The 115,343-nt window shown below is 37.0% G+C and carries 103 protein-coding genes, 1 tRNA gene, 1 riboswitch and 4 other annotated features (2 of these 109 only partly in view); of the genes, 92 read left to right on the top strand and 12 right to left on the bottom strand.

The window, feature by feature from the left end; all coding sequences use genetic code 11:
• From mbcS to rarD, 3 genes are all read left to right on the top strand, one after another.
• A protein-coding gene (mbcS, locus tag MKX78_RS17770) for an acyl-CoA synthetase MbcS (RefSeq protein WP_095372273.1) crosses the window boundary here: on the top strand, nt 1-606 show its final stretch. The gene continues 981 nt to the left of window position 1, outside the view; the window shows 606 of its 1,587 coding nt (coding positions 982-1,587); its start codon lies beyond the left edge, outside the window; it ends in the stop codon at nt 604-606.
• Nucleotides 607-719: 113 nt separating this feature from the next.
• Nucleotides 720-2,309, top strand: coding sequence for an amidohydrolase (locus MKX78_RS17765; protein WP_341051750.1), 1,590 nt, complete (start codon nt 720-722; stop codon nt 2,307-2,309).
• Nucleotides 2,310-2,385: 76 nt separating this feature from the next.
• Complete coding sequence (gene rarD / locus MKX78_RS17760; RefSeq protein ID WP_095372275.1) at nt 2,386-3,315, top strand: EamA family transporter RarD; 930 nt, start codon at nt 2,386-2,388, stop codon at nt 3,313-3,315.
• A gap of 228 nt (nt 3,316-3,543) precedes the next feature.
• On the opposite strand, the gene MKX78_RS17755 is transcribed toward rarD, so the two are convergent.
• The gene (locus MKX78_RS17755) at nt 3,544-4,341 is read right to left on the bottom strand and encodes an NAD kinase (protein WP_322910341.1); all 798 of its coding nucleotides are present in this window, start codon (nt 4,339-4,341) and stop codon (nt 3,544-3,546) included.
• A 172-nt stretch (nt 4,342-4,513) separates the two neighbouring features.
• On the opposite strand from MKX78_RS17755, the gene sppA reads away from it, so the two are divergent.
• From sppA to MKX78_RS17710, 9 genes are all read left to right on the top strand, one after another.
• Nucleotides 4,514-5,524 carry a signal peptide peptidase SppA gene (gene sppA, locus MKX78_RS17750; RefSeq protein WP_307316836.1) on the top strand — a complete coding sequence of 337 codons (1,011 nt, stop codon included), beginning with the start codon at nt 4,514-4,516 and terminating at the stop codon, nt 5,522-5,524.
• Between the two features lie 17 nt (nt 5,525-5,541).
• Complete coding sequence (locus tag MKX78_RS17745; protein WP_095372277.1) at nt 5,542-6,063, top strand: RDD family protein; 522 nt, start codon at nt 5,542-5,544, stop codon at nt 6,061-6,063.
• 227 nt (nt 6,064-6,290) lie between these two features.
• Nucleotides 6,291-6,986, top strand: a complete 696-nt coding sequence (locus MKX78_RS17740; protein ID WP_095372278.1) for a DUF2953 domain-containing protein — start codon at nt 6,291-6,293, stop codon at nt 6,984-6,986.
• Between the two features lie 20 nt (nt 6,987-7,006).
• Complete coding sequence (ytfJ, locus tag MKX78_RS17735; RefSeq protein ID WP_341051747.1) at nt 7,007-7,462, top strand: GerW family sporulation protein; 456 nt, start codon at nt 7,007-7,009, stop codon at nt 7,460-7,462.
• 181 nt (nt 7,463-7,643) lie between these two features.
• Nucleotides 7,644-8,144: a thiol peroxidase gene (gene tpx, locus MKX78_RS17730; protein WP_095372280.1), complete on the top strand. Its 501-nt coding sequence runs from the start codon at nt 7,644-7,646 to the stop codon at nt 8,142-8,144.
• 272 nt (nt 8,145-8,416) lie between these two features.
• Nucleotides 8,417-9,406, top strand: a complete 990-nt coding sequence (locus MKX78_RS17725; protein WP_095372281.1) for a class I SAM-dependent methyltransferase — start codon at nt 8,417-8,419, stop codon at nt 9,404-9,406.
• Nucleotides 9,407-9,690: 284 nt separating this feature from the next.
• Nucleotides 9,691-10,878, top strand: coding sequence for an acetate kinase (locus MKX78_RS17720; protein ID WP_095372282.1), 1,188 nt, complete (start codon nt 9,691-9,693; stop codon nt 10,876-10,878).
• Nucleotides 10,879-11,218: 340 nt separating this feature from the next.
• On the top strand, nt 11,219-12,052 hold the full coding sequence (locus tag MKX78_RS17715) for an EcsC family protein (RefSeq protein ID WP_095372283.1): 834 nt from the start codon (nt 11,219-11,221) through the stop codon (nt 12,050-12,052).
• A 9-nt stretch (nt 12,053-12,061) separates the two neighbouring features.
• Nucleotides 12,062-12,574: a MogA/MoaB family molybdenum cofactor biosynthesis protein gene (locus tag MKX78_RS17710; protein WP_328198105.1), complete on the top strand. Its 513-nt coding sequence runs from the start codon at nt 12,062-12,064 to the stop codon at nt 12,572-12,574.
• Between the two features lie 39 nt (nt 12,575-12,613).
• Here the strand turns inward: MKX78_RS17710 and MKX78_RS17705 are convergent, their stop codons facing one another.
• Complete coding sequence (locus MKX78_RS17705; RefSeq protein ID WP_095372285.1) at nt 12,614-12,928, bottom strand: hypothetical protein; 315 nt, start codon at nt 12,926-12,928, stop codon at nt 12,614-12,616.
• Nucleotides 12,929-13,062: 134 nt separating this feature from the next.
• Here MKX78_RS17705 and pbp4b point away from each other — a divergent pair, with 134 nt between their 5' ends.
• The 3 genes from pbp4b (at nt 13,063) to argH (ending at nt 17,303) form a co-directional block, all read left to right on the top strand.
• Nucleotides 13,063-14,406: a penicillin binding protein PBP4B gene (gene pbp4b, locus MKX78_RS17700; protein WP_370873434.1), complete on the top strand. Its 1,344-nt coding sequence runs from the start codon at nt 13,063-13,065 to the stop codon at nt 14,404-14,406.
• A 303-nt stretch (nt 14,407-14,709) separates the two neighbouring features.
• On the top strand, nt 14,710-15,918 hold the full coding sequence (locus MKX78_RS17695) for an argininosuccinate synthase (protein WP_095372287.1): 1,209 nt from the start codon (nt 14,710-14,712) through the stop codon (nt 15,916-15,918).
• Nucleotides 15,915-17,303: an argininosuccinate lyase gene (gene argH / locus MKX78_RS17690; protein WP_307319277.1), complete on the top strand. Its 1,389-nt coding sequence runs from the start codon at nt 15,915-15,917 to the stop codon at nt 17,301-17,303. Before MKX78_RS17695 ends, argH begins: the two co-directional genes overlap by 4 nt.
• A gap of 26 nt (nt 17,304-17,329) precedes the next feature.
• Here the strand turns inward: argH and MKX78_RS17685 are convergent, their stop codons facing one another.
• Complete coding sequence (locus MKX78_RS17685) at nt 17,330-17,818, bottom strand: universal stress protein (protein ID WP_095372289.1); 489 nt, start codon at nt 17,816-17,818, stop codon at nt 17,330-17,332.
• A gap of 107 nt (nt 17,819-17,925) precedes the next feature.
• Between MKX78_RS17685 and MKX78_RS17680 the strand changes: the two genes are divergently transcribed.
• The 4 genes from MKX78_RS17680 to MKX78_RS17665 all read left to right on the top strand — a co-directional run bounded on the left by MKX78_RS17680 (nt 17,926) and on the right by MKX78_RS17665 (nt 21,878).
• Nucleotides 17,926-18,078: a hypothetical protein gene (locus MKX78_RS17680; protein ID WP_157733921.1), complete on the top strand. Its 153-nt coding sequence runs from the start codon at nt 17,926-17,928 to the stop codon at nt 18,076-18,078.
• A gap of 251 nt (nt 18,079-18,329) precedes the next feature.
• Entirely contained in the window at nt 18,330-18,599 is a 270-nt protein-coding gene (locus MKX78_RS17675; RefSeq protein WP_095372290.1) for a YhdT family protein, read from the top strand.
• Complete coding sequence (gene panF, locus MKX78_RS17670; protein WP_341051742.1) at nt 18,596-20,068, top strand: sodium/pantothenate symporter; 1,473 nt, start codon at nt 18,596-18,598, stop codon at nt 20,066-20,068. Before MKX78_RS17675 ends, panF begins: the two co-directional genes overlap by 4 nt.
• A gap of 313 nt (nt 20,069-20,381) precedes the next feature.
• Nucleotides 20,382-21,878 (top strand): SLC13 family permease, encoded by a 1,497-nt coding sequence (locus MKX78_RS17665; RefSeq protein WP_233435211.1) that lies wholly within the window; start codon nt 20,382-20,384, stop codon nt 21,876-21,878.
• Nucleotides 21,879-21,917: 39 nt separating this feature from the next.
• Here the strand turns inward: MKX78_RS17665 and MKX78_RS17660 are convergent, their stop codons facing one another.
• Nucleotides 21,918-23,015 carry a Xaa-Pro peptidase family protein gene (locus MKX78_RS17660; RefSeq protein WP_341051739.1) on the bottom strand — a complete coding sequence of 366 codons (1,098 nt, stop codon included), beginning with the start codon at nt 23,013-23,015 and terminating at the stop codon, nt 21,918-21,920.
• A gap of 169 nt (nt 23,016-23,184) precedes the next feature.
• On the opposite strand from MKX78_RS17660, the gene MKX78_RS17655 reads away from it, so the two are divergent.
• The 3 genes from MKX78_RS17655 to MKX78_RS17645 all read left to right on the top strand — a co-directional run bounded on the left by MKX78_RS17655 (nt 23,185) and on the right by MKX78_RS17645 (nt 25,793).
• The gene (locus MKX78_RS17655) at nt 23,185-23,865 is read left to right on the top strand and encodes a metal-dependent hydrolase (RefSeq protein WP_224935770.1); all 681 of its coding nucleotides are present in this window, start codon (nt 23,185-23,187) and stop codon (nt 23,863-23,865) included.
• A 286-nt stretch (nt 23,866-24,151) separates the two neighbouring features.
• The gene (locus MKX78_RS17650) at nt 24,152-24,397 is read left to right on the top strand and encodes a hypothetical protein (RefSeq protein WP_095372294.1); all 246 of its coding nucleotides are present in this window, start codon (nt 24,152-24,154) and stop codon (nt 24,395-24,397) included.
• 79 nt (nt 24,398-24,476) lie between these two features.
• A complete protein-coding gene (locus tag MKX78_RS17645) occupies nt 24,477-25,793 on the top strand; it encodes a CBS domain-containing protein (RefSeq protein WP_095373634.1) in 1,317 nt (438 codons plus the stop codon).
• A 113-nt stretch (nt 25,794-25,906) separates the two neighbouring features.
• Here MKX78_RS17645 and MKX78_RS17640 read toward each other — a convergent pair whose 3' ends face one another.
• Nucleotides 25,907-26,218 carry a YtpI family protein gene (locus tag MKX78_RS17640; RefSeq protein WP_095372295.1) on the bottom strand — a complete coding sequence of 104 codons (312 nt, stop codon included), beginning with the start codon at nt 26,216-26,218 and terminating at the stop codon, nt 25,907-25,909.
• A 132-nt stretch (nt 26,219-26,350) separates the two neighbouring features.
• Between MKX78_RS17640 and MKX78_RS17635 the strand changes: the two genes are divergently transcribed.
• Nucleotides 26,351-27,295 carry a DHH family phosphoesterase gene (locus MKX78_RS17635; protein WP_341051737.1) on the top strand — a complete coding sequence of 315 codons (945 nt, stop codon included), beginning with the start codon at nt 26,351-26,353 and terminating at the stop codon, nt 27,293-27,295.
• Nucleotides 27,296-27,316: 21 nt separating this feature from the next.
• Here the strand turns inward: MKX78_RS17635 and ytrI are convergent, their stop codons facing one another.
• Both ytrI and MKX78_RS17625 read right to left on the bottom strand, forming a co-directional pair.
• Nucleotides 27,317-27,823, bottom strand: a complete 507-nt coding sequence (gene ytrI, locus MKX78_RS17630) for a sporulation membrane protein YtrI (protein ID WP_341051735.1) — start codon at nt 27,821-27,823, stop codon at nt 27,317-27,319.
• The gene (locus MKX78_RS17625; protein ID WP_095372298.1) at nt 27,820-28,158 is read right to left on the bottom strand and encodes a YtrH family sporulation protein; all 339 of its coding nucleotides are present in this window, start codon (nt 28,156-28,158) and stop codon (nt 27,820-27,822) included. The genes ytrI and MKX78_RS17625 overlap by 4 nt, the downstream gene beginning before the upstream one ends.
• Before the next feature lie 160 nt (nt 28,159-28,318).
• Between MKX78_RS17625 and dnaE the strand changes: the two genes are divergently transcribed.
• The 9 genes from dnaE (at nt 28,319) to MKX78_RS17580 (ending at nt 41,442) form a co-directional block, all read left to right on the top strand.
• Nucleotides 28,319-31,690: a DNA polymerase III subunit alpha gene (gene dnaE, locus MKX78_RS17620; RefSeq protein ID WP_341051733.1), complete on the top strand. Its 3,372-nt coding sequence runs from the start codon at nt 28,319-28,321 to the stop codon at nt 31,688-31,690.
• A 356-nt stretch (nt 31,691-32,046) separates the two neighbouring features.
• A complete protein-coding gene (locus MKX78_RS17615) occupies nt 32,047-33,285 on the top strand; it encodes an NAD(P)-dependent malic enzyme (RefSeq protein WP_095372300.1) in 1,239 nt (412 codons plus the stop codon).
• A gap of 9 nt (nt 33,286-33,294) precedes the next feature.
• The gene (locus MKX78_RS17610; protein ID WP_095372301.1) at nt 33,295-33,918 is read left to right on the top strand and encodes a FadR/GntR family transcriptional regulator; all 624 of its coding nucleotides are present in this window, start codon (nt 33,295-33,297) and stop codon (nt 33,916-33,918) included.
• A 194-nt stretch (nt 33,919-34,112) separates the two neighbouring features.
• On the top strand, nt 34,113-34,982 hold the full coding sequence (accD, locus tag MKX78_RS17605) for an acetyl-CoA carboxylase, carboxyltransferase subunit beta (RefSeq protein WP_095372302.1): 870 nt from the start codon (nt 34,113-34,115) through the stop codon (nt 34,980-34,982).
• A complete protein-coding gene (gene accA, locus MKX78_RS17600; RefSeq protein WP_095372303.1) occupies nt 34,976-35,953 on the top strand; it encodes an acetyl-CoA carboxylase carboxyl transferase subunit alpha in 978 nt (325 codons plus the stop codon). The genes accD and accA overlap by 7 nt, the downstream gene beginning before the upstream one ends.
• Before the next feature lie 340 nt (nt 35,954-36,293).
• Entirely contained in the window at nt 36,294-37,253 is a 960-nt protein-coding gene (gene pfkA / locus MKX78_RS17595; RefSeq protein ID WP_095372304.1) for a 6-phosphofructokinase, read from the top strand.
• Between the two features lie 29 nt (nt 37,254-37,282).
• Nucleotides 37,283-39,043: a pyruvate kinase gene (gene pyk, locus MKX78_RS17590; RefSeq protein ID WP_095372305.1), complete on the top strand. Its 1,761-nt coding sequence runs from the start codon at nt 37,283-37,285 to the stop codon at nt 39,041-39,043.
• Between the two features lie 263 nt (nt 39,044-39,306).
• Nucleotides 39,307-40,938, top strand: coding sequence for an SLC13 family permease (locus tag MKX78_RS17585; protein WP_341051730.1), 1,632 nt, complete (start codon nt 39,307-39,309; stop codon nt 40,936-40,938).
• Between the two features lie 114 nt (nt 40,939-41,052).
• Entirely contained in the window at nt 41,053-41,442 is a 390-nt protein-coding gene (locus MKX78_RS17580) for an FxsA family protein (protein ID WP_095372307.1), read from the top strand.
• Between the two features lie 169 nt (nt 41,443-41,611).
• On the opposite strand, the gene ytvI is transcribed toward MKX78_RS17580, so the two are convergent.
• Nucleotides 41,612-42,733: a sporulation integral membrane protein YtvI gene (ytvI, locus tag MKX78_RS17575; RefSeq protein WP_341051728.1), complete on the bottom strand. Its 1,122-nt coding sequence runs from the start codon at nt 42,731-42,733 to the stop codon at nt 41,612-41,614.
• Between the two features lie 209 nt (nt 42,734-42,942).
• Here ytvI and MKX78_RS17570 point away from each other — a divergent pair, with 209 nt between their 5' ends.
• The 23 genes from MKX78_RS17570 (at nt 42,943) to MKX78_RS17460 (ending at nt 67,301) form a co-directional block, all read left to right on the top strand.
• Entirely contained in the window at nt 42,943-43,398 is a 456-nt protein-coding gene (locus tag MKX78_RS17570; RefSeq protein WP_095372309.1) for a DUF441 domain-containing protein, read from the top strand.
• Between the two features lie 392 nt (nt 43,399-43,790).
• Nucleotides 43,791-44,909 carry a citrate synthase gene (gene citZ / locus MKX78_RS17565; RefSeq protein ID WP_307312681.1) on the top strand — a complete coding sequence of 373 codons (1,119 nt, stop codon included), beginning with the start codon at nt 43,791-43,793 and terminating at the stop codon, nt 44,907-44,909.
• Between the two features lie 149 nt (nt 44,910-45,058).
• Entirely contained in the window at nt 45,059-46,330 is a 1,272-nt protein-coding gene (gene icd / locus MKX78_RS17560) for an NADP-dependent isocitrate dehydrogenase (RefSeq protein ID WP_180317068.1), read from the top strand.
• A gap of 205 nt (nt 46,331-46,535) precedes the next feature.
• A complete protein-coding gene (gene mdh, locus MKX78_RS17555) occupies nt 46,536-47,483 on the top strand; it encodes a malate dehydrogenase (RefSeq protein WP_233435212.1) in 948 nt (315 codons plus the stop codon).
• A gap of 206 nt (nt 47,484-47,689) precedes the next feature.
• Entirely contained in the window at nt 47,690-48,163 is a 474-nt protein-coding gene (locus MKX78_RS17550) for a MaoC/PaaZ C-terminal domain-containing protein (RefSeq protein ID WP_095372313.1), read from the top strand.
• Nucleotides 48,164-48,337: 174 nt separating this feature from the next.
• Nucleotides 48,338-49,051 (top strand): response regulator transcription factor, encoded by a 714-nt coding sequence (locus tag MKX78_RS17545; protein WP_307312682.1) that lies wholly within the window; start codon nt 48,338-48,340, stop codon nt 49,049-49,051.
• Nucleotides 49,048-50,808, top strand: a complete 1,761-nt coding sequence (pnpS, locus tag MKX78_RS17540) for a two-component system histidine kinase PnpS (protein ID WP_095372314.1) — start codon at nt 49,048-49,050, stop codon at nt 50,806-50,808. The genes MKX78_RS17545 and pnpS overlap by 4 nt, the downstream gene beginning before the upstream one ends.
• Before the next feature lie 447 nt (nt 50,809-51,255).
• The gene (gene polA, locus MKX78_RS17535) at nt 51,256-53,892 is read left to right on the top strand and encodes a DNA polymerase I (protein ID WP_095372315.1); all 2,637 of its coding nucleotides are present in this window, start codon (nt 51,256-51,258) and stop codon (nt 53,890-53,892) included.
• 39 nt (nt 53,893-53,931) lie between these two features.
• On the top strand, nt 53,932-54,759 hold the full coding sequence (gene mutM / locus MKX78_RS17530; RefSeq protein WP_095372316.1) for a DNA-formamidopyrimidine glycosylase: 828 nt from the start codon (nt 53,932-53,934) through the stop codon (nt 54,757-54,759).
• A gap of 105 nt (nt 54,760-54,864) precedes the next feature.
• Nucleotides 54,865-55,506: a sporulation membrane protein YtaF gene (gene ytaF / locus MKX78_RS17525; protein WP_095372317.1), complete on the top strand. Its 642-nt coding sequence runs from the start codon at nt 54,865-54,867 to the stop codon at nt 55,504-55,506.
• A gap of 26 nt (nt 55,507-55,532) precedes the next feature.
• Nucleotides 55,533-56,135 carry a dephospho-CoA kinase gene (gene coaE, locus MKX78_RS17520; RefSeq protein ID WP_095372318.1) on the top strand — a complete coding sequence of 201 codons (603 nt, stop codon included), beginning with the start codon at nt 55,533-55,535 and terminating at the stop codon, nt 56,133-56,135.
• Between the two features lie 284 nt (nt 56,136-56,419).
• Nucleotides 56,420-57,445 (top strand): glyceraldehyde-3-phosphate dehydrogenase, encoded by a 1,026-nt coding sequence (locus tag MKX78_RS17515; protein WP_095372319.1) that lies wholly within the window; start codon nt 56,420-56,422, stop codon nt 57,443-57,445.
• 481 nt (nt 57,446-57,926) lie between these two features.
• Entirely contained in the window at nt 57,927-58,310 is a 384-nt protein-coding gene (speD, locus tag MKX78_RS17510; RefSeq protein WP_095372320.1) for an adenosylmethionine decarboxylase, read from the top strand.
• A 149-nt stretch (nt 58,311-58,459) separates the two neighbouring features.
• Nucleotides 58,460-58,921, top strand: a complete 462-nt coding sequence (gene nrdR, locus MKX78_RS17505; protein ID WP_095372321.1) for a transcriptional regulator NrdR — start codon at nt 58,460-58,462, stop codon at nt 58,919-58,921.
• Nucleotides 58,922-58,999: 78 nt separating this feature from the next.
• Complete coding sequence (locus tag MKX78_RS17500; protein ID WP_322909663.1) at nt 59,000-60,421, top strand: replication initiation and membrane attachment family protein; 1,422 nt, start codon at nt 59,000-59,002, stop codon at nt 60,419-60,421.
• Nucleotides 60,422-61,354: a primosomal protein DnaI gene (gene dnaI, locus MKX78_RS17495; RefSeq protein ID WP_095372322.1), complete on the top strand. Its 933-nt coding sequence runs from the start codon at nt 60,422-60,424 to the stop codon at nt 61,352-61,354. It abuts the gene before it with no gap.
• Between the two features lie 93 nt (nt 61,355-61,447).
• On the top strand, nt 61,448-62,320 hold the full coding sequence (ytxC, locus tag MKX78_RS17490; RefSeq protein ID WP_157733922.1) for a putative sporulation protein YtxC: 873 nt from the start codon (nt 61,448-61,450) through the stop codon (nt 62,318-62,320).
• Nucleotides 62,321-62,367: 47 nt separating this feature from the next.
• Nucleotides 62,368-62,600, top strand: a binding site (T-box leader).
• Between the two features lie 46 nt (nt 62,601-62,646).
• Nucleotides 62,647-64,581, top strand: coding sequence for a threonine--tRNA ligase (gene thrS / locus MKX78_RS17485; RefSeq protein WP_095372324.1), 1,935 nt, complete (start codon nt 62,647-62,649; stop codon nt 64,579-64,581).
• Between the two features lie 232 nt (nt 64,582-64,813).
• Nucleotides 64,814-64,934: a sequence feature (ribosomal protein L20 leader region), on the top strand.
• A 102-nt stretch (nt 64,935-65,036) separates the two neighbouring features.
• Complete coding sequence (gene infC / locus MKX78_RS17480) at nt 65,037-65,540, top strand: translation initiation factor IF-3 (RefSeq protein ID WP_095372325.1); 504 nt, start codon at nt 65,037-65,039, stop codon at nt 65,538-65,540.
• A 15-nt stretch (nt 65,541-65,555) separates the two neighbouring features.
• On the top strand, nt 65,556-65,756 hold the full coding sequence (gene rpmI / locus MKX78_RS17475) for a 50S ribosomal protein L35 (protein ID WP_095372326.1): 201 nt from the start codon (nt 65,556-65,558) through the stop codon (nt 65,754-65,756).
• Between the two features lie 25 nt (nt 65,757-65,781).
• Nucleotides 65,782-66,141 (top strand): 50S ribosomal protein L20, encoded by a 360-nt coding sequence (gene rplT, locus MKX78_RS17470; RefSeq protein WP_095372327.1) that lies wholly within the window; start codon nt 65,782-65,784, stop codon nt 66,139-66,141.
• A 226-nt stretch (nt 66,142-66,367) separates the two neighbouring features.
• The gene (locus tag MKX78_RS17465; RefSeq protein WP_307312684.1) at nt 66,368-66,640 is read left to right on the top strand and encodes a DUF1294 domain-containing protein; all 273 of its coding nucleotides are present in this window, start codon (nt 66,368-66,370) and stop codon (nt 66,638-66,640) included.
• Between the two features lie 73 nt (nt 66,641-66,713).
• The gene (locus tag MKX78_RS17460) at nt 66,714-67,301 is read left to right on the top strand and encodes a TVP38/TMEM64 family protein (RefSeq protein ID WP_095372329.1); all 588 of its coding nucleotides are present in this window, start codon (nt 66,714-66,716) and stop codon (nt 67,299-67,301) included.
• A 187-nt stretch (nt 67,302-67,488) separates the two neighbouring features.
• On the opposite strand, the gene MKX78_RS17455 is transcribed toward MKX78_RS17460, so the two are convergent.
• The gene (locus MKX78_RS17455; protein WP_095372330.1) at nt 67,489-67,881 is read right to left on the bottom strand and encodes a sigma-w pathway protein ysdB; all 393 of its coding nucleotides are present in this window, start codon (nt 67,879-67,881) and stop codon (nt 67,489-67,491) included.
• A 217-nt stretch (nt 67,882-68,098) separates the two neighbouring features.
• Between MKX78_RS17455 and dut the strand changes: the two genes are divergently transcribed.
• Entirely contained in the window at nt 68,099-68,533 is a 435-nt protein-coding gene (gene dut, locus MKX78_RS17450; protein ID WP_095372331.1) for a dUTP diphosphatase, read from the top strand.
• A 160-nt stretch (nt 68,534-68,693) separates the two neighbouring features.
• Nucleotides 68,694-69,779: a M42 family metallopeptidase gene (locus MKX78_RS17445; protein ID WP_095372332.1), complete on the top strand. Its 1,086-nt coding sequence runs from the start codon at nt 68,694-68,696 to the stop codon at nt 69,777-69,779.
• 34 nt (nt 69,780-69,813) lie between these two features.
• Here MKX78_RS17445 and sspI read toward each other — a convergent pair whose 3' ends face one another.
• On the bottom strand, nt 69,814-70,020 hold the full coding sequence (gene sspI / locus MKX78_RS17440; RefSeq protein WP_095372333.1) for a small acid-soluble spore protein SspI: 207 nt from the start codon (nt 70,018-70,020) through the stop codon (nt 69,814-69,816).
• 127 nt (nt 70,021-70,147) lie between these two features.
• On the opposite strand from sspI, the gene MKX78_RS17435 reads away from it, so the two are divergent.
• The 3 genes from MKX78_RS17435 (at nt 70,148) to pheT (ending at nt 74,753) form a co-directional block, all read left to right on the top strand.
• Complete coding sequence (locus MKX78_RS17435) at nt 70,148-70,906, top strand: TrmH family RNA methyltransferase (protein WP_341051724.1); 759 nt, start codon at nt 70,148-70,150, stop codon at nt 70,904-70,906.
• Nucleotides 70,907-70,979: 73 nt separating this feature from the next.
• Nucleotides 70,980-71,229, top strand: a binding site (T-box leader).
• A gap of 54 nt (nt 71,230-71,283) precedes the next feature.
• Nucleotides 71,284-72,321 carry a phenylalanine--tRNA ligase subunit alpha gene (gene pheS, locus MKX78_RS17430; RefSeq protein ID WP_307312687.1) on the top strand — a complete coding sequence of 346 codons (1,038 nt, stop codon included), beginning with the start codon at nt 71,284-71,286 and terminating at the stop codon, nt 72,319-72,321.
• A 17-nt stretch (nt 72,322-72,338) separates the two neighbouring features.
• Complete coding sequence (pheT, locus tag MKX78_RS17425) at nt 72,339-74,753, top strand: phenylalanine--tRNA ligase subunit beta (RefSeq protein WP_341051722.1); 2,415 nt, start codon at nt 72,339-72,341, stop codon at nt 74,751-74,753.
• 253 nt (nt 74,754-75,006) lie between these two features.
• Here the strand turns inward: pheT and rnhC are convergent, their stop codons facing one another.
• On the bottom strand, nt 75,007-75,954 hold the full coding sequence (gene rnhC / locus MKX78_RS17420; protein WP_341052781.1) for a ribonuclease HIII: 948 nt from the start codon (nt 75,952-75,954) through the stop codon (nt 75,007-75,009).
• A gap of 113 nt (nt 75,955-76,067) precedes the next feature.
• On the opposite strand from rnhC, the gene zapA reads away from it, so the two are divergent.
• From zapA to MKX78_RS17355, 13 genes are all read left to right on the top strand, one after another.
• On the top strand, nt 76,068-76,328 hold the full coding sequence (gene zapA / locus MKX78_RS17415) for a cell division protein ZapA (protein ID WP_095373635.1): 261 nt from the start codon (nt 76,068-76,070) through the stop codon (nt 76,326-76,328).
• Nucleotides 76,329-76,336: 8 nt separating this feature from the next.
• A complete protein-coding gene (locus MKX78_RS17410) occupies nt 76,337-76,876 on the top strand; it encodes a CvpA family protein (protein WP_307312689.1) in 540 nt (179 codons plus the stop codon).
• 171 nt (nt 76,877-77,047) lie between these two features.
• Nucleotides 77,048-78,766 (top strand): DNA polymerase/3'-5' exonuclease PolX, encoded by a 1,719-nt coding sequence (polX, locus tag MKX78_RS17405; RefSeq protein WP_341051719.1) that lies wholly within the window; start codon nt 77,048-77,050, stop codon nt 78,764-78,766.
• 40 nt (nt 78,767-78,806) lie between these two features.
• Nucleotides 78,807-81,164 carry an endonuclease MutS2 gene (locus MKX78_RS17400; RefSeq protein ID WP_307312691.1) on the top strand — a complete coding sequence of 786 codons (2,358 nt, stop codon included), beginning with the start codon at nt 78,807-78,809 and terminating at the stop codon, nt 81,162-81,164.
• A gap of 76 nt (nt 81,165-81,240) precedes the next feature.
• Nucleotides 81,241-81,648: a DUF350 domain-containing protein gene (locus tag MKX78_RS17395; protein ID WP_095372340.1), complete on the top strand. Its 408-nt coding sequence runs from the start codon at nt 81,241-81,243 to the stop codon at nt 81,646-81,648.
• Nucleotides 81,649-82,028: 380 nt separating this feature from the next.
• Nucleotides 82,029-83,735, top strand: coding sequence for an AMP-binding protein (locus MKX78_RS17390; protein WP_322909656.1), 1,707 nt, complete (start codon nt 82,029-82,031; stop codon nt 83,733-83,735).
• Nucleotides 83,736-83,969: 234 nt separating this feature from the next.
• Nucleotides 83,970-84,554: a TetR/AcrR family transcriptional regulator gene (locus MKX78_RS17385; RefSeq protein WP_095372342.1), complete on the top strand. Its 585-nt coding sequence runs from the start codon at nt 83,970-83,972 to the stop codon at nt 84,552-84,554.
• Between the two features lie 28 nt (nt 84,555-84,582).
• Complete coding sequence (locus MKX78_RS17380; RefSeq protein WP_095372343.1) at nt 84,583-85,356, top strand: enoyl-CoA hydratase; 774 nt, start codon at nt 84,583-84,585, stop codon at nt 85,354-85,356.
• Between the two features lie 211 nt (nt 85,357-85,567).
• Nucleotides 85,568-86,341 (top strand): electron transfer flavoprotein subunit beta/FixA family protein, encoded by a 774-nt coding sequence (locus MKX78_RS17375; RefSeq protein ID WP_095372344.1) that lies wholly within the window; start codon nt 85,568-85,570, stop codon nt 86,339-86,341.
• Nucleotides 86,342-86,380: 39 nt separating this feature from the next.
• Entirely contained in the window at nt 86,381-87,358 is a 978-nt protein-coding gene (locus tag MKX78_RS17370; RefSeq protein WP_341051715.1) for an electron transfer flavoprotein subunit alpha/FixB family protein, read from the top strand.
• A 230-nt stretch (nt 87,359-87,588) separates the two neighbouring features.
• Nucleotides 87,589-87,906, top strand: coding sequence for a thioredoxin (gene trxA, locus MKX78_RS17365; protein ID WP_095372346.1), 318 nt, complete (start codon nt 87,589-87,591; stop codon nt 87,904-87,906).
• Nucleotides 87,907-88,048: 142 nt separating this feature from the next.
• A complete protein-coding gene (gene uvrC / locus MKX78_RS17360; RefSeq protein ID WP_341051713.1) occupies nt 88,049-89,821 on the top strand; it encodes an excinuclease ABC subunit UvrC in 1,773 nt (590 codons plus the stop codon).
• Nucleotides 89,822-89,890: 69 nt separating this feature from the next.
• A riboswitch (Lysine riboswitch) is annotated at nt 89,891-90,071 on the top strand.
• A gap of 154 nt (nt 90,072-90,225) precedes the next feature.
• Nucleotides 90,226-91,455, top strand: coding sequence for an aspartate kinase (locus tag MKX78_RS17355; RefSeq protein ID WP_307312694.1), 1,230 nt, complete (start codon nt 90,226-90,228; stop codon nt 91,453-91,455).
• 96 nt (nt 91,456-91,551) lie between these two features.
• Here MKX78_RS17355 and MKX78_RS17350 read toward each other — a convergent pair whose 3' ends face one another.
• Nucleotides 91,552-92,028, bottom strand: coding sequence for a YslB family protein (locus MKX78_RS17350; RefSeq protein ID WP_233435215.1), 477 nt, complete (start codon nt 92,026-92,028; stop codon nt 91,552-91,554).
• Between the two features lie 447 nt (nt 92,029-92,475).
• Here MKX78_RS17350 and MKX78_RS17345 point away from each other — a divergent pair, with 447 nt between their 5' ends.
• From MKX78_RS17345 to leuC, 19 genes are all read left to right on the top strand, one after another.
• A complete protein-coding gene (locus MKX78_RS17345; protein ID WP_095372349.1) occupies nt 92,476-93,084 on the top strand; it encodes a succinate dehydrogenase cytochrome b558 subunit in 609 nt (202 codons plus the stop codon).
• Nucleotides 93,085-93,156: 72 nt separating this feature from the next.
• Nucleotides 93,157-94,908, top strand: coding sequence for a succinate dehydrogenase flavoprotein subunit (gene sdhA / locus MKX78_RS17340; protein ID WP_341051710.1), 1,752 nt, complete (start codon nt 93,157-93,159; stop codon nt 94,906-94,908).
• A 32-nt stretch (nt 94,909-94,940) separates the two neighbouring features.
• Complete coding sequence (gene sdhB, locus MKX78_RS17335) at nt 94,941-95,714, top strand: succinate dehydrogenase iron-sulfur subunit (protein WP_095372351.1); 774 nt, start codon at nt 94,941-94,943, stop codon at nt 95,712-95,714.
• 291 nt (nt 95,715-96,005) lie between these two features.
• On the top strand, nt 96,006-99,884 hold the full coding sequence (locus tag MKX78_RS17330; RefSeq protein ID WP_341051708.1) for a 5'-nucleotidase C-terminal domain-containing protein: 3,879 nt from the start codon (nt 96,006-96,008) through the stop codon (nt 99,882-99,884).
• A 369-nt stretch (nt 99,885-100,253) separates the two neighbouring features.
• Nucleotides 100,254-100,721 (top strand): acyl-CoA thioesterase, encoded by a 468-nt coding sequence (locus tag MKX78_RS17325; RefSeq protein ID WP_095372353.1) that lies wholly within the window; start codon nt 100,254-100,256, stop codon nt 100,719-100,721.
• Between the two features lie 148 nt (nt 100,722-100,869).
• On the top strand, nt 100,870-101,094 hold the full coding sequence (locus MKX78_RS17320; RefSeq protein ID WP_066191568.1) for a helix-turn-helix domain-containing protein: 225 nt from the start codon (nt 100,870-100,872) through the stop codon (nt 101,092-101,094).
• 217 nt (nt 101,095-101,311) lie between these two features.
• Complete coding sequence (locus MKX78_RS17315; RefSeq protein ID WP_095372354.1) at nt 101,312-101,770, top strand: MarR family winged helix-turn-helix transcriptional regulator; 459 nt, start codon at nt 101,312-101,314, stop codon at nt 101,768-101,770.
• A 12-nt stretch (nt 101,771-101,782) separates the two neighbouring features.
• A complete protein-coding gene (gene racE, locus MKX78_RS17310) occupies nt 101,783-102,580 on the top strand; it encodes a glutamate racemase (RefSeq protein WP_095372355.1) in 798 nt (265 codons plus the stop codon).
• A 135-nt stretch (nt 102,581-102,715) separates the two neighbouring features.
• Entirely contained in the window at nt 102,716-104,860 is a 2,145-nt protein-coding gene (gene recQ, locus MKX78_RS17305) for a DNA helicase RecQ (RefSeq protein WP_341051706.1), read from the top strand.
• Nucleotides 104,861-104,975: 115 nt separating this feature from the next.
• Nucleotides 104,976-106,046: a GerMN domain-containing protein gene (locus MKX78_RS17300; protein ID WP_095372356.1), complete on the top strand. Its 1,071-nt coding sequence runs from the start codon at nt 104,976-104,978 to the stop codon at nt 106,044-106,046.
• Between the two features lie 101 nt (nt 106,047-106,147).
• Nucleotides 106,148-106,741 carry an XTP/dITP diphosphatase gene (locus MKX78_RS17295; protein ID WP_307312697.1) on the top strand — a complete coding sequence of 198 codons (594 nt, stop codon included), beginning with the start codon at nt 106,148-106,150 and terminating at the stop codon, nt 106,739-106,741.
• Between the two features lie 13 nt (nt 106,742-106,754).
• Complete coding sequence (locus MKX78_RS17290) at nt 106,755-107,267, top strand: metallophosphoesterase (protein ID WP_095372358.1); 513 nt, start codon at nt 106,755-106,757, stop codon at nt 107,265-107,267.
• 109 nt (nt 107,268-107,376) lie between these two features.
• Nucleotides 107,377-107,453, top strand: a tRNA-Arg gene (locus MKX78_RS17285).
• Nucleotides 107,454-108,188: 735 nt separating this feature from the next.
• Nucleotides 108,189-108,449 (top strand) — a binding site (T-box leader).
• 74 nt (nt 108,450-108,523) lie between these two features.
• On the top strand, nt 108,524-110,245 hold the full coding sequence (ilvB, locus tag MKX78_RS17280; protein WP_341051701.1) for an acetolactate synthase large subunit: 1,722 nt from the start codon (nt 108,524-108,526) through the stop codon (nt 110,243-110,245).
• On the top strand, nt 110,242-110,760 hold the full coding sequence (gene ilvN / locus MKX78_RS17275; RefSeq protein ID WP_095372360.1) for an acetolactate synthase small subunit: 519 nt from the start codon (nt 110,242-110,244) through the stop codon (nt 110,758-110,760). The genes ilvB and ilvN overlap by 4 nt, the downstream gene beginning before the upstream one ends.
• Nucleotides 110,761-110,792: 32 nt before the next feature.
• Nucleotides 110,793-111,815: a ketol-acid reductoisomerase gene (ilvC, locus tag MKX78_RS17270; RefSeq protein WP_095372361.1), complete on the top strand. Its 1,023-nt coding sequence runs from the start codon at nt 110,793-110,795 to the stop codon at nt 111,813-111,815.
• Entirely contained in the window at nt 111,802-113,343 is a 1,542-nt protein-coding gene (locus tag MKX78_RS17265; protein WP_095372362.1) for a 2-isopropylmalate synthase, read from the top strand. Before ilvC ends, MKX78_RS17265 begins: the two co-directional genes overlap by 14 nt.
• A gap of 27 nt (nt 113,344-113,370) precedes the next feature.
• On the top strand, nt 113,371-114,483 hold the full coding sequence (gene leuB, locus MKX78_RS17260; RefSeq protein ID WP_307312699.1) for a 3-isopropylmalate dehydrogenase: 1,113 nt from the start codon (nt 113,371-113,373) through the stop codon (nt 114,481-114,483).
• Between the two features lie 64 nt (nt 114,484-114,547).
• Nucleotides 114,548-115,343: the 5' portion of a 3-isopropylmalate dehydratase large subunit gene (gene leuC / locus MKX78_RS17255; RefSeq protein ID WP_095372364.1), read on the top strand. 620 nt of this gene lie beyond the right edge of the window; only the first 796 of its 1,416 coding nucleotides appear in the window; it begins with the start codon at nt 114,548-114,550; its stop codon lies beyond the right edge, outside the window.

The raw sequence follows: 115,343 nt of genomic DNA, 5'->3' as shown, positions 1-115,343 counted from the left end.
GTAGGTGTCACGAAAGGTATGGGGTTAAGACCAGGTTCAATGGGTAAACCAACACCAGGGAACAGAGTAGAGATCATTAATGAAGACGGCAGGCCATGTTCAGTGGGTGAAGTAGGGGATATTGCTGTTCATGTTGATACGCCAGCATTATTTAAGAATTATTATAAAGATCCAGAAAGAACTTCCATGCAATTCCGTGGGGATTACTATATTACAGGGGATAAAGCTAAAATGGATAAAGATGGGTATTTCTGGTTTGAAGGACGAGGTGATGATATTATCATTAGCTCTGGTTATACTATTGGACCATTTGAAGTTGAAGATGCCCTCGTGAAGCATCCATCCGTCAAAGAGTGTGCAGTTGTAGGTAGTCCAGATGAAGTAAGAGGTTTGATAGTTAAAGCCTTTATCGTTTTAAAAGACGACGTCGATGAAAATGATGCTAATCTAATTCCAAGTTTACAACATCATGTAAAAGAGCTCACGGCTCCTTATAAATATCCACGAAAAATTGAATTTGTCAGCGATTTACCAAAAACAACTTCAGGAAAAATTATGAGAAGAGAGTTACGAAAACAAGAGGCTTCAAAAACGACCGCAAACTAAATATAAAGAGACAGAAGAAAATAAAAATCTTCTGTCTTTTTTATATTGAGTGATATAGAAGAATATGCTTTTTTTGTTATACTGAAGAAAAATAATAAAAGGAGTCAAATGGAATGGGAACACTTTGGTTTGGCGGAAAAGTGTATACAATGCAAGCAGTAAATGATTATGTTGAAGCTGTTTTTACAAGAGAAGGGCGAATTATTGCAACAGGGAATGAAGCTGAGTTGAGACATCTCTATCAGCATGAGTTGACAAAATTAGTGGATTTAAAAGGTAGTGTAATGCTCCCAGGCTTTGTTGATAGTCATATGCACTTAATTGGTCATGGGGAAAAACTTATTCGCCTTGATTTATCGCAATTCACGTCAAAAGAAGCGAGCTTACAAGCTCTAAAAGAATATAGTAAAGATGCCAACCCTGGGGAGTGGATTATTGGAGAGGGTTGGAATGAGAATCTCTGGGATGAAGCAGAACCTATCGTTGCTAGTGATATAGACAAATGGGTAAATGATCACCCTGTTATGCTTAAACGAGTATGTAGGCATGCAATTAGTGTGAACACAATGGCAATGGCGCTTGCAGGCATTTCAAAAACGACAGTCTGTCCCTCAGGTGGTGTAATTGAAAAAGATGAGGGTGGACAACCGAATGGGTTATTAAAGGATCAAGCACAAGAGCTGATTACAACTGTCATACCGTCAGTAACTGATGCTTATATGCTGAAGGCTATGAAAGCCGCTATTCGTGATGCACACCGATTAGGTCTTACAGGGGGACATACAGAAGACCTGAATTATTACGGTGGATTTGAACAGACCTATCAAACTTTTAATAAGGTGATAAAAGAGGGCAATCTTCCGTTTAGAGCGCACTTACTCGTTCATCACGAGGTGGTCGATGAACAGCAAGCGAAGGCGGTTTCTCCACATCCATTTATTGAATTTGGTGCGATGAAAATATTTGCAGATGGAGCACTTGGCGGAAGAACTGCTTTATTAAGTCACCCATATGCAGATGATAAGGAAACAAGTGGAGTAGCAATATTTACACAAGAGGAGTTAAATAACTTAGTAGAGAAAGCTCGTTCGTATTCTATGCCTGTTGCCATACATGCGATTGGCGATCAAGCATTCGAAATGGCCTTAACTGCAATAGAGGCACATCCACAACATACTAAAGATAGAGATCGAATCATCCATGCGCAAATATTAACGGAAGAGCTGATTGAGCGAGCGAAAAAACAACCATTAGTTCTTGATATTCAACCGAGTTTTGTTTCATCTGACTTTCCTTGGGTAATTGATCGAATAGGAGAAGAGTATATGAAATGGTGCTATGCTTGGCGTACTCTTATGCAAGAGGGTGTAATATGTGCAGGTGGATCGGATGCACCTATTGAACCACTAAGCCCTTTGCTAGGTATACATGCAGCAGTTACCAGAACAAATGTGAATGATCCGAGTGAAACCGTTTATGATATCAACCAAACACTTTCATCTTATGAGGCGGTATGGTTATACACGAGAGGAAGTGCTTATGCATGTAGTCATGAGCATGAACGTGGGATGATTGTAGAGGGGTTTGTAGCGGATTTTACGATTTTAAAAGAAGATATCTTTAACATTCCTGTGCAAGAAATTCCCAACATCTCTATAGAAATGACTGTGGTGGCAGAGGAAATTGTTTATACAAAAAGTTGAAAAACTATTGTCTATTCCATTCTTTTAGGCGTATAATACATTTTATTTCGATAATGGAAAGAATTGAGGATGGGAAATGGCGCAAGATGTTAAGCAAGGTGTAATTTATGCAGGTTTGTCGTATGTGTTATGGGGAATACTGCCGATTTATTGGAAGTTGATAGGTGGGGTTAGTGCTTTAGAAACACTTGCTAACCGGGTCATTTGGAGCTTTGTTTTCATGCTGATTCTATTACTATTATTAGGTAAGTTGCGTGCTTTTATGATTGTTGTAAAAGGACTATGGCAAACAAAGAAGCAGTTGTACGGATTAATTATAGCTTCTCTATTAGTAAGTGCGAATTGGTTTATCTTTATATGGGCTGTAAATAATGGACAAATTATTGAAACAAGTATGGGATACTATATTAATCCGTTGATTAGTGTACTACTAGGGATGGTCGTATTCAAAGAGCGGTTATCTGTTTCTCAATATGTTTCTTTTGCCCTAGCAGCCATTGGTGTGATTATCTTAACAGTTTCGTATGGTTCATTTCCTTGGATTTCCTTTTTACTTGCTTTAACCTTCGCACTGTATGGGTTAGCGAAAAAAATGGTAAAAGTAGATGCAGCCATTGGTCTTACACTTGAAACGATGGTCATTACACCCATTGCTTTACTATATATGGGTAGTTTGTTTGTGCAGCAACGACAGATGCTGTTTAATGAAAATGTAGGTTTAGATTTATTGTTAATAGGTGCTGGAGTAGCAACAGCCGTACCATTACTCCTTTTTGCTAACGGGGTCCAAAGAATACCCCTTTCAATGGTAGGGTTTTTACAATACATTGCGCCAACAATCATGCTTATTTTAGGTGTGTTTGTATATGGTGAATATTTCTCCAAAGCACATTTCTTATCCTTTTTGTTTATATGGATTTCGCTGACTATCTATTCTTTATCCCGTACAAAGTGGGTTTTATTATGGGAAAGTAAAATAGCCAGAGGAAAACAAATAGGAATGTGAAGATTCGGCTGATATCACCTTTGTCTAATATCTTTTCCTTAGATATCGGCAATTTTCTTAAATAAAGGTCACTTAAGTTGGTGGATGCAAACTTAACTATTGTGTATACCATTTTGAATAAAGCCGTTGAAATTTTAAGATTATAAAATTTCAACGGCTTTTCATTTCGATATTACCATTCGATTCAAACACTTATTACATAGCGTTTATTTGTTGTCCTGACAATTCTTATAAAAAGGTTCTCTTCACTTTTTCCCAAAAGGAGTTGTCTTTTAGCTTAACGGTTTTTATACTGTGTGGACTTAAGGTGATTTTTATTTCATCTACATGCTGGATACTTAACGCTTCATTATCCATCCCCATGATAGGGTGATCATTTCCCTCGTGTGTAATCTTTAATGTTAAGGTTCTTTGCTCTCCTAAAATAAATGAAGAACCTAGTGTGCGATATTTATTATTATTTAAAGAGGCAAGCTCGCTTACTTGTAGACAAGGTAGCATGGGGTCTACAATTGCACCGTTGACAGATTTATTATAAGCGGTACTACCAGTAGGAGTGGAAACAATCATTCCATCTCCACGGAATGTTTCAAATAATTGACCATCAATATAGATTTCCATCACTAATGTTTTGATAATACTAGAACGGATGGAGAATTCATTTAAACACTGAAATGAGGTTTCACCATCAACTGTAACTTGGATTGTGGGATATTTACGGACTTCTATATTTTCGTTTTGTGCTGCTTCTAGCATTTTCGAAGGCTCATTTAATTGGAAGTCACAGTAAATACCTAATGGCCCATGTGTCGAAATTCCAGCGTATAGACAATCATCACGGAATCCCGTTTTTCTTACTGCTTGTAAGAAAGCCCCATCTTCTCCAATACTAACAATAATGGTCGCTTCTCTCGGATCTGTTACTATAGTGAATCCATGATGGGTTGCTTGTTGTTTTAAATTTTCAACAATTACAAGTGTTTCGGCGTCTTGTTTATGGTAGAAATATAAAAGTCGTTGATGCATGAAAAAACCTCCTTTAATGTTTCATAAAAAATGTGTTGGAAAGATAGAATGAATAAAGGTGCTTATGATTTGAAGAAGTGACATTTTTTGCTATCATAAGAAGAGATAACCTACTCTTCTCCATTCTTATTCTATGGGAAGATGATGTATAATTCAAAGGAGGAATGATGGAATGACAGCAAAGAGATGGGCTGCTTTGGGAATTGCTGCTGTTTTATTTGTTTTTTCGGTAGGAATTAATTTCATGTCTAACTTGGCGTCAACGAATTTTGAAGATACCTTTTCAAACTTGATGGCCACAGGCGAAGATTCTTTTACTGAAGAAATGATCGAAACAGGAGACTCTTTAAATAAAATTGCTGTATTAAATTTAAATGGGACGATTCAGGATACGGGTGAGAGTGGCTCATTATTAGCAACTTCTACATATAACCACAATCGTTTTATGAAATTATTAAACCATGTGAAAGATGATTCCACTGTTAAAGGTGTTGTAATAAAAGTGAATACACCAGGTGGGGGCGTTGTTGAGAGTGCGCAAATTCACGATAAAATTGTTGAAATTCAAGAAGAGGCGAATAAACCTGTGTATATTTCTATGGGTTCTATGGCTGCGTCTGGTGGGTATTATATTTCAGCTCCGGCGGAAAAAATCTTCGCTAGTGCAGATACAATGACAGGATCATTAGGTGTCATCATGCAAGGGGTGAATATTACTGAGCTTGCAGATAAGATAGGCATTGAATTTAATACAATTAAAAGTGGCGAATTTAAAGATATTATGAGTCAAACGAGAGAAATGACTAAAGAAGAACAAAATATTTTACAAGATATGATAGATAATGCTTATCAAGGATTCGTAGAAGTGATTGCTTCTGGGCGAGAGATGTCAGAAAATCAAGTCCGTGAACTAGCAGATGGTCGTATCTATGATGGTCGCCAAGCATTAGATAATCAATTGATTGACGGGTTAGGCTATGCAGAAGATGTTATTAATGAGATGAAAAACGATGTGGGCTTAGAAGACGCTGCTGTTATTCAATATAGCGATAATGTTGGTTTTGGCTCATTTCTTAGTGTAGCAGCAAATAAAGTTGCTGGGAATGATCTGCAAATGGAAGGTGTAATGAAGCTTCTTACACAGCCGAATTCCCCACGCCTAATGTATTTATATGCTGAATAGAAAGGAGGCGCTTTAGGATGCATAATCAAGACGAACCAAAAAATAAGGAATTGTTCCAACAAGAAGGTTCTGAAGAAGCGGTGCTTTCCGAACAACCTGGGCAATTGATAACAATGACTGAAGAATATCGGTTAGCGGGGTTTTGGATGAGGTTTTGGGCGTATTTATTAGATTGGATCATTATTGGTAGCATTAATGGTATCCTTATTTACCCTGTTTTTAGAGCGTTAGATGTTTCTTTAAATAACTCATCTTACTTTTCTGCTGTCGCCATTGCAACCGCGTTGACCTTCTATTTGTATTTTGTTCTTATGACGAAATACCTCGGGCAAACTTTAGGAAAAATGGTATTCGGTTTAAGAGTCATTCAAATAGACGGAGGCAAGCTTTCCTGGGGAACGATTCTTTTTAGAGAGTGGATTGGTCGCTTCATTTCAGGTACAGTGATGATGCTTCCTTACCTTGTCGTTGCCTTTCATCCAAAAAAGAAGGGCATACATGACCTGTTTGCTGATACAACAGTTGTCCATGAGAGATAATTGAATAGCTAGGCATATAAAAGTCATTCCTTTAAGGGATGGCTTTTTTGTTATGTGAAATAATCAGTGTATGAGATTGATGCAGAATCATATTTTCTTATCCAAGCTTAAAAGTTAAGGAATGCTATTTTGAAAAATTTTATATGATACCCCATATTAATTGGTTTTAAAGTTTAACAAAAGGTAAAAATGACCATACTAATTGCTTGAAAGGCAGGGGTGCTTATATGGTGTGGTTCATCATAATTGCTGGTCTTATTCTTTTATTTTTACTTCTTATTTTAGTTATATTATTTTCAAAACTCTCCATTACTGTTCACTTTTATCATTATGATAAACAAAGTCACCTCAGTATAAAGTTAAAATTTTGGAAATGGCTTAAGTATACAATTGATATACCTTTGATGGAAGTTGACCCGCAAAATGCTGAAATTAAAATAAAGGAAGAAAAAACAGCATCAGGAGGAGAGACGAAAGAGGACTCGAAGAATATAACTGCAGAAGATTTGTTAAATAGTTTTAAGGATATGGATGAGCTCTTAAAGCATGTTGTTTCTCTGTATCATATTATTCGTCATTTCATGAGTAAGGTCATTGTTCGTCAGCTGCGTTGGCATACAGTTATTGGTGTAGGTAATGCAGCGGTAACGGGTGTCTTAACTGGTGGGTTTTGGTCTGTGAAAGGAAGTATAATTGGTGTGTTAAGCCATTATATGAAATTAAAGACAAGACCGGATATTGCTATTTCTCCACAGTTTCAATTTGCGGTTGCCCAAACCTCTTTTATATGTATGATTCAATTTCGTATCGGGCATGCTATGCTTGCAGGATTTAAACTGATTAAATTTTGGAAAGGTGGCAAAGCTCATTTTAAGACGAGTCAGCTTTCTGTTTTATCAGGTGATAAACCTAAAACATACTAGATGAGAAGGGGCGATTGAGAATGTCTGATCATCCAATACAAGGCTTGATGACAACTGCAATGGAAAACCTGAAAGAAATGGTAGATGTAAATACGATAATTGGTGACCCAGTAGAAACACCCGATGGCAGTGTGATTATTACAGTTTCAAAAGTGGGCTTTGGTTTTGCTGCTGGAGGCTCGGAGTTTATGATGGATGCAAGCAAAAAAGATAGCAATAATGGTGAATCCAAGGGTCATCCTTTTGGTGGAGGTAGCGGTGGAGGTGTTTCTATCACACCAATCGCATTTCTTATCGTTAACTCTCATGAAGTAAAAATGGTTCACTTAGATGAGAGCACTCATCTATATGAAAAGATCTTAGATTTAGCACCTCAAGCAGTAGATAAAATCCAACATTTATTTAATAAAAAGGACCATAAAGAAGAATCATCTAATGAGAAAGAGCATTATGAGAAAAATAATCTAGACTTTTAAACAAATATGTTTCTCAATTAAAAATCTGAACAATATTCAAATTCGACTGTAGGAGGTTTGAATCGTTCGGATTTTTCTTTATGCCTGTCTTTTTTTTCATTGGATTCATTTCAATTGCAAAAAAGATTCTGAAAAGCTATCATTTAAACGTACATACTTATAAATAAAGGAGGAAGTAATGATGGCATCAGTTACATTTAAAGGGAATCCTGTTACACTGCTAGGAAGTGAAGTGAAAGTTGGGGATCAGGCGCCTCAGTTCTCTGTCTTAGCCAATGATTTATCTGAAGTTACTCTAGCTAATACAAAAGGGAAGATCCGTTTAATTAGTGTGGTTCCTTCAGTTGATACAGGCGTTTGTGATGCACAAACAAGAAAGTTTAATGAAGAAGCATCTGGACTAGATAATGTAGAGGTATTAACCGTTAGTGTGGACCTTCCATTTGCTCAAAAACGCTGGTGTGCTGCTTCCGGATTAGAAAATGTGCAAACTCTTTCAGATCATAGAGATTTATCTTTTGGTGAAGCGTATGGTGTTGTAATGCAAGAGCTTCGTTTGTTAGCTCGTTCGGTATTTGTTGTAGATTCTAATGACCAAGTGGTTTATGTAGAATATGTTGGAGAAGGAACAGATCATCCAAACTATGAAGCGGCAATTGAAGCAGCAAAATCAGCAAAGTAAGTAGGATAAATAATAAGCACGAGCAGTTTCTGAATCATTTTCAGAAGTTGCTTGTGCTTTTTAGTACAATCCTTCTCTCACCAATTCGTTGTCCTATCAGTTGTCTCTTTGCACCTCTCCCCCAGTAAAAAGCTATACATGATATGTTTTACTTCGTTTTTTATTGAAATCAATTTGTTAGAAAATATGAAATAAACTTCATTACTTGTGAATGGTTATAAAGCTAGGTACAATAAGGAGATAGAGTATAGGAACGGGAGCGATGATGAACAATGAAAGTTTTGCCGGTGGAAGAAGTGTTTACATTATTAAATGAAACGGCTGAGTTATTGAAGGAAGAATTAAATGTTACATATCTTGAGGCATTAGCAGAAACGGGAGAAAATGTATTTCAAGGAGCAATACTTCAAGAGGAACTAAGCGAACTGACAACTAAGCGTCTTGAGAAAAGTTATGAATCCTTTCATATAAGTAAATTTGAAAAAGAAGATTTAAGAAAGGGATTTCAACTGGCTATTCTTAAAGGCATGAAAGAAAATGTTCAACCTAACCATCAAATGACACCAGATTCTATTGGATTGTTAATGGGTTATTTAGTTAATAAGTTTATTGATCAATCTTCTTTCTCCTTATTAGATCCAGCGGTTGGAACCGGTAACCTCATCACAACAGTGATGAATGCACAATCTGGTAAAATGGTAGAAGCAACAGGTGTGGAAATTGATGATCTCTTAATTAAACTTGCTTATGTGAATGCGAACTGGCAGGAGCATCCTATCCGCTTCTACAATCAAGATAGCTTAGAGCCATTATTCATTAATGAAGTAGATGTGGTTGTAAGTGATTTACCAGTTGGCTATTATCCAAACGATTTACGCGCGCAAGATTATGAGCTTAAAGCTGATGAAGGTCATGCTTATGCCCATCACTTATTTATAGAACAAAGCTTTAAACATGTAAAAGAGGGCGGATTTCTGTTCTTATTAATTCCTAACGGTCTGTTTGAAAGTCCACAAGCACCAAAGTTACATGACTTTTTGAAGAAGTACGCAATTATTCAAGGTTTATTACATTTACCATTGAATTTATTCAAAAATGAACAAGCAGCTAAAAGTATATTTATCCTTCAGAAAAAAGGTGAAGCTGTCAAACCTCCAAAAGAATCATTACTTGTTAATTTGCCATCCTTGTCAAAAGCAGATGACGTTGATCGTGTCTTAACAAAAGTGAGTAATTGGATTAGAGAAAACAAAGGTTCCTAATGATGATGAAAGGATTTCGGTAAAAAATACCGAGGTCCTTTTTCATTTTTGCAGATTATAAACTTCATTAGTATACGATTATAATTATTCAGACATGTAATAATGAAGTCTTATTTTTATGTAATACAATATTCCGAATTTAACTATTTTCTATTTCCTGTTATTATTTCTTGAAATATGATGAATCTCATGTTTAAATGAATTTTTGATGAGATATAATTCAATCAATAAACGATGATTTTATAAATAGGGTAGGAGATATTAGATATAAGGAAGTGAATCATTTGACAAAAATTATTGCCATTAATGCAGGTAGTTCTTCTTTGAAATTTCAATTATTCGATATGCCAGAAGAAAAAGTAATTACAAAAGGAATAGTAGAAAGAATTGGATTAGCACATGCGGTTTTTACAATAGTAGTGAAAGGTGAAAAAAGAACAAAAGAACTAGAGATTCCCAATCATGAAGTAGCTGTGCAATTGCTTTTAAATGAGTTAACAGCACATGAAATTATTGCTGAACTTGATGAAATCGTTGGTGTAGGTCATCGTGTGGTCCACGGTGGAGAAGATTTTTCGCAATCTGTGTTGATTACAGATGAAGTGATGGATAAAATCAGTAAACTATCGGATTTAGCTCCGCTACATAATCCTGCAAATTTAACGGGGATTTTAGCATTCAAACGTGTCTTACCAGATGTTCCAGCAGTAGCGGTTTTTGATACAGCCTTCCATCAATCAATGCCGGAAAGCTCTTATTTATACAGTCTGCCGTATAGTTATTATACTGAGTATGGTATAAGAAAGTATGGATTCCACGGAACGTCACATAAATATGTATCGGAACGGGCAGCTGAATTGTTAGGGAGACCACTTGAGCAATTACGATTAATTTCTTGCCACTTAGGTAATGGTGCGAGTATTGCAGCGATTGAAGGTGGAAAATCTATCGATACATCCATGGGCTTTACGCCATTAGCTGGCGTAACTATGGGAACAAGATCAGGAGATATTGACCCTGCCCTCATTCCCTTTATCATGCAAAAAACCGAAAAGTCAGCAGATGAAGTGTTAGATGTATTAAATAAACAAAGTGGCATGCTTGGTGTTACTGGTTTTTCAAGTGATTTAAGAGATATTGAGATGGCAGCGGAAGAGGGCAATGATCGAGCTGAATTAGCATTAGAAATATTCGCAAACCATATTCACAAATATATCGGTTCATATGCAGCGAAAATGTATGGTGTCGATGCTATAATCTTTACTGCAGGTATCGGTGAAAACAGTGACGTTGTAAGAGAAAGAGTATTAAGGGGACTAGAGTTTATGGGTGTTTATTGGGACCCTGCTCTTAATAAAGTCCGGGGTCGTGAGGCGTTTATAAATTATCCGCATAGTCCGGTAAAAGTCATCATCATTCCTACAAACGAAGAAGTAATGATTGCAAGAGATACGATTGAATTAATATCATAATGGAATTAACATTTGCTCCGACTCGCCTTTTTGGTGAAGTCGGTTTTTATTTTTTTATAAGCAAATGGGTAAGGAAATATCATTTTATATAAACAGAGAGTAAACAATGAAAGATTGCACAGGATGATTCTCTATTTACCATTAGAAAATCGCCTTGTTAGCCTAGAAAATCTTATTCGTCTGACTAACAGCGATCATTCACTAAAGAATCTTATAGTCATAAACAAATAATGGTATTAGTAAAAAGAATAGTAAGTTTTGATCATAAGAGCAACGTGCTTATTATCAGTTAATTTGCTATACTATTAACAAAATATAGTAGCGAATGGAGGATAAGGAGATGCCATTATCTGCACGTGAACAAATGGTACTTAACGAAATCCGTGAATGGGAAAATCAATTATATAGCTACGAAGCGAATGATATCGAGCGTTCATATGAACATTATTTAGAATACTCTTTTGCATTATTACCAGAGAATGTTCAAAAGCAAGTGTTTTCTATGATGGATAGTTGGATGTTTCATTTACATGCACTCATTCAAGGATCACAATTACAGCTTGATGCAAAAGAAAGAATTCTGTCTTCAGGGAGGATTTTTCAAAAAGATATTGATACATTACATGATATGAATGCTTTGACGATTGATCAATTATCATACATAGCTAAACAGCAAATTGCTAGGCATCGAATGTATTCTTTAGCACAAGGTGGTGCAACAGGAACTGGCGGTCTTATGATGCTAGGGAGTGATATTCCGGCAATGGCTGTCATTAATTTAAGAGTCGTGCAGTTAATTGCCATGACTTATGGTGTCGAAGTCAATACACCATTTGAAATGATGAGTTCATTAAAAGTCTTTCATGCAGCTACCTTACCAAGGAGAATCCAAGGAGAAGCTTGGGAGGACTTAATGAATGACCTAGAGCAGCATGACGATTTATATTTTTATGAGGGAAAAGAAGAATTAACAGATATTACATGGTTAGAACAACCGATGAAACAAATGTTTAAAGCAGTAGCGATTGTTTTACTTAGAAAAAAAACGTTACAAGGAATACCAGTCATTAGTATGGCAATAGGAGCGGGTACTAATTACCAATTAACGAGAAATGTAACGGACTTTGCTCATAAGTATTATCAGTATCGCTATCTATTAAATAAGTCAGGGTGATTGTAAACGATGAGCGTAACGGAACATAAGAAAGATTCGTTAACTGTTGGCTGTAAAGTTATCACAGTAAGTGATACAAGAGATGAGGAAACAGATAAAAGTGGGCAATTAATGATCGCATTACTTGAACAAGCGGGTCATAAAGTCAATGCCTATGAAATTGTCAAAGACGAAAGTGTCGCAATTGAACAAAGTGTACGAGCTGGATATAACCAAGAGGATGTTGATATTATATTAACGAATGGTGGTACTGGCATTGCTCTACGTGATGTCACCATTGAAACGGTGCAACGTTTGTTTGATAAAGAGATTGACGGCTTCGGTGAGTTATTTCGTATGCTGAGTTATACAGAGGATATCGGTTCTAGTGCCATTATGTCCAGAGCAATAGCAGGTGTGATTAAGCATAAAGCGGTGTTTTGTACACCTGGATCCTCTGGTGCTGTCAAATTAGCGATGAATAAATTGATATTACCTGAGATCAGTCATGTCGTGAAAGAATTGCGTAAAGATTTATTTTAATGAGAATGAGTCCGAACCATTTACGTTCGGGCCTATTCATTAATAGTGACCTTTAAGTGTTACATCTTGACCTGTTCGGAACCAAAGCCATAATTCATTAATTTGTGAGGCTAATTCGGCGATTTCGTGATTGAGTTTACAAGAAGTTTCAAAGTCGCTTTCATTAGAGAGCTCTTCTTGTTTCCTATTAATCAAGACTTCTATACTTTTTATACGGTCTGGAATTTTCCCTCGAATGGTTTCCCAATGAACTAAAATTTGTTGTTGCTCAATAGATGAAAATGCCTCCCAATCCTTTTTTATAGTCGGTAAATCGATAGATAATCTTTGGTTAAACGTAAAATGCTGATGCATTGTTTGCCCCCTCTGCTAATATTTATATTATTTATAAGTGTATCTTCTTTTTCAAATCATAGCTATATACCCTTCCGTTTGCTTGGCCAAGTGAATATAGTAAAGTAATTATAATGAGAAAGGAATGGCAAGTGTTGAAAAATATCGTTTGGATTCTTCTATTTATTCTGCTTTGCCTTTCTCCATCCCCCTCTAATGCTAAATCGAATACAAACACCATGCAAGCAAAAAAAAACTATTATACAAAATTACAAATTGGGCTGCCAGAAGATGTGGGTATCAGTAGTGAGCGTTTAAAAGTCGTTGATGAATGTATAACAACGGAAATATCCCGTGGTTTTCCTGGTGCTGTTTTAGTAATCATTAAGGATGGAAAAATCATTAAGGATTCAGCGTATGGATTCGCCAAACGATATGATGGGCATTCCGTATTGTCGCAACCAATAAAAATGAAAACAACAACGATTTTTGACCTCGCATCAAATACAAAAATGTTCAGTACAAATTTTGCTATGCAACAGTTAGTTTCCCAAGGGAAGGTTGACTTGAAGCAATCTGTCCAATATTATTTACCAGCATTTAAAGATCGTGATAACGACGAGATAAAAGGAAAAGCAAAGATAACAGTAACCGATCTGTTGCAGCATACTGCTGGACTACCGAGCAGTATTCACTATCACGATCCAAAAAAAGCGGGCGTGTTATATTCTCAAGATAGAGAGTTAACTAAAAAGATGGTCATAGCTACACCACTGAAGCATCCGCCCCATACAGCACAAATATATAGTGATATTGATTATATGTTATTAGGGATAATTATTGAAGAAGTGACAGGTGTATCATTAGACGATTATGTTGAAAAGGAAATATATAAACCCCTTGGCCTTATTCATACTAAGTATAACCCTCTACAAAAAGGAGAAAGCCAAAATGAATTTGCCGCAACTGAGTTATTTGGTAATACAAGAGATGGTGCCATTTCCTTTCCCCATATAAGGAAGCATACATTACAAGGAGAAGTCCATGATGAAAAGGCGTTTTATAGCATGGCAGGTGTATCAGGACACGCGGGCCTATTTTCTACTGGGAGGGAAATGGCTGTATTATTACAAGTGATGTTAAATGGAGGTGGCTACGGGAATCTTGAACTTTTTAATCAGTCAACCATCAATCAGTTTACAACCCCTTCGTCGCCTGACTCTTCTTTTGCATTAGGTTGGAGGATAAATAGTGACGATCATATGCATCAATTTTTTAGTGAAAGTGCACCGAGCACTGTCCTTGGTCATACAGGCTGGACAGGAACGATGACTGTTATTGATAAGGAAAATCAACTTGGCATATGTTTACTAACAAATAAAAGACACTCACATGTAATCGATCCTTATAAGAATCCAAATGTTTTTGCCGGCGATCAGTCAGTTATTAGTAATTATGGGAAAGTGATAGACCTTATTTATAAGGCGATAATCTCTTAGCAATCATTGCTATAAATAAATAAAAACAAGAGTAAGGAAACTAAGATAAAAGCCAATAAGGCTTTTATCTTTTTTTATAATGGTTTGCAATATATGCTGGAAATTTTGCTCTTTTCTACACTTTCACTTGTTTCGGTTGGACGGATATTTATGTGGATTTATGCATTTGTGGATATTTTATAGAAATTGTAGATAACCTATTGCAATTTTAGGGAAAGGTTGTTAAAGTATTAACATAATCAGTTGAATAAAAATATAAGTTATTGAATATTTATACGTATCCACTTCAAGGAGGAAATAAAAATGTCAAATCCAAAAGTTGTTCTTGCCTATTCAGGCGGTTTAGATACTTCAGTTGCAATTAAATGGTTAGGAGATCAAGGTTACGCTGTTGTTGCTTGTTGTTTAGATGTTGGTGAAGGAAAAGACCTTGATTTCGTAAAAGAAAAAGCACTTCAGGTTGGTGCGGTTGCTTCTTACGTGATTGATGCAAGAGAGGAATTCGCGCAAGAATTTGCCCTTGTAGCCTTACAAGCACATGCATTATATGAAAATAAATATCCATTAGTATCAGCGCTTTCTCGTCCGTTGATTGCAAAAAAATTAGTGGAAGTAGCTGAAAAAGAAGGTGCGGTTGCAGTTGCACACGGATGTACGGGTAAAGGGAATGATCAGGTCCGTTTTGAAGTGGCTATTGCGGGATTAAATCCTGACTTAGAAGTATTAGCACCAGTGCGTGATTGGAAATGGTCTCGTGAAGAAGAAATTGCTTATGCAAAAGAAAATGGTATTCCTGTACCGATTCAATTAGATTCTCCATACTCTATTGACCAGAACTTATGGGGAAGAAGTAATGAGTGCGGAATTCTAGAAGATCCTTGGGCTGCACCACCAGAAGATGCATATGATTTAACAAATAGTCTCGAAAATACGCCAGATACACCAGAAATCATTGAAATCGGTTTTGAGGAAGGCGTACCTGTGACATTAAATGGGAAATCATATATGCTCTCTCAGCTAATTACAGAGTTAAATTACATTGCTGGAAAACATGGTGTGGGACGTATTGACCACGTTGAGAACCGTTTAGTAGGGATTAAATCTCGTGAAATTTATGAAGTGCCAGGTGCTACTACTTTAATGAAAGCACATAAAGAGCTGGAAGATTTAACACTTGTGAAAGAATTAGCGCATTTTAAACCAATTATTGAGAAGCAGGTTGCTGAATTAATCTATAACGGACTGTGGTTCTCTCAATTAAGAACAGCACTCCAAGCATTCTTAAAAGAGTCGCAAAAATACGTAACTGGGACAGTAAGAGTGAAATTATTTAAAGGCCATGCGATTGTTGAAGGAAGAAAGTCTCCTTATACTCTATATGATGAAAAACTTGCCACATACACTTCTGATGATGAATTTGATCATAACGCAGCGATCGGTTTCATTAAATTATGGGGTCTACCAACAAAAGTACAAAGTGCGGTGCAAGGTAACAAGAAGGTGACAGTGTGAAAAAGCTTTGGGGAGGCAGATTCACCAAATCTGCTGAAGAATGGGTCGATGAATTTGGCGCATCCATCTCCTTTGATCAGGAGCTAGTACAAGAAGATTTGCAAGGAAGCATTGCTCATGTAACAATGCTTTCTGCAAATGGTATTATTAGCGAAGAGGATGCTGAAAAAATTAAATCTGGCTTGCAAACATTACAAGAAAAAGCTGCTAATGAAGAAATTGAGTATTCAGTTAAACTTGAAGATATTCACCTTAACTTAGAAAGTGCATTAACTGAACTTGTCGGTCCTGTAGGCGGAAAGCTACATACAGCTCGTAGCCGAAATGATCAAGTTGCTACTGATATGCATTTATATTTAAAGAAGCAGGTTCAAACCATTATTATGCTTGTTGAAGAACTGCAAAATGCATTACTTACACAAGCGGAAGCGAACGTTGAAACGGTGATGCCAGGATATACCCATTTACAGAGAGCACAACCGATTTCATTCGCGCATCACCTAATGGCATACTTCTGGATGCTTGATCGTGATAAACAACGTTATCAAGAAAGCCTCAAACGCATTAACATTTCTCCACTTGGAGCTGGTGCATTGGCTGGAACAACTTTTCCGATTGATCGCTATCAAACAGCCGAATTGCTTGGTTTTGAAGGGATTTATGAAAACAGCTTAGATGCTGTGAGTGATCGTGATTTTATTTTGGAATTCTTATCTTCAAGTTCAACACTGATGATGCATCTATCTCGATTAAGTGAAGAATTGATTCTCTGGTCAAGTCAAGAATTTCAATTCATTGAATTAGATGATAGTTTCGCAACAGGAAGCAGTATTATGCCGCAAAAGAAGAACCCGGATATGGCTGAGTTAATACGCGGTAAAACGGGACGAGTATATGGAAATCTTATGGGGATGTTGACTGTTTTAAAAGGCTTACCACTTGCTTATAACAAAGATATGCAAGAAGATAAGGAAGGCATGTTTGATACTGTCAAAACGGTCGTTGGTTCTCTAAAAATCTTTGTTGGAATGATTGAAACAATGAAGGTGAAGACAACACAAATGGAGAAGGCGACAAAGAATGATTTCTCTAATGCGACTGAACTAGCTGATTATCTTTCAAGTAAAGGTGTACCATTCCGTGAAGCGCATGAAATCGTTGGTAAGCTCGTGCTTACTTGCGTACAAAAAGGTTGTTTCTTAATGGATTTATCACTTGAGGAATACAGAGCTGTTAATGATTTATTTGAAGCCGATATTTATAAGGTGCTTGATCCATATACCGCTGTTGAAAGAAGAAATAGCGCGGGTGGAACAGGCTTCGACCAGGTGAGAATCGCTATAGATAAAGCGAAAGCTAAGTTAAATAAAGAAGAGCATGCCTAGATGCGCATGCTCTTCTTCGCTTTTTTTTAGGAGTGCTTCTCTGCCACGTTTGCCTCCCCACTTTTTTGCTTTGCGGATTTATTCGGTCTGACCACAAGTACATCACAAGGTGCGTGGCGTGTAATATATTCTGATACACTACCAATTAAGAAGCGTTCGACAGCATTCAGCCCCGTTGCTCCACATATAATAAGGTCGATTGGCTTTGTTTTCGCGATATCTTTGGTTATGATTATTTTGGGAGATCCATATTCGATTATATACTCTACTTTAGTAACGTTTGCTTGAGTACAAACTTCCTTATAACGTGCCATTAAGTTCTCAGCAAATTCTGTAGCTCTAACAGAAGTAGAGTGATCATAAGCTTCAATAGCATTGGTACGAGTATCGACAACATGAGCTAAAATGAGATTGGCACCACTATCCTTCACCATTTCAATTGCTTGATTAAATGCCTCATCTGCTTCTACTGAACCATCTACTGCGACTAAAATGTTTTCATAATGTTTACTCATTTAAATCTCCTCCTTTACCTATTATTATACATACCCTTTTTATGAATAAATGTAGCCATTTTTCAAACAATAATGAGGAAAAAATAATGACAAAGGAGTGAACAATCTTGAAAAAAGAAGAAAGAAATGAATGGAATCAATTGTATGATGAAAATGAAGCAGAACAATCTATTAGCGATTCAATAATGGAGGCATATAACGGTGGTGCAGTCAGTCGCCAACAATTGACGAACGAAACCAATGAAGATGAATTAAGCTAAAGTAATATAAAAGGCGTTTTGTCATATGACAAAACGCCTTTTGAGCTTGTATTCAAAAAACTTCATAAGAGTAGACAAAAACACCTTTACTGTTAAAATAATTTTGTGATGGATATATTGTAGTTACCCCACTATGTTAAAAGATGTAAAAAAACGGTTGATTACAGGAAGCAATTTAGGTCATGTCCATTGATAGCCATTTATATTAGAATAGAACGATAGGGGAAAGGTTTATTAAGGGGGAGAAGAAGATGGAGCAAAAAAAGCTTGATCCAAGATATAAAGTTGCTAATCGAGAAGCGCTTATCGGTGTCGGTATTGCGATGATCAACTTTTTCATATGGTATTCTTTTGCCTACGGCTTAGGTAGTAAGCCTGTTGAAGAGTATCAATATATCTTTGGATTACCTTCGTGGTTTTTCTATAGCTGTGTGTTAGGGTTTCTAATTATTACAGTCATCGTTTGGTTGGTTGTTAAGTTCTTGTTCTCTGATGTACCTTTTGAGGAGGAAGAACAATGAATTGGGGAGTAGCTATACCATTAATTATTTTTTTATGTTCACTATTCTTTTTTGGGATTTATGCAACAAAATATTTAAAGCATGGACCTGATTTTTTACAAGAATATTTTCTAGGTGGAAGAAATCTTGGTGGCTTATTATTGGCGATGACGATGGTGGCTACATATGGGAGTGCGTCAAGCTTCATCGGTGGACCTGGAATTGCTTATAATATGGGTCTTGGCTGGGTGTTATTGTCGATGTCACAAGTGGTAACAGGCTACTTTACACTCGCTATCTTAGGTAAAAAGTTTGCCATTATCTCTAGGAAGACAAAAGCGGTTACTTTAAATGATTTCTTAAGAGAACGCTATCAAAGTAAATGGGTAGTCATCTTATCGTCAATTTGTATAGTTGTTTTCTTATTCGCTTCTATGTCTGCGCAGTGGATTGGTGGTGGCCGATTATTAGAATCGTTTATGGGATTGTCGTATCAATCAGCACTTTTAATTTTTACATTATCTGTTCTTATTTTTGTTGTGATTGGTGGTTTTCGTGCAGTTGCCATCACTGATACAGTTCTCGGTATGATCATGTTAATTGGTACAATTATTATTTTAGTAGGAACAATCATTGCTGGTGGTGGGGTACCGAATATTATCGAGAAATTAACAGCAGAAAATCCTAACTTGATTACACCCTTCGGTGCGGACGGTTCATTAACGCCTTTATACGTATCCAGTTTTTGGCTTCTGGTTGGTGTTGGTGTGGTTGGTTTGCCCCAAATTGCTGTCAGAGCAATGTCTTACAAAAACGCAAAGGCAATGCATACGGCGATGATTATCGGTACACTTGTTACAGGCGCTATTATGCTAGGTATGCATCTTACAGGTGTATTTGCACGAGTGGTGATTCCTGGAATTGAAGTCGGGGATACGGTGATGCCGCAATTGACACTAACCATTTTACCTTCATGGTTAGCAGGGATTGTGTTGGCAGCTCCGATTGCAGCGGTCATCTCAACAGTCAATGCATTGTTACTTCTTGTCAGTTCATCGTTGGTGAAAGATATTTACATAAATTATATTAACAGTAAAGCAACAGATCAGTTTATTAAAAAGTTGACGTTATCTGTAACAGCAATCATTGGTATTCTAGTGTATATTGTAAGTATAGAGCCACCTGATCTTCTTATCTGGCTTAATTTATTTGCTTTTGGTGGATTAGAAGCAGCGTTTATCTGGCCAATTATTATGGGGCTTTATTGGAAAAAAGGAAATGCCTATGGGGCTCTTGCTTCTATGATTACAGGGGTAAGTAGTTATATTATTATTGACCGTTTATTTCCGGACTTATTAGGCGTGCACCCGGTCGTTGTCCCAGTGTTTTTATCTTTTATACTTTATGTCCTTGTTAGTTTGTTCACACAATATAAAAAACCAACTCAACAACAGGAGATTATCGAAAAATTTTGGTATGTTTCAAAGTAGTTATTTTCTAAATGAAACAAAGTAAAATAAAACCTGAACAAACACAACCAATTGTGTATGTTCAGGTTTTTTCTTTCTTAGCAAGTTTAATAAAAAAGTGAAGGTATACATTGCGGTGTTTTTATTCTAAATGAAAACACAAGAGGAAAAATGTTTTCTAAAATAATTATTATTAGAATTATCTTATTATTACGTTGGTGCAATAAAGTGTGATAGTATTTATATGAATGCGTTTACATATCTATATTTTCTAAATATATATATGTTAAAGTATTTTAAAATATTTATTTTTTGGGAATGAAGGTGAGATGAGTTGGCGAATGAGGTGAAAAAACAAGGGTATACAAAAGGAAAATTGATTGGGTTATTTCTCGGTCCAATACTTGCATTAATTGTATTCTTTTTATTACCAAGTGATATGATTGGTTATGAAGGAAGGGTAGTTATTGCTAGTATTATGATGATTGGTACGTATTGGGTGACAGAGGCGGTACCGATGGCGGTTGCATCGTTATTACCGTTAGTTCTTATTCCGTTATTTGGCGGTGCCCCGATTGATGTGGTTTCAAGATCTTACGGAGAATCCGTTATTTTTATGTATATGGGTGGATTTATTTTGGCAATTGCCATTGAAAAATGGAATTTACACAGAAGGATTGCACTCAATATTATTGACATGATTGGAACGTCAAGCCATAAAATTATTCTCGGTATTATGCTTGCCACAGGATTGTTAACAATGTTTATTTCGAATGCTGCGACGGCATTAATGATGTTACCAGTTGCATTAGCTTTAATTTCAGAAATGCGAGATAAGAAAATTTTAGAAGGTCAAAATATTGACTTTTTTGCTAAGTCTATCTTACTTGCTGTTGCCTATACAGCAACAATTGGCGGTTTAGCTACGCTTGTTGCGGCTGTTCCAAATGCTGCACTCGCAGGTATTGCTAAGATTCAATTTGATGTAGAGGTCACCTTTTTGCAATGGTTAATCTTTGCAGGTCCGGTTGCGATTATCATGTTTGTTTTCTTATATTTCTATTTAACAAAAATGAAATTTAAGGTAAATGCTGAGAACCAAACAGAAGTGTCTTTTATTAAGGAAGAGAAAAGAAATCTTGGGAAGATAAAAACCGAAGAGTGGGTTGTTATTGCTGTCTTCTTATTAACGGTTTCTTTATGGGTCGGCAAGCCGGCTATTTCTTGGATTGCAGATCAAGTAAGTTTTCTATCATTCTTAGAAAGGTTGGGTTCATTGCCTGACGCAAGCATTTCTATGATGGGTGCTATCCTCTTATTCTTCTTACCAAGTACAAAAGGTGAGAGAATTTTAGAGTGGGGAGATTTAGCGAAACTACCATGGGGTGTATTAATTTTGTTCGGTGGTGGCTTAGCGTTAGCGTCAAGTCTTGAGCATTCGGGTGTGAATGACTTTATTGCCGTAGCATTACAAGGATTAGAAGCATATACACCGTTTATCATTATTCTTCTACTTGTTGTCATTGTATTAGGTATGACAGAAATACTGTCAAATACTGCTGTTGCCAACCTCGTCTTACCAATTTCAGCAGGTTTAGGTGTTGCTATTGGGATCGATCCTTTAATTATGATGGCAGCTGTTGCCTTAGCAGCGGGATCATGTTATATGCTTCCTGTTGCAACTCCACCGAATACCGCTGTTTTTAGTGCGGGTGAACTGGAAGTAGCCGATATGGCTAAAGCGGGTGTTTGGCTAAACGCAGTTAGTGTAATCGTGATTACATTAGCGGTTTATTACTGGATGCCAATCGTCTTTGGTATTACGATATAAAAAGAAGACCCCGAGTATAATGACGGGGTCTTCTCTATGTTATTTAATGGTTTGTAACTCTTTTGGGAATTGTGTTAATGGTATAGCACCATCTTTTGTTAGAACAAGATCATCTTCGATACGAACACCGGCTACTCCTGGTACGTAAATACCTGGTTCAATTGTATACACCATGCCTTCTTGTAGAAGCAAATCATTTGTTTCTGTTAATGAAGGATATTCATGGACGGAAATACCAAGTCCGTGACCGAGGCGATGTGGGAAGTAATCTCCATATCCGGCATCTGCAATAATTTTTCTTGCTGCTAAGTCAACCTCTGATGCTTTTGCACCAGGTTTACATGCAGCTATTGCTGCTAATTGCGCTTTGAGCACGGTGTCATAAATTTCTTGTTGTTTCTCATTTATTTCACCATAAGCAACCGTTCTCGTAATGTCTGAACAATAGCCTTTCCAAACAACGCCAAGGTCAAATAGAACAAGGTCGCCTTTTTGAATTTTTGTCATACCTGGTGTACCATGAGGAGATGCTCCGTTTTTACCAGTTAGAACCATTGTTGAAAAGGACATTTCATTAACGCCTTTTTTCTTTAATTCATATTCGATTGTAGCTAAAACTTCCAGTTCTGTCTTTCCTTCAGCTATGGCAGCACAGCCTGTTTCAATAGCGAAATCTGCAAGAGCAGTAGCTTCTTTAATAATCGCAAGCTCTTCTTCACTTTTTACCATTCGTAATGTGCGAAGCTTTTCTTCAGCAGATACCATACTTGCATGAGGGTAAAGCTCTTTCACCGCTTCATAACGTTCAACATTCATATGTTCTTTTTCGATCGCTATTTTATTAACTGTTGAAAGACGTGTAACAATGGCATCATTAATCATTGTCCATGGATTTTCAATATCTGTATATCCAATAATATCACCATTCCAACCAGCGTTTTTGGCATCCTCTATTTCCATTTTTGGACAGACAAGGAAAGGGTCAGCATCTTGGAAAACGGCTAATCCTAGTAAACGCTCATTAGGATCACTATGAAAAGAGCTCAAGTAAAATACATTTTCTGTTGATGTAATAAAAGATACATCAATTTTGTTTTCTTTCATCCATGATGATAAAATATCCATTCTTTGCTTCATGGTAGTCCCTCCTGGTCTTTATGTAGTAAGCTATAAGCAAGCGTATCAACTATATATGAAAAAGTAAACTTTTTGAACTGTTTAAATTGAAAGAAATAAGGGAAGAGACAGGATAACTTCATATTTATGTTGAAAAATTACATAGGAAAAACAGAAAGGAGAATCATTTGTGAAAGTATCATTTCATGGCCATTCTATCGTAAAAGTAAAAACAGAGGATAAAACAATTTTATTTGATCCATTTATTACTGGGAATGAATTAACAGACCTTAAGGTTGAAGAAGAAAAACCGGATGTTATTATCGTGACGCACGGACATGGTGATCATTTAGGAGACACGATTGAACTGGCTAAGAAGAATCAATCGCTAGTGATATGTAATGCAGAACTTTCATATTATCTAGGTTTCCATGGTATTGAAGCACACGGCATGAGTATTGGTGGCGCGTATGATTTTGATTTTGGGAAAGTGAAATTAACTCCAGCTTTACACGGAACAGGGCTCGTAACTGAGGATAACCAAATTGTTTATTTAGGTATGCCGGCTGGTGTCTTACTAACAATTGATGGTAAGACAATCTATCATGCAGGAGACACAGGTTTGTTTTCGGATATGAAATTAATTGGAGAGAGACATCCGATTGATTTAGCATTTATCCCGATTGGTGATAACTTTACAATGGGGCCAGAGGACGCTGCTTATGCTGTAGAGTTGCTGCAACCGAAACAAGTCGTTCCCGTTCATTACAATACATTTCCACCAATTAAACAAGATCCACACGCTTTCGCTAAATTAGTAAAAGGATCTGATGTAAAAGTAATGGAAGCTGGAGAAGTTGTTGAATTATAATAAATATTGTTGAGAGAAACTGAGATAATGCCACAGATGACTGTCTGTGGCATTTTTGATTTCAATTTGTGAACCAACTAGTTACACTTTTTCATGGAAAAGTGCGTAAGCTAATACAATTGATTAAACCTCAAACCTCTTTAATATAGTGAGATTAGATTTGAAAAGGCAACTGGGTACATATCAATACTTTTTCACATAATAAATACACTAGTATTGAAGACGATTACTGGTCATGTCCGCTTTCTTCTCTGCATAAATATAGATTATGAGAGGAGAGGATGAGATGAGGAGATATCGTTATATTATTTGTTTATTGCTTGCAGGTGCTATGCTCTTTTACGCAGTCCCTCGATTAGATGTTTATAGCAGTGGTCTTGAGGGTGTTTTTACCATTACTTGGTTAGCATTTGCATTGATTGTTATTGCCGGAAATTTGACAGCCTTATTATATGAGCCGAAATCAAAGGTAAATGTAAGGACAAGGCGAAAAGTGGTTACATCTAACCGCAAACGAATGAGGTCTCATTAATAATATTGCTCGTTCGTTGAACATCACAACTTTTCATTCTATAATAAGGCTATGAAGGATGAAAATAGAGGGTGATGTCTTGGCTACAAAGCATGAGCAGATTTTACATTATATTGATGAGTTACCAGTCGGAGAAAAAATTTCCGTTAGACAAATTGCAAAGGCACTATCGGTGAGTGAAGGAACAGCTTACCGTGCCATTAAAGATGCTGAAAATAAAGGGTATGTGAGTACGATTGAAAGAGTCGGTACAATTAGAATAGAAAGAAAGAAGAAAGAAAACTTTGAAAAGCTTACTTACGCAGAAGTTGTCAATATTGTTGATGGACAAGTGCTAGGAGGACGAGCAGGACTCCATAAAACATTGAATAAGTTTGTGATCGGTGCGATGAAGTTAGAAGCAATGATGAGATATACTGGGGCTGGAAACTTATTAATCGTCGGAAACCGTACGAATGCCCATGAACTAGCGTTAAAAGCTGGAGCAGCCGTTCTTATTACGGGTGGTTTTGATACGGAAGAAGATGTGAAGCGGATTGCTGACGAATTAGAGTTACCGGTGATTTCAACAAGCTACGATACTTTTACAGTAGCAACGATGATTAACCGAGCAATATATGATCAGTTAATTAAGAAAGAAATTGTTTTAGTAGAAGACGTACTTACACCTGTTACTCAAACGATTAGCTTGCAAACAACAGATACGATTGAGGAATATTTAAAACATAATCGAGAGACGAGTCATAGTCGCTTCCCGGTTGTTGATCAACATATGAAGGTTCAAGGGATGGTTACTTCCAAAGATATTATGGGCCATAAAACAGATACACCTATTGAAAAGGTCATGACGAAAAACCCGATGACAGTTGGTGGTAAAACAAGTGTGGCTTCTTCTTCACATATGATGGTTTGGGAAGGGATTGAACTCCTCCCAGTTGTTGATCAATCGCATAAGTTAGAGGGAATCATTAGTCGACAGGATGTGTTAAAAGCGCTTCAAGTCATTCAGCGGCAACCACAAGTTGGTGAAACAATTGATGATACGGTGACAAACCAATTGGTATTAGCGAATGGAAAAACGAAGAATGAAGCGATGTATCGCTGTGAAGTTACACCGCAAATGACGAACCATATTGGTTCCATCTCGTACGGTGTTTTCACGACGATAGTGACAGAAGCTGCTAATCGCGTTTTACGAATGTACAAAAAAGGTGACCTTGTAGTTGAAAATATGACCATATACTTTTTAAAACCAGTTCAAATTGAGAGTATGCTTGATATTTTTCCAAGAGTGCTTGATGTTGGGAGAAAGTTTGGGAAAGTAGATGTAGAAGTCTTCAATGGCGGGGTATTGGTTGGAAAAGCGATGATGATGTGTCAATTAACAGAAAGATAAGCATAAATCGGCTAGTTGATGGATACATCTTCTAATAGCTAGTAAAACATCAACTAGACCGAATTTACTTACTACCTTACAATTGGAGCCACCACAGGTGAAATTGTAAGGTTTTAGTTTTGGTTCGATTTAATCCATTCGGATTCTTCAATCGCACGAGGAAGAAAATATTTATAGGCTTTCATACCAGCCCAAATACTGATTCCGCCAATAATGATAAAAAGAGCAGAGATAACATACGTAATCGTACCGCTATAAAGAAATAGTTGGTTGACACCGAAAAAGAATATAAAGGCACCTAGCGCCATACGTGATTTAGCTGAAATCCATTCTTTTTCTGCAGGACGTCTAGAACGTACGTATTTCACTTTATAGAATACGTACAAAGCAAAAGATAGTGCAATAAAAACTGCAAGTACAAGCATGTACAAACCTCCATAAATGAACATATGTCTTTATTTTAACTTCTATAAGAGGAAATTGCTAGAAGAGAGAGAATAATTATTATAATTGCAAGATGCTTTTCTTTCTTGTGTGTTATTTGAGAGGAGTATACAATGAAGAATAAAATTCTGTCCGCGATCAAAAAGTATGACAAAATCATTATCCATCGTCATATTCGTCCAGATCCAGATGCCTACGGGTCGCAAGGAGGGTTGGCAGAAATAATAAAAGCTTCTTTTCCGCAGAAACAAGTATATACAGTGGGGCAAGAGGACGAAACCCTGCTTTATTTGCGTAAAATGGACAAGATAAGTAATGACGTCTACGAAGGAGCTTTAGTGATTGTTTGTGATACTGCCAATACGGAGCGCATTAGTGATCAACGGTACACAAAGGGTAATCTATTAATAAAGATTGACCACCATCCTAATATGGATCCGTATGGAGATTTGCTTTGGGTAGATACTGAGGCGAGCTCTGTAAGTGAAATGATTTATGAGTTTTTTCTAAGTGGTCAAAATGATGGTTTAATAATGACAGATGAGGCAGCAAGGCTGATTTTCGCTGGCATTGTCGGTGATACAGGGCGGTTTATCTATCCAAGTACAACGAATAAAACCTTTGCTTATGCAGGAGAACTAATTAAATATCAGTTCTCAAGGACAGAGCTTTTCGATAGAATGTATGAATTAGCACCCAATCTAATTAAGCTCCAGGGATATATTTTACAACATTTTCATATGCTTGATAGCGGAGCGGCAGTGGTGAAAATGGACAGTAGTTTATTGCAAAAATACGAGGCTACACCTGCTGAGGCGTCGGTTTTAGTCGGAGAGCTCGGCCATGTTAAAGAATTGAAGGCATGGGTGTTTTTTATAGAAGAAGAAGATCAAATAAGAGTGCGCTTCAGGTCGAAAGGTCCGATCATTAATCAACTAGCTCGATGCTATAAAGGTGGGGGACATCCATTTGCAGCAGGTGCATCTATATATAGCTGGGATGAAGCTGAAAAAGTGATTTCCGACTTAAATGATTTATGTGAATCGTGGACCATTTAATAATTAATAGAGGTTGAGCAATTAATTTAATAACAGCTCAACCTCTAATACAAGTGTTGTATCTATAATAATGGATTGAATATCAGCTCGGTAGCGCTTCCCATTAATGGGGTGGGTTTTATTCACAATTATGCGTTTTACGAGTTCGATACTTTGTCCGACGCTTTTTATATCTCGCGCCATTAAAATACTGATATCTTCTTTGATCGCATCCTCCGTTTGATAGAGGCTGTATTCGTCTAAATTATATTTCTTGAGTGCAGATTGGTCGATTTTAACAATGATCTCTTGGACAGTTAATAATTCTTCGTTTTCTTTATTCAATTTTTTAAATTCCTTCTGCCATATCTCCTTTTCATTTTCTAATTCCTTAATTTCAGCTTCCTGTGTGTGGATTTCTAAACTATAACGCTCTTGCCATTCACCAAAAATGTAAACGAAAACACACCAACTTAATACGCCTCCGATAGCCATTCCAGCAAAAAAACGCTGCCAAGAAGGTCTGCGATAATAAGGGGGGATTCTCATTTAGGTAAATGCTCCTGAGTTAGCCAGATGATGATTTGAGCGCCTGTTTGAGCCCCACCAAAAGCTGAGAGAATTAAGAGACATTGTTTGATAATATCTTTCGTTTGCCCATCAAGGACTCCACGCTCAAAACTATAAACCGTATCAAAAGTACCTCCAATAGCAGCGATAATTGCCCAAATTCTAATAGAATTAGATAGATTGAAAATTTCTGTTAAGGGAGGTTTTCCTGTGAAAAACGCGGCAATGCCACCGATGATTGAACCGCCAATCAAAACACCAAGGGCAATAAAGTAACTTTCTAAAAGAGAAGAAAAGAAGGGTTGCTCATTCATTTACATAACCGCCTTTTAGTGATGAATTCTCTCTATTCCATCATATGGACGAACTTCATAAATTATGTTTATTCTTCAATGAATTCATATGGGATTGTACAATGAGAGTTTTCATTAAGAAACAAACGTTCTATAATAAAAGAAGAAGAAAAATGAGGGTGTGAGAAAGTTGTCTTTTATTCACTTGCAAGTATATAGTGCCTATAGTTTATTAATGAGCACAGCTAGTGTTGAACAACTCGTAGCAGATGCCAAAGTAAAAGGGTATCCAGCAATTGCCCTTACAGATAGAAATGTAATGTACGGGACAGCACAGTTTTATAATGAATGTAAAAAAAATAATATTAAACCTATTATTGGGTTGACTGTCGATATTGAAAAGGAACAAGAAGAAGGGACGAACCCAATAGTATTACTAGCGAAAAATAACCAAGGTTATCAAAACTTACTCAAAATAACGAGTAGCCTGCAAACGGCAGCAGAAGGCGGACTCCCGCTCAAGTGGTTGAGGGCTTACTCAAATGGATTAATTGCTTTAACACCTGGTTTAGAAGGCGTAATTGAGAATTACTTGCTAGAAGACCGGTTTATGGATGCTGAAAAATATGCTCGTATGTATAAAGAGATTTTTTCTGGTGACTTTTATCTTTCTATGCAAAGACATGGGCTAACAGAGGAAGAGAAAGTATTGCCGTTGCTTAAGGATTTATCAGAGCAAAGTGATATATCACTAGTTGTGACAAATGCTGTTCATTATTTAAATAAAGAAGATGCCTTTGCTCAACAATGTGCACTTGCTATACGCAATGGAGAAAAATTAGAAGACGAGAGTTGGGAAAGATTACAATCTGATCAATATTCTCTAAAACGTGTGAAAGAAATGGTTGACCTTTTTGTAGAAGAGGAAGAGGCGATTATAAAGACGAATATGATTGCCAGTGAATGTGATGTGGAGATGGACCTTGGAATAAAAAGCTTGCCGAAATTCCCCACTGATGGCCATATGACAGCCGATCAGCAATTAGAGCAGCTCTGTATGAAAGGGTGGGGTGAGAGATATCCTGATGGAAATGAGAAAGCTAGGAATCGCCTTATGTATGAGCTTTCTATTTTGAAGAAAATGAATTTTAGTGATTATTTTTTAATTGTTGCGGATTTTATGCAGTTTTGTAGAAGGGAAAAAATTTTCACTGGACCTGGACGTGGTTCAGCAGCCGGCTCAATTGTAGCATATGTGCTTTATATAACAGATGTTGATCCGATTCGTTACAATTTGCTTTTTGAACGGTTTTTAAACCCTGAGCGGATTTCTATGCCTGATATTGATATTGATTTTCCTGACCATCGCAGAGATGAGGTAATCCAATATGTGGCAAGCAAGTATGGTCAGCAACATGTCGCGCAAATTATTACGTTTGGAACATTAGCAGCTAAGGCGGCACTTAGAGATGTTGGTAGGGCCTTTGGCTTAAACTCAAAGGAACTAGATCAGCTATCTCGTGCGGTACCTAGTCGACTAGGTATTACCTTAAAATCAGCTTGGCAAGAGTCACATTCTTTGCAAACATTGATTAATCAATCATCGTTATATAAAAGATTATTTAATACAGCACTAAAGTTAGAAGGATTGCCAAGACATACTTCTACACATGCTGCTGGCGTTATCATAAGTGAGCGCCCACTTGTTCAAGTGGTACCAATTACCGGGGGACATGGAGATGTTTTTCTAACACAATTTTCAATGGAGCACTTGGAAGATCGTGGCCTATTAAAAATGGATTTTCTTGGCTTACGTAATTTGTCACTTATTGAAAATATTTTACAGTCTATTAAAAAGAAAACAGGAAAACTTATTCCAATAAAAGAAGTGCCACTTCAAGACCAAAAAGCTTATGAATTACTATCTAGGGGAGAAACAACAGGAATTTTTCAGTTAGAATCAAGTGGGATGAGAAATGTATTAAAGAAACTGCAACCGACTACATTTGAGGATATTGTTGCAGTCAATGCATTATATCGCCCAGGCCCGATGGAAAATATTCCGTTATTTATTGCGAGAAAGCATGGTGAGGAGGAAATTACCTATCCTCATCAAGATTTAGAAGATATATTGAAGCCGACTTATGGTGTCATTGTTTACCAAGAACAAATTATGCAGATTGCAGCAAAGATGGCAGGATTTTCACTAGGGGAAGCTGACTTATTAAGAAGGGCTGTAAGTAAAAAGCAAGAAGAAGTTCTGAATAAAGAAAGAGCACATTTTGTGCATGGTGCGATTAACCAAGGATATACAGAAGAAACTGCCAATCAAATATATAATTACATCGTCAAGTTTGCTAATTACGGATTTAATAGAAGTCATGCAGTAGCGTATAGTATGATTTCTTATCAACTTGCCTATTTAAAAGCCCATTATCCGCTACATTTCATGGCGGCATTGTTAACTTCAGCTATTGGTAATGATGCGAAAGTAGCCCAATATGTAAATGAGGCGAAGCAATTGGGGATTGAGATCTTACCTCCTTCCATTAATAAAAGTATCTTTTCTTTTCAGGTGGAAAATCAAGGAATCCGCTATAGTTTAGCAGCAGTGAAGACGATCGGGGTAAATGCTTGGAAGGAAATTGTTCGAGTGAGATCAGGTAGATCATTCCAAGATTTATTTGATTTTTGTATCCGTATGTCAGGGAAAGTATTCAATAGGCGAATGCTTGAAATGCTTGTTCATTCCGGGAGTTTTGATGAGTTTGGTGAGGACCGAGCGACACTACTTGCTAGCTTAGATATTGCCTTAGAGCATGCCGAGTTAGTTCAGCCAGATGATGATCAATTTGATATGTTTAGTGAAGAGGAATTTTTCCCTAAACCAAAATACGCAACTGTTGAAGAGATTCCTTTGTTAGATAAACTTGCTAACGAAAAGGCGGCTTTGGGGTTATATCTTTCTGCGCATCCGGTAACAACCTATGAATCATTTTTTTCACTGTTAAAATCTCAAACGCTACAATACATTGAGAGTCAAGAGAGAAAAGTAATTGTTCAATCAGTCGTGTATATCTCAGAAATGAAGAAGATTAGGACCAAAAAAGGAGAAGCGATGGCATTTTTACTTCTTAGTGATCAAACTGGAGATATGGAAGCAGTCGCTTTTCCGAAAATCTATAATAAGTATTCTTCTATCATGCAAGCTGGCGATATTGTCTTTATGAAAGGTGAAATAGAGGTAAGGAATGGAAAGAAACAATGGATTATTAGAAGTGTTGAAAAAGTAGAAGAAGTGATTGAAAAGGAGGAATCTAAGCCACCTACCCTTTACATTAAGATTACGAAAGAGAATGAATCAGATGAGAAATTAACATTGTTAAAAGAAATTTTACAATATGAAGTAGGGCAATCACCTGTCGTTTTATTCTATGAAAATGATCGTAGATCCATCAAACTTAGTCAAGATGAATATGTATCATACAGCGAAAAATTGACTGAACGCTTAAAAGAATTATTTGGAGGAGAGAATATTGTTTTTAAGCGTTAGCCTTTACAAGTTTTTCAGATATGTTATATTGTTATCATAAACTGGTCAGACCACCATGAAGTTGATTTTTAAAGAATTTGCATTAAGTGCTGCTTTCATTTCCTTATTTATAGGTAAATTGTTCTCTAGTACTGAAGCAATTCTTATTAATGAATACTGAATCATTTTTCTAGTATATGTTTATTGTGAGGTCGACTGCTATTTTGTAACGTCCTAGGTATTTGGTTGTTTTTTCCACATTCTTGATATATGTATTGAAGAATAAGAGAGAGAAAATTTACATATTAAGAAAGAAGAGACAGCTAGTATGTTGGGTTTGTGAAGAATTATAAGAAAAGCACTAAGGGGTGTAGGTCATGTCATTAAGAGATGAAGCATTAAATATGCATAAGGTTCATAAAGGTAAATTAGAATCTAAATCAAAAGTAGCTGTTACAAATGCGAAAGAGTTAAGCTTAGCTTATTCTCCCGGCGTTGCAGAGCCATGTAAAGAAATTTATGATAAACCAGAAACGGTTTATGATTATACAATGAAAGGCAATATGGTAGCGGTTGTTTCTGATGGAACGGCTGTTCTTGGACTTGGTAATATCGGACCAGAAGCAGCCTTACCAGTAATGGAAGGGAAAGCTGTGTTATTTAAAAGCTTTGCAGGTGTTGATGCTTTTCCAATTTGCTTGAATACCAATGATATTGATAAAATCGTTGATACGGTGAAGTTAATGGAGCCGACTTTTGGCGGTGTGAACTTAGAGGATATTGCAGCACCGAATTGCTTCTATATTGAAGAACGTTTGAAAAAAGAGACAAATATTCCAGTGTTCCATGATGATCAACACGGGACAGCCATTGTAACTGTTGCTGGACTTGTCAATGCCCTTAAACTTGCTGGTAAAAAGATGAGCGAAATAAAGGTGGTTGCAAACGGTGCTGGTGCAGCAGGTATTGCTATTATTAAATTACTATACCGTTATGGTGTAAGAGATATTATTATGTGTGACACAAAGGGTGCTATCTATGAAGGGCGTCCAAACGGGATGAATGATATTAAGAGTGAAGTTGCCCGGTTCACAAACCGTAACCAAGTTAAAGGTAGTTTAACAGATGCAATTAAAGATGCAGATGTATTTATTGGTGTATCAGTGGCGGGTGCTTTGACAGCTGATATGGTACAATCAATGAACGACAAGGCAATCATTTTTGCTATGGCTAATCCAACACCAGAAATCATGCCAGAAGAGGCAAAAGCTGCTGGAGCGCTTGTTGTTGGTACAGGTCGTTCAGATTTCCCTAACCAAGTAAATAATGTTCTTGCATTCCCAGGAATCTTTAGGGGTGCTTTAGATGTTCGTGCAACTCATATTAATGAGCATATGAAAATTGCTGCGGTTGAAGCAATTGCTGAATTGATTGCTGAAGACGACTTACATTCTGATTATGTCATTCCAGCTCCATTTGATCCACGAGTGGCACCAGCAGTAGCATCTGCAGTAGCTAAATCAGCTATGGAAACTGGCGTAGCTAGAATTAAAGTTGACCCAGAAGAAGTGAAGCAAAGAACAGCACAACTTGCAGCTATCGGAAAAGATAAATAACGATAGGCGGTGAGTTCGCTGGACAATTCAACGAAATTATATATAGAAATTGTGAAACAGCTGCGAAATATTATTCAAGAAGAAGGTTATCAAACAGGTGACAAACTACCTTCAGAACGTGAAATGTCAGAACGCCTAAATGTTGGGCGTTCTTCCGTTCGTGAAGCTTTTCGTGCGTTAGAGCTACTAGGTTTAATAGAGACGAGAAGAGGCGAAGGAACCTTTATTAAAGATTTTCGCGGTCATAATCTGGTACAATTACTGAGTACATTTATTCTGCAAGACAAACAAGCAAAAACTGATATTAAAGAAACGAAATATTTGGTAGAATGGGATTGTATATGGTTAGCGATGAGAAAAGCAACTCCAAAAGAACTTGAAGCTTTTAGAAATTGGGTCACTTCTGAGGTGTTTCAAGAGAATGAATATTTTTATCGCATCGTTCTCATAGCAGATAACCATTTATTTAAGCGTCTATGGACGATTTTAACCGATTATTATAATTCGTTAGACTTTGGTTCAGCTATTGTTGATCAAAAAACCTATCTGTCATTAATAGATGCGATGATAGAGAAAGATGAACAAGCAGCAAAAATTCAATATTGTTTAATAAGAAATTTGTCGAGCATTTAACGACAATGTTTTCCATCTTTTTTAAGCCTATTATTGTATAGTGATGAGACAAGCTATATTCTCGCACTTGCGTCGATAGGCAATTGTTTTTTTCTCAGTGGTCTGGCCACCTAGGGAAATGGTAATGATTACTAAAGTAGGAAAGGTAAATTTCACTTTTGTTATTTACTTTGTAATTACAAGGAGGTTTCACCTTGCTAAAAGACATCTTTACAAAATCAAAGAAGAAAAAATATGCAACTATTCCTTCTGAGGCAGCGAAGCAAGATGTCCCAGAAGGAATCATGACTAAATGCCCTGAATGTAAGAAGATAATGTATACGAAAGAACTAATGAAAAACATGAAGGTATGTATTAATTGTGGTCATCATCACCCAATGAACGCAGCAGAACGTTTTGAGAGCTTTCTAGATAAGGGAACATTTCAAGAGCTAGATCGTGAAATGATATCAGAAAACCCGCTTGCTTTTCCAGATTACCTTGAAAAAGTTGAAAAAGACCGTAAGAAAACAGGCATGAATGAAGCGGTAATGACAGGAATTGGAGAATTGGATGGTTTTCAAATTGTTCTGGCCGTAATGGATTCGACTTTTAGAATGGGAAGCATGGGCTCTGTGGTCGGAGAGAAAATCACAAGGGCAATTGAAAAGGCGGATGAATTGAAAGTGCCATTCATTATCTTTACTGCTTCTGGTGGTGCAAGAATGCAAGAAGGTGTATTGAGTTTGATGCAAATGGCGAAGACGAGTGTGGCGCTGAAGCGATTCAGTGATAATGGTGGCTTAATTATCTCGATAATGACACACCCGACTACTGGTGGTGTTTCTGCTAGTTTCGCTTCATTAGGAGATTTTAATTTTGCTGAGCCTAAAGCGTTAATTGGTTTTGCGGGTCGTCGTATTATTGAACAGACAATTCGTGAAGAGTTGCCAGAGGACTTCCAAACAGCAGAATTCTTATTGAAACATGGGCAGCTTGATGCCGTTATTCATCGTTCTAAGCTGCGAGAGGAGATTGCTAACATTCTTTCTATTCATCAGCCAGGAGGTGAGCTTAAATGGTAACTGAATTAACGTTTGAAAGACCGATTATTGAACTAAGAAAAAGAATAGCAGAGTTAAAAGAATTTACGAAGACAGCAGATGTTGATTTAGGAGCTGAAATTAATAAGCTCGAGACAAGATTAGCCAAGTTAGAAAAAGATATATATGAAAATCTAGGACCATGGGATCGAGTGCAAATTGCTCGTCATCCTAATCGTCCTACTACATTAGATTATATAGAGTATTTGTTTGATGACTTTTTTGAATGTCATGGCGATCGTGTATTCGGAGATGATGAAGCGATTGTTAGTGGGATAGCTAAGTTTAGAGGACATCCTGTTACAGTGATCGGTCATCAACGTGGAAAAGATACAAAAGAAAATATCCGTAGAAACTTCGGTATGCCACATCCAGAAGGTTATCGAAAAGCGTTGCGTTTAATGAAGCAAGCGGAGAAGTTTCGCCGACCAATTGTTTGTTTTATAGATACGAAAGGTGCTTATCCAGGCAAGGCAGCTGAAGAAAGAGGGCAAAGTGAAGCGATAGCTAAAAACCTTTTTGAAATGGCTAGTTTGAAAGTACCGGTTGTATGCATAGTAATTGGAGAAGGCGGAAGTGGCGGCGCTTTGGCGTTGGGCATTGGTAACTATATTCATATGCTAGAAAATGCTACTTACTCTGTTATTTCACCAGAGGGAGCTGCCTCTATCCTTTGGAAAGATGCGGCGAAAGCTCAAACAGCAGCTGAGTCGATGCGCATTACTGCTCCAGATTTAAAGGAGCTTGGAGTTATCGATGAAATCATACCTGAAGTAAAAGGTGGAGCTCATAAGGATGTTGAGCAGCAAGCACTAGCAATTGAAGATATTCTTTATCAGTCATTAAAAGATTTATCTCAACTAGATGAAAAACAATTAGTAGACCATCGTTATGAGAAATATAAATCAATTGGGAAATATTCGTTTTTAAGAGATTATATTGGGGTAAAATAAAAACGTGCGAATTGCACGTTTTTCCTATTATCCACGTTATTTTAAAAAAGATTATAATAATCTGTGCCAAACGAGAGCAGCTATAAAGTAATTTATATAAACTCTGATATGCTTCAAAATACAATGTATACCTTTGTTCATATTTGGCTTGAATGTGCTTTTAGTAATAATTCTTTAACGAAACTTAATAAATTATAATTGTGATGTTTATTTTTTCGTGCTATTTTAACAGTAGAAGAAGCTTATTAACCTTTTGTAGGTCCTCTTTTTTCCTTTCCCCTAGGTTCGTTCATATTAATAGAATACAAATTGTTTTCCCATAATAGAGGTGATAGAGAAAATGAAAAGAATTGGTGTATTAACAAGTGGAGGAGATTCACCTGGAATGAATGCGGCCGTTCGCGCAGTTGTTAGAAAAGCCATTCATGATGGTATCGAGGTATATGGTATTTATGGCGGTTATACTGGTCTAATTCATGGTAATATAGAAAAGCTAGAATTAGGATCTGTTGGTGATATTATTCATCGTGGCGGTACGATTCTTTATTCTGCAAGATGTGAAGAGTTTAAAACAGAAGAAGGAAGACAAAAGGGAATAGAGAACTTAAAGGCACATCAAATAGAAGGTCTAGTTGTGATTGGTGGAGACGGATCTTATCGAGGAGCGCTTGCCCTCACTGAAGCAGGTTTTCCATGTGTAGGTGTACCAGGAACGATTGATAATGACATTGCAGGTACACAATATACTATTGGATTTGATACAGCATTAAATACAGTCATTGATGCCATAGATAAAATCAGGGATACAGCGAGTTCACACGAAAGGACCTTTATTATAGAAGTAATGGGTAGAGATGCAGGCGATATTGCCTTATGGGCAGGCTTAGCTGGTGGAGCAGAAACAATCCTTATTCCTGAAGTAAATTACGATATAGATGAAATTGCAACAAAACTCAAAAGTGGACTTGATAGAGGAAAAAGGCATAGTATTATCATTGTGGCTGAAGGTGTTTGTAGTGGTATAGAATTCGCAAAACAAGTTGAGAGTGCAACCTCACTTGAAACGAGAGTGTCTGTTCTTGGTCATATCCAACGAGGCGGATCTCCAACGGCATTTGATCGTGTTTTAGCTAGTCGTTTAGGTGCTCATGCAGTGGAATTACTTGCCAAAGAAAAAGGTGGACAAGCAGTTGGTTTGAATAATAACCAAGTCGTAGCTAATAGCTTGCGTGATGTTTTAAGTCAACATAATAGGTTAGATTTAGACCTATACGAGTTATCAAGAGAGCTTTCAATTTAAGCGTACATAATTAGGAGGTATATATTAATATGCGTAAAACGAAAATTGTTTGTACAATTGGACCAGCTAGTGAAAGTATTGAAAAAATTATTGAATTAATAAATGCTGGCATGAATGTAGCAAGATTAAATTTTTCACACGGAAATTTTGCAGAACATGGTGAGCGAATTGCTAATATCCGTGAAGCATCTAAGCAAACTGGAAAGACAGTTGCAATCCTATTAGATACAAAAGGTCCAGAAATACGTACGAATGATATGAAAGACGGTGCGATTGAATTAGAAGCGGGTAACAATATCATTGTGAGTATGAATGAAGTGGAAGGGACAACAGACATATTCTCTGTTACATATAGTGGCCTCATTGATGATGTCCACATCGGCTCTAGTATTCTTTTAGATGATGGGTTGATTGCTTTGGAAGTCAATGCTATCAATAAAGAGAAAAAAGAAATTCATGCGAAAATCTTAAATAGCGGTACGTTAAAGAATAAAAAAGGTGTGAATGTACCAGGTGTTTCAGTTAACCTCCCTGGCATCACAGAAAAGGATGCCAAGGATATTCTTTTTGGAATTGAGCAAGAAGTTGACTTTATTGCCGCTTCCTTTGTTAGACGACCATCAGACGTTTTAGAAATTCGTCAATTACTTGAAGAAAATAATGCAGAATATATTCATATTATCCCCAAAATTGAAAACCAAGAAGGCGTTGATAATATTGAAGGTATTCTAGAAGTGTCAGATGGTTTAATGGTAGCGCGTGGAGATTTAGGTGTTGAAATTCCAGCGGAGGAAGTACCGCTTGTACAAAAGCAATTAATTAAAAAATGCAACGAGCTTGGAAAGCCGGTTATTACAGCAACACAAATGTTAGATTCCATGCAAAGAAACCCTCGCCCAACTCGTGCGGAAGCAAGTGATGTTGCTAATGCCATTTTTGATGGCACGGATGCAATCATGTTATCAGGGGAAACAGCAGCGGGTTCTTACCCAGTAGAAGCAGTTAAAACGATGCATAATATCGCTTCTCGTGCAGAAACAGCCTTAAATCATAGAGAAATTTTATCTCAAAGAAGTAAAAATAATAAACATAATGTGACCGATGCCATTGGCCAATCTGTTGCACATACAGCACTAAACTTGGGAGTCAGCGCCATTATCACACCTACAGAGAGTGGACATACAGCTAGAATGATTGCTAAGTTCAGACCGGTGAATCCAATCGTAGCTGTCACTTCACATGAATACGTTTCTCGTCGCTTATCACTTGTATGGGGAGTATATTCGCAAGTTGGCCAAAAAGCTAAGACAACCGATGATATGCTAGATATAGCTGTAGAAGAAAGTCTACAAACAGGAATCGTTCATTCGGGGGATCTTGTTGTTATAACAGCTGGAGTTCCTGTTGGAGAAGCAGGAACAACAAACTTAATGAAAATTCATGTAGTTGGCGATATCATTGCAAAAGCTCAAGGTATTGGCAGAAAGTCAGCATTTGGTAAAGCAGTTATTGCCCGCAATGCGAAAGAAGCAATGGAAAAGGTTACAGAAGGCTCAATACTCGTAACAATTGGGTCTGATCGTGAAATGGTCCCAGCTATTGAAAAATGTAGTGCTCTAATTACTGAAGAAGGTGGTCTAACGAGCCATGGTGCTGTAATTGGTTTAAACCTTGGTATTCCGGTTATTGTCGGTTTAGATATGGCTACAAAATTAATTAAGGACGGTCAAGACATTACAGTAGACTCACAAAGAGGTGTCATTTATAACGGCCATGCGAGTGTCTTATAAATATAGAAGAACTGTCGGATATTATTAATCGGCAGTTCTTTTTTTTATATAAGATTGAAAAATAAGGTTGAAAAGATATTTAGATAACCTAATTAAATTTTTAACTCAAAATAGAATATAATTGTTGCCAATATCGTTATATTAGTATAACATAATATTAAATATAATATATCACATTTATAATGATAACATATCTCTTAAATTATTTTGAATAGAAATATTGAAAAAAAAATAAATACATAATTAAAGGGAGTGGTGAGGATATGCTGAATTATATGCAAGGGTTTTGGATGGAAATGTGGAGGTTGCATGATCAAATAAAGGACTTATTACGGTTATTCTCAGTGAAGAACCAGTCTGATAAGAACCAATCAAATGAATTGAAGCAATCAGGTGAAAATAATGGAGAGAATCCGAAACAGAGAAAAAGAACGAATAAACAGAATATAGGATTATTATTAGGGCCCATTCTTTTTGCTTTAACGCTCCTATTTGTTTCACCTGAAGGAATGTCAAGAGAAGCCCAAGCTGTGCTAGCAAGTACTCTATGGGTTGCTGTCTGGTGGATTACAGAGGCCATACCAATACCAGTAACTTCACTATTGCCAATCATTCTCTTTCCCGTTACTGGTGCAGTGACAGAAGGAATTACGAGTTCATATGCGGATAATACCATTTTCTTATTTTTAGGTGGCTTTATTATCGCCATTGCGATGGAAAAGTGGAATCTCCATTTAAGAATTGCACTTGGTATCATTACTGTGGTTGGTACTAGTACATCTAGGCTTGTTCTTGGGTTTATGGTGGCTACAGGTTTCCTTTCAATGTGGATATCGAATACTGCAACTGCCATGATGATGATGCCGATTGCCATTGCTGTTATTACGCATGTAAACGATTCCATGAAGTCGGAAAGAGAATCTGCTAACCGGTTTGGTAAGTCACTAATGCTAGGGATTGCCTATGCAGCTTCAATTGGTGGTTTAGGTACTTTAATTGGGACACCTCCAAATATGATTTTTGCAGGTGTTGTAAAAGAAATTTATGGGATTGATATCTCTTTTGCTACATGGATGCTATTTGGGGTTCCTTTTGCGGCTATTTTATTACTTGTAGCCTGGTTTTACTTAGTTAAAATGGCTTTTCCTATGAGAATCAAGGAGCTTCCAGGCGGTAAAGAAATCATTTCTTCTGAAAGAAAACGATTAGGAAATATATCTTTTGAGGAAAAATTAGTATTAGTAGTGTTTCTTGCTACTGCGGTTGCGTGGATTACAAGATCGTTCATTCCTTTTGATTTTATGAGCCGAATTGACGACACGATTATAGCGATTGCTGCAGCGATTATTCTATTTCTTTTACCATCGAAAAGTAGTAAGGATGCTCAGCTCTTAAATTGGAAAGATGCATTGAATATTCCTTGGGGGATATTATTACTATTTGGTGGGGGATTAGCAATCGCCAAAGGCTTTAAGGATTCAGGTTTAGCCACATGGATTGGAGAGCAATTAACCGTTCTTGAGGGTGTGCATCTTGTTATTGTCATTCTATGCGTAACAGCACTTGTGACATTCTTAACTGAGATTACATCTAATACGGCAACAGCTACAATGATGTTCCCTATCATGGCATCTTTAGCATTAGCGTTAGACCTTCATCCGTATGCGCTTATGGTAGCTGCTGCAATTGCTGCTTCATGTGCGTTTATGCTCCCTGTTGCCACACCGCCTAATGCTATTGTCTTTGGATCTGGCTATTTAAAGATAGGTGATATGGCTAAATCCGGTTTTTGGTTAAGTATTTTTACAATTATCTTTGTTGGTGTAATGATTTATTTCTATATGCCAATTGCATGGGGTATCGATATAGGTACTTTCCCGAATTCGTTTAAGTAGCATTTGTTCTAAAATTTATAAAGTGGGAATTTCCAATGATGGAAATGTGTTATGTTTCTCGCGAGCCCATAATTTTGATATCATTATATATATAAAATATAATGAGGTGGCTAAATGCGCTATATATTATTACCGCTAATTTTAATCCCGGCGATTGAAATTGTTGTACTGCTTCTTGCCGGTAAGGCTTTAGGTGTGGCCGTGACATTTCTTCTAATTATATTGACTGGCGTTTTTGGCGTTTATATAGCAAAAAGGCAAGGGATGGAAGTAATGAAAAAGGTACAGATGGAAACGCGCCGTGGGGAAATGCCGGGTGATTCTATGCTAGACGGTCTTTGTATATTCATAGCAGGTATTTTCCTTGTGTTACCAGGATTTATTTCAGATTTCATAGGTGTTCTTTTATTAATTCCTTTTATAAGAAATAAATTAAAAATTATTTTGTATCACTTCCTTAGAAGGCGTATTAACCATGGTAACATCAAAGTGATAAAATGGTGAGCATTTAGACAAAGGTGATCCCATATATTAAAAAAAGAATAGACAAAAAGAGATCCGAACATATTCCAATTCGTTTATGTTCGGATTTTTACATTGGCGAGAAGTAGGTTTGTAGTCGAGATTCAAAAAGGAGTACCTCAAATTTAGCATCTATTATAATGGCTGACTTCTATTTCTCCTCTCTTCCATTTTTTATATAAAACCAAATATCTGTGAATACTTTTGCTCTGTACAAAGTAGAAAGGATGACAAGAATAATTGGACCAATAATCAGCCCGAGGAATCCAAATAGTTTAAAGCCAATAAATAAAGCGATTAAAGTCGCCAATGGATCTAAACCAATATTGGAAGATAAAATCTTTGGTTCCATCACTTGTCTTTGAACGATAATAATCACGTACAGGATAGAAAGTCCAACTGCAATGGTCGTTTCACCAATTAAAAAGGAATAAATAATCCATGGAATAAAGATGATACCTGTTCCTAAATAAGGAAGAATATCAACCATACCGGCGATAATGGCGATTGTCATCGCATAATCTATGTTTAATATTAATAAGCCCAACAAGATGATAAGAGTAGTTATTGAAATTAAAGTTGCTTGTGCCTTTATAAAGCCAAAAAGGGCAGATTTCAGGTCAGTGAAGACGGTAATGCTACTGCGTCTTACATATTCAGGTGCCAGATTAAGAAAAAATAGTTTTATTCTTTCCCAATCTTTACTAATGAAGAATGAAGCCAAAAGAGAAAAAATAATGACAGTTGCTGCATTAGGTATCCATGAGAATAACGCAGGCAGCTTTTCAAAAAAGGATTGTAGAAAAAGTCCTAATGATTGTCCTATATTCTTACCTATTTCTTCTATATTGGCCATAACGCTTGCTTGTTGTTCTGTTCCGAGATGGTTAAATAAACTGGTTAGTTTATTTAACACAGGCATAAATTGATTGGCGATCCAGTGTTCTATATGTGTAATAAACACTTGTACATGTGCTGGCACAACTTTTGATAGGTGAGCTGCCCCAGAGACCAATTCAGTGATTAAAATAACTGCGCCGCCCAGAATGACGCCTATTAGTAATGTTAAAGAAATGAAAACAGAAAAAGATCGTGGTATTTTACATGTATATTGAAAAAAATTGACTGTCCTATTAATGATGTATGCAATACCTAACCCAATTAGAAAAGGATAAGCAATGGATGACAAGTAAAAACTAGCAAATAATAAAGTAAATATGATGACTAAGACAAAAAAGAATCTCATGATTTGGTAATGTAGGGCACTTGTCATTGTTTGGCGCTCCTCCTTAATGTATTTTAAGTGAAAAAGGTTGAATAATCTGACATTGTTTTCTAGACGCTAATTTTAATCTTTTAACCTAAAATATGCTCTTTTGTCCTCATTATCTTTAATGGCGAAATGAGCAAATTAGAAATTAATTTTATCTTTTTTCGAAATTATGTTAAAATAACATCATTAACAGGAAGGTGAGATAGAATATGGAGTCATTCCTGTTTTTACTACTGCTTTTAGCTATCAGTATTGTGGCTAAAAATCAATCTCTTATATTTGCGATTGCTGTCCTCCTATTGTTAAAATTAGTCGGAACAGAGTTAAAAGTGTTTTCATTTATCCAAAGTAAGGGTATTAATTGGGGTGTAACGATTATTACGATTGCTGTCTTAGCCCCTATTGCAAGTGGAGCAATCGGGTTCAAAGATCTAGCAGATGCATTTAAATCACCTTATGCTTGGGTTGCTTGTATATCAGGCATTATCGTTGCATTATTAGCAAAGGGTGGGCTTACCCTCCTATCAGAAGATCCACATATTACGACTGCTCTTGTTCTAGGAACAATTCTAGCTATTACATTATTTAAAGGAGTAGCAGTCGGTCCGCTAATCGGAGCGGGTATCGCCTATTTATTCATGAAGATATTTGAGTATATTCAATAATTGGTAGAAAGCTATCAATCACTTGTATTTTTATGAATTTTTCGTTTCACAAAAGTCAGATAATTGTTTATAATATACATGTACAAATAGGTTTGATAGTTGAGTCTATGAAAATAGTAGATACTTTATACCAAAAAGAAAATGTAAGCATTTTCTTTCATTAATGTTTGTACATGTTTGTACTGAGCATACGTTCAGAGATTGTTCAGTCAGATGGAAATCTGACTAAGAATATCATTTAGTCTGTCTCCCAGCTTAATACATATTAGCTGGATTAAATCGGCTACAATAGCCAATAGAGCTATCAGGTTTATCTGATAACAACTTAATGAATAAGATTCATGCAGACAGAGGGTTTGGGGAAAATATTTCAAAGAAGGAGATGGTTTGTTATGACAGCGACACGCGGTCTAGAGGGTGTAGTGGCTACTACATCTGCTATCAGTTCAATCATTGATGATACTTTAACATATGTAGGCTATAACATTGATGATTTGGCAGAAAATGCTAGTTTTGAGGAAGTCATCTATTTATTATGGCATGGTAAATTACCTACACAATCACAACTAGATGAATTAAAAGCACAATTGGCAGAAAATATGAATTTGCCACAAGAGGTTCTTGCTCATTTTAAGACTTATCCAATTGATCAAGTTCATCCGATGGCAGCTCTTCGCTCCGCTGTATCTCTTCTTGGTCTCTATGATGAAGAAGCAGATGTAATGGAAGAGGATGCGAACTATAGAAAAGCCATCCGTTTACAAGCAAAAGTGCCAGCTATTGTTGCTGCGTTTGCGCGTGTGAGAAAAGGCTTAGAGCCAATTGCTCCTAAAAAGGAATTAAGTTTTGCTGCTAACTTCTTGTTTATGTTAAATGGGGAAGAACCAGAAGATGTAGCAGTTGAAGCAATGAATAAAGCACTTGTCTTACATGCTGATCATGAATTAAATGCGTCTACTTTTACAGCTCGCGTTTGTGTTGCGACATTATCTGATATGTACTCAGGTATTACAGCAGCTATTGGTGCATTAAAAGGACCTCTACACGGTGGTGCTAACGAAGCTGTAATGAAAATGCTTAAAGAAATCGGTACATTAGATAATGTTGAACCTGCTATTCGTGAAAAATTAGCGAATAAAGATAAAATAATGGGCTTCGGTCATCGTGTATATAGAAAAGGCGACCCAAGAGCGAAACATTTAAGAGAAATGTCTAAGAGATTAACAGAATTGACAGGCGAACCACATTGGTATGAAATGTCTACAAAAATTGAAGGAATTGTGACTGGAGAAAAAGATCTTCCTCCTAATGTTGATTTTTATTCGGCATCTGTATACCACAGCTTAGGTATCGATCACGATCTCTTTACACCAATCTTTGCAGTTAGCCGTGTTTCTGGTTGGTTAGCTCATATTTTAGAACAATACTCTAATAATCGTTTAATCCGTCCACGTGCTGATTATACAGGTCCAGGAATGCAAGCTTACGTTCCTGTTGAACAAAGAGGGTAAACTTTTTATTGAGTTTTTTCAAAACAGATGATAATAATAAATAAAGATAAGCAAGCTACTGAAAGGTTAGAGGGTTTGCCTTCTAGCCTTTGATTCTGGTAAGTTTGTGATGTGTTACTTTTAACACAAGGAAATTGGAGGGAGAAATTATTATGGCAGCAGAAAAAATTACAGTAAATAATGGTGTTTTAAATGTACCAAATGAACCAATCGTTCCTTTTATCGAAGGTGACGGAACTGGGCCGGATATTTGGGCATCTGCTTCTCGTGTTTTAGATGCAGCGGTTGAAAAAGCATATAAAGGTGAGCGTAAAATTGCTTGGAAAGAAGTTTTAGCTGGTGAAAAAGCATTTAACCAAACAGGCGAATGGTTACCAAAAGAAACTTTAGATGTAATTAATGAATACTTAATCGCCATTAAAGGACCACTTACAACACCAATTGGTGGAGGAATTCGTTCTTTAAATGTTGCATTGCGTCAAGAATTAGATCTTTTCGTATGCTTGCGTCCAGTACGCTGGTTTGAAGGTGTTCCTTCACCAGTTAAGCGCCCACAAGATACTGACATGGTCATTTTCCGTGAAAATACTGAAGATATCTATGCAGGTATTGAATATGCTAAAGGTACAGATGAAGTAAACAAATTAATCTCTTTCTTAAAAGATGAAATGGGTGTCAATAAAATTCGTTTCCCAGAAACATCTGGAATCGGTATTAAACCTGTTTCTCAAGAGGGAACAACTCGTCTAGTTCGCTCTGCAATTGACTATGCAATCAACGAAGGTCGTAAATCAGTAACACTTGTACACAAAGGTAATATCATGAAATTTACTGAAGGTGCATTTAAAAATTGGGGTTACGAACTAGCTGAAAAAGAATACGGCGATAAAGTATTCACATGGGCTGAATATGACCGCATTAAAGATGAAAGTGGCGTAGATGCAGCAAACAAAGCGCAAGCTGATGCTGAAGCTGCTGGTAAAATCATCGTTAAAGATGCAATTGCTGATATCTTCTTACAACAAATCTTAACTCGTCCAGCGGAATTTGATGTAGTAGCAACAATGAACCTTAACGGTGACTACATTTCTGATGCGTTAGCAGCACAAGTTGGTGGAATCGGTATTGCTCCAGGAGCAAACATCAACTACGAAACTGGACATGCGATTTTCGAAGCTACACACGGAACAGCTCCTAAATATGCAGGTTTAGACAAAGTAAACCCTTCATCTGTTATTCTTTCAGGTGTGCTTTTACTTAAACATTTAGGCTGGAATGAAGCGGCTGATTTAATTGAAAAATCTATGGAAAAATCTATTGCTTCTAAAGTTGTAACTTATGACTTTGCTCGTCTAATGGACGGAGCTACTGAAGTGAAATGTTCTGAATTCGGTGACGTCCTAATCAAAAACATGGACTAATTAACTTGATCTAGCAGGTTCAATTTAAAAATTGAGCCTGCTTTCTTTTTATTTAAAAACCTCATCCTTATTGATTGTGATGTAAAATTCAGTGGAAGATAAATTCCATCATATATGAAATTAAGTTGTTTCCTCATGTTTTAATCTCACAAGAAGCGGTTATAAATTGAATAGTTGTAAATGAATACATAAGGAGATGTTGCAAGTGTCTACACTCAAGCGTAAGAAAGTTTCTGTTATCGGAGCCGGTTTTACTGGAGCGACGACTGCATTTTTATTGGCACAAAAGGAATTAGCAGATGTTGTATTAGTTGATATTCCCCAAATGGAAAATCCGACAAAGGGAAAAGCTTTAGACATGTTAGAAGCAAGTCCAGTTCAAGGATTTGATGCAAATATCTTAGGTACAGCAAACTATGAAGATACGAAAGATTCAGATATCGTCGTGGTTACTGCTGGAATTGCACGAAAGCCAGGGATGAGCCGGGAAGATCTAGTTCAAACAAATGAAACGATTATGAAGAATGTAGCGAAGGAAATTGCACAGTATTCTCCCGATTCGCTTATTATTGTGTTATCAAATCCTGTGGATGCGATGACTTATACAATATTTAAAGAAACAGGCTTTCCTAAAAACCGAGTTATTGGCCAGTCGGGTGTGCTCGATAGTGCCAGGTTCCGTACGTTTGTAGCTCAAGAGTTACAGATCTCCATAAAAGATATAACAGGGTTTGTGCTCGGAGGTCATGGTGATGATATGGTTCCACTTGTTAGGTATTCATATGCAGGCGGTGTCCCTTTAGAAAAATTAATCTCCAAAGATCGTTTAGAACAAATTGTCGATCGAACGCGAAAGGGTGGAGGAGAAATTGTTAGTTTATTAGGGAATGGTAGTGCATACTATGCACCTGCAGCAGCCTTAGTAGAAATGGTAGAGGCTATGATCAAGGACCAAAAAAGAATACTTCCTGCAATCGCTTATTTAGAAGGAGAGTTTGGTTATCAGGGCATTTATTTAGGTGTGCCAACAATCCTTGGTGCAAATGGGATCGAAAAAGTCATCGAATTAGATTTAACAAAAGAAGAAAAGGTTGCATTAGATCAGTCAGCTGAGTCGGTGCGTCAGGTGATATCGATATTGTCACAAAACTAATCTATAAAGAAAGTACTTGTTGGCGAAGTTCCGTCTTTTACCTGAGCTTCGCTTATTTTTTGTTAACTTTACAATAGAAAGAAAATTATTATTACTATTTTTCTTTTACTTATTAAAATAAAATGTTAATATAATTATAAATAAACAGAAAAATTAGTTTGTATTTTCATCTTTTGCAAGCGGTTACAAAAATCGGAGGTGCATCCATGTTAGGGAAGAAGAGAAAAATAGGTAGAAGACTTGAGGAAATTTCGGTTGGAGAGAAGCTGACCTTTACGGAAAAAATAGAAGATAGGGATTTATTATTATATCTAGGGTTAACAGATGATGCCAATCCCATATACTTACAGCATGACTATGCTTCACAAACGCCTTATAAAAAACCAATTGTACCCAATATTATGCTGAATGGTATGGTCTCATCTAGTGTTTCAAAATATCTCCCTGGACCGGGTAGCCACATACTTAAGCAAGAGTTAGAATATGTTAAACCTGTTTATCACTATTCTACAATTGAATTCTTGATGGAAGTAATTCATGTGGATGAAGAGAAACATAGTATTGAAATGAAGGTACAAGCAACGAATGAAGAAAATGAAACAGTATTATATGGCCGAATGAAAGTATGTCCACCCTATCCACTTGAGAGTCTCAACAGTAAAGTGCTAGAAAACTTCTAATCATGAATTGTAAGGATAGTTGACCAAAAAACTAAGCAAAAGTAATTTATACTGCTTAGTTTTTTGTCGTGGGCACGCTTTTTTTTCTTTTTTATATTATAATACATTTATATAAGGGGTTTTACTAAAGTAATTGGTTTATACTAATGGGGAATCTATTTATCGGAGGCTTTTATGGATAAAAAAGTTCTAGTGGTTGATGATGAGCAGTCAATTGTAACGTTACTACAATATAATTTGCAACAAGCAGGTTATGAAGTACTAACAGCATCTGATGGAGAAGAAGGCAAAAATCTTGCTTTAAGTGAACAGCTAGATTTGATTGTGTTAGATCTGATGTTACCTAAGCTGGATGGAATTGAAGTGTGTAAACAAATTAGACAAAAGAAAGTGAATACACCAATACTCATGTTAACTGCAAAAGACGATGAGTTCGATAAAGTTCTTGGCCTAGAGTTAGGTGCAGATGATTATATGACAAAGCCATTTAGTCCGAGAGAAGTCGTTGCGCGGGTAAAGGCCATTTTAAGAAGGTCACAAGCCCAATTTGACGAACCTGTTTCAGAAGATGAGGATGATAGTATACGTATAGCTGGAGTGAAAATCTATCCAGATAGATATGAGGTCTATTATCTAGACGAATTACTTGAGCTGACACCAAAAGAGTTTGAACTACTATTATATCTTGCTAAAAATAAAGGTAGAGTATTAACACGCGATCAATTGCTGAGTGCTGTTTGGAATTATGATTTTGCGGGTGATACAAGGATTGTAGATGTTCATATTAGTCACTTAAGAGATAAAATTGAGCAAAATTCAAAAAAACCAACATATATTAAAACGATTCGTGGGCTTGGTTATAAGCTAGAGGAGCCTAAGCCTGAATGAAAACTTTTCGTTCAAAACTATTTTTTGCTATCATTACGTTGATTATCGCTGTTTTACTTTGTTTAGGCTTGTTATTAGGTCAGCTATTTAAATCCTATTATATAAATGTTATAGATGAACGCTTATCTAAAGAGATTCAGCTAGTAGCAGGCCAGATTGAGGAAATAGGTGGAATTGAACAACTTACTCAAGAGAAGGTCGACCAGTTTGCTAGCTGGTTAGGTGTTAATGTTACTATTGCCGATGCAAATGATCAAGTGATATTTGATAGCGTGAATAAAGATATTCAATTGAAAAACCGTAAGACAATAAGTGAAATATTAGGTGCACCTGACTCTGATGGGCAGGCTGGTAAAGTCGTAGGCGACGATTATCATTACTTTTGGAAGGAATTAAATGAAGGTACGAATTCGTATTATTTATTTTTAAGTGCCGAAATAGATGAAGTAAAAAGTGGTTACTCGCAAATCTGGTGGATCCTAATTATCTGTCTTAGCCTAGCATTAATTTTGATTATATTCTTAGGGGCCGCTATTACGAATAGATATACAAGACCGATTGATTCTGCAACGAGAGTCGCTATTGAGTTAGCGAAAGGGAATTATCGGGCAAGAACGTATGATAATGATGTCGGTGAAGCAGGTAAGTTAAATAGCTCAATTAATATTCTTGCACGTAATTTGCAAGATATGGAGAAATCGAGAGAGATGCATCAAGATAGACTCAGTACACTCATTGAAAACATGGGTAGTGGATTAATTTTAATAGATAGTAAGGGTTATATTAACCTTGTGAATCGTACATATAGAGAAGTTTTTCATGCTGATGTGACAGAATACATGGACGAGCTGTATTATAATGTCATTGAATATAAAGAAATCACTGAGCTTATTGAAGAATTATTTATGACAGAACAAAAGGTAAGAAAGCAAATACAAATCCTTATTGGTATTCATCGAAAACATTTCGAAGTCTACGGTGTTCCGATTATCGGCACGAATGATGTATGGAAAGGTGTACTTTTGGTTTTCCATGATATTACTGAGATAAAGAAATTGGAGCAGGTGCGGAGAGATTTCGTTGCGAATGTTTCACATGAATTAAAAACACCTATAACTTCTATAAAAGGGTTCTCAGAAACGCTTTTAGACGGGGCAATGGATGATCAAGATGCCCTTAAACAATTTTTAACGATTATCCTCCAAGAAAGTGAACGATTGCAAACACTCATTCAAGATTTGCTTGATTTATCAAAAATTGAGCAACAAGGATTTCACCTTTCTATACAAGAGGTGAATATTATTGGTGTCTTAAATGAAGTAGTAATGATGGTTAAAAGACGTGCGGAGGAAAAAGAAATTACCATAGATTATAAATGTGAAGATGAAATAATCGAAATGGAAGCTGATGTTAACAGAATCAAGCAAATATTCCTTAATATTGTTTCCAATGCTATTTCTTACACACCAAATGAAGGTAAAGTGTCTATTCGTGTAACAGAAGATCAACAAAAAGTGTATATAAAAATAATTGATACGGGGATAGGCATTAAAGAAAGTGAGATTCCGCGAATTTTTGAAAGGTTTTATCGAGTAGATAAAGCAAGGAGTAGAAATTCAGGTGGTACAGGTCTTGGTCTGGCAATTGTGAAGCATTTACTAGAAGCACATAAAGGATTGATTTCTGTTGAAAGCAAGAGTGGAAAGGGCACGGCCTTTTTACTTACGTTTTATAAGAAGTTACCTGATAGCGAATAAAGAGTTTTACAAAAAGTTTACATTGTTTTTTTATGCCATTAACAATAGGGGGTTACAATTAGTATTGTAAAACCCCTTCATCACATGATGTGAAGAAGAGAGAGCTACCCCGCTCTCTCTTTTTTTAGAAAGAAGTTCTAGTCTGTGATAAACAATAATCAAATGAATGATATTAAACAACTCCAATTTATAATATTGTAAGTGGTGCTGCTATGCGCTAAAGAAGTGGCCATCACCTAAAAATTTCTACAGTTCCCACCTCCGCAAATACCATATACTTCATCAAATTCTGTAAATCTCTTCGTTAAAGAACGATAGCCCTATGAATTTCTATTCCTAATTTTTCTTTATTCTTTTAGACATGATAAAATATAGAATAGATAATGGCTTTTTCGAAGTGTATTCAATGAAATGACTTTGTAAGAAGCGAAGGAGGTTGGTGGCGAGATGACAAAGAAAAAACTCGTATTAATAGATGGAAATAGTATTGCTTATCGAGCTTTTTTTGCTCTTCCATTATTAAATAACGATAAAGGCATACATACGAATGCAGTCTATGGATTTACGATGATGCTTATGCGCATTTTGGAAGATGAAAAACCTACTCATATTCTTGTTGCATTTGATGCCGGTAAAACTACGTTTAGACATAAAACGTTTACTGAATATAAAGGTGGAAGGCAAAAAACGCCGCCAGAACTTTCAGAACAGTTCCCGGTGATTAGAGAGTTACTAGATGCTTATCAAATTGCTCGGTATGAGCTAGAGAATTATGAAGCAGATGATATTATTGGCACGTTATCTTTAATAGCTGAACAAGATGATTTTGAAGTAAAGGTCATTTCAGGGGACAAAGACTTAACACAGCTAAGTTCGGAAAAGACAACAGTAGGAATTACGAAAAAGGGGATTACTGATATAGAAGAGTACACCCCTCAGCATATCGAGGAAAAGTATGGTATCTCACCTGAACGTATCATTGATATGAAAGGGCTAATGGGAGATAGCTCCGATAATATCCCGGGTGTGCCAGGTGTCGGGGAGAAAACTGCACTAAAATTATTAAAGGAGTTTGGGACATTAGAACAATTAGTTCAATCGATAGATCAAGTGAGTGGTAACAAATTAAAAGAGAAGTTAGAGGAATTTCAAGACCAAGCTTTAATGAGTAAAGAATTAGCAACAATTTTAAGAGAAGCGCCGATTGAAGTAGAGCTAGATAAAATAGCTTATGAAGGATGGAATGAAGATAAACTATATCATTTATTTAAAGACCTCGGTTTTAATTCTTTATTAGAAAAGATAAGCTTTGATTTAGCAGAAGACGGAACAGCCGAGCTTGAAGAAATTAATTTTGAGATTGTTACTGATTTTACCGAGGAACAATTGGATGGAGATAGTGCATTATATATCGAGGTGTTAGAGGATAATTATCATTACGCAGATATTCTTGGAATTGCAGTCACAAACAAAAATGGAAACTTCTTTATTTCAACAAAAAACGCTTGTCAATCGAATGTGTTTAAAAAATGGGCAGAAGATGATGCCTCTCCAAAGGTCGTATATGATGCGAAAAGGTCTGAAGTCTCGCTAAGACATCATGGTATTCATTTAAAAGGTATCCACTTTGATATCCTTTTAGCAGCTTATATTATCAACCCTTCTGAAACAATTGAAGATTTAGCTTCTATTGCGCGTAATCACGGATACTCTGCAGTTCAATCCGATCAAGCTTTTTATGGGAAAGGAGCAAAAAGGAGTATTCCAAAGGAAGAAGAGCTTGCTCCTCATATTGTAAGGAAAGCAGTGGCAATGGATTCGCTTTATGAAAAATTGGATACGTCGCTACAAACGAACCAGCAGTCTGCTCTTTTTTACGAATTAGAATTACCCTTATCATTGATTCTTGCTGATATGGAATCGGCAGGTATTAAAGTGGATTTGAAACGCCTGCGTTCAATGGGAACAGAGCTATTAGAGAAGCTTGCGGCCATTGAGAATCGAATTCACGCGTATGCTGGAGAAGCATTTAATATTAATTCTCCGAAACAATTAGGGGTAATCTTATTTGATAAGCTGCGTTTACCAGTTATGAAGAAAACAAAAACGGGCTATTCTACTTCAGCAGATGTATTAGAAAAATTAGAATCCAAACATGAGATTATCAAAGAAATCCTTGAATATCGTCAATTAGCGAAACTACAATCCACCTATATTGAAGGTTTACTAAAGGTGGTCAATAAAGAAACGGATAAAGTGCATACCCGTTTTAATCAAGCGTTAACGCAAACGGGGAGATTAAGTTCTACAGACCCTAACTTACAAAATATCCCGATTCGCTTAGAAGAAGGTAGAAAGATTAGACAAGCATTTATTCCTTCAAAGAAAGATTGGGTTATTTTTGCAGCAGATTATTCACAGATTGAATTAAGGGTTCTCGCTCATATTGCAGGTGACGAAAAGCTAATCTCCGCATTCAAGGAAGATTTAGATATCCATACGAAGACAGCTATGGAAGTTTTTCATGTTTCAAAAGAAGAAGTGACGGCAAATATGCGGCGTCATGCAAAGGCAGTTAACTTTGGGATTGTTTACGGGATAAGTGATTACGGCCTTTCACAAAGTCTATCTATCACAAGAAAAGAAGCTGGAGAATTTATTGATCGCTATTTAACAAGCTACCCTGCAGTTAAACAATATATGGAAGATATTGTGCAAGAAGCAAAACAAAAAGGGTTCGTAGAAACTTTACTTCACCGTCGTAGATATTTACCGGAAATCACAAGTCGGAATTTTAATCTTCGCAGCTTTGCGGAAAGAACGGCTATGAATACACCCATTCAAGGAAGTGCCGCAGATATTATTAAAAAAGCGATGATAGACATGGCTGATCGCTTAGAGAATGAACAATTACAATCCAAGCTTTTATTACAAGTGCATGATGAACTGATATTTGAAGCACCGGTAGAAGAAATAGAAAAACTGAAAGAAATTGTTCCAGATGTAATGGAGCATGCCGTAGAGTTAAAAGTACCGTTAAAAGTAGATTATTCATACGGCCCAACATGGTTTGATGCGAAGTAAGTGAGTTCACAATCGGATTGAAAAAAGGAGTCATTATGGATGCCTGAATTACCTGAGGTAGAAACAGTAAGAAGAACTTTAGAAGAGTTGATTATCGGAAAGACGATTGACCAAGTGTTGGTACACTGGCCGAAAATGGTGAAAGAACCGGACGATGTCGTTCGATTTACAAAGGCGCTAGAAGGGGAAACATTTAAAGCGGTTGCCCGTCGCGGAAAATTTTTGATTCTTTATACGGATGATCTTGCCCTTGTTTCTCATTTACGAATGGAAGGGAGATACGGGGTTTATCCGAAATCAGAAACGATTGAAAAACATACACATGTGATTTTCTCCTTTACGGATGGAACAGAGTTAAGGTATAAAGATGTGCGCAAATTTGGCACCATGCATTTATTTAAGCGTGGAGATGAGCTTGGTCAACTACCACTTTCACAATTAGGTGTAGAACCTTTATCAGATGCCTTTTCGCCAAAGATATTACAAAATTTATTGAATAAGACAGCACGGCCCATTAAGGCGGCTCTCTTGGATCAAAAACTAATTGTAGGCTTAGGCAATATATATGTCGATGAATCTTTGTTTAAAGCAGGTATTCACCCAGAGCGCTCTGCTAAAACATTAACAAAAGAGGAAGTAGAAAAGCTTTATTCGGAAATTAAAGCAACATTGTCCGAAGCTGTGGAACGAGGAGGCAGTACGATACGTTCTTATGTGAACTCCCAAGGCCAAATAGGATTATTTCAGTTAGAGCTATTTGTGTATGGGCGGCGTGGAGAGGAATGTAAAGTTTGTGCTACACCGCTTGAGAGAATCATTGCTGGAGGACGTGGGACTGTTTATTGTCCACAATGTCAGCCGAAATAAAATAACCACATTTTTCTTTTGTCATCTTAGCCTAGATTATAGATAACATTGGATGGGCTTCTTCCATATAATATGTTAGCCATTTCATGGAAGGAGCTCTTTTAAATGACGCAGATGATGACACTTATAATACTAGCTATAGCTGTTAGCTTAGATAGTTTTAGTGTAGGTTTAACGTATGGATTAAGAAAAATGAAGATTCCAATTAAATCGATTTTAATTATTGCTTGTTGTTCAGCTTTTACTCTTCTCATTTCAATGGGGATTGGTCATACAATAGCAAAGTTTATTTCACCTGCTTTTGCAAACAGTATTGGGGGTATCATCCTTATTGTATTAGGTGCTTGGGTACTGTATCAGTTTTTCCGCCCTGAAAAGGAAAAGGATAAAGATGCTCTTCCACATGAGAAAATTCTTTTGAATTTTGAAATCAAGTCTTTGGGTGTAGTTATTAACATTTTAAGAAAACCGATGGTAGCCGATATTGATAAGTCAGGTACAATTACTGGTATTGAAGCCTTTTTATTAGGGTTTGCTTTGTCACTGGATGCGTTTGGTGCAGGTATTGGAGCGGCTATGCTTGGGTTTTCACCATATTATTTAGCTATATGTGTTGCGGTTATGAGTTCATTATTTGTTTTTGGTGGGATGAGTATTGGCTCGATATTTTCTAAATCTCAATGGATGCAACGATGTTCGTTTATACCAGGATTAATTTTAATTATACTTGGAATCTGGAAAATATAATTTGATAAAAAGGTGTGAGAGTAAGAATGACAGTTATTATCGGACTCACTGGTGGAATTGCAAGCGGTAAAAGCACAGTTTCCACCATGTTTAAAGAAAGAGCAATTACAGTAATAGATGCAGATGTTGAAGCGAAACGAGCAGTTGAAAAAGGTGCGGCTGCTTATGATGAAATTGTCTCTCATTTTGGCCAAGAGATTCTTCTAGAAAATGGGGAGATTAACCGTCAAAGATTGGGTTCCATTGTTTTTTATAGTGAAGAAGAAAGAATGAAGCTCAACAGTATTGTCCACCCGGCTGTTAGGAAGAGAATGAACGAGCAAAAGGACGAGGCAGTTGCTAATGGTGAAAAAATGGTCGTTCTAGATATCCCGCTCTTATTTGAAAGTAAACTCACATATATGGTGGATTACACCGTTTTAGTGTATGTTAATAAAGAAAATCAGCTTCAGCGGTTGATGGAGAGAAATGGTTTTGATGCAGAAGAAGCGAATGCACGTATTCGATCACAAATGCTATTGGAAGAAAAAGTACAGCTAGCGGATTTTTTAATTGATAATAATGGCGATCTCGCTAGTACAGAGAAGCAACTAGATGATTTACTGTTACAATTAAAAGATAAACAGTAAAACACAATTACTACTTAGACTTCTACGTTTCATTAGTAATATTTCAACCCTTTTCGTCCACAATAATAAGTGGATTATTTTTTTTCACTTAAGAAATAGGGCGTAAAGATGCATTTTTCACGTAATGTCACGCGTTTTATGCTCTCTTTACATCCACAATATTTCTGAATAGTGGAACTTTAAAATATCCGCAATTTGCTCATCACATTTTGTGGTTAATATGTTATACTATTAGCATGAAAATGGTTAAAAAAGTATAACATTTATACGGAAGGGGCCGTAAGATGAAGGCGAAAATAGCGATTAATGGGTTTGGGAGAATAGGACGAATGGTGTTTAGAAAGGCCATTCTTGATGATACATTGGAAGTAGTAGCAATAAATGCTAGTTATCCACCAGAAACGTTAGCACATTTAATTAAATATGATTCTACTCATGGTGCATTCCAAGGTGAAGTGATTCCCGAAGATGATGCGCTTGTAGTGAACGGAAAAAGAGTTCAATTACTAAGCAATCGTAACCCTGAGGAACTTCCTTGGAAACAAATGGAGATTGATATCGTTGTTGAAGCTACAGGTAAGTTCAACTCAAAAGATAAAGCGATGCTTCATTTAAATGCAGGTGCCAAGAAAGTTGTTTTAACGGCTCCAGGGAAAAATGAAGATGTAACCATTGTGATGGGTGTGAATGATGAAGCGCTTAACATTGCTGAACATGATGTGATTTCTAATGCTTCTTGTACAACAAACTGCTTAGCGCCAGTTGCAAAAGTATTAGAAGATAAGTTCGGCATTGAAAACGGTTTAATGACGACTGTACATGCGTATACAAATGACCAAAAGAACCTTGATAATCCACATAAGGATCTTCGCCGTGCTAGAGCTTGCGCGCAGTCAATTATTCCTACTTCAACAGGAGCAGCGAAAGCATTGTCTCTTGTGTTACCACAATTAAAAGGCAAGTTACATGGGATGGCTCTTCGTGTGCCGACGCCAGATGTATCACTTGTTGATTTAGTTGTTGATTTAAAGAGGGATGTAACAATTGATGAGGTAAATGCTGCGTTTGAAGATGCGGCACAAAATGAATTAAAAGGTATATTAGATATAACAGAAGAACCACTTGTTTCAATCGATTTCACAACAAATCCACACTCTGCTATTATTGATGGGCTTTCCACAATGATGATTGGTGAGAATAAAGTAAAAGTTTTAGCTTGGTATGATAACGAGTGGGGTTATTCTTGTCGTGTAGTTGACTTGGTGAAATATGTAGCTGAAGAACTAAATAAATCTGCAGTGAACGCATAATTTTATGTAGGCAATCCTTTAATGGGATTGCCTTTTTTGCATTTTTACTATGTAGGTAAAATGAAATGTTAAACTGATTACTACATAGATGATCACAGGTTGGGGCAATCTTTTAAATAAAAAAAGCTTTTTGTTTGTCTTTTCGTTGCGTATTTCTGAATGATGTCTCTGGAAAATTTGAATAAATTGTGACATTTCCCTTGGTTAATGGAGGGGATAAACACTGATGATAACAATGTTTAGTCCCCTTTCTTTATGTGAAAATGTAATTATTATTGAAATTCACTTAAATAAATTTTCTAGGATTTATTGCAAAAGAACATTAAACAAAGTATACTAAAAATCGTGAACTTCTCAACGAGTAAGGCGCTAAATGGCTACTTAAAGGGTTAGGACCTCTTTGGACTAACTTTCCCCCGTGGTAGTTATATGCTTTGCCCAGTAGAAATTCATGTCAATTAGTAAAGGGGGAAATTTGAATATGGAAACAATGGGTCGTCACGTCATCTCAGAGCTTTGGGGATGCGATTTTGAAAAATTGAATGATATGTCATTTATTGAGCAAACATTTGTAGCAGCTGCACTAAAATCAGGGGCAGAAGTGCGAGAGGTGGCATTCCATAAATTTGCACCACAAGGTGTAAGTGGGGTTGTCATTATTTCAGAGTCGCATTTAACTATACACAGTTTTCCGGAGCATGGCTATGCAAGCATCGATGTTTATACTTGCGGTGATCTTAATCCTCATATCGCGGCTGACTATATTGCAGAAGCTTTAGGTGCTGATACACGTGAGAATATAGAAATTCCTCGTGGAATGGGTCCTGTTCAAGTTAAGAACGCAACAAAAGCCAATGTGTTATAATAAAGAAGAAGTCTTCAAGAGTGCAAGCGAATAATTGCACTCTTTTTATTATGAAAAAAACATATCTACTTGTACTAACAACTCCTTTTTTATATGATAGTAAGTAAAGATACATTTTAGGAACGTAAAGATGAGACGGAGTTGATTGTATGAAATGCCCTTCATGCCAACATAATAATACTCGTGTGCTAGACTCTCGTCCTGTTGATGAAGGTAAATCGATACGAAGACGAAGAGAGTGTGAAAAATGTGGTTATCGGTTTACAACTTTTGAAAAGGTAGAGGAAATTCCTTTGATTGTTGTGAAAAAAGAAGGAACAAGAGAAGAGTTTAGCAGAGAGAAAATATTGCGTGGACTAATAAAAGCTTGTGAAAAACGACCGGTTGCATTAAAAGAACTAGAGGATATCACTTTTCAAGTTGAAAAGGAATTAAGAAGCAACGGAGTATCAGAAGTGAAGAGTGATGATGTTGGCGAAATGGTTATGGACAGGCTAGTGAAAGTTGACGATGTCGCCTATGTTCGCTTTGCTTCTGTTTATCGTCAATTCAAAGATATTAATGTATTTATAGAAGAGCTAAAAGAGTTAATGAAGAAGGAACAAGCGTAAAGGTGAGCAAATAGGCTAAAGTGAATTTAGCTTCTTTGCTCATTTTTTTCAAGATATGAAAGAAAGAAGGTATTTTTCATGGCCCAGCATTGGACTGAAGTCATCCCTAGTGATCATTATACAGTGGCTTTAAATGGGCTGTTACATGACTATGATCGAAAAATCTTAGTATTTCTTTATCAGCCACTTATTGGGACCATTGCGTACAGTTTATATATGACCTTATGGATGGAAGTGGAGGAAAACCGTATTTGGTCTTCATCTTCGCGTAACCATCATGGTCTGATGAGTATGATGGACTTAAGTTTAAAAGAAATTTATGAAGCAAGAAAAAAACTTGAAGGAATTGGCTTGCTAAAAGTTTATGTGAAAGAAGGGGAAAATCGTGAATTTATTTATCAATTACAGCCACCCCTTTCTCCAAGTACATTTTTCTTAGATGGTATGCTCAATATCTTTCTTTATAAAAAAATCGGTAAAACTCAATATACGAGACTAAAGCGTTTTTTTAGTGATGAGGAGTATTCAAACCTCCATCTTGATTATAAGGATGTAACAACAGCCTTTCATGAGGTTTATACATCTGGACACCAGCTTGCTAAAGAGTATAATGATGACTTATCTGTTTCTCCTAAAGGTGAATGGGTAGATAGAATGGAAGCGGGTAAAATTCAAATTCCATGGCAAACATTTAATTTCTCGTTATTGGAAGCGGGCCTTAGTGAATCACTTGTTCCCCGAAAAGCACTTACGCAAACAGTAAAGGATGCCATTAGTAATTTGGCGTTTTTATATGATATTGATGTTATGGAAATGAAGAATATTCTTATAAGCGCGATGAACGAAGATGATGAAGTTGAGATGGATGAATTGCGGAAATCGGCAAGGGATTGGTATCAAATGAATCATCGTGACGAATTGCCATCATTAATTACGCAAACTCAGCCTGTTCATAGTCTCTCAATAACTGAAAAGCCAAAAAGTAAAGAAGAAGAGCTTATTCAATACTTTGATACAACTTCGCCTATTCAATTTTTGAAAGATTTATCTGGGGGGGCGGAACCTTCAAAAGCGGAATTGAAAATACTTGAAGATGTGATGTTTCACCAAAAGTTGCCTCCCGGTGTGATGAATGTTTTGATTGATTATGTGATGCGTAAAACAGATAAAAAGCTGACAAAGGCATATGTGGAAACAATCGCAAGTCATTGGGCGAGAAAGAGCGTTCAAACTACGGCTAATGCCATGGCTTTGGCGAAGAAAGAACACCAACAATATTTGAAATGGGCAGAGAATAAAAAAGTAGGGAAACGTTCATCCAAATCTAATACGAAAAAAGCTGTCACGAGGACAGAGCTTTTACCTGATTGGTTTGACGAGGAAACAAGTAAAAATGAGACTGTCGTCCAACAGAAGCAGGATAAGAAAGATGATAATGTAGATCTTAATATGAAAGAATTTCAAGAACTAATGAAGAGAAGAAACGGGGGTGGACAATAGATGGAAAGAATCAATGATACGCTTAAAAAACTTGCTGGAAATCAAGATTTTAAAACGAGATATGAAAAGCAACGAGCAGAGACTTTAAATGATCCAGATGTCCGTGCCTTTTTGACGGCACATAAGGATGAACTGTCAGCAGATATGGTTGAAAGAAGCTTAATTAAATTGTATGAATATAGCAAGCTAAGTAAGGAATGTAATCGCTGTCCGAGCCTAGATAGTTGTATCAATTTTATGCAAGGCTACCACCCAGAGCTCGTCATTGAACGTGGACTGATTGATATTAAATATGATAAATGCCCACGAAAGCAAATCCATGATGAAAAAAGAAAAAATGAGAAGTTGATTCAAAGTTTATATGTCCCTAAAGACATACTAAATGCAACCTTTGATACGGTGTACAACGATGATGGAAAAAGAATGGAAGCAGTCAATAAAGCTCTTAGCTATTGTATGAATTTTAAAAAGGGTGATGGTCAGAAGGCGTTATATTTATACGGCCAATTTGGTGTCGGTAAATCATATTTATTAGGTGCGATTGCCAATGAACTTGCACTGAAGCAAGTTTCATCAATGATTGTCTATGTGCCTGAATTATTTAGGGAATTGAAAAGCTCAATTAGTGATTCGACTTTAAATGATAAACTTGAAGCTATTCGATCAGCTTCTGTACTTATGTTTGATGATATGGGTGCAGAAACGATGTCTAGTTGGACAAGAGATGAAATTTTGTCGCCGATTCTACAATATCGTATGCTTGAAAAGTTACCGACCTTTTTTACCTCAAACTTTGATTATAAAGGACTTGAACATCATCTTACCTATAGTCAACGAGGGGAAGAGGAGCGGATGAAGGCAAGAAGAGTAATGGAGAGAATTAAGTATTTAACCGATCCTGTGCTTGTCGAAGGACCGAATCGAAGGGTTTAGGCAAGATAATTTTCAATAGTTTTTCTTCATGACTTCTATTTTGGCCAAGTCTCCCATATATATGAATCAGATAGATGTTAAGGGGGGATTTGGTTGATAGAGATCATTTTCCGGAATAAGCATGAAGCCGAGGAGCTGTTTCAGCACGCAATCCGGATTCAGAACTATACGGAAGGCGAAACGACAATTCTTCATAATGAAGGTCAATATATAGTAAGAATGTATCCTGAACAATGCAGTGGACGATCTATTGAAGAAGTAAAACGAACATTTTCTGCTTTTTTAATGGAGAGTAAATGCGATAGTTGGTTTAGAAAGATAATGGCCGAAAAGTTTTATTATCAAGATTCAGAAGAACAACAACAAATTCTTGAAATCATTCATTCCATATTGGAAGGGCAAAGAGAAGATTTATCTACTTTTTTACATAGAGTGGATATACACGAGCAATTACGATCGGCTATAGATCGCCTAGTGCATGATGATATCTCTTTTTCCTATGATGCTTTTATAAAGTTTCGTCTTAAACCGCTTTTAGACGATATGACAAAGTATGTTGAGTTGTCTATTGATGAATATAAAATGGAACAGGAATATCAAATGTTTATTCAAACCTTAAGAGACTTTATTAAGGATAGAGAAAGTAAGTTACCCACGATTCATTTATATTTAGGTGAAGAAGTTCGCTTTTTTAATCAGCATTTCGAAGAGCTTTCTCGAATGGACCTAACGGCGATGATAGATAGAAGATTATTAATTAATCACCCTGTCTATGTAGATTCAGTTACAATCGCACCATTACTCTCAATCGCTCCTCAGGAAATATGTTTATATAGTGAAAGTGAGGAACAACCTTTAGTTCGTACAATTAAAAATATTTTTGAAGAGAGATTGGAAATCCTTCATATAAGTGAATTTAATATGCGTAAACAGCATGCATGTAAAAATATAAGTGAACCCTCTTGATTTTCCGTAAATTAAAAACTATAATACTTACATATTGAAATTATCAATGAACAGTAATGATAAGGATATGGGTATTCTTTTACGGTTTATAGAGAGGGAAGACAAGGCTGCAATCTTCCTAACACGAATGGAATGCTTACCACCTTTGAACTCCAATACATAAAGATGTCTAAGGCGTCGATTAAGTATTGGCGGCAACAAGACCGTTAACTTGCTACGAGTCACTTTTTTAAAGTGAGAAGTAGGGTGGAACCACGTGTATATGATACTCGTCCCTTTTATTAGGGGCGAGTTTTTTATTTTTCAAAAACAAGGAGGAAGTTATGATGTCAGAAATGATTAAAGTTTCGTTTCCAGATGGAGCAGTAAAGGAGTTCTCCAAAGGAACAACAACGGAAGAAATCGCATCATCAATCAGCCCTGGCTTAAAAAAGAAAGCCATAGCAGGTAAAGTGAATAATGAATTATTCGACCTTCGTCGTCCAATTGAAGAGGATGCGGCTGTGGAGATCATTACCCAAGGCAGTGATGAGGCGCTTGAAATTATGCGTCACAGTTCCGCTCATTTAATGGCGCAAGCGATTAAACGTTTATATAAAAACGTTAAATTAGGTGTAGGTCCTGTTATTGAGAGTGGCTTCTACTACGATATCGATATGGAGGAGTCATTAACACCTGAAGATCTACCGAAAATCGAGAAAGAAATGAAGAAAATCATCAATGAAAATATTGAGATTGTTCGTAAAGAAGTGAGTAGAGACGAAGCTTTAAAAATCTATGAGGAGATTGGCGACGAATATAAGGTTGAACTGATTGGCGCCATTCCAGAAGGTGAAACAGTTACCCTTTATGAACAAGGCGAATTCTTTGATCTTTGTCGAGGGGTTCATGTTCCTTCTACAGGGAAAATTAAAGAATTTAAGCTTTTAAGTATTGCTGGCGCATATTGGCGTGGAGATAGCGACAATAAGATGCTACAACGTATATATGGTACTGCATTCTTTACAAAAGATGACTTAAACGAACACTTGCGTTTGCTTGAAGAAGCAAAAGAGCGTGATCACCGTAAAATTGGTAAGGAATTAAGCCTCTTTACGAACTCCCAAAAGGTTGGACAAGGGTTACCGCTATGGTTACCAAAAGGCGCAACAATTCGCCGTAATATTGAACGTTATATCGTGGATAAAGAAGTGCGTTTAGGCTATGACCATGTATATACACCAATTATGGCAAATGTGGAACTTTACAAAACTTCAGGACACTGGGATCACTATCAAGAAGATATGTTCCCTGTAATGAAAATGGATAATGAGGAGCTTGTTCTTCGTCCAATGAACTGTCCTCATCATATGATGATTTATAAACAAGGAATCCATAGCTATAGAGAATTACCAATCCGTATCGCTGAATTAGGTACAATGCATCGCTATGAGATGTCTGGAGCATTATCAGGATTGCAACGTGTACGTGGTATGACATTAAATGATGCTCATCTATTCGTTCGTCCAGACCAAATTAAAGAAGAATTTATACGCGTTGTTAATTTAATTCTCGAAGTATACAAAGACTTTGACATTAATGATTATTCGTTCCGCCTATCTTATCGCGATCCTGAGGATACTGAAAAGTATTTTGATGATAATCAAATGTGGGAAAAGGCACAATCGATGTTAAAAGAAGCAATGGATGAGATTGGCTTGCCATACTATGAAGCCGAAGGGGAGGCCGCATTCTACGGTCCTAAGCTTGATGTACAAGTAAAAACAGCTCTAGGTAAAGAAGAAACGTTATCAACTGTTCAGTTAGACTTCTTGCTTCCTGAACGTTTTGACTTATCTTATGTTGGGGAAGATGGCAAGCCGCATCGCCCTGTTGTTATTCACCGTGGTGTTGTTTCAACGATGGAACGTTTTGTTGCTTTCCTTATCGAAGAATACAAAGGTGCATTCCCAACATGGCTAGCTCCTGTTCAAGTCCAAGTTATTCCAGTTTCAAATGATATCCATTTTGATTATGCGAAAAAAGTAAAAGAAGATTTACAGCTTGCAGGAATTCGCGTTGAAATCGATGATCGTAATGAAAAAATGGGTTATAAAATTCGTGAAGCACAAATGCAGAAAATCCCATATATGCTCGTTGTCGGCGATAATGAAGTAAGTGAACAGGCGGTTAATGTACGTAAATATGGGGAACAAAAATCAGAAACCATCTCCTTTAATGAATTTAAACAATTGATTGAGAAGGAAGTTCAAAGAGGATAAAAATATTACAAACAACGTGTATGATCGTATCCCAGAGTCTTTATCCATGCTTAACTCAAAACGTCACTTTATGCATGTTGTTAAGCTGGATAAAGGTGGGTACAAAAAAATTTCAAAAGTTGTTGCCAAACACCGCAACTTTTGATATCATTTTCTATGTTGTGAAAAAACAATACCATTTGACAAATATTATGCTTTGTGATATATTTTCTAAGGTAATTTGAATACAGTTTGAGTAAAGAAGAAGCGCCCGCTTCTCACCTGATTGACGCTTTTAGGCAGTTAGCAGGTTTACGTGAATTTTAACATTGTACGTAATGTGTGGGTGTCTTCACCCGCACTTTTTTATTTGCCTCAATTGTATCACTCGGTGCAGCTGGAAGCTTCTTTTAGAAAAGTGACCCAAACATTGTGTTCATATAAAACCATGGAGGTGTCTAACTATTAGCAAAGATATGTTGTTAAACGAGGGTATCCGTGCCCGTGAAGTTCGTCTTATTGACCAGAATGGCGAGCAACTAGGAATCAAATCTAAAAATGAAGCGCTAGAAATAGCCGCACGTGTAAATCTTGATCTTGTTCTTGTAGCACCGAATGCAAAGCCTCCTGTAGGCCGTATCATGGACTACGGTAAGTTTAAGTTCGAGCAACAGAAGAAAGACAAAGAAGCACGTAAAAATCAAAAAATTATCAGTGTTAAAGAAGTTCGCCTTAGTCCAACGATAGAGGAACATGACTTTAATACAAAGCTTCGTAACGCAATCAAATTCCTTGAAAAAGGCGATAAAGTAAAAGCTTCCATTCGTTTTAAAGGTCGTGCGATTACGCATAAGGAAATTGGACAGCGTGTTCTTGTTCGATTTGCAGAGGCTTGCTCTGAAGTCGCAACAGTTGAATCTCATCCGAAAATGGATGGCCGAAGCATGTTTATGATACTTGCACCTAAAAACGAAAAGTAAGAGGAGGAATTCCACATGCCAAAAATGAAAACACACCGTGGTTCTGCTAAGCGTTTTAAAAGAACAGGATCTGGAAAATTAAAACGTTCTCACGCTTACAGAAGCCATATGTTCGCGAATAAATCTCAAAAACAAAAACGTAAGCTTCGTAAAGGTACTCTTGTATCTACTGGTGATTTCAAGCGTATCCGCAATATGTTAGTAGGTCTTAAGTAAACTCGCAAAATAGGAGGGAAATATTATGCCACGTGTAAAAGGCGGTACAGTTACTCGCAAACGTCGTAAAAAGGTATTAAAATTAGCTAAAGGTTATTACGGTTCTAAACATACATTATATAAAGTTGCTAACCAACAAGTAATGAAATCTTACAACTATGCTTATCGTGATCGTCGTCAGAAAAAACGCGACTTCCGTAAGTTATGGGTTACTCGTATTAACGCAGCTGCTCGTATGAACGGTCTTTCTTATAGCCGTTTAATGCACGGATTAAAACTAGCTGGTATCGAAGTAAACCGCAAAATGCTTGCAGAATTAGCTGTTTCTGATGCAAATGCATTCGCAGAATTAGCAAATGTTGCAAAACAAAACCTTTCTAAATAAGAAAGTTTAAGAGTCGCTCTTTCGGGGGTGGCTTTTTTTGTTATGATTTTAGTCTATTGAAGTGGAAGAAAACGAAATATACTCCTGCAAAGTTCAAGTATATGTTAGTGAGCATCTCAAGCGTATTAAACTAATGACCTTTGGCACGAGTACGAACTTATAAATACGATTAATTTACTTTATCAGCTATAATTTCGATAACGAAATGAGAATAGGGGTGTAATGAATGATTTTTGCTATCATAATCGTCTTTTTTATAATGAATGGCATTGCAGCAATTATGATGAAAATAGATAAAAGAAAAGCGCAAAAGGGAGAATACCGCATTAGTGAGCAAAATCTGTGGCTGGTTGCTCTTTTGTTTGGAGCTATAGGAATGACTTGGGGAATGAGGCGTTATAGACATAAGACAAAGCATTTTTCTTTTAAATTTGGTCTTCCTATCTTATCTGTGTTACAGTTGATATTCCTCGTTTACCTCATCATGGAGTGGGCATAATTTTAGTGCCCTTGCCATATGATGTACTAACATCCAAGAATCTTATAGTTCATGGAAGGTGGGCGTTTATCAGGTGAATGAACATCTTGCTCTTGCAAAGGGGATTATTGAGACAGCAGGTATTCTCGCTCCATTCGCATTTATTTTATTTCATATTTTGCGGCAGTTCCTTTTTATCCCTGTGCCACTTGTTTGTATTGCTGGTGGTGTATTGTTTGGCAGTTTATTTGGTAGTATTTTATCTCTAGTAGGGTTAATGTTATCTTGTTTATTTTTTTATGTATTAATTTATCAACTTCCTACCTTTCATGAAAAACTGTCTCATTTAAAAAAGAAATGGTTTGGAGAATATCGTAATTTAACCATTGGTCAAATTTCCATTCTTCGTTTGATTCCATTTATTCATTTTCATTTACTTAACTTTTGCTTGCTAGAAAAAAACCCGAAATTTCGTGATTTCTGCAAAGGTGCTTTGTTAACAAATATACCATTAGCAATCTTTTATACTGTTTTTGGTGAATTTATCAGTAGATTTACACCAACAATGATTGTTATGATTCTACTGTCTTTGTCCATTCTTCTCTATCTCATTAGAGAGAAAGTGACTGTGATAAAATGGCAAGAATTTTTTAAAACAACAAAGGTGAAAAAAGTTTCATAAATGAAAGGTTAGGGTCGTGTATCCTGGCTTTTTTTGTTTATTGACTTTGAGAGGGGAATTATTTGATTGCAGAAAAAGAGGAAAATACTGATGTAATAAAAATCTAGCAAATGCTACTTAGAGATATAAATATAGCCCTAACAAACTTTGTAAAGGTTTGTTAGGGCTTAAAGTTTGGGCTCATCTTTCACTGGTTACGCTTTTTATCCATTAGCTCTTTCACAGGGCTCTTCCAGTCGATTTTTGCATTCATATAATGGTTTTTTAATTTGCTTTCGATAAACATAAAGTCCTCGCCAACAAGTCCTTGTAACTCTGATGGCTGATGAGGCCAAATGAAAATTGAAACCACATCAAAGGAGTTATCTGTTGTACCTAGATATTTTTCACCTTCAAACATAACCCCTTTATAAGTAATGAAGAAATTTTTCTGAGCGTTATTTGCGTCGTCATAAAAAAAATATTTTTTTTGTTTATGAGCTTTTTCTAATTTACGCATCGGATTTGTAACATACTTAACAGCACTATATATGAGCAAAATAATCAAAATGATTAGTAATAGGCGAATGATCAATAACATTAAGAATACCCCTTTGTACATTTTTTAAGTGTTTACGAATAAAAACGAAAAAGGTTTCAACTTTGTTTAAATTTGTTATAATTTTTTTGTTATGTAAAAAATAATTGGCTCTTTAATCGAAAAAACTGAGGGACATTTACGGTTTATATACCCATTAGTAAGTAATTTTATGCAACATGATAATAACATCATTCTATAATAAGATGAGGGATAAACAATGACGAATATATTAAACATTAAATTGATTCGCAATGATGCTAAAATGCCTTACCGTGCAAATGAGGGGGACGCTGGGCTAGATTTATTTTCAGTTGAAGATGTAATCATACCATCAGGACAGTCAGCTTTAATTAGCACAGGTATTCAGATGGAGTTACCAAAAGGAACGGAAGCACAAGTAAGGCCAAGAAGTGGTTTAGCTCTTAAACATAGTGTAACGGTTTTAAATAGTCCAGGGACGATTGATGAGGGCTATAGAGGCGAAGTGAAGGTCATCTTGATTAATCATGGAAAAGAAGAATTCCGTGTAGAAAAACATATGAGAATTGCCCAAATGGTAATCGCACCAGTTTTTCAAGTTGAGCTTGCCCAAGTAAGTGATTTAACACAATCAGAAAGAAACAGTGGAGGGTTTGGTTCATCCGGAAAATAAGTGAGCGTCTAAACCTCAAAGTACCTTTAAGTCTTCCCGCTTGTTAACACATATGTATAAGTTCTATAGAAATGAAGTACAGTAAGAAGTAGTTTAAGTTTTTACAAAAGAAGGACTAACCATGTATAATGGGCTTAAATAATATTAAGGGAGTCGAAATATGTCTAAGCTTGATGAAACATTAACGATGCTAAAAGAACTAACTGATGCAAGAGGGGTTCCAGGTAACGAACGAGAAGTGCGTGAAGTGATGAAAAAATACATAGAACCCTTAGCTGATGAATTATCAACTGACGGACTTGGTAGTTTAATCGCTAAAAAAATTGGTCAAGCAGATGGGCCAAAGATTATGGTTGCTGGTCATTTAGATGAAGTAGGTTTTATGGTGACAAGTATTGATAATAAAGGGTTTTTGCGGTTTCAAACAGTTGGAGGCTGGTGGTCTCAAGTGATGTTAGCCCAACGTGTGACGATTGTAACATCTAAAGGAGATGTGACTGGGGTAATTGGTTCGAAGCCACCACATATTTTGCCAGCAGAAGCGCGTAAGAAAACAATTGAAATCAAGGATATGTTCATTGATATCGGTGCTTCTAGCCGTGAAGAGGCATTAGGTTGGGGCGTAAAACCAGGGGATATGGTTGTTCCATATTTTGAATTCACTGTGATGAACAATGAGAAAATGTTACTTGCGAAAGCTTGGGACAACAGAATCGGTTTGGCGATTGCAATTAAAGTGCTAGAAGGTTTGAAAAATGAGAACCATCCAAATACAGTATATGCGGTTGGAACGGTACAAGAAGAAGTTGGCTTGCGTGGGGCAAAAACAGCTGCACAAATGATTAAGCCTGATATCGGTATCGCTGTTGATGTTGGGATACCAGGAGATACACCAGGTGTAACAGAAAAGGATGCGTTAAGTAAATTAGGTGATGGTCCTCAAATTATTCTCTATGACGCTTCTATGGTGTCACATAAAGGTTTAAGAGATTTTGTAACAAATACAGCAGATGAGCTCAATATTCCATATCAGTTTGATTCTGTACCAGGTGGTGGAACGGATGCAGGTTCCATACATTTAACATATAAAGGTGTGCCAGCGCTTTCAATTACAATTGCAACAAGATATATTCATTCACATGCGGGTATTCTTCATCGTGATGATTTTGAAAACGCAGTAAAACTGATTACAGCTGTTATTAAAAGACTAGATAACGATACAGTTGCAAAAATAACTTTTGAATAGAAAAAAACAGCCTGATGAAAGGCTGTTTTTTTTCTTATTGTAAGCCGTTTTCTAACGTCTCTAGCATTTCTTTCTTTTCAGTTTCAGATGAATTTTGCCAAATGACTTCAAATAATACGCCAAGGCCAGGGAGCATTTTCTCTTCGCCTGTTTGTATAGCATCAACAATAGTATCTTTTAATTCATCTTGTGAATTACCTGAAACATTGTGTAAGATGGCATTACGTAAATTTAAGTTCATAAAAGTAAACACATCCTTCGTTAGAATTCGTTACGATTATAGGGTTTCTCATTTAAGATTTATTATGTATGTGTTTTTCGGTATAATGAAATATTAATGGCACGTGTTTTATTGAAGGAGCGAAAAAATGAAGTACATACAATCAGCAAAAAATCCACAGGTGAAGCAGTGGAAAAAGCTTCTCAAAAGGAAAGAAAGAGATATAACAGGTACTTTTCTTGTTGAAGGATTTCATCTTGTTGAAGAAGCATTAAAAGAAAATCGTGTAAAAGAGTTAATGATTAGTGAGGAAAAGGATATACCAAAAAGCTGGAATGTAGGAAACTGTTCCGTTTATATCCTACCGCCACATGTGATTGGAGACTTAACTGATACACAAACACCGCAAGGAATTGTGGCTGTATGTTATCAAGAAGAAGAGAGGTCTTTCGATTCGCTTGGTTTGAAGAAATTATTACTATTAGATGAAGTGCAAGATCCCGGAAACTTAGGAACAATGATTCGTACAGCTGATGCGGCTGGCATGGATGCGGTTATCATCGGTCACAGCACAGTGGACCCTTATAATCCAAAGGTTTTACGTTCTGCTCAAGGTAGTCACTTCCATCTACCAATTATCCATGGCAAGTTGGATGTATGGATGAAGGAGTTAAAGGAAAATAATATTCCTGTATACGGTACAGCATTAGAAGGAGGCAAAGAATATCAAAGCTTTGCTCCACTGGATGAATTTGCATTGCTCGTTGGTAATGAAGGGAACGGTGTAAATAAAGAGTTACTTACACAAACTACAGCCAATCTGTATATTCCTTTATACGGTAAGAGTGAGTCCTTAAATGTAGCTGTAGCAGCAGGTATATTGCTATATTATTTGAGAAACGAATAATGAGTAAAAAAATCGTGAGAACAATTTGAATGTCGACTCATAATGTAATATAATAAATAGCAAAATGAAATAATTAAAAGCTATGATAGAGACAAAGTAAAGTATGTTTTGTTCATAATAGGGAGAAAATGCCTGAGACTGAAAGCATTTTTATGAGCGACTTACTCGAAATTTCAGCTCTTGAGCAGACATCGGGACCATCGAATATTTTCGATGTAAAGATGCACCGGCTTTTTGCCGTTATCGAAATGAAGCGAATATAGCATGTTTTTTATTGTTGTATTAAAAAGGGTGGTACCGCGATTCCAAACCTCGTCCCTTTCATGGGATAAGGTTTTTTATTTTGTCAAAAAAGTATTAAAAGGAGGAGTTTCAAGATGCAAGAGCGTTTAAAAGAATTGCAAGCAGAAGCGTTAGAGAAGGTTTCTGCGGCAATGGATTTAAAAGAATTAAATGATATCCGCGTTGCTTATTTAGGTAAGAAAGGCCCGATCACAGAAGTACTAAAAGGAATGGGGAAACTTTCTGCAGAAGAACGTCCGAAAATGGGTGCATTAGCAAATGAAGTGCGTGATCAAATTACGCAAGGAATAACGGCAAAACAAGTGCAGTTAGAAGAAGCGCAAATTCAAGCTAAGCTTGCTGCAGAAACGATTGATGTGACATTACCAGGTCGTCCTGTACATACCGGTAATCATCATTCATTAACAAGGGTTGTTGAAGAAATTGAGGACTTATTCATTGGAATGGGCTATACCGTAGCGGAAGGACCAGAAGTGGAGAAGGATTATTATAATTTTGAAGCATTGAACTTACCAAAAGGTCACCCTGCACGTGATATGCAAGATTCATTCTATATTACAGAGGATATTTTATTACGCACACATACTTCGCCTGTGCAAGCTAGAACGATGGAAAAGCATGAGGGGAAAGGTCCAGTGAAAATCATTTGTCCAGGAAAAGTATTCCGTCGTGATAATGATGATGCGACTCACTCTCATCAATTTATGCAAATTGAAGGACTTGTGATAGATGAAAATATTCGAATGACAGACTTAAAGGGTACGCTAGAAGTATTTGCGAAAAAAATGTTTGGTGAAGAGAGAGAAATTCGCCTTCGTCCAAGTTTCTTCCCATTTACTGAGCCATCTGTAGAAATGGATATTTCTTGTATGATTTGTTCTGGAAAAGGCTGTAATGTATGTAAAAAAACCGGTTGGATTGAGATCTTAGGTGCAGGAATGGTACACCCAAATGTCCTTGAAATGGCAGGATTTGATTCTAAAAAATATACAGGTTTTGCCTTTGGCATGGGAGCTGAGCGTATTGCCATGTTAAAATACGGTGTCGATGATATTCGTCATTTCTATACAAATGATAGTAGATTCTTAAAGCAATTCTCAATTCATGAATAAAGGGGGAGGACAACGATATGTACGTTTCATATAAATGGTTACAAGAATATGTTGACTTATCTGGGATTACACCAGAAGAATTAGCAGAGAAGATCACAAAGAGCGGAATCGAAGTTGAAGGTGTAGAGACACTTGATGAAGGAATTAAGGGTGTCGTCGTCGGCTATGTATCTGAAAAACAGAAACATCCAAGTGCTGATAAATTAAATATTTGTCAAGTAGACCTTGGCGATGGCGAACTTGTGCAAATCATTTGTGGGGCTCCTAATGTTGATAAAGGACAAAAGGTAGCAGTTGCAACTGTAGGTGCAGTATTACCGGGGAATTTTAAAATTAAAAAAGCAAAATTACGTGGTGAAGCTTCGAATGGTATGATTTGTTCTCTTCAAGAACTAGGCTTTGAAAGTAAGCTAGTCGCTAAAGATTATAGTGAAGGTATCTATGTGTTTCCAGCAGATACAGAGCTTGGAACCAATGCATTAGAGCAATTGCACAGAGATGATCAAGTATTAGAACTAGGGTTAACACCGAACCGTGCAGATTGCCAAAGTATGCTTGGTGTTGCCTATGAAGTCGCTGCTATTTTAGAAAAAGATGTGAAGTTACCGCAGACAAAGGTAGAGACTGTTTCTGAGAGGGCCGCTGATTACATCACTGTAAATGTAGAAGCAGCAGATGATAACCCATTATATGTCGCTAAAGTAATTAAAAATGTAAAAATCGCTCCGTCACCACTATGGTTACAAGCTCGTTTAACAGCAGCTGGTATTCGTCCACATAATAATGTTGTTGATATTACGAACTATATTTTGCTTGAATACGGTCAGCCTTTACACGCGTTTGATTATGATCGCCTAGGTTCGAAAGAGATTCTTGTTCGCCGTGCCAACCAAGGTGAAAAAATCACTACGCTTGATGATGCTGAGAGAGAATTAACAACAGATCACCTAGTTATCACAAATGGGGAAGTACCAGTTGCTTTAGCTGGTGTAATGGGTGGAGCGAATTCAGAAGTTGGTAATGAAACAACGACCGTACTACTTGAATCAGCTTATTTCACTGGAGGTGCGATTAGAAAGTCCTCGAAAGATCACGGATTAAGGAGTGAAGCGAGTGCGCGTTATGAAAAAGGTGTTGATCCACAGCGTGTTCGTCCAGCAGCAGAAAGAGCAGCGCAATTACTCACGCAATACGCAGGCGGAGAAGTATTAGAGGGATCAGTAGAGGTTGACACGTTAAAAGTAGAACCTGCTGTTATCACCATTACCATTGATAAAATCAATCGTGTCCTTGGAACATCGTTACTAGTGAGTGAAGCAAAAGATATTTTAGAAAGATTGCAATTCACGACAGTGGTTGAAGAGAATGAAATTACAGTAACAGTGCCAACAAGACGTGGTGATATTACAATAGAAGAGGATCTTGTAGAAGAAGTGGGTCGCCTATACGGATACGATAATCTTGCTTCAACATTGCCCGGTGGGACGGCTTCAGCAGGTAGTTTAACGCCTTATCAAAAGAAACGACGTATCGTTCGTCAATACTTGGAAGGGGCGGGATTATATCAAGCCATCACTTACTCATTAACGAGTGAAGATAAAGCGCAAAACTACTCCTTAGAAGCTAGAGACCCAATTAAGCTTGCGATGCCGATGAGTGAAGAGCGTAGTGTGTTACGGCTTAGCTTAACTCCGCATTTACTAGAAGTCCTTAAATATAATAGTGCGAGACAAATTGACGCTACTGCTATTTACGAAACAGGCTCTGTTTTCTTACGTACAGCTGAGAATGAGTTGCCTGAGGAAAAAGAACATTTAGCTGCGGCCATTACAGGTTTATGGGAGTTACATCAATGGCAAGGGGAGAAAAAGCCAGTTGATTTCTTTGTTCTGAAAGGAATTCTAGAAGGATTATTTAGTAAACTTGGTTTGTTAGAACAAATCACGTTTGCCAAATTTGAGAAAGACGGACTACATCCAGGTCGCTCAGCAGAAGTATTTCTAAATGAAACGAGTATAGGGTTTATTGGTCAAGTTCATCCGAATGTTGAAAAAGAATTAGACTTAAAAGAAACGTATGTTTTTGAATTATCATTAGAGAAATTATTACATGCTGAAATTAAACCTTTACGCTATGAAGCTATTCCTCGTTACCCATCTATTACGAGAGATATTGCTTTAGTGGTCGATCAAACAACGACAGCTCAAGCATTAAGTACTGTCATTCGTGAAGCAGGCGGCAAATTACTAAAAGACGTTCATGTATTTGATTTATATGAAGGAGATCGAATGGAAGAAGGTAAAAAATCAATTGCCTATTCACTGAAATATTTTGATCCAGAACGGACTCTTACAGATGAAGATGTTGTAAAAGCCCATGACAAAGTGTTAAAAGCATTAGAAGAAAAAACTGGTGCTGTCCTTCGTGGATAAATAATCATCAAAGTGATACTTACTGTTATTTTTCGGTAGTATCACTTTTTTTGTACAGTGTAGTTGAAAAGAAAAATTACTATTTAAGAGACTATAAATATAGGAAGAAATAAGAGTAAGATAGTGGTAAGATGAGGAATCACTGGTCCCAGAAGAAGCGCCCTGTATTAGAAGTAGAACACAAGCTGAGAGCTTGAGAGGCGCTAGTAAAAGTAGAAATCCGCTCTTCATAAAAGAGCGGAGCCCTATTGCTTTATGCTTTATACTTCTTTCTATAAAGAGCTTTTGCTTTATCGGTGTTAGCAAAATGCAGTTTCACAAAGCGCGTTAGAGAATCTTCACCATGGATATGTATTAATTTCGCACCGCATTCGTCAACCTTAGGGCCGGCACCTTTTGTTAGTGGAAAGCCAGCCTTTTTACTTAATTCCTCGAAACGAAGGAGAAACGCATAGCGTGCAAGGATTGATGCAGCTGCGACAGCGATATGTACAGATTCACCTTTCGTACTGAAATATACATTTTCTCTTTGTATATTGGCTTGAGATTTTAAATAATTATAATATACTCCTTCTTGAGCAAATTGATCGATTAAGACGGCGTCTGGCTTCTCTGGAGACATTTTTTCAAGCACACTATTAATAGCTTGGTTATGAAGGAGAGCTTTTAGTTTTCCTTGAGACATTCCTTTTTGTTGCATGTTGTTATATTTTTCATTATGTAGTGTAAGTAAACTAAAGGGAATGACATCTTTAATTTGTTTAGCGATTTGGATAATTCTCTGATCATTTAAATTCTTAGAGTCTTGCACGCCAAGCTCTTTTAATAGTGGGATGTTTGTTGCACTTACATAAGCTGCTACTACTGTCATTGGTCCAAAGTAATCTCCTGTCCCAACTTCATCTGAGCCCACAACTGATAGGGATGCAAAATGATCCGGTAATTTGGATCCTTTTGGCGAGCTGGCTTTCTTTTTCGGTGCGACTTCGCTATTAAAGCCCCCCCATTTATCAGCTTCTGATTGACAGCCTGCTCCTTGAAATAATACTTTACCTGATTTGTAGGCAGTAATTGTACAATTGTTTGTTTTGGCAGTGAAAATACTACCGGGAGGCTGTTTCGGTGATAGTAGAGCTTGGTAATGTGTTTTCATTAGTTGAAGTTCTGCTGTAGATTTTTTTAATACTATTTGACTCATAATTGATTCCTCCTATTTTGACAATTCCTCTGTCTTTTTGACAAGCTTTGACTTCCCTCAAAAAATGGTTCGTGTTATGATAATGTTTAGGATTCTTCAGAATGGGGGCTTGTATGTTGTCAAATACTGATAAAAACCGGACAAGGGTTGATATATATGGTATCCCGTATACAATTGTCGGCACGGAGAGCTCCAGCCACATCCGTTTAGTTGCATCCATGGTGGATGAAACAATGAGAGATATTAGTGCAAAGAATCCTTCGCTCGATATTAGTAAACTTGCTGTTTTAACAGCTGTGAACACAATGAACGATTATTTGAAACTTAAAGACGAAGTAGAACGTCTTAAAGAAGAATTAAATAGAGTAAAGGACTGACACGAATTATGCTTGATCTTGCCATTATTATCATGTTAATCTTCGGGTTTTTCATAGGTCTACGAAGAGGATTAATTCTTCAAGCTATCCATCTATTAGGCTTTATTGTCGCCTTCGTTGTGGCAAGACTATACTATGAGCCTTTAGCTCCTAAATTAACCTTATGGATTCCATATCCGAACTTCGGGAATTCACAGCTTGAAACGATTTTAGGTAACACAGACTTAGAGACAGCTTATTATCGCGCAATTGCATTTGCAATCATTTTCTTTGCAGTTAAGATTGTATTACAAATTATCGGCAGTATGCTAGATTTTCTCGCAAGTTTTCCGATATTAAAACAATTAAACAGTTGGGCTGGAAGTATTTTAGGATTTATAGAAGTTTATCTTATCATGTTTATCTTATTATACATAGCAGCATTATTACCAATAGATAGTGTGCAGTCAACTCTAGACGGCTCGTCTATGGCAAACTTTATTATTGAGCACACACCAGTGTTTTCCCAGCAGATAAAAGAGTTATGGATTGATTATGTAGCTTCTTAACTTCTCTACCTTAGGAAGAGAAGTTTTCTTTATTTAAAGCCAATCTTTTTTTTGATAGGTCACCAATAAGAGGCGGACTGTCTGGAACGGTGGAAATATTGTATGATTTTATAGGTAGTAAGAAAACGGGAAAGACTAAGAAAATATGAATGTAAATGAGGCGATACACTTATGACAATTAATAAAAAGGATGTTGTTCATTTATTAGAAACGATTGCTATTTATATGGAGTTAAAGGGCGAGAACCCTTTTAAAACGGCTGCCTTTCGTAAAGCAGCAACGGCGTTAGAGACAAGTGATTTAACGTTGGATGAAATAGAGGATTATACGAAGTTACCTGGTATTGGTAAGGGTACTTCTGCAGTTATCACAGAGTTTGTAGAAGAAGGCACAACTAGTGCACTTGATGAATTAAAGAAGGAAGTACCAGCAGGTTTGATTCCACTTTTGCAATTGCCGGGTTTAGGTGGTAAAAAAATTGCTAAATTGTATAAAGAGCTTGGGGTTAAGAATGCTGAAGATTTAAGGACAGCTTGTAATGATCATCAAGTACAAGCTTTAGCCGGATTTGGAAAGAAAACAGAAGAAAAAATTCTCGAAGCATTAGCTAATGTGGGTACTAGACCGGAACGCTTGCCTCTTGCTTTTATGCTACCGATTGCTGAGAAAATTGAAGGATTTCTATCTTCATTTATAGATATCGACCGTTTTTCTCGAGCAGGTAGTATTAGAAGAATGAGAGAAACGATTAAAGATTTGGACTTTATTATTTCAACAACGGTTCCTGCTTCAGTGAAAGAACAGCTTTTACAAATAGGTGAGATTAAAGAAGTGATTGCGGCAGGAGAAACAAAAGTTTCTGTAGTGCTTGCAGAAAAATATGATGTCTCTGTTGATTTTAGAATTGTAACTCCTGAAGAGTTTGCTTCTACACTTCACCATTTTACCGGTTCTAAAGACCATAATGTTCGTATGCGTCAATTGGCGAAGGAACGGGGAGAAAAAATCAGTGAGTATGGTGTAGAAGATATAGAAAAAGGAACGATTAAAACGTTCCAAACAGAAGAAGATTTTTATGCTCATTTTAAATTACCTTTGTTTCCTCCTGAAATTCGTGAAGATGGTAAGGAAGTTGAGACATATACTGCAAACACGCCACTTATAGAAAACGAAGATATCAAGGGCGATCTTCATATGCATACAACATGGAGTGATGGTGCTAATTCCATTGAAGAGATGATTGCTGCCTGTCGCACAAAGGGTTATCGTTATATGGCTATTACGGATCATTCGCAATATTTAAAAGTAGCGAATGGATTAACAAAAGAACGGTTATTAAAACAAAAAGAAATCATTCACGAAATCAATGAAAAATATGATGATTTTCAAGTTTTGTCGGGGATAGAAATGGATATTTTACCGGATGGTTCCCTAGATTATGAAGATGATGTGTTGAAAGAGATGGATATTGTTATTGCTTCTATTCATTCAGCTTTTTCACAATCAAAAGAGCAAATCATGCACCGATTAGAAAATGCGATGAGAAACCCACATGTTGATATTATTGCTCATCCGACAGGGCGGTTGATTGGGAGACGGGATGGTTATGCAGTCAACATTGAGAAATTAATTGCATTAGCAAAAGAAACCAATACGGTACTTGAATTAAATGCTAACCCGAATCGGTTAGACCTTGCAACAGAAGCATTAAAATTAGCACAAGAATCTAATGTGAAGATTGTCATTAATACGGATGCTCATAAAACAGAAACACTCGATCATATGGAAGTGGGTGTATCAGCAGCAAAAAAAGCATGGTTATTAAAAGATACGGTGCTTAATACATTTAAAGCCGATGATTTATTACAGTTTTTAAAGAATCGTAAGTAAAGAGAGCGGATAGATACGGAAAATGAAGGGGGATTACTTCATGCAAGATAGAATTTTGAAAATGCTCGAATTTCATAAAGTGAAAGAACAGCTTTTAACCTATGTGTCCTCAAGCCTTGGGAAGAAAAAAGCGGAAGATTTAGTACCGTCAACAGATTTTTCCGAAGTGATTAAGTTGCAAAACGAAACGGATGAAGCAGCTCAAGTGTTACGTATGAGAGGTAGTGTACCTTTAGGGGGGATTTTTGACATTACTCCTCACTTAAAACGAACAAAGATTGGTGCAATGTTGAGTCCCCATGAACTGATGCAAATAGCCAGTACGATTCATGTAAGTCGACAAATGAAGCGTTTCATTGAAGATTTTGCTGATGAAGAAGAAAATGAAATACCAATCTTGTTCAGCTATAGCGAAAAAATCATTGTTCTAGCTGAGCTAGAAACGGCGATTAGAAATAGCATTGACGAAAATGGAGATGTACTTGATAGTGCGAGTGAAAACTTACGCCAATTAAGGACACAATTAAGAACGAGAGAGAGTCGGGTACGAGATAAATTAGAATCAATGATTCGTTCGTCCAGCGCACAGAAAATGCTTTCTGATGCGATTATTACTATTCGTAATGATCGTTTCGTTATTCCTGTTAAACAAGAATATCGTGGTCATTATGGTGGTATTATTCATGATCAAAGTTCTTCTGGGCAGACATTATTTATAGAACCACAGTCTATTGTCCAACTAAATAATGAATTACAAAATATCAGGGTAAAAGAGCAGCAAGAAATTGAGAAGATCCTGATTCAGCTATCATTATTAACGAATGAGTATAATAATGAACTACAAACCATTGTTTATGTTTTAGGTGAAATGGATTTTATGTTCACAAAAGCAAGATATGGAAAGAGCATAAAGGCAAGTAAACCATCTGTAAACGACAAAGGTCATATTAGGCTTTTCAAAGCTCGTCATCCATTGATTCCAGCCAATGAAGTCGTAGCGAACGATATAACGATGGGAGAAGCCTATTCTTCCATCGTTATTACGGGACCGAATACAGGTGGTAAGACAGTCACATTAAAAACAGTTGGTCTTTCTACATTGATGGCACAGGCAGGACTACAAATTCCTGCTTTAGACGGGTCAGAAGTAGCGGTATTTGGCGCTGTTTATGCTGATATCGGTGATGAACAGTCAATTGAACAGAGTTTAAGTACTTTCTCGTCACATATGGTCAATATAGTTGATATTTTAGAAAAAGTGGACGGTAATAGTTTAGTCCTTTTTGATGAATTAGGTGCAGGAACAGACCCGCAAGAAGGGGCAGCTTTAGCCATTTCTATTTTAGATGAAGTGTATAACAGAGGAGCTAAAGTCATTGCAACAACCCATTATCCCGAGTTAAAAGCCTATGGTTACAATCGTGAGGGGGTTGTAAATGCCAGTGTTGAATTTAATGTAGAAACGTTGAGTCCTACTTATAAATTATTGATTGGCGTTCCTGGTCGCAGTAATGCTTTTGAAATTTCAGGACGACTTGGTTTAAATGAAAGTGTAATTACCAATGCCAAGGAATATATAAGTGCTGATAGTAACAAAGTAGAAAATATGATTGCCTCATTGGAAAGTAGTAAAAAGCAAGCGGAGGCAGAGCGTGAAGAAGCATATGCATTATTAAAAAACGCTGAGAAGCTTCATAAAGATTTGCAAAAACAAATGGTTTCCTACTATGAAGAAAAAGATGGGCTAGAACAAAAAGCAAAGGAAGAAGCCGCATCTATTGTAGAGAAAGCGAAAGAAGAAGCAGAAAGCATTATTAGCGAACTTAGACAAATGCGCATAGAAAAGCATGCAGAAGTTAAAGAGCATGAACTGATTGAAGCAAGAAAACGTCTATCTGACGCCGCACCTGAAATAGTGAAGAAGCAAAAGAAAAAAAGTGCAAATCAAACTCATCAATTCCAGCCTGGAGATGAAGTAAAGGTATTAAGTTTCGGTCAAAAAGGCCAGCTATTAGAAAAACTAGCTGAAAAGGAATGGAGTGTCCAAATCGGCATTTTAAAAATGAAGGTGGAAGAAAAAGATTTAGAGTTTATTAAAACAACTAAGCCGGTGGAAACAAAACCAATGGCAACTGTAAAAGGAAAAGATTATCATGTTAGTTTGGAGCTTGACCTCAGAGGCGAAAGATATGAAAACGCTCTTTTGAGAGTCGAGAAATATATTGATGATGCTCTTCTAGCAGGTTATCCGCGCGTGTCTATCATTCACGGAAAAGGCACGGGTGCTCTAAGGCAAGGTGTGCAAGAGTATTTACGAAATCACCGTTCGGTCAAATCTATTCGTTTTGGGGAAGCTGGTGAAGGTGGAACTGGTGTGACTGTGGTAGAATTTAAATAGCGATTATCTTACACATGGATGAAAAAACATGTAAGCATAAAAAGAATTCATTAAAAATTTTTGGGGAGAACATAAAATGAATCAGTTTTGGGAAAATGAATTTGTTCATACCGCTGCCTACTTTAGTGTGGTTATTCTATGTATGATTGTCTTTTTAGCAGTATTTGAGCTTGTAACGAAATATAAGAATTGGGAAGAGATTAAAAAAGGAAATGTTGCTGTGGCAATGGCTACAGGTGGTAAGATTTTTGGGATAGCAAATGTGTTTCGTCATTCGATTATGCATAATGATCATTTACTTGTCATGATTGGTTGGGGTGTGTTCGGTTTTATTTTATTGTTAGTCGCTTATTTTGTTTTTGAATTCATGAGTCCGAAAATAAAAGTAGATGATGAAATACAAAATAATAATATTGCTGTTGGACTGATATCTATGATATTATCTATCGGAATTTCTTATATTATTGGTGCGAGCATATCTTAGGGAGCGTAATTGAATGGAGAGATTAGCAAAAATATTACTTGTATTATGCGTATTATTTATCTTAGCGGGCGTCATCTTTATGATATAAAGGAATTGATTCATTAATTAGATTTAGACAATTATTCGTATGTGGAATACAACGAATGGTTGTCTAGTTTTTTTTAAGTCAAAGAGCGCCATACTTTATTTACTCATACAACTTTTCTCCTTCCCTCATGGTGGCTATGGTGTGTGCTATTTAGCATAAGATAAAGAGGCATCTTTAGGAAATAAGGCACAGATTTATATAATTTCATTTGTCTTGCTTACAAGTGTATATTATAATAAAAAGTGAACAATTATAAATGTTCTAAAAATATAATATTTGGGGAGGGTCGTAAATGTCTGAAGAAAAACCGTGGCTGAAGCTGTACCCTAATGAAATCCCATCAACACTTGCCTATCCAGAACAGCCTGTTCAGGAGTTTTTAGTTGCTGCCGCAAATGAGTTCCCTGAAAAAAAAGCCATTCACTTTATGGGGAAAGAATTTACGTATCGTTATGTCTATGAATCCGCTCTAAAAGTTGCAGGCTACCTGCAAAGTATCGGAATAACGAAAGGCGATCGAGTCGCTATCATGTTACCTAATACCCCGCAGTCAGTCATAAGTTATTATGGTGTTCTATTCGCAGGAGGAGTGGTGGTCCAAACAAATCCACTTTATATGGAAAGAGAACTTGAATTCCAAATGAAGGATTCAGGAGCGATTGCGATTATCACAATGGATATACTTTTTCCAAGAGTGACTAAAATACTACCTCAAACAGAATTGAAACATGTAATTGTAACCGCTATCAAGGACTTTTTACCATTTCCAAAAAATATTGTGTATCCATTTATTCAGAAAAAGCAATATGGCTTATCAGTCAATGTCAGACATGAAGGCAATTATCACTTATTAACAGAAATATTAAAAGGTGAAGCAAGACCAGTTCAAACATATGATATAGAATTCAATGAAGATTTAGCACTATTACAATATACAGGTGGGACGACTGGATTTCCGAAAGGAGTTATGCTTACCCACAAAAATTTAGTATCCAATGCTGCAATGTGTAAAGCATGGTTATATCAAACGAAAAAGGGCGAAGAGGTTATTCTAGGGATATTGCCATTTTTCCATGTATATGGTATGACAACTGTTATGATCTTAACAATTATGGAAGCTAACAAAATGGTTTTACTACCAAAGTTTGATGTTGAAACAACCTTGAAGACCATTCAGAAGCAAAAGCCAACACTTTTCCCAGGTGCTCCGACCATTTATATTGGATTATTGAATCACCCTAAAATTAAAGAATTTGACCTTTCTTCCATCGATTCCTGTATCAGTGGATCAGCGGCACTACCTGTTGAGGTCCAACAAAAATTTGAAGAAATCACTGGCGGTAAATTAGTAGAAGGATATGGGCTAACAGAGTCTTCACCTGTGACACATGCTAATTTCCTTTGGGATGAACCGAGAGTAAAGGGAAGTATTGGGATTCCTTGGCCAGACACTGATGCAAAAATTATGTCTACTGAAAATGGCGAATTTTTACCTGTTGGTGAAATTGGAGAGATTTGTGTAAAAGGTCCACAAGTCATGAAAGGCTATTGGAACCGTCCAGATGATACGGAACAAACATTAAAAGACGGCTGGTTATTAACAGGGGATTTAGGGTATATGGATGAAAATGGCTATTTTTATGTGGTTGACCGCAAGAAAGATATGATTATCGCCGGTGGATTTAATATTTATCCAAGAGAGATAGAAGAAGTGTTATATGAGCATGAAGCAGTCCAGGAAGTAGTAGCAGCTGGCGTGCCCCACCCTTACCGAGGAGAAACAGTTAAAGCTTATATTGTTAAAAAAGAGGGTGTCCATATTACAGAAGATGAATTAAATGAGTTTGCTAGAAAACACTTAGCTGCTTATAAGGTACCGAGAATTTATGAATTTCGTGAGGAACTACCTAAAACAGCAGTAGGAAAAATACTGAGAAGAGCTTTAATTGAGGAAGATAAAAAGAAATTTGCTGAAGAGCAAAATGAGGCGATCAAATAATCGGGCCAAGTGGCTCATTCTTTTTGAAACCTAGAGCTTGTCCACCTTAAAAACATAATAATTATGCAAAGTTTCTTGACAGAACAATCATTAGATAATAATATAATTTTATGAATGACTATTCATTCATTTTTATCATTCGGAATGGTTGTTCTGTTGATTAGGTGGAAACGAGTATCTCCATTCCGGTATACTCTTTGATAGGAGCAAGAGTAATATAGGGGGAGAATGATTTTGAAGAAGAACAAACCAAAATACAGACAGATTATTGATGCGGCAGTGATAGTCATTGCTGAGAATGGCTACCATCAATCACAAGTTTCAAAGATTGCCAAACAGGCAGGCGTGGCTGATGGGACGATTTATTTATATTTTAAGAACAAAGAAGATATCTTAATTTCCCTCTTTGAAAACAAAATGGGTCACTTTGTTGAAATGATTGAGGAGAAAATAGCAGGAAAAGTAAGAGCAGCAGAGAAGTTATTAATGATGGTCGAAACCCACTTTCATATTTTATCTCAAGACAAACATTTAGCTATCGTGACACAATTAGAACTAAGGCAATCGAATATCGATTTACGGCAAAAAATTAATGCCATCTTAAAAGGTTATTTAGGCTTAATCGATTCAATCTTACTCGAAGGAAAAAAAACGGGTGAGTTTGCTAGTAATCTCGATGTCCGATTAGCTAGACAGATGATCTTTGGTACAATGGATGAAACTGCAACAACATGGGTGATGAATGATCAAAAATATGATTTAACTGCGTTAGCGCCCGAAGTTCATCGTCTTTTAATCAGTGGGTGCAAAAGCCAATAATTAAAAATAATAATGGAGGTAAGAAAAAGTGGAATACTTAAATTGGAAGATTGATAATGAAGTTGCAACAATTACCATTAATCGCCCTCCTGCCAATGCACTATCATCTGGGTTGATTGAGGAGTTAGGTGAAGTACTGGATCAGATTGAGCCAAACCAAGATATTAGGGTGATCCTCATTCATGGAGAAGGCCGCTTCTTCTCTGCTGGAGCAGATATTAAGGAATTTACTTCTATCGAAAGTGGTGAAGGTTTCTCACATCTAGCAGAAAATGGACAAGGGCTCTTTGAGAGAATAGAAACCTTCAAGAAACCTATTATTGCAGCCATTCATGGTGCAGCTTTAGGTGGAGGTTTGGAACTTGCAATGAGTTGTCATATTCGCTTAGTTGCTGAGAATACAAAAATGGGACTACCAGAATTGCAGCTTGGATTAATTCCTGGGTTTGCTGGTACACAACGATTACCTCGTTTTGTTGGAACGGCAAAAGCAGCTGAAATGATTTTAACGAGTGATCCAATTACGGGGTTAGAAGCTGTACAACTCGGTTTAGCCAATCATGCTTACCCTGAAGAAAAGCTGTTAGAAAATGCCTATTCAATGGCACAAAAAATCGCCAAAAAGAGCCCAGTATCTGTCGGTGCAACATTAGAATTACTGAATTATAGTAAATCCAACCGTTATTATGATGGGGTGAAAAAGGAAGCAGAACTTTTTGGTCAAGTTTTCGTAAGTGAGGATGCAAAGGAAGGTATTTCTGCTTTTGTTGAAAAGCGAAATCCAGTTTTCTCAGGAAAATAATTTTTTAAATATAAACGTTTTCATTACCAATTTTGTTTATAATCTATTATAATAGATTTAATAATTTAAATTGTTAAATAATAATCGATTTGAAAAGCATTTCTGGGAATAGGTTATTGTAAGACTGAGCATACGCTCAGTCAACAATTTAGTTTTATTTGTCAAAATCTTATGAAGCAATGGAATGTTTGTAAAATTAGGAGGCGAAACCATGAACATCTATGTACTAATGAAAAGAACATTTGATACAGAAGAAAAGATCACGATTTCAGGCGGTAAAATTAATGAAGATGGAGCAGAATTCATCATCAACCCTTACGATGAATACGCAATTGAGGAAGCAATCCAAGTTCGTGATGAACATGGTGGTGAAGTAACGGTTGTTTCTGTAGGGACAGAAGAAGCCGAGAAACAACTTCGTACAGCATTAGCGATGGGTGCTGATAAAGCAGTACTAATTAATACAGAAGATGACGTTGAAGAAGGAGATCAGTTTACGACCTCAAAAATTTTAGCTGAATTCCTTAAAGATAAAGAGGTTGATTTGATTATTGGTGGGAATGTAGCAATCGATGGTGGATCAGGTCAAGTTGGCCCACGCGTAGCGGAGTTATTAGCTATTCCTTATATCACAACCATCACTAAGTTAGATATTGAAGGTACAACAGCTACAGTTGTTCGTGATGTAGAAGGTGATTCTGAAGTAATTGAGACTTCTCTACCATTACTTGTCACTGCACAACAAGGTTTAAATGAACCGCGCTACCCTTCTCTACCAGGGATTATGAAAGCAAAGAAAAAACCTTTAGACGAAATTGAATTAGACGATCTTGATTTAGACGAAGATGATGTAGAAGCGAAAACAAAGACAATTGAAATTTCCCTACCACCGAAAAAAGAAGCTGGAAAAGTGCTTGAAGGTGAATTAGAGGATCAAGTAAAAGAATTAGTCAGTCTACTTCATAACGAAGCAAAAGTTGTCTAATAGTGTGCATAAAAGAATAAAAACGTTGGGGGTATAATAATGGCTAGAAAAGTTTTAGTATTAGGTGAAGTAAGAGAAGGTTCATTGCGAAATGTTTCTTTTGAAGCAGTTGCTGCAGCAAAAACATCTGCTGAAGGTGGAGAAGTTGTAGGTGTATTATTTGGTGATTCTGTAAGCGCTTTAGGAGCTGAATTCATTCAGTATGGAGCTGACCGAGTGGTAACAGTTGAGGATGAACTGTTAAAACAATATACATCTGACGGTTATTCTCAAGCCTTACTTGCCGTTATTGATCAAGAAGATCCTGAAGGAATTATTTTCGGACATACTGCTCAAGGTAAAGATCTTGCACCGAAGATTGCGGCAAAGTTAGAATCCGGTCTTATCTCTGATGTAACAGATCTAGAAGTTGAGGGTGGTAACTTAGTCTTTACTCGTCCGATTTACTCTGGAAAAGCATTTGAAAAGAAAATTGTAACAGATGGACTTCTTTTCGCTACTATTCGTCCTAATAACATTGCACCACTTGAAAAAGAAGAAAGTAGAAATGGAGATGTTTCATCTTTATCTGTAGAAATTAAAAACTTGCGTCAAGTCATCAAGGAAGTTGTACGAAAAGCAACAGAAGGTGTAGACCTTTCTGAAGCGAAAGTCATTGTTGCTGGTGGACGCGGTGTGAAAAGTGAAGAAGGTTTCGAGCCGTTAAAAGAATTGGCAGATGTCCTTGGTGGTGCTGTTGGAGCTTCACGTGGCGCATGCGATGCAGACTACTGTGATTACTCACTTCAAATCGGCCAAACAGGTAAAGTAGTTACACCTGACCTTTATATCGCTTGCGGTATATCTGGTGCGATTCAACATTTAGCTGGGATGTCCAATTCAAAGATTATTGTTGCCATCAACAAAGATCCAGAAGCGAATATTTTTAAAGTAGCGGATTATGGTATTGTGGGCGACTTATTCGAAGTCCTTCCATTACTAACAAAAGAGTTTAAAGAATTACTTGTAAATGCATAATTTTCGTTTACATCTGATATGAGCGGGTAGAATTTTACTACTCGCTTCTTTACTATGTTGGCAAAAAGATAAATGTTGAATAATATAGACATTGAATCCTTTTTAAAGGTTCAGTATGATACAATAAAAAAATGGGTAATCTATACGAGCAAAATAATAGCATCCATTATTAATCGATGATATACTTTCGATAAGATTTTTTAGTTATTTATTAGGAGGATATAAATATTATGGCTATCACACATGCAACAGATCAAAACTTTACTGCTGAAACTGGTTCAGGTCTTGTACTTGCAGACTTCTGGGCACCATGGTGCGGACCTTGTAAAATGATTGGACCAGTTCTTGAGGAAATTGATGGAGAAATGGGAGATAAAGTAAAAATCGTTAAACTTGATGTTGACGATAACCAAGAAACTGCTGGTAAATTTGGAGTTATGAGCATCCCGACTCTCATCGTGTTTAAAGATGGTGCAGAAGTAGATAAAGTGGTTGGTTTCCAACCGAAAGAAGCATTAGTTGAATTGCTTCAAAAACATGGTGCATAAGAAGTACCATAAAACAAACCCCGGCTTCTACTTTTAGAAGATCGGGGTTTTTTTTACAGTACAAGTATGGCAAAATCAGTAAGAAGGGTATGGTTTCCTCCTGCAATGATATTCTTTTTAGGTATGGATGTGACAGCTAACTATGAATGATAATATAAAAAATAAATTACCTTTATTACCAGCTCAACCAGGTTGTTATTTAATGAAAGATCGCCAAGGGACAATTATTTATGTCGGTAAGGCGAAAGTGCTTCGTAATCGGGTTAAGTCCTATTTTACCGGTTCACATGATGGAAAGACATTAAGGCTTGTAAATGAAATTGACGATTTTGAATATATCGTGACCTCTTCCGATATGGAAGCGTTATTATTAGAGTTAAATTTAATTAAAAAGCATGATCCCAAATATAATGTCATGCTAAAGGATGATAAAAGTTATCCTTTTATTAAATTAACAAATGAAAGACATCCGAGATTAATTACCACGAGAAAAGTAAAAAAAGACAAAGGGAAATATTTTGGGCCATATCCAAATGTGCAGGCGGCCAATGAAACAAAAAGATTATTAGATCGCCTTTATCCTTTAAGAAAATGTAACACCTTACCAGATAGAGTTTGTCTCTACTACCATATCGGACAATGTCTAGCTCCTTGTGTAAATGAAGTAAAATCTGACACATACAAACAAATGACAGATGAGATTACTCGTTTCTTAAATGGTGGTTATAAAGAAATCAAAAAAGAACTTTCAACGAAAATGGAAGAAGCGTCCGCAGCGCTAGAGTTTGAGAAAGCAAAGGATTTCAGAGATAAAATTATCCATATAGAAACGACGATGGAAAAACAAAAGATTACAATGACGGATTTTACTGACCGAGATGTGTTTGCTTATGCGGTTGATAAGGGTTGGATGTGTGTACAAGTATTTTTTATTAGGCAAGGGAAACTTATTGAAAGAGATGTATCTATGTTTCCAATCTATAATGAGCCTGAAGAAGAGATGCTCACCTATCTCGGCCGTTTTTATGAACAAGCTAATCATTTTAAACCAAAGGAAATTTACTTGCCAGACTCTGTTGATTTGACGATGGCTGAGCAGCTTTTGGATGTAAAAATATTTATTCCTCAAAGAGGGAGAAAAAAAGAACTAGTGAAACTTGCCTATAAAAATGCAAAGATTGCTTTAAAAGAAAAATTCTCGCTTATTGAACGTGATGAGAAAAGAACGGTGAATGCAATAGAAAGCTTAGGTGAGGAGCTAGGAATTTACACACCCTATCGCATTGAAGCTTTTGATAACTCCAATATCCAGGGTACCGATGCTGTCTCAGCAATGATTGTCTTTATCGATGGTAAGCCTGCAAAAAGGGAGTATCGGAAATATAAGATTAAGTCAGTTAAAGGACCAGATGATTATGAATCTATGAGGGAAGTGACGAGACGGAGATATAGCCGGGTTTTAAAAGAAGGGCTACCCCTACCTGATTTAATTATCATTGATGGTGGAAAAGGACATGTTGAAGTCGTTCGAGATGTGCTTGAGAATGAACTCGGTTTAGATATTCCACTAGCAGGATTAGTCAAAGATGATAAGCATAAAACATCTCAACTTCTTTATGGAAATCCATTAATGATCATTCCCCTCGCTCGAAATAGCCAGGAATTTTATTTATTACAACGTATTCAAGATGAAGTGCATCGATTTGCGATTACATTTCATAGACAAGTTCGTGGAAAGAGTGCATTTCAGTCACTTCTTGATGAAATTGATGGTATTGGGGAAAAAAGAAAAAAGCAGTTATTAAAAGATTTTGGTTCTGTAAAAAAAATGAAATCAGCTAGTGTAGAAGACCTTAGGGAATCTGGCTTACCATTAAAAGTTGCACAAGAACTTTATGAAAAGTTACATGAATAGACATTGTCTGAAAAAAACAAATATGGTATAGTGTTTTTAACTTTATATCAAATCACTTTTTAACTTGAAAGTGAAGGTAGAGGTGCGAGTTTCATTAGTAAAAGTTCCTTAGAAGATTGAGCTTCGTTTGAAGGACTTTGAAAGGGAATATTCGCCGAAGTGAAGAAAGACTCAATATTTTCTTCGCTGGTTCTGCATTGAATAAATGCAGGATTGTCAAGACTATCTGTCTTGGAGGGCTATCTCACTGTGTGTACGTAGATTGTTCATACGTTTGACTACACAGCAATGGGATGGGTTTCATCTCATTGCTTTTTTTTATGCCGAATATGGGTAGAAATGTGTTGGTTGTACATACAGGCGGCAGGGAATAAAAACGAATGACTTGAAAGTAGGGGAGAAAAGTGGGCTTAATTGTACAAAAATTTGGTGGAACCTCCGTAGGCTCGGTTGATCATATTCAAAATGTAGCCAACCGTGTCATTGAAGAAAAAAATAATGGTAATGATATCGTTGTTGTTGTGTCGGCTATGGGCAAAACGACTGATCAATTAGTTGGTATGGCAAAAGAATTATCACCCGCTCCGAGTAAGAGAGAAATGGATATGTTGTTATCTACAGGTGAGCAAGTTACGATCTCTTTATTAACAATTGCACTAAATTCAAAAGGTTATGAGGCAACTTCCTATACGGGCTGGCAAGCAGGGATTAAAACGGAATCAGTACATGGTGACGCAAGAATCACTGATATTGACACAAAACCTGTTTCACAAGAGTTAAAGAAAGGGAGAATTGTTATCGTAGCGGGTTTTCAAGGTTTAAGTGAGACTGGCCAAATAACGACATTAGGTCGGGGTGGCTCTGATACAACAGCCGTAGCTCTTGCAGCAGTATTAAAAGCGGACAAATGTGATATATACACCGATGTAACAGGTGTATTCACAACTGATCCACGCTATATAAAAAATGCAAGAAAGCTTCCATCTATCTCATACGATGAAATGCTTGAATTAGCTAATCTTGGTGCAGGCGTTCTACATCCAAGAGCAGTTGAGTTTGCAAAAAATTACAATGTAAAGCTTGAAGTACGTTCTAGTATGGAACGAGAAGAAGGTACAATTATAGAGGAGGTTGCGGAAATGGAAGAGAACTTAGTTGTTAGAGGGGTTGCTTTTGAAGATGATATTACAAGGGTATCTGTACTAGGGATTAAAGACCCTTTAATAAGCCTTTCATCCATCTTTTCAATCTTGGCGAAAGAACATATAAATGTTGATATTATTATACAAAGTATTACAGATGATAAATCATCAGGCTTATCTTTTTCAATTAAAAACCAAGATCTTACAGAGACTGTAAAAATACTAGAAAAAAATCGAGAAGCATTAAGTTATGATCAGATTGAATGGGAATCACAATTGGCGAAAATCTCGATTGTCGGTTCAGGAATGATTTCAAATCCTGGAGTAGCAGCTGAGATGTTTAATGTATTAGCTGCTAATAACATCGTTGTAAAAATGGTCAGTACATCTGAAATAAAAGTCTCGGCTGTAATCGACCAAGCGCATATGTTAAATGCCGCTCAAGCTTTACACCAAACGTTTAATTTAGCTGGGGATTTAATAAAAAATTAAATGAACTACAGTAGTATAAGACAGGAAAATCCAAACATCATTCGACGCCTTAATAGAATGATGTTTGGATCCTTTTTTACTGTTGAGTATATTTTATTAAGTGTGGATATTGTCCTTTTTATCCCATTTGACTGTGAAGAGGACCTTTCCACCCTTTTTACGTGGGTGCTCGAATGTTTCGCAAATCACTTCTTTTTTCTGTTCGATTTGTTGAGCAATAAAACCAGCTTCTAATTGGAATGTTGCGTGAGTATTTTCTTTACAGCGCTTTTGAATGACTTCGCTTGTCAACTCGTATTCGATTTCTTTTTTGTTTTCGAGGTTTTTCGTTAATTTTCCCCAACCAGCCTCGACAAAGAAGCTGAATAAGTCTTCTTCTGTTTGAAGAGGATATTTACGTGCTAGTCTCTTGCCTGCCCAGTATAAGATATCTGGTGCGTCTTTACCTAGTAAATCATGTAAAAGTTCTTCTCTAATTAATTCATAGCCAAAGGATGAAATCATTTCTTTGTTTGGTTCAATTGATTCTGCCATGTTTTCGGTTTGTTCTATTTGGGCTTCTTGAGATGGCATATTATGCTAAATCTCCCCTCTTTCATAAAGTCTAATATATACAATTTACTTGGAAAAAACGAATACGTACAGTGAAAAGGGAAAAATTTTTAGTTTGTAAAACTGGTGTAAATTATGGGAATAATCTTAACACTAATAATAATCTAATGTAAATGCATTTTTATGCGTAAAATATGAATATTATTGCGTGATTTAAGCTATTTTAATATACCGCCAAATAGGGTTGAAAAAACTATATCATTGGTTTTTTGAGTGAAACTAGAATAGAAAAAATTTTCGTAATATCGACAAAATCTGTATCCGTTTTCTTGACGCTAATGGGCGATGGGAGTAAAATGGACATGTCATATAAATGTTTTGAAAATGATTTGCATTTTCTTAGTGATGCGAAGGATTTGTTATGTACATATTCAGCGTGTCATGCTACAAATTCAAGGGGGTAAACTTATGGCGGGTAATCGAGAGTTTTTAAATCGCAGATTGCATTCATTACTTGGAGTTATACCTGTTGGGGTCTTTCTGATCCAACACTTAGTAGTGAACCATTTTGCAACTAGGGGAGAAGAGGCATTTAATAGCGCATCACATTTCATGGAAAGTCTTCCTTTTAGATATTTCCTAGAAATATTTATTATTTTCTTACCTTTGTTATATCATGCAATTTACGGTCTTTACATTGCGTTTACAGCAAAAAATAACACTTCAAGATTCGGATTTTTCCGAAACTGGATGTTCTTAGTTCAACGTGTAACCGGTGTAATTACATTGATTTTCATCGTTTGGCATGTTTGGGAGACTCGTATTGCAGCAATGTTCGGTGCCGAAGTAAATTATGATATGATGGCTGATATTTTGTCTAGCCCATTCATGTTAGCATTTTACATCGTTGGTGTATTATCTGCAATTTTCCACTTTGCAAATGGTTTATGGTCCTTCATGGTAAGCTGGGGAATTACAGTATCTCCTAGATCACAATTGATTTCAACTTATGTAACTTTAGTCATTTTTATCGCATTATCAATTGTAGGTATTCGTGCTATTTTTGCTTTCGTGTAATGAATACATACATTTTTCTATAATTTGTTCGGTTTTTTTTAGAGGTATTAGTATTAAGGGAGTGAGTCAGATATGGGTAAAGGAAAGGTTATTGTTGTCGGTGGCGGATTAGCCGGATTGATGGCAACTGTTAAAATTGCTGAAGCTGGCGGACAAGTAGAATTATTTTCTTTAGTGCCGGTTAAACGTTCTCACTCTGTTTGTGCCCAAGGTGGTATTAACGGAGCAGTAAATACAAAAGGTGAAGGGGATTCTCCTTGGATTCACTTTGATGATACAATTTATGGTGGTGACTTCTTAGCTAACCAACCTCCAGTTAAGGCAATGGCAGAAGCAGCACCTGGAATTATTCACTTATTCGACCGTATGGGTGTTATGTTCAACCGTACACCTGAAGGGTTATTAGATTTTAGACGCTTTGGCGGAACACAGCATCACCGTACTGCTTTTGCTGGTGCGACAACAGGTCAACAATTGCTTTATGCATTGGATGAGCAAGTGCGTCGTCACGAAGTAGCAGGGTTAGTAACAAAATATGAGGGTTGGGAGTTCTTGGGAACTGTCATTGATGATGACGGAGTTTGTCGGGGGGTAGTAGCGCAAAACCTACAAACAATGGAAATCCAATCATTCGCAGCAGATGCTGTCATTATGGCTTCTGGTGGACCGGGAATTATTTTTGGTAAATCAACTAACTCTATTATTAATACAGGCTCTGCTGCATCAATCGTTTATCAACAAGGCGCGTATTATGCAAATGGTGAGTTCATTCAAATCCATCCAACTGCTATACCAGGAGATGACAAACTACGTCTAATGAGTGAATCTGCACGTGGTGAAGGTGGTCGTGTTTGGACATATAAAGACGGGAAACCTTGGTATTTCTTAGAGGAAAAATATCCGGCATACGGTAACTTAGTTCCTCGTGATATTGCTACACGAGAAATCTTTGATGTTTGTGTAAACCAAAAACTAGGTATCAATGGTGAAAACATGGTTTACCTTGATCTTTCACATAAAGACCCGAAAGAATTAGATATTAAATTGGGTGGTATTATTGAAATTTACGAGAAATTCCAAGGTGATGACCCTCGTAAAGTACCAATGAAAATCTTCCCAGCTGTTCACTATTCAATGGGTGGTTTATGGGTAGATTATGATCAAATGACAAATATCCCTGGATTGTTTGCTGCAGGTGAGTGTGATTATTCACAACATGGTGGTAACCGTCTTGGAGCTAACTCATTGCTTTCTGCCATTTATGGTGGTATGGTTGCTGGACCAAAAGCGCTTGAATATATTGAAGGATTAGAGAAATCAAGTGAAGATTTATCTTCTTCATTATTCGAAGGTGCAGTTCAACAAGAACAAGAGAAATGGAATAAAATCATGTCTCTTGATGGAACAGAAAATGCATATATCCTTCACAAAGAACTTGGTGAATGGATGACTGATAATGTAACAGTTGTTCGTCATAACGATCGTTTATTAAAAACAGATGCTAAAATTGTTGAATTGTTAGAGAGATATGAAAATATCAACATTAACGATACAGCAAAATGGAGTAACCAAGGGGCGGTGTTTACTCGTCAATTACAAAATATGCTTCAATTAGCTCGTGTTATTACAATTGGTGCATATAACCGTAACGAAAGCCGCGGTGCCCATTATAAACCAGAATTCCCTGATCGAAATGATGATGAATTCTTAAAAACAACTATGGCTAAATTCGTTGATGGCAAATCAGCGCCACAATTCCATTACGATGAAGTGGATATCAGCTTGATTAAGCCACGTAAACGTGACTATACAACGAAACATTAAGAGAAAACTCGATGAAAGGGGAGTAATTAATCGTGTCAGAAGCAGCAGTAAAGTCTAAAACCGTATTATTTCAAATTACAAGACAAGATGGTCCTGATTCAGATTCTTATGTAGAAGAATTTGAACTTGATTATCGTCCAAATATGAATGTGATCTCTGCTCTAATGGAAATTCGAAGAAACCCGGTAAATACAAAAGGGGAGCATACAACACCAATTACTTGGGACATGAACTGTTTGGAAGAAGTTTGTGGAGCTTGTTCTATGGTCATTAATGGCAAACCGCGTCAATCTTGTACAGCTCTGATCGACCAATTAGAACAACCAATTCGTTTAGCACCAATGAAAACATTCCCGGTAGTACGTGATTTACAAGTTGATCGTAGTCGCATGTTTGATTCATTGAAAAAAGTAAAAGCATGGATTCCGATTGATGGAACATATGATTTAGGTCCAGGGCCTCGTATGCCAGAGAAAAAACGCCAATGGGCTTATGAATTATCAAAATGTATGACTTGTGGTGTATGTTTAGAAGCGTGTCCAAATGTAAACAGCAAATCTGATTTTATCGGACCGGCACCACTTTCTCAAGTGCGTTTATTCAACTCTCATCCAACGGGTGAAATGAATAAGGCAGATCGTTTAGAGGAAATTATGGGTGACGGTGGTCTTGCTAACTGTGGTAACTCACAAAACTGTGTGCAATCTTGCCCTAAAGGTATTCCTTTAACAACATCAATTGCCGCGCTTAACCGTGATACAACATTACAATCTTTCAAAAACTTCTTTGGAAGTGACCGTGTGTAATAGATTTTATAGAACACTGAGGCTTATAGCCTCAGTGTTTTTTTTATCCAGTAAAAGGGTAAGAGTGTGATCTTCGTTTGAAGGAGCAATATTTTAATAGTTATTAAGCAATTCGTACTGAAAATTCATAATAATAAAACAAAATACCTATTAATTGATGAATGAAGAAAGTACTTTCAGCTTATTTTTGGCAAAAAATGTAGAATTTTTGTTATAAATAAACACGAATCATAGAAAAACTGGTATATTTCAGTTGTTGAAAGATTAATAATAATTTGAAGGAGGAACAGAATGAAATTAGCTAGTAATCGATGGTTGGCCTTATTGATGATTTTTATGTTAATATTTTCTAGCTTCAGCCCTCTAGCGGGACAAGCAGCACAAGAAGATGTATTGACGGTGAATGAAGCGATTGAAAATAACGAAGGAAATGCAACAGTAGAAGGTTACATAGTAGGTCATACAGTTTCTACGAATAATTACAATTTTAATCCACCTTTTAGTAATGACTATAATATTGCGATAGCTGATGATGCGAATGAACAAGATTCGTCAAAAATTTTACCTGTGCAAGTGTCTAGCAGCTTTCGTGCGACATTTGGCTTACAGACTAACCCTGATATTATAGGTGAAAAAGTACAAATAACAGGCAATCTTGAAGCATATTTTACCGTACCTGGCTTGAAAAATCCAACTGCATTTACATTTGCTGATGGAAACCCTGATGATGGGGAAGAGGAAGAGCCATCTGATGGTGTTGAAGGTCTGCGCATTGGTGATATACAAGGAGCGGGGCATGAGTCTCCTTATGTAAATCAGAACGTAACAGCTGTACAAGGTATTGTAACAAAAGTAGTAGATAACAGTAATTTTTATATGCAAGATGATACACCCGATGATAATCCCCTTACATCAGAAGGGATTCTCGTCTACAAGCCTACGCATCAAGTAAAAGTTGGAGATAAGGTTACAGTGGATGGGCTTGTGAAAGAATGGGTTCTAGACGGATATAGTGAAAAGTTAGAAACAGATTTAGCCATGACTGAAATCAATGCCCAAAATGGGAGGGTAAGCATTGAATCATCAGGAAATGACCTGCCAGAAGCAATTGTTTTAGGCAAAGATCTTCCTATACCTCATGATATTATTGATAATGATGAAATGCAATCTTTTGATCCTGAGGAAGATGGTATCGATTTTTATGAGAGTCTAGAGGGTATGCGCGTCGCAGTGGAGAATCCTCAAGTTGTTGCACCTCAAAAATATGGTGAAATACCTGTCATTGCGAATCAAGAAGAGGATAAACTCTATACGGATCAAGGTGGGGTTTTATTAACGGAAGATAATGCAAATCCAGAAAGACTGCATCTTTTATTAGAAGAGGATAATTATGTAGCTAAAACGGGTGATCGTTTTGATGGTACAGTCACCGGTGTAATTAGTTATGGTTATAGCAACTTTAAAGTATTAGTGGATATGGATTCTTTACCAGATCTTATTGAATCGGAAAAAGAAGAAGTAACGACAGAACTTGGCAAGGATGAAGGAAAATTAACAGTTGCCTCTTATAATATTGAAAATTATTATGAAGGTACAAGCCAAGAAAAGACAAATAGAATAGCGCATTCAATGGTTAATGAGTTAAATTCACCGGATATTATTGGTCTTGTAGAGGTACAAGATGATAATGGGCCGACTGATGATGGTATAACAACTGCAAAAGCTAGTTATGAGAAATTAATTGCAGCCATTGCCGCAAATGGTGGTCCGACGTATGACTGGGCAGATATTGCACCAGAAGACAAGCAAGATGGTGGTCAGCCGGGTGGGAATATCCGAGTAGGATATCTCTATAATCCAGAAAGAGTTACTTTAAAAGAGGCACCCAAAGGCGGGGCTAACGACGCAGTTACGTATGAAGACGGTCAATTAACATTGAACCCAGGTCGCATCGATCCGACGAATGAAATTTTCCAAGATACAAGAAAATCGCTAGCAGCACAGTTTGAATTTAATGGAGAAGATGTGATTGTCGTTGCTAATCACTTTAATTCTAAGTCAGGTGATGAACCACTATTTGGGAAGAATCAACCTCCGGAATTAGTGAGTGAAGAACAAAGAATACAGTTAGCAGAAGCTGTAAATGGGTTTGTGAAAGATATAGAGTCTAAAAACCCAGATGCGAATGTTGTTGTATTAGGGGATATGAATGATTTTCAATTCACTCCCACATTAGAAACATTAAAAGGTGAAGAGTTAACGAATATGGTTGATACTTTACCGGAAAACGAACAGTATACGTATAATTACCAAGGAAATATGCAAGTACTTGATCATATTTTAGTATCGAATCATTTAGCAGAAGCTGCCAAAGTAGATATTTTAAATATCAATTCTCTATACATGGAGGAGCATGGTAGAGCTAGTGATCATGATCCGTTATTAGTTGAGTTAGACATCGCGGTAGAAGAGGAAAATGAGGGGCCATTCTCAATGAGTATCCTTCATACAAATGATACCCATGCTCATTTAGAAAATGTTCCAAGATTGTTTACTGCAGTGAATCAACTAAGAGATGAAAAAGAAAATACACTATTAGTTGATGCTGGGGATGTATTCTCAGGTACATTATTTTTCAATATGTACCTAGGACAAGCGGACTTACAATTTATGAATCGTTTAGGTTATGATGCTATGACATTTGGAAATCATGAGTTTGACAAAGATTCGCAAGTGTTGGCTGACTTTGTATCCAATGCGGATTTTCCATTTGTTAGTGCAAATGTGAATGTTGAGAATGATGAGATTTTAAGCCAATTAAAAGTAAATGAGTTTGGATATCCTGGAGAAAACGGTAAGATCTATCCTGCCATTATTAAAGAAGTAGATGGCGAAAAAGTAGCATTATTTGGCTTAACAACAGAGGACACTTCATTTTTGGCGAACCCAGATGAAGCCATTGTTTTTGAAGATGCAGTTGAAATGGCTAGCAATACAGTAGCAGCGCTTGAAGAAGAAGGAATTAATAAAATTATTGCACTTTCACATTTAGGTTATACGCCAGATCAGGAATTAGCTGAAGCTGTTCAAGGTATCGATGTGATTGTTGGAGGACATTCTCATACGACATTAGAAGAGCCAGTTGTAAAAAATGAAGATGGAGAACCAACTTTAATCGTTCAAGCCAATGAATATCATAAATATTTAGGCTCTTTAGACATTGTTTTCGATGATGAAGGCGTACTGTCAGAGTGGAATGGTGAATTACTTGATCTCGTTAGTCAAGATGAGAACGGTGAATATGTTTATGAAGAAGATGAATGGGCGCGTAATAAACTTGATGAGTTAAGTGAACCGCTGGAGGAATTAAAACAAGAAGTAGTCGGGTACAGTGAAGTTGCCTTGAATGGTGAACGTACTGATGTTCGTACGAAAGAGACCAATTTAGGAAACTTGATTGCAGATGGTATGCTCTCTAAAGCTAATGAATCTGTGCCCACACAAATTGCGATGCAGAATGGTGGCGGTATTCGTGCATCCATTGCTCAAGGTGAAATTACGCTTGGCGATGTTCTTACTGTGTTGCCTTTCGGTAATATGTTAGTCACCCTTGATTTAACAGGAGAAGAAATAAAACAAGCTTTAGAACATAGTGTAGCAAATATTGAAGAAGGTGCTGGCCAGTTTATGCAAGTGGCAGGTCTTCGCTTTAAATTTGACCAAGCACAGCCAGTGGGTGAACGTGTCCATGGCGTTGACGTGAAAGTAGACGGTGAATATATAGCAATCAATGAAGACGAAACCTATACGGTTGCGACCAACGCTTTCACGGCCGATGGTGGAGATGGATATGATATGTTCAAAAAAGCCAAGGATGAGGGCAGAATTACTGAACTATTTGAAGTGGATTATGATGTGTTTTCCACCTATTTGGAAAACAATAATCCGGTAGCTCCGGAAGTTGAAGGAAGAATTATTGCAGAAGTCAAATCAACAGATCCGGAAGAGCCAAGTGAACCTGAAAACCCTGAAGAGCCGAGCGCTTGTATTCCTGGCCCTGATACTAGCTGGTCTGAGTGTAAACAAGAAATCATTGATCACTTGAAGGATAAGGTAAGAGAATTCACAAGATGGATTTGGGAAATGATTAAAAAATGGTTTGGATTTTAGGATAAAGTAAGCCCTAGCACACACTTCGTAAAAAAGTTTGTGCTGGGGTTTTTTATTGTAGTGTTAACTCCATATCTTTGAGATTTCTCGTTTTTTATAAGAAAGTGTTGGTAAATTATTTGTTGAGTCATTTTATCTGCTTTTTACATTTGAAAAGGAAATCCTTTCAAATGACCCAAAAACACGTTTTACACGGTCTGCCTTAAACATTTTTTCACATGAATGACTCAATTAAGCAATTATAGTTACAAAATCAGAAAAAGTAACATAAGATTATGTATGAATTTCTCCTTTAGTATTTGTGTGAAAAAAGCTATAATAAGAAAAAGAACGACTGAATGCTCATTCATTTTCGAGGAGGATCTAAAAGTGAAAAAAACTGATTATATAGAAAATTTTGTGACATGGGAAGAAGAATTTATATTTGCTCACCCTGTTAAGGTGCGTTTTTCTGAAACAGATATGTTTGGTCATTTAAATAATACGGTTCCATTTGTTTACTTTGAAGAGGCTCGCATTGAGTATTTTAAAAGTTTAAATCTTATGGACGATTGGGTGAAGGAAGAAAACGAAACATTTATTGTCGTTGCAGATCTTCAATGTGACTATATGAAGCAAGTTTACTTCGATGAGAACCTCTTAATTTATGTAAAAGCAGGCAGAATCGGACAATCATCGGTAGATATTCATTACATGGGCAAAAGAGAGAATGGTGACATTTGCTTTACAGGAAGAGGAACGATTGTTCAGGTATCTAAATTAACTGGTAAAGGTGCGCAGTGGACTGATGATATGAAGCTTGCTTTTCATGAGAAAATAAATGTACCTCAATCTTAGATAGGGACAGGCGTACATTTAGAAAATAAACATTCTCTACTTCAAGAATTTCAGTCACTCTCATTGTTTAACATACATATGATATGATGACTAATACACACCCACCCCGCGATTCATGGCTGGCGAAAGGCAAGGAGGGTTACAATACTTGAAGGAGAATGATTATACTCACAAGCCGTTACTCACAAAACGAGAAAGGGAAGTATTCGAGCTGCTAGTACAAGATAAAACAACTAGGGAAATCGCTGGTGAATTATTTATAAGCGAAAAGACAGTTCGGAACCACATATCTAATGCCATGCAAAAGCTTGGTGTAAAGGGGCGTTCACAAGCTGTTGTAGAGCTCCTTCGTATGGGAGAGCTAGAGTTATAATTTTAGACCGGCAGTCCGTCTGGATTGCCGGTTATCAATGTAATAGAATTTTATTATTTTAGGCGGGCGCAATGCTCGTTTTTCTTTTCTTGACATATTTTTTTAGTTTGCTTACAGTTCTCGCTTGAATTTTCCTTCGAAAAAGGTGACAATAAAATTAGGATTAAAAGTAACGGAATAACCGAATATTTCGATGATATATATAGGAGTGTAGTGAATGAACGTAAGAGAACATAGAAATGAACATGTTAATGAAGTTGTAGCAGATATAGAAAAGGATTTACGATATATTTCTGGAATTATTAAGCAACATGGCCGTGAAATTTTAAGCAATTATACCATTACTCCCCCGCAATTTATTGCCTTACAGTGGTTATTAGAGGACGGGGACATGACAATTGGAGAATTATCGAATAAAATGTACTTAGCCTTTAGTACAACGACAGATTTAGTCGATCGTATGGAAAAGAGTGAATTGGTAAAAAGAGTGAAAGATCCTAATGATCGTCGCGTTGTAAGAATCCACTTATTGGAGGAAGGCGAAAGAATTATAGAAGAAGTGATCGACAAAAGGCAAGATTATTTGCAAGAAGTATTAAAGGATTTTTCCGGTGAAGAGGTCGTTCATTTAAGGGAGAATCTAAGAAAATTGCATCAAGATATGAAAAGAGATTGAGGCGAGAAGAAAGTGAAACAACCGATAGGTATTATTGATTCAGGGGTTGGCGGGTTAACTGTTGCAAAGGAAGTGATGCGTCAGTTACCTAATGAAAATATTATTTACTTAGGAGATACAGCTCGATGTCCATATGGTCCGAGGTCTGGAGAAGAAGTAAAAGAATTCACATGGCAAATGACGAAGTTTTTATTAGAAAAAGAAGTGAAGATGCTCATTATTGCCTGTAATACTGCGACTGCTGTTGCATTAGATGATATTAAGAATGAGTTACCAATTCCGGTCATTGGCGTTATTTTTCCTGGAGCAAGAACGGCGCTAAAAGTAACAGAAAATCATATCATTGGCATCATTGGTACAGCGGGAACGGTGAAGAGTCGTGCTTATGAACTCGCATTAAAAGGGATCAATAATCGTACGGTAGTTCATAGCCTAGCTTGTCCTAAATTTGTCCCACTAGTAGAAAGTGGGGAGTACGAGAGTGTATTTGCGAAAAAAATCGTTCTAGAAACGTTAGGGCCATTAACAAATAAAGGTTTAGACACATTGATATTAGGCTGTACACATTATCCGCTGTTGGAGAATCTTGTTAAGCAAGTGATGGGTGAAGGTGTTAACGTGATTAGTTCCGGAGATGAAACCGCTCGAGAAGCAAGCACGATTCTTTATGATCGCGGCTTTTTAAACACGAGTGAAGAAGATCCTCAGCACCGTTTTTTCACAACAGGTTCTGAAGCGATGTTCAAAGACATTGCAACAAAATGGTTGCATAGAGAGATAAACGATGTGGAGCGCATACAACTCGGATAATATGGAGGCACCAAATATAATCAATGAACAATCATTGGTTGTATTTGGTGTTTTTTAAATGAATAGATTGCGAGAAAGAAACGATATGCGTTATGCTTTTAAATATATATCAATAAGAATGAGGTGAGGATGGATATGCAAACAGCAGAGGAGCATTTGCAGAAGTATTTCGGTTATACAAGTTTTCGACCAGGTCAAAAAGATATTATTTACAATTTAAATCATGGCCACAACGTACTTGGCATTCTACCAACTGGCGGTGGTAAATCACTCTCCTTCCAAATTCCCGCACTTATGAATGACGGTGTGACGATCGTTATCTCCCCTTTAATTTCACTAATGAAAGACCAAGTAGATGCCCTTCTTGAAGCAGGAATTCCTGCAGCCTATATGAATAGTAGTCTTTCTTACAAGGAATATTCGGAAACAGAAGAGCGACTGTTGGCAGGGGAATATAAGCTTGTCTACATAGCTCCGGAACGTCTGGAGTCAATGGAGTTTCTAACGATTATGGAGAAGATTCATTTATCAATGATTGTCTTTGATGAGGCGCATTGTATTTCTCAATGGGGGCATGATTTTAGACCGAGTTATCGATCGGTAGTGGACAGGATTTTCTCTCTTACTGAAACGCCTGTAATTGCTGCATTAACAGCGACAGCGACGAAAAATGTAGAAGAAGATATAAGTCGCTTATTGCATATAGAAAAAGAACATATATTTGTTACAGGCTTTGCCCGAACGAACCTTTCTTTTCAAGTGTTAAAAGGAAGAGATAAGCGCAAGTATTTAGAAGCCTATGTTTCCAGTAGAAAAGAAGAATCAGGTATTATCTATACGTCTAGCAGAAAACAAACTGATCAATTATATGAACATTTTCTAAAGAAAGGTTATAAAGTTGAAAGATACCATGCTGGTCTTTCTGAGGATAAACGTAAACACTCTCAAGAAAAATTTGTCCATGATCAAGTGACGTTGATGATTGCTACCAATGCGTTTGGGATGGGGATTGATAAACCGGATGTGCGTTATGTGGTGCACTATAATATGCCACGAAACATCGAAGCTTATTATCAAGAAGCCGGAAGAGCAGGACGAGATGGGGAAGAAAGTGAATGTATTTTACTTTACTCACCTCAAGATATTCTCCTACAAAAATTTTTAATAGAAAAGAGCGAGCTGTCAACAAGCCTTCGCGAGCAAGAATATGAAAAACTAAGACAGATGACGAATTATTGTCATACGGAAAGTTGCTTGCAATCCTATATTGTCGCTTATTTTGCCAATCAAGATGTCTCGTCATGTAATAAATGTTCTAACTGTTTAGATGAAAGACAATCTGTTGACATTACGAATGAAGCAATGATGATATTCTCGTGTATTAAGCGAATGGGAGAGCGTTTTGGCGTTAAGCTAACAGCTCAAGTGTTAAAAGGGTCCGCGAATAAGCGGATTAAGCAATTGTCTTTTCATACACTTACAACATATGGGCTTATGAAAGAAAAGACGGAAAAGCAAATTGTTGATATGATTAATTATTTACTTGCTGAAGGCTATCTTTCAATGACAGATGGCCAATATCCGACAGTTAAATTAGCAGATGAAGCTGTCCCGGTTTTAAAAAGAGAAGCCCAAGTATCTATGAAAATTTCTGAAGATAAAGAGCTAGAAGAACGTCCGGCTGGTGAAGAAAATAGCGAGTTATTTACTATCCTAAGGGAGTTAAGAAAAAATTTAGCGCAAGAACAAGGTGTGCCGCCCTATGTCGTTTTTGCTGATACAGCTTTAAAAGAAATGTGTACTTATTTCCCTACTACTAAAGAAGCGATGTTATCGATTAAAGGTGTTGGTGAAATGAAGTTTAGTAAATATGGGGAAGCATTTCTAGAGGAGATAAAAATTTTTACTGAAAAAAATGACATAGAGGTCAAAGAGCAACACTTTGTGAAGACACCACCAGTAAATAAAAAGGCGGCTGAAGGGACAGGAAGTCATATCCATTCATATGAAGCCTTTCTATTAGGTAAAACGATTGCGGAGATTGCTAAAGAGCGTTCCTTTTCACCGATAACGATTCAAAATCATATTTTTAGAGCGGTAGCAGAGGGCCATCCGATTGACTGGGATCAAGTTTTCAATGAGCAGATAGAAGAGGAAGTACTTGTAGCTGCAGATAAAGTCGGTGTAGAAAAGTTAAGACCGATTAAAGATGAAATCAATGATGATACAATTGATTACTTTCAAATTAAGGCTGTTTTAACGAAACATCGTCTCGTTTGAATACGCTTTGTCCAAATTTGTCTAAAAGAATAGAAGACTTTCTTTCCTAAAGGCGGTCTATTTTGTAAATAGGCTCGTATACATGTAGTACAAACTGTCTTAGGAGGGAAAGGTTATGTCTTTAAATAAAAAAGCGACCATCGCAGTGTCCGCTGTATTAGTTTCATCTGCTTTGTTATCAGGTTGTGGATTATTTGGTGGAGAGGAGAAAGAGAAAATTGACCCACCGAGTGAAATGTCCATTAATAACGAAGATGCCAATGTAGAGACAGAAGAGACGACTGGTGAGGAAAGTGGAGCTGCTGATGAAGCGGCAGAAACAACAACGATTCCAACAGAATTATACTTAATTGACAATAATGGTTATGTTGTATCACAAACATTAGATTTACCAAGTACGAATTCTGTTGCTAAACAAGCGTTAGAATATTTAGTGGTAGATGGAAAAGTAACTGAACTCTTACCAAATAATTTCCGTGCAGTCTTACCAGCAGATACAAAAATGACGGTTGATGTGAAAGATAAAGTGGCTCATGTTGATTTTTCTAAGGAATTTGCTGAGTATAATCCAGAAGATGAAGCAAGAATCCTGCAATCAGTCACATGGACATTGACCCAATTCGATGAAATAGAACAAGTGAAATTGAGTATAAATGGGAATGCGATTAAAGAAATGCCAGTCAATGGTACACCGATTGGCGAAGAAGTAAGTCGTTCTATCGGTATCAATTATGATAACTCTGTTGTCACAGATATTACAAATACAAAACCAGTTACCGTTTATTACATGGGTGGCGAAGAAGATGCTAAATACTTTGTTCCAGTAACAAAAAGAGTGTCTAATAATGTCGACAATAACGTGACGGCAATCATTGATGAGTTAGGGAATCCTTCTTTAGGATCTAAACTTTCTGCCGTCTTACCAAGTGAAGTTGCTTTATTAGGTGAACCTAAAGTAGAAGATGGAACGATTACGCTCGATTTCGATGAATCGATTTTCTCTAGTGGGGAAGAAAATGTCATTAACGAGAATGTATTAAAAGTTTTAGCGTTATCACTTACAGAACAAGCAGAAGTGGAATCTGTTGCTGTTACAGTGAATGGCGAGGCTGATTTACTTGATGAAGATGGCGAAAAGCTAGAGCCTGTTTCAAGACCTGAAAGTGTGAATACAGGTAGCTATTAATTGGTATCACCATCCTTTTATAGTAAAATGAGAAGAGTGAGGAAAGGGGCCTCCTCTTCTCTTTATTTTTTATGACGAACATAAAAGGAAGGAAACGCTATATGTCTGAGATTATTATTGCGACAAAGAATAAAGGCAAAGCAGAAGAATTTAAAAAAATGTTTGCATCACTCGGTTATGAAGTGAAAACATTACATGATTATCCTGATATGCCAGATGTGGAAGAAACGGGTACGACTTTTGAAGCAAATGCCGTTTTAAAAGCAGAAGAGATTTCGCGCTTAATGAATCGACCGGTGATTGCTGATGATTCCGGATTATCAATTGATGCACTTGAAGGACGCCCAGGAATATTTTCCGCTCGTTATGCAGGGGAAGATAAAAATGATGAAGCGAATATAGATAAAGTACTTGAAGAAATGAAACATGTACCGGAAGAGAAGCGGGATGCTCGGTTTTATTGTGCACTTGCGGTAGCTATCCCTGGAAAGAAAACATACACCGTTTCGGCGACATGTGAAGGTAAAATTCTTTATGCACGAAAAGGAACAAATGGCTTTGGTTATGATCCCATCTTTTGGGCGAATGCAAAGAATAAGGCGATGGCAGAGTTAACATCAGAAGAAAAAGCAGCCATTAGCCATAGAGGACAAGCATTAAAGCAATTAGAAAAAGATCTTCCAACTATTCTTTAAGGAGGAGGATAACATGAAGTTACTCATCGTTAGTGACAGCCACGGTGATGGTGACATCCTGCAAGAACTAAAAGTACGTCACAGTCAAAATGTCGACTATATGATTCATTGTGGGGACTCTGAATTAAGTAGTGACCAAGCTGAAATCACTGGATATGTCGCTGTGAGAGGGAATTGCGATGCCGATGCTCGCTTTAAAAACGAAGAATTAATAGATACGGATAACGGCAAAGTATGGATTACACATGGTCATCTATATGGCGTAAAATCGTCTTTATTAGGTTTAAGCTTAAGAGCAAAAGAAGTAGCTGCACGTATTGTGTGCTTTGGTCATTCGCATCAACTGGGGGCTGAAATGGTAGATCAAATCCTTTATCTTAATCCAAATAGTATCTCGCTTCCAAGGCAGCCGAAAGAAAAAACATATATGATGGTAAATTGGACAGTGGAAAAAGTGGTCGTTTCCATTTGGACAAGAGACGGTGTCGAGCTCGAGGAATGGCAGCAATCCTTTTCGTTTGCGTAGCCAGAGAACTGCTATTATTACAGCAGTTCTCTGCCAATTATAAATTTATTTAAAAATTAATTGACACTTCAGTTTATCCTGCGTATAATAAATATTGTCTTGATATTAAGTCCCAGTAGCTCAGCAGGATAGAGCAACAGCCTTCTAAGCTGTCGGTCGGGAGTTCGAATCTCTCCTGGGACGCCATTAGCTACATATTTATCTACCAACACTAGCGTTGATTCCTGTGAAAACTTGGATTAGCGCTTTTTTTATTTCAGCTAGAGATCGATTTCATATTAGACTTCTCCATAAGTAATCTTCCTTTGTTGTTTTTCATCCTCAATTAAAAACCCAAAGAAACAACTATAAAAATACTATATTGAAATAATAGTGATAAGATGCACTGAATAAAAACATCCTCAAATACTGGTGATTTTTATCGAATGATGTAACGATGAGTCAGCATATGGTAGAAGTTATCACGTTTGTATGTGATTAAATATTAAAAAAATGGATTAACATGAAATGGTCTCTGAAGGTTGTAGTTTCTTTGTATAGTATTTATCGTAAATGAACGCACATGATTTATCTTGTAATAGCCTTCAATTAGTCGCGTTCTTTTGCTCATGAGCTGTTCAAATACCCCCATCCTAAAAGTACTTCACTTGCTATTCTCGCATGCCACAGAATGAATAAATCAATAAAAAATTTTGTCCAATTAAAAGGTTAATAGATCAATGATGTAAGCGGATACATGAAAACAGACTAATCTAAATTATCAAATAATTTTCCAAAAAGGTGTTGACGACTTTTGAAAATGGGCGTAAGATAGTCCTCAACAAAGCAAAGCACAATAAAATAAATCGAAAATGAAATTGGAAGCAGCGTTATTTTCCTTTTATTTTTACAAACGAAATTTTAGTGGTTTAAAGTGAGAAACTAAAAGCGTTGATGAGGATAAGTAGTTTTTTGATGTAGGTTTTGCAGAGAGCCGGGCAAGCTGGAAACCGGTAAACCAGTCTTAAAATGAACTCACCTCGGAGTGAAGACTTGAACAATGATAAGTAGAGTCTTCCGGGTCGAAGGAACCCGTTATCTAAGCTTAGCAGTTATTATGCTGTTACTGAGTGCGCGTGGAGATTTAAAACGCGAACAAGGGTGGTACCGTGGAATGGTGATCAAAGCCTTTTCATCCCTTGACCAATGATTGGTCAATGAGGGATGGAGAGGCTTTTTTATATTTAATTTTATTTTATTAAGGAGGTTAAAGAGCGATGGTGCGGGAAGCTGCCTTAACAGAAGAAGTGAAAACAAAGCTTGAGACTTTTACAGGCGCAGACTTATTAATGGATGCGTTAGAAAGGGAAAATGTAGAAGTCGTCTTTGGCTACCCTGGCGGAGCGGTTTTGCCGATTTACGATAAGATTTATGATGCGAAATTCCTTCATGTTTTACCTAGACATGAACAAGGCGGCATACATGCTGCAGAAGGTTACGCAAGAATTTCAGGTAAGCCTGGTGTCGTCATTGCAACATCCGGGCCTGGAGCAACGAATATCGTAACAGGTTTGGCTGATGCCATGATGGACTCATTACCAATTGTAGCTTTCACAGGCCAAGTAGCAACAAGTGTGATTGGTTCAGATGCTTTCCAAGAAGCAGATATATTAGGAATTACAACACCGATTACAAAATATAATTTTCAAATTCGCCAATTGGAGGATATTCCAAGAGTCATTAAAGAAGCGTTTTATATTGCAAAGACAGGCAGACCCGGTCCAGTGCTCATTGATATTCCTAAAGATATAGCTTCGACGATTACCGAAAGGCCCGAAGAAGCAGAAATGGAGTTACCGGGTTATCAACCGACATTAAAGCCTAATCGCCTACAGATTCGTAAGCTATCAGATGCGATAGGAGCAGCACAGAAACCAGTCATTTTAGCGGGTGCAGGCATTCTTCATTCGAAGGGGGCAAACGAACTCTTACAGTATGTAGAAAAAACAAAAATACCAGTTGTCCATACATTACTTGGTCTTGGTGGTTTTCCAAGTGATCATCCATTATTCATTGGCATGGCTGGCATGCACGGCTGTTATACAGCAAATATGGCACTCTCACAATGTGACTTATTGATTAATATCGGTGCAAGGTTCGATGACCGCTTAACAGGTAATTTGGAACACTTTGCTCCGAATGCTAAGGTTGCTCATATCGATATTGACCCAGCGGAAATTGGTAAGAATGTACCGACAGTTATTCCTGTTGTAGCAGACGCAAAGGCTGCGCTTCTCGCACTTCTTCAAGAAGAATGTAATGAACCAGCTCATAGCGAATGGATGGAGACATTAAAACAGTGGAGTGTTGCACATCCTTTCCATTATGATAAAGCTTCACCAAAGTTAAAGCCGCAAAGAGTAATGGAGCTCTTGTATGAGAACACGAAGGGCGAAGCGATTGTAACGACAGATGTCGGTCAACACCAAATGTGGGCTGCGCAATACTATCGCTTTAAACATGCTGATAGGTGGGTTACATCTGGTGGGCTTGGAACGATGGGATTTGGTTTACCTTCTAGTATTGGCGCTCAAATTGCTGATCCAGATAGTTGTGTGCTTGCCATTGTCGGTGATGCAGGCTTTCAAATGTCAACACAGGAATTAGCAGTTATACAAGAAATGAACTTACCGATAAAAATCGCAATATTCAATAATCAATCATTAGGGATGGTTAGACAATGGCAGGAGTTTTTCTATGAATCACGTTTTTCTCATAGCAAGATTCCAGTTCAACCTGATTTTGTGAAGCTAGCTGAAGCTTACGATATTAAAGGCTATACCATAACAACAGAAGAAGAAGCGGAGAGAGTGTTAGCTGAAGTATTACACACAAGAGAGCCTGTATTGCTAGATTTCCGTGTCGATGCTGACGAAAATGTCTTTCCAATGATCGCTCCGGGTAAAGGGATTCATGAGATGGTAGGTGTGAAAGAATGAAGAGAATCATATCGCTGCTTGTTTTAAATAAACCTGGTGTACTTAATCGAATTACTAATTTATTTTCTAAACGAAATTATAATATCGAAAGTATTTCAGTGGGTTTATCTGAACAGGAGGGGATGTCAAGAATCACATGTGTAATTTATGTTGAGTCTGACCAACAAAGTGAGCAAATTACGAAACAGCTCAATAAACAGATCGACATACTGAAAGTGACGGATATTACAAATCAAGCAGTTGTTGCTAGAGAACTAGCTTTGATAAAGGTACAGTCTAATCCGCACTCAAGAAATGAGATTTATTCCTTAATTGAACCTTTCAGAGCTTCTGTCATTGACGTTAGCAAAGATAGTCTAGTCATCCAAATTACAGGAGAATCTGAAAAAATCGAAGCTTTCCTAGAGTTAATTAAGCCTTACGGTATTAAAGAGATTGCTAGAACGGGTACAACAGCTTTCCCAAGAGGGACACAAAGACAGTCGCAACAAAAACATAATTTTTCAATTGTATAAAAAAATAAATGATGAATAGAGGAGAATGAATAATGGCTAAAATGTACTATAACGGAGATGCAAATGAGAACTACTTAAACGGGAAAACAGTAGCAGTAATTGGATACGGATCACAAGGTCATGCGCATGCGCAAAATATGAGAGATAGCGGTGTAGAGGTAGTAATCGGCTTAAGGCAGGGAAAATCATGGCAGACAGCAGTTGAAGATGGCTTTCAAGTTTACTCAGTAGGAGAAGCGACTGCTAAAGCAGATATCGTAATGATTTTATTACCAGATGAATTGCAAACGAAAGTATATAAAGAAGAAATCGAACCAAATTTAACCAATCAAGCATTAATGTTTGCTCACGGATTTAATATCCATTTTAATCAAATCGTTCCACCGAAAGAAAGTGATGTTTTATTAGTCGCACCAAAAGGACCAGGTCATTTAGTAAGAAGAACATATGAAGAGGGAGCAGGTGTACCAGCGTTATTCGCCGTTCACCAAGATGTATCAGGTGAAGCAAGAGAATTAGCACTAGCTTATGCAAGAGCAATTGGGGCACTAAGAGCCGGGGGCTTAGAAACGACATTTAAAGAAGAGACAGAAACAGATTTATTTGGAGAACAGGCAGTATTATGTGGCGGACTGACTTCTCTTGTTAAAGCAGGATTTGAAACGTTAACGGAAGCAGGTTATCAGCCGGAACTCGCTTACTTTGAATGTCTCCATGAACTCAAATTAATTGTTGACCTTATGTATGAAGGTGGATTAGAAGGAATGAGATATTCTATTTCTGATACAGCACAATGGGGAGATTTCGTCAGTGGCCCACGGGTTGTAGATGAACGGGTAAAAGCAGAAATGAAAGAAGTATTAAAAGATATTCAAGAAGGCAAATTTGCTAAAGGCTGGATTATGGAAAACCAGGTGAATCGTCCGGTGTTTACAGCTATTAATGCAAAAGAAAGTGAACATGAAATTGAAAGAGTTGGTAGAGAGCTTCGCAAAATGATGCCATTCGTCCAAAACAATAAAAAGAAAGAAGTGGTGAGCAGTGCAACAAATTAATATATTCGATACAACGCTTAGAGATGGAGAACAATCAGCAGGAGTCAACTTGAACTTCTCTGAGAAATTAGAGATTGCTAGACAGCTAGAAAGACTGAATGTAAACATCATCGAAGCAGGTTTTCCAGCCGCGTCTAAAGGAGACTTTGGATCGGTAAAATCTATTGCAGAAACAGTAAAGAACGCTTCTGTAACAGGTTTAGCGAGAGCGGTTTTATCGGATATAGATGCAGCATGGGACTCATTGAAGGGAGGAGCCGAACCAAGGCTCCATACCTTCTTAGCAACTAGCCCTATCCATCGTGATTACAAACTTAAAATGACAAAAGAGCAAGTAGTGGAAACGGCAGTTAACACCGTTAAGTATGCGGCGGAACGCTTCTCCATTGTGCAATGGTCAGCAGAGGATGCTTCAAGGACGGAATTGCCCTTCTTGGCAGAAATCGTGGAGAAAGTCATCCAAGCAGGAGCGAGGGTGATCAACATCCCGGACACAGTCGGATATGCAACACCGAAGGAATACGGAGAGATTTTTAAATATTTAAAAAATAATGTCCCATCTATCGATAAAGTAGCATTATCTGCTCATTGCCATGATGATCTAGGGATGGCGACAGCGAATTCTTTAGCTGCGATCGAAAATGGTGCGACACAAATAGAGGGAACGATTAACGGAATTGGTGAGCGAGCGGGCAATGCAGCGCTTGAGGAAATAGCTGTCGCCCTTCACATCAGAAAAGATTTCTATAATGCCCAAACAACGTTAAACCTAGGGGAGATTAGCCGAACAAGTAGCCTTGTAAGCAAACTTTCCGGAATGCCGGTCCCAGCAAATAAAGCCGTTATTGGAGCAAACGCTTATGCTCATGAATCTGGTATACATCAAGATGGCGTATTAAAAGAAGTAACCACTTATGAAATTATTTCACCGCAATTAGTCGGTGTGCAATCTAACTCTCTTGTTCTTGGTAAACATTCAGGACGACATGCATTTAAAAATCGTTTAGACGAATTAGGTTTAGATGTGGCAGATGAAGATATCAAACCACTATTTACCGTATTCAAAGATTTAGCCGATCGCAAAAAAGAGATGACAGATGAAGACTTAGTCGCCCTTGTGCTAGAAGAAAAATTGTCGAAGGAACAACGATTCTATGAATTAATTCAAATCCAAATTCAGTACGGTACGAATCAAGTGCCGACAGCAACGGTTACATTATCCGGTAGCGATAATCAAGTGATACAAGAAGCAGGTACGGGTGCAGGTAGTATTGAGGCACTATATAACACATTAGAAGCAAGTGTGAATGGTGAGATTAGTTTACTCGATTATCGCATTCAATCAGTTGGTGCCGGTAGAGATGCACTTGCGCAAGTGTTCGTTAAGTTAGCTTACCAAGGGGTAGAAACGAGTGGTAGAGGGCTCGCTCAAGATGTGCTAGAAGCATCAGCAAAAGCCTATTTAAATGCAGTTAACCGAGTCATATATATGAAGGAAAAAACGGAACCAGCTATGCAGAATAGTTAACTTACACTTTAATCGGAGGGATAAAAGATGAAAAAACGTATCGCTGTACTACCAGGAGACGGGATCGGGAAAGAAGTTGCAAAGGGAGCAGTTGAAATTCTCCAAGCAGTCGGAGAGCGCTATAATCACCAATTTGAATTTGCTTATGGTATGATTGGCGGCCATGCGATTGATGAAAAAGGCAAACCACTTCCGGAAGAAACCATTCAACTTTGCAAAGAAAGCGATGCGATTCTTTTAGGAGCAGTGGGTGGTCCTAAATGGGATCAAGTAAATCCTGATATCCGTCCGGAGAGAGGGTTATTACAAATCCGTAAAGAGCTTAATCTATATGCCAATCTTCGTCCAACAACTTATTTTGAAAGTTTGGCGAAATCTTCTCCTCTAAAAGATGAAGTGATCCAAGGTGTAGACTTATTGATGGTACGCGAATTAACTGGCGGATTATATTTTGGTCAACCGAGTGAACGCATGGATGCTAACGGGGAGTCTGCGGTAGTCGATACATTATTTTATAAAAAAGCAGAAATGAAGCGAGTAATCGAAAAAGCGTTTATTTTAGCAGATAAGAGAAGAAAAAAAGTCACATCTATTGATAAAGCAAACGTGCTTGAATCAAGTAGGATGTGGAGGGAAACAGCAGAGGAAGTGGCAAAAGATTATCCCCATGTGTATCTTGAGCATATGTTAGTTGACAATGCGGCGATGCAGATGGTGACAAATCCTAAACAGTTTGATGTTGTCGTAACCGAGAATATGTTTGGTGATATTTTAAGTGATGAGGCTTCCGTTTTAACCGGTTCATTAGGTATGCTACCATCTGCTAGTTTATCTGAGAATGGTCCATATTTATTTGAACCGATTCATGGTTCGGCACCTGATATCGCTGGGAAAAACGTGGCCAATCCGTTAGCAATGATTTTATCTGCTGCAATGATGCTTCGTGAATCGTTCGGGTTAGAAACAGAAGCGAATGAAGTAGAACGTGCTGTAAAGCAAGTGTTAGATGCAGGCTTTAGAACGAGTGATATTGCGGAGTTCGGCCAACAAGTGACATCGACAACAGAAATGATTGCGGAAGTAAAAGCGATGCTACTTGATAATGAAGCCATTATGCATATTATGGGTGCGTACGCTTAAATAATGAAGAAGGGACACGGCCCTATTGTGGGTCCGTGTTTCTTTTAGAAAGGTGTGAATATTAATGGGGCAATCAATTATAGAGAAAATATGGAAACAACATATTGTTCATCAAGAAGAGGGAAAACCGGACTTATTGTATATAGATCTGCATTTAGTGCATGAAGTGACATCGCCTCAAGCGTTTTCTGGCCTAAGAATGAAAGGAAGAACGGTTAGAAGACCAGATAAAACCTTCGCTACGATGGATCATAATATCCCAACAGATAATCGTAAAGTCATCAATGATAAGATTGCATTAAACCAGATGACAACACTAGAAAAAAACTGTGAAGAGTTCCAAGTACCACTAGCAGGAATTGATCATCCAGACCAAGGAATTGTTCATGTCATTGGTCCGGAATTAGGCCTAACGCAACCAGGGATGACAATTGTATGTGGCGATAGTCATACATCCACACACGGTGCATTCGGCTCGATTGCATTCGGTATCGGTACAAGTGAGGTGGAGCATGTGTTAGCCACACAAACCATCTGGCGCCAAAAACCGAAAACGTTAAAAATCGAAATCAATGGAAAAAGGCAACAAGGTGTATCAGCAAAAGATGTTATCCTTTATGTCCTTTCTCAGTATGGGTTTGATTTTGGAACAGGACATGTCATTGAATATACGGGAGAAGTTATTGCTCATATGTCAATGGAAGAGCGGATGACGATTTGTAATATGTCGATAGAAGGTGGCGCGAGGGCGGGATTAGTGAACCCTGATGAAACAACATTTTCTTACTTAAGAGGACGTAAGTATGTCCCAACAGGGGATGCCTTTGAAGAGCTAGTGACAAAATGGAGATCATTAGTGT

The sequence above is a fragment of the Cytobacillus sp. FSL R5-0569 genome (assembly GCF_038007265.1).
In the GTDB taxonomy this organism is placed as follows: domain Bacteria; phylum Bacillota; class Bacilli; order Bacillales; family Cytobacillaceae; genus Cytobacillus; species Cytobacillus kochii.
This window is presented reverse-complemented; position numbering and strand designations above follow the sequence as displayed.

Coding starts and splice junctions, on each gene's coding strand:
- MKX78_RS17410 (WP_307312689.1), top strand. CDS start 76,337: ATGCTTGATCTTGCCATTATTATCATGTTAATCTTCGGGTTTTTCATA.
- sdhA (WP_341051710.1), top strand. CDS start 93,157: ATGGGTAAAGGAAAGGTTATTGTTGTCGGTGGCGGATTAGCCGGATTG.
- dut (WP_095372331.1), top strand. CDS start 68,099: ATGACGAATATATTAAACATTAAATTGATTCGCAATGATGCTAAAATG.
- MKX78_RS17550 (WP_095372313.1), top strand. CDS start 47,690: ATGTTAGGGAAGAAGAGAAAAATAGGTAGAAGACTTGAGGAAATTTCG.
- ytrI (WP_341051735.1), bottom strand. CDS start 27,823: ATGAGAATCCCCCCTTATTATCGCAGACCTTCTTGGCAGCGTTTTTTT.
- MKX78_RS17640 (WP_095372295.1), bottom strand. CDS start 26,218: ATGCTTGTACTTGCAGTTTTTATTGCACTATCTTTTGCTTTGTACGTA.
- MKX78_RS17295 (WP_307312697.1), top strand. CDS start 106,148: ATGTCTGAGATTATTATTGCGACAAAGAATAAAGGCAAAGCAGAAGAA.
- MKX78_RS17300 (WP_095372356.1), top strand. CDS start 104,976: ATGTCTTTAAATAAAAAAGCGACCATCGCAGTGTCCGCTGTATTAGTT.
- speD (WP_095372320.1), top strand. CDS start 57,927: ATGGAAACAATGGGTCGTCACGTCATCTCAGAGCTTTGGGGATGCGAT.
- MKX78_RS17740 (WP_095372278.1), top strand. CDS start 6,291: ATGGTGTGGTTCATCATAATTGCTGGTCTTATTCTTTTATTTTTACTT.
- ytaF (WP_095372317.1), top strand. CDS start 54,865: ATGACGCAGATGATGACACTTATAATACTAGCTATAGCTGTTAGCTTA.
- MKX78_RS17635 (WP_341051737.1), top strand. CDS start 26,351: ATGAAGAATAAAATTCTGTCCGCGATCAAAAAGTATGACAAAATCATT.
- nrdR (WP_095372321.1), top strand. CDS start 58,460: ATGAAATGCCCTTCATGCCAACATAATAATACTCGTGTGCTAGACTCT.
- rplT (WP_095372327.1), top strand. CDS start 65,782: ATGCCACGTGTAAAAGGCGGTACAGTTACTCGCAAACGTCGTAAAAAG.
- rpmI (WP_095372326.1), top strand. CDS start 65,556: ATGCCAAAAATGAAAACACACCGTGGTTCTGCTAAGCGTTTTAAAAGA.
- ilvB (WP_341051701.1), top strand. CDS start 108,524: ATGGTGCGGGAAGCTGCCTTAACAGAAGAAGTGAAAACAAAGCTTGAG.
- MKX78_RS17705 (WP_095372285.1), bottom strand. CDS start 12,928: ATGCATCAGCATTTTACGTTTAACCAAAGATTATCTATCGATTTACCG.
- MKX78_RS17625 (WP_095372298.1), bottom strand. CDS start 28,158: ATGAATGAGCAACCCTTCTTTTCTTCTCTTTTAGAAAGTTACTTTATT.
- thrS (WP_095372324.1), top strand. CDS start 62,647: ATGTCAGAAATGATTAAAGTTTCGTTTCCAGATGGAGCAGTAAAGGAG.
- MKX78_RS17345 (WP_095372349.1), top strand. CDS start 92,476: ATGGCGGGTAATCGAGAGTTTTTAAATCGCAGATTGCATTCATTACTT.
- MKX78_RS17545 (WP_307312682.1), top strand. CDS start 48,338: ATGGATAAAAAAGTTCTAGTGGTTGATGATGAGCAGTCAATTGTAACG.
- MKX78_RS17455 (WP_095372330.1), bottom strand. CDS start 67,881: ATGTTATTGATCATTCGCCTATTACTAATCATTTTGATTATTTTGCTC.
- MKX78_RS17745 (WP_095372277.1), top strand. CDS start 5,542: ATGCATAATCAAGACGAACCAAAAAATAAGGAATTGTTCCAACAAGAA.
- leuB (WP_307312699.1), top strand. CDS start 113,371: ATGAAAAAACGTATCGCTGTACTACCAGGAGACGGGATCGGGAAAGAA.
- MKX78_RS17710 (WP_328198105.1), top strand. CDS start 12,062: ATGAGCGTAACGGAACATAAGAAAGATTCGTTAACTGTTGGCTGTAAA.
- MKX78_RS17465 (WP_307312684.1), top strand. CDS start 66,368: ATGATTTTTGCTATCATAATCGTCTTTTTTATAATGAATGGCATTGCA.
- citZ (WP_307312681.1), top strand. CDS start 43,791: ATGACAGCGACACGCGGTCTAGAGGGTGTAGTGGCTACTACATCTGCT.
- ytvI (WP_341051728.1), bottom strand. CDS start 42,733: ATGACAAGTGCCCTACATTACCAAATCATGAGATTCTTTTTTGTCTTA.
- ilvN (WP_095372360.1), top strand. CDS start 110,242: ATGAAGAGAATCATATCGCTGCTTGTTTTAAATAAACCTGGTGTACTT.
- MKX78_RS17650 (WP_095372294.1), top strand. CDS start 24,152: ATGAGGAGATATCGTTATATTATTTGTTTATTGCTTGCAGGTGCTATG.
- MKX78_RS17375 (WP_095372344.1), top strand. CDS start 85,568: ATGAACATCTATGTACTAATGAAAAGAACATTTGATACAGAAGAAAAG.
- recQ (WP_341051706.1), top strand. CDS start 102,716: ATGCAAACAGCAGAGGAGCATTTGCAGAAGTATTTCGGTTATACAAGT.
- polA (WP_095372315.1), top strand. CDS start 51,256: ATGACAAAGAAAAAACTCGTATTAATAGATGGAAATAGTATTGCTTAT.
- MKX78_RS17515 (WP_095372319.1), top strand. CDS start 56,420: ATGAAGGCGAAAATAGCGATTAATGGGTTTGGGAGAATAGGACGAATG.
- rarD (WP_095372275.1), top strand. CDS start 2,386: ATGGCGCAAGATGTTAAGCAAGGTGTAATTTATGCAGGTTTGTCGTAT.
- MKX78_RS17370 (WP_341051715.1), top strand. CDS start 86,381: ATGGCTAGAAAAGTTTTAGTATTAGGTGAAGTAAGAGAAGGTTCATTG.
- accA (WP_095372303.1), top strand. CDS start 34,976: ATGGTAACTGAATTAACGTTTGAAAGACCGATTATTGAACTAAGAAAA.
- MKX78_RS17725 (WP_095372281.1), top strand. CDS start 8,417: ATGAAAGTTTTGCCGGTGGAAGAAGTGTTTACATTATTAAATGAAACG.
- pheS (WP_307312687.1), top strand. CDS start 71,284: ATGCAAGAGCGTTTAAAAGAATTGCAAGCAGAAGCGTTAGAGAAGGTT.
- pfkA (WP_095372304.1), top strand. CDS start 36,294: ATGAAAAGAATTGGTGTATTAACAAGTGGAGGAGATTCACCTGGAATG.
- uvrC (WP_341051713.1), top strand. CDS start 88,049: ATGAATGATAATATAAAAAATAAATTACCTTTATTACCAGCTCAACCA.
- MKX78_RS17315 (WP_095372354.1), top strand. CDS start 101,312: ATGAACGTAAGAGAACATAGAAATGAACATGTTAATGAAGTTGTAGCA.
- MKX78_RS17755 (WP_322910341.1), bottom strand. CDS start 4,341: ATGCATCAACGACTTTTATATTTCTACCATAAACAAGACGCCGAAACA.
- pyk (WP_095372305.1), top strand. CDS start 37,283: ATGCGTAAAACGAAAATTGTTTGTACAATTGGACCAGCTAGTGAAAGT.
- MKX78_RS17330 (WP_341051708.1), top strand. CDS start 96,006: ATGAAATTAGCTAGTAATCGATGGTTGGCCTTATTGATGATTTTTATG.
- MKX78_RS17390 (WP_322909656.1), top strand. CDS start 82,029: ATGTCTGAAGAAAAACCGTGGCTGAAGCTGTACCCTAATGAAATCCCA.
- MKX78_RS17660 (WP_341051739.1), bottom strand. CDS start 23,015: ATGAAGCAAAGAATGGATATTTTATCATCATGGATGAAAGAAAACAAA.
- MKX78_RS17445 (WP_095372332.1), top strand. CDS start 68,694: ATGTCTAAGCTTGATGAAACATTAACGATGCTAAAAGAACTAACTGAT.
- polX (WP_341051719.1), top strand. CDS start 77,048: ATGACAATTAATAAAAAGGATGTTGTTCATTTATTAGAAACGATTGCT.
- tpx (WP_095372280.1), top strand. CDS start 7,644: ATGGCATCAGTTACATTTAAAGGGAATCCTGTTACACTGCTAGGAAGT.
- MKX78_RS17290 (WP_095372358.1), top strand. CDS start 106,755: ATGAAGTTACTCATCGTTAGTGACAGCCACGGTGATGGTGACATCCTG.
- MKX78_RS17715 (WP_095372283.1), top strand. CDS start 11,219: ATGCCATTATCTGCACGTGAACAAATGGTACTTAACGAAATCCGTGAA.
- MKX78_RS17500 (WP_322909663.1), top strand. CDS start 59,000: ATGGCCCAGCATTGGACTGAAGTCATCCCTAGTGATCATTATACAGTG.
- MKX78_RS17695 (WP_095372287.1), top strand. CDS start 14,710: ATGTCAAATCCAAAAGTTGTTCTTGCCTATTCAGGCGGTTTAGATACT.
- ilvC (WP_095372361.1), top strand. CDS start 110,793: ATGGCTAAAATGTACTATAACGGAGATGCAAATGAGAACTACTTAAAC.
- infC (WP_095372325.1), top strand. CDS start 65,037: ATGTTGTTAAACGAGGGTATCCGTGCCCGTGAAGTTCGTCTTATTGAC.
- MKX78_RS17580 (WP_095372307.1), top strand. CDS start 41,053: ATGCGCTATATATTATTACCGCTAATTTTAATCCCGGCGATTGAAATT.
- MKX78_RS17585 (WP_341051730.1), top strand. CDS start 39,307: ATGCTGAATTATATGCAAGGGTTTTGGATGGAAATGTGGAGGTTGCAT.
- MKX78_RS17765 (WP_341051750.1), top strand. CDS start 720: ATGGGAACACTTTGGTTTGGCGGAAAAGTGTATACAATGCAAGCAGTA.
- MKX78_RS17395 (WP_095372340.1), top strand. CDS start 81,241: ATGAATCAGTTTTGGGAAAATGAATTTGTTCATACCGCTGCCTACTTT.
- dnaI (WP_095372322.1), top strand. CDS start 60,422: ATGGAAAGAATCAATGATACGCTTAAAAAACTTGCTGGAAATCAAGAT.
- MKX78_RS17615 (WP_095372300.1), top strand. CDS start 32,047: ATGTCATTAAGAGATGAAGCATTAAATATGCATAAGGTTCATAAAGGT.
- MKX78_RS17570 (WP_095372309.1), top strand. CDS start 42,943: ATGGAGTCATTCCTGTTTTTACTACTGCTTTTAGCTATCAGTATTGTG.
- pnpS (WP_095372314.1), top strand. CDS start 49,048: ATGAAAACTTTTCGTTCAAAACTATTTTTTGCTATCATTACGTTGATT.
- MKX78_RS17685 (WP_095372289.1), bottom strand. CDS start 17,818: ATGAGTAAACATTATGAAAACATTTTAGTCGCAGTAGATGGTTCAGTA.
- panF (WP_341051742.1), top strand. CDS start 18,596: ATGAATTGGGGAGTAGCTATACCATTAATTATTTTTTTATGTTCACTA.
- sspI (WP_095372333.1), bottom strand. CDS start 70,020: ATGAACTTAAATTTACGTAATGCCATCTTACACAATGTTTCAGGTAAT.
- MKX78_RS17675 (WP_095372290.1), top strand. CDS start 18,330: ATGGAGCAAAAAAAGCTTGATCCAAGATATAAAGTTGCTAATCGAGAA.
- MKX78_RS17435 (WP_341051724.1), top strand. CDS start 70,148: ATGAAGTACATACAATCAGCAAAAAATCCACAGGTGAAGCAGTGGAAA.
- pheT (WP_341051722.1), top strand. CDS start 72,339: ATGTACGTTTCATATAAATGGTTACAAGAATATGTTGACTTATCTGGG.
- trxA (WP_095372346.1), top strand. CDS start 87,589: ATGGCTATCACACATGCAACAGATCAAAACTTTACTGCTGAAACTGGT.
- MKX78_RS17400 (WP_307312691.1), top strand. CDS start 78,807: ATGCAAGATAGAATTTTGAAAATGCTCGAATTTCATAAAGTGAAAGAA.
- ytfJ (WP_341051747.1), top strand. CDS start 7,007: ATGTCTGATCATCCAATACAAGGCTTGATGACAACTGCAATGGAAAAC.
- sppA (WP_307316836.1), top strand. CDS start 4,514: ATGACAGCAAAGAGATGGGCTGCTTTGGGAATTGCTGCTGTTTTATTT.
- coaE (WP_095372318.1), top strand. CDS start 55,533: ATGACAGTTATTATCGGACTCACTGGTGGAATTGCAAGCGGTAAAAGC.
- mutM (WP_095372316.1), top strand. CDS start 53,932: ATGCCTGAATTACCTGAGGTAGAAACAGTAAGAAGAACTTTAGAAGAG.
- MKX78_RS17350 (WP_233435215.1), bottom strand. CDS start 92,028: ATGCCATCTCAAGAAGCCCAAATAGAACAAACCGAAAACATGGCAGAA.